This is a genomic window from Tunturibacter psychrotolerans (assembly GCF_040359615.1).
Lineage (GTDB): Bacteria > Acidobacteriota > Terriglobia > Terriglobales > Acidobacteriaceae > Edaphobacter > Edaphobacter psychrotolerans.
In genome coordinates this window covers 4,140,454-4,255,796 of sequence record NZ_CP132942.1, presented here as the reverse complement: position 1 = coordinate 4,255,796, position 115,343 = coordinate 4,140,454, and the positions used below count along the sequence as shown (strand labels likewise).

Genomic DNA, 115,343 nt, shown 5'->3' with positions numbered 1-115,343 from the left:
TCGTATGTGGCATCGGTGACGATTCAGAACGGGAAGTCGGCGGTGTACGGGTTGTTTCCGGGTGAGTCGGCGGCTGGTGCCGCGCTGCAGCACGACGCTATTCAGTATGCGGGTGCGGGCGTGGGAGCGGCGGGAATGTGCCAGGTGGATGTTCTTGAGACATCTTTACCGAATGGGGAGCCGAGTAATCCGAAAGTACAGTGGGACGAGAAGTGGACGGTGCGAGCGTGCGGCAAGCGATCGATAGTGACGATGCACTTTGTCCCGGACGCCACGGGAACGACGATCAATGTGACTCCGAAGGAGACTGTGGCCCTCCCTTGATGGGAGTGTGTTTTTCGACTAAGACGTCGTCAACATTCGATGATGTTGAGGGCGAGGCCGGCGAGCGACGTTTCTTTGTAGCGGGACTGCATATCGAGGCCGGTCTGGTACATGGTGGCAATGACCTGGTCGAGAGAGAGTTTGTGATCGCCGGTCTCGTGCATGGCCATTCGGCAGGCGTTGATGGCTTTGACTGCGCCCATACCATTGCGTTCGATGCACGGGATCTGGACGAGGCCTCCGATGGGGTCACAGGTCATGCCGAGGTTGTGTTCCATCGCGATCTCGGCGGCGTGTTCAACCTGAGCGTTGGTGCCGTTGAGTGCAGCGACGAGGCCTCCGGCGGCCATGCTGCAGGCTACGCCGACTTCTCCCTGGCAGCCCACCTCGGCCCCGGAGATGCTGGCGTTTTCCTTGTACAGGATGCCAATAGCAGCCGCGGTCAGGAAGTAGCGAAGGATGCCTTCTTTTTTTTCCGCGTCGGTGCCTTCAATGAAGCGTAGGTAATAGTTGCCGATGGCGGGAATTACGCCTGCGGCTCCGTTGGTGGGGGCGGTCACCACTCTACCTCCAGCTGCATTTTCTTCGTTGACGGCCATCGCATAGACGGTGACCCAATCAATCGGTGCGAGAGGGTCTTTGGAGCCGATGGTGTTGAGGCGCTCGGCAAGGCGATGGGCGCGACGCCGGACGTTGAGTCCGCCGGGCAGGATGCCTTCAGTGGCGATGCCGTGCTCAGTGCATTGCTGCATGGTTCTCCAGAGGGTGAGGATGCTGGCACGGATCGTGTGTTCTGCCGAGTGATCCAACTGCGCCGAAACCGGAGTTGGCTGGGGACGGTTGATGGAGTTCGTCGGGTCGTTTAGCAGAGCAATCTCGTTGGCGAGCAGGAGATCGGCGATCGTGAGGTTGTGCTGTTTCGCAGTGGCGAGAAGGTCGGCTGCACTGCGGAAGGGATACGGAACAACGCGAGTGCTGGTGGCCGATTCTGCTATTCGCTCCGCGTCAGAGACGATGAAGCCTCCGCCAATGGAATAAAAGACCTCGCCTGCCAATGATGCACCGGCCTCATCGAAGGCTGTGAAGTGCATGCCGTTAGGATGCGAGATGACATTCGGATCGGGATACATCTGGTTGCGATGGAAGAGGAGATTCACGGCTTCGGTGAAGGGAATGTCCCGGGTGCCGTTGAGATGCAGAGACCCGGTGGAGCGGATTGTGGCGATTTTAGTTTCGACGGTTGCGGGATCAACGGTGTCGGGCGCTTCTCCGAGTAGACCAAGGAGGATAGCTCGATCTGTTCCGTGGCCGACGCCCGTGAGGGCGAGAGAGCCGTAGAGCTCGACGGTGACCGATGCGGTGCGTGTAAGGAGTCCAGCAGATTCAAGTTGGCGCGAGAATCGAAGAGCCGCTCGCATGGGACCGACCGTGTGAGAGCTAGACGGTCCGATGCCGATTTTGAAGAGTTCAAAGAGACTGGTATTCACGACGTAGTCACGACTGAATTCATTGTAAGGGGAGTGATGTTGGTTCTGTGTTTAGGCGGAACGAGTGAATCATGGACGTCACGGATGATCTGATCTCGAACCAAGTGGCGCGACAGCAGTCTGTCGATGCTCGATGGTTTCATTGAGTAGGCATCCCCTTTTATCTCGGCTGCAATGCTATACTCGGCGAAAATACTCTGCGACAAGGATTTACAGGCTCAAAGAATGCTTTTCACGGCTCGCAGTGCTGCAGTGTATGGAATTGACGCTCACATCATCGATGTCGAAGTTGACTTCTCGCAAATCAAATTAGATCAGGAGCAGTTCCACACGGTGGGACTTCCCGATGCTGCGGTGCGGGAGAGTCGTGACCGGGTGAGGTCAGCGATCAAAAACTCCGGATTCGAAATTCCTCCGACGCGAATCACAATTAACCTGGCTCCCGCAGACCTGAAGAAAGAGGGGTCGGGATTTGATCTGCCGATCGCGATCGGAATATTGGGAGCTTACGGTTCACTGCACATCAAGGATTTGAGCGACTATCTGCTTGTGGGGGAGTTGGGACTGGATGGCGGTCTGCGCGCGGTGCAAGGGATGCTTCCGATCGCGGTGGCTGCGCGGGCGAAGGGAATTTCTAATCTTATTATTCCGGCGAGTAATGCACGCGAGGCGGCGGTAGTCGAAGGTGTCAATGTTTATCCGGTGAAGTCACTGCTCGAGGTTAGGGAACTTTTGAATTCAGCCGCGATGGGTGGAATTACTGCGGTCCCCCTGAAGGTCGAAACCACCGACTTGCTTAACGAGATGCAGCACTTTCCATTCGACTTCAAAGATGTGCGCGGCCAGCAAGTGGCGAAGCGTGCACTCGAGGTCGCCGCGGCGGGTGGACACAACATTCTGATGATCGGACCGCCGGGCTCGGGTAAAACGATGTTAGCCAAGCGGCTGCCGTCAATTCTGGCGCCGCTCAGATTCGAAGAGGCGCTCGAAACAACGAAGATTCATTCGGTCGCGGGCGTTCTGGACTCTGAGCAGGGACTAGTGGCCCATCGACCATTTCGCTCTCCACATCACACGATCTCAGATGCTGGGTTGATTGGCGGCGGGATGATGCCACGGCCAGGCGAAGTATCACTGGCCCACAATGGGCTACTGTTTTTGGATGAGTTGCCAGAATTTCCGCGCAATGTTCTGGAAGTGATGCGTCAGCCATTGGAAGATGGTCATGTGACCATCGCCCGGGCAGCCATGAGCCTGAGTTTCCCGGCCAGATTCATGCTGGCGGCTGCGATGAATCCGTGTCCCTGTGGATATTTCAATGACAAGTCTCGGGAGTGTATGTGTACACCACCGATGATCCAGCGTTATGTCTCGAAGGTTTCGGGGCCTTTGCTTGATCGAATCGATATCCATATAGAGGTTCCCGCGGTGCAATATAAGGAGTTGCGGGGGGGGGCAGCGGCGGAAGGTTCGGAGCAGATTCGAGCACGGGTTTTGGCCGCCAGGGAGCGACAGCACACGCGATTCGGGCAAGCGGCTGAGCGGACGAAAGGGTCCGCAAAGGCAGCTTCCCGCCAGATTTTTGCAAACTCCCAAATGAACACTCAGCAGATACGCACCTATTGCGAACTATCGTCTGATGCCGAACGGCTACTGGAGCGAGCGATGCAGCAACAAGGGCTGAGTGCCCGGGCACATGATCGTATCTTGAAGGTAGCAAGGACGATAGCAGACTTGGGGGGCGAAGAGGATATTGCCGTGAAGCATATTGCTGAGGCGATTCAGTACCGCACGTTAGACCGGAGCTATTGGTCCTAAGCTCTGTGGCTCCGATAGTTCGCGGGCACTTCTTCTGGGGTAGAGTAAAAGGTATCCCGTTTCTGGAAGATATTTATTCACGGGTTCCCGAAAAAAGTATTGACCTTAAGCGTCGAACAGTTTACTTTCCTTGAAGTCGCAGTTTGCTAGGGGTTCGTCAGAGATTCTGAATTACGAATCGAGCGATCAGCGATCAACTCACGGTTTGCCAGTTTCTGGCAGGCTTCTTGTTTCACACCATGGGCGCGGCGAGCGCTGAATCCTACGGAAGAGACAGATTCGGCTAGGAACATTAACTTAGCTAGCTTGGCAGTTTTGGGGCTAGGAGATGCAATATGTCAGATATCAAGAAGTTGAGATTTCTGACGAATTGCAGAGTCCCCGAAGAGACTCTTTGCGTCTAATGTATGAGGCTTAATCACGGCAGCAGTCTTGAAGATTAGTTGCCACATTTGAATGATTTCGGGCGAGTTAGCGCTAATAAGACGCTTCCGCTCGGAAATTGAAAGGGAGAAACTATGCGCTCGGATCTTATTTTTGGAGCTCTCACGCACGTGAACAACCGCTACGAGCTTTGTCAGCTGGCGTCGAAGGCGACGCGGAAGCTGCATAAGCCGAACACTCGTTTGCAGGACACTACCAACGAAGTTCTTGATCGCTTCAAAGACACCATCCCTATGGATGAATCTGGCGAGTCTGTCGTAGAAAAGGTACAATTGCAAGAGCGCCGCGCAGCTTAACGCGCGGCTGTTTCACTTCGCCAGCTTTCACTCCAAAACCTCTAATCCCCTCTCTCACCCATCTGCAGTTCAATCACATCAAAACGCATGTGGCCTTCCGCACGACCCCCCGTCAAGCAGAATCCCGCCTCAGTTTCAAACAATCCCTCCTAAATTCAAAATTTCCAGGTAAAACATGACTATTTCAGAGTTAAAAGAACACAATATCGCGGAGCTGGGTAAACTGGCGCGCGGTCTCGACATTGCTGGAACCAGCGGCCTCCGCAAGCAGGACCTTATCTTCAAGATTCTGCAGGCGCAGAGTGAAAAAGAGGGGCACATCTTCGCTGAAGGAGTGCTCGAGATTCTGCCTGATGGGTACGGCTTCCTTCGCTCTCCCGATTACAACTACCTGCCTGGTCCCGATGACATCTATGTGTCTCCTTCGCAGATCCGTAAATTTGACCTGAAAACTGGTGACACGATTAGTGGCAATGTCCGTCCTCCGCATGAGGGCGAGAAGTATTTTGCTCTCGTGAAGATCGAGGCAATCAACTTCGAATCGCCGGAAGAGACGCGCAACAAGATTTTGTTCGACAACCTGACCCCCCTGTATGCGCAGGAGCGGGTGAAGATGGAGACCGTTCGCGAGCACATCTCAGGCCGTGTGATGGACCTGCTGACTCCGGTGGGCAAGGGGCAGCGTGGGTTGATTGTGGCTCCGCCGCGTACCGGTAAGACGATGTTGCTGCAGTCGATCGCGAACAGCATCACCGCGAATCACCCTGAAGTTGTGCTGATCGTTCTGCTGATCGATGAGCGTCCGGAAGAGGTCACCGACATGCAGCGGTCGGTGAAGGGCGAGGTGATTTCGTCGACCTTCGATGAGCCAGCGGCGCGACACGTGCAGGTTGCCGAGATGGTGATTGAGAAGGCAAAGCGGTTGGTGGAGCACAAGCGCGATGTGGTGATTCTGCTGGACTCGATCACTCGTCTGGCGCGTGCTTACAACACGATCGTTCCACCTTCGGGCAAGGTGCTCTCAGGCGGTGTGGATTCGAATGCGCTGCAGAGACCAAAGCGGTTCTTTGGTGCGGCTCGCAACATCGAAGAGGGCGGTTCGCTCACGATCATCGCGACTGCGCTTGTCGATACCGGCTCGCGAATGGATGAAGTCATCTTCGAAGAGTTCAAGGGAACCGGCAACATGGAAGTGATTCTGGATCGCAAGCTGGTGGATAAGCGTGTGTTTCCGGCGATCGACATTCAGCGTTCCGGTACTCGTAAGGAAGAGTTGCTGATTCCGAAAGAGGATCTGCAGCGAACCTGGATTCTGCGGAAGGTTCTCAATCCTTTGTCGCCGGTTGAGGCGATGGAGTTGTTGACCGACAAGCTGGCGAAGACGCGGAACAATCAGGAGTTTCTGCACAACATGAGTTCGATCTAGTTCTACGAACTTTGAAGGCAACGAAGCGCAGCTCTTCAGGAGCTGCGCTTTTGTTTTTGCGCTCTCGTACCTGATTAGTAACCGTTGGCTATGAGGTACTCCTCGGTGAGGGTGAATTTTTCTGAGGAGTGCTGGCGTTCGGCGTATTTGCTGAGGACGTCTACCTCGATGTTCAGTGGGGAGCCCGGGGTGAGGGTGTGAAGGCTGGTGGCGGCGTAGGTGTGGGGGATGATGGCAACCTCGACCACGCTGCCAGTGATAGAGGCGACAGTGAGGCTGATACCTTCGATGGTGATGGAGCCCTGGGGAACGACGTAGCGGGTGAGTGAATCGGGTAGCTGGATGCGGAGGCGCCAGTCGGTTTCGGGTTGATCTGGCGTGATGGGGGTGAGCGACAGCAGCGTGGCGGTACCGTCGACGTGGCCCTGAACGACGTGACCACCGAGTGGCGAGCCTGCTGGAGTGGGGAGCTCGAGGTTCACGGTGGCGTCGGGACGCAGGTGGGTGAGGGTGGTGCGAGCGATGGTCTCGGCTGCGAGGTCGGCGGAGAAGCGCGGGGGGAAGGCGTTGGGCTCGATGCTGAGCGCAGTGAGACAGACACCGTTGACCGCGATGCTGTCGCCTGTGTTGAGGCGCGCGGTGAGCGTGGGCGAGGCGATGGTGATGCGCGTGGCACCTGCGGTCGGCGTGATGGCCAGAAGCGTGCCGGTGGTCTCGATCAGTCCAGTGAACATGGTTTTAGCTTATCGCTTTCGATGGCGGTGCGACTTGAGTGCGCCAAGGTTCGTGGAGGTAGCCGGTTACGCAGGTGTCCGGGCCGTAGTTGGCGCGGGTGATGCGGTGCAGGGACTCTTCGAAGAGATAAGGGGAGGCGATGCCCTGGGCGAAGGGGATGGCCTGGTCGCCTAGTTCGGTCTCGGCGTAGATGAGCACGGCCTTGTCGACGAGGTTTTGCTGGAGGAAGGCGCCGTTGAGGTGGGAGCCGCACTCGAGTAGCAGGCTGAGGATGTTGTGTTCGGCGAGAGCGGTGAGGACTGTGGGCAGGCTGAGGCGGCCAGCGTGGTCGGGGATGGTCTCGACCAGTGCGCCGAGATCTGTGAGGGCAGTGATTTTTGCGCTTGGCGCGGTTTTGCTGCACAAGATCAGCAGGTTTGGGTGGCCGGAGTCTCTGTCGTCACCGGCTGAGCGCAACAGTTGCGAGGAGAGAGGGATTCTTAGCTGAGAGTCGAGGATGACGCGGAGGAGCGGGCGTCGTCGGGGTAGATTATTGGGGCCGAGGAGGCCGCTGCGGTCGGTGAGTTGTGGGTCATCGGCCAACACGGTACCGATTCCCGTGAGCACTGCATCGGCGGCATGGCGGAGGAGTTGGACCTCGTAGCGGGCCGCGGGACCGGTGAGCCAGTGGGGTTGGTTGGGACGGCGCCACGTCGCAGGTGGGGCGAGTTTGCCGTCGACTGAGAGCGCGGCCTTGAGGGTGACGAAGGGGATTCGGTGCTGGATGAAGTGGGCGAAGGCGTCGTTCAGATCGCGGGCCTGTTGCTGAAGGACTCCGAGGGTGACCTCGATGCCTGCGGCGCGGAGCTTGGCTAAACCCTGACCGCTGACTTGTGGGTTCGGGTCCTGGGTGGCAACAACGCAGCGGCAAATTCCGGCGGCGATGAGGGCGTCGGCGCAGGGGCCGGTGCGGCCGTGGTGGCTGCAGGGTTCGAGGGTGACGTAGGCCGTGGCCCCCTTGGTGGAGAAGCCCCGTTGTGCAGCTTGTTTGAGTGCGACGATCTCCGCGTGGTCGCGGTTGGCGTAGAGGTGCGCGCCTTCGCCGATGACCTTAGGGGTGCCTCCACTGGGCGGTGTCTGGGTGAGGACGCAGCCTACCTGAGGGTTTGGCGAGGCGAGAGCGACGGTCTCCGCCGCGAGCTTAAGGGCTCGCCTCATTAACGCATGATCCTGATCGGAACGGGTTGTTGTGGACTGCTGCATCGAGTCTTCTCTTTCCGTCACCAACGCCCTTCCAAAATCTCACCGGAGGGGGTGCCCCCCCGGGGTAGGTACCATTAAGTGGTTTTCTTTGAGCCACTTGTGAAAAATGTCTCTCGTAAAATTGTCCATCTAAACGACTTAGAGGCAAATACGTCTTTCTAAAAGAGTTAGCTCCTTAATTGTAGAAAGGGCTCCGAAACTCGGAACCCTCTGTCATGCATAGAACAAGTATAGCGGATTGAGCATAACTCATACGCCACGCAAATCTCCTTGTCTGGCGCGGGTTTTCGCACGAGAGGGGCTTGACAAGATTCTTGAACGTTCGCGGGAGTGCGGGAAACCTGCCAACGAAGCATGTACCTCGATGAAGCCTGAAACGCCCGATTAGCGGACCTTACGCGAGCGGCTAAACAGCTGAGTGAGCCAGTTTTACGTCGTTTGGTCTACAATCCTCGAACTTGAAAAAAGCGTTTTGCCATGTGATCGGAGAAGACTGTTCTTCGAAGGCGTGTTCAGTCGACGACGGCAGGGGAGAGAGTTTGTGTGGGGGCTCTGATGGAGGGCTCTCTTCTTATCAGCGAAGAAAAAAGACCAGCATTTCTATGCGGAAGAAGAGGATAGTCGGCTATGTCGTTGAGGAAGAGTAAATATCTCGCAGTCGTTTTTTGTCTGGGTGCATTGAGCGTTTTCAGTGTGGCGTCATGGGCACAGGCAGTTCCGGCAGAGCATGCGGATGAGGCCCGGGTGGACCGGTTGCTGAAGCAGATGACGCTGGAAGAGAAGATGGACCTGATTCGGGGCGGGCTTGAGGATCCTTCTGTTTATCAGGGGCAGGCTGGATATCTGCCCGGAGTTCCGAGGCTGCATGTGCCCTCGCTGCGTATGGCCGATGGGCCTCCGGGATTGTTGACGCGGGTTGCGGGGCAGGCCGAGACGGCGACGATGGGTGTTGCCGCTACCTTCAGCGCCAAAGATGCAGAGGCGAATGGTCTGGTGATTGGCCGCGAGGCGCGGTCGCTCGGCATCGATGTGGTGTTGCAGCCGTTCGTAAATATCGATCGCGATATTACGTTTGCGCGCGCTTACAACACGTTTGGTGAAGATCCGTACTTGACGGGTGTGATGGGCGCTGCCGAGATTCGCGGGGCGCAGGGTCAAGGCGTGATGGCGCAGACGAAACACTATGTGGGGTATGACTCGAATTCGTACAACATCTTCATCGACCAGCAAACGCTGCACGAGGTTTATGCTGCGCCGTTTGCAGAGGCGATCAAGGCTGGTACCTCCTCGGTGATGTGCTCGTATAACCGCATCAATGGACCGTTTGCTTGCGGCAACAGCGATACGTTGAAGACGATCCTGAAGGACGAGATGGGCTTCAAGGGATTCGTGACGTCGGACTGGGGCGGAGTGCACAGCGTTCTGTTCCTTAATGAAGGTCTGGATATGGAGATGCCCGGTGCTGCGGAGGCGGACAGTCCCTTCAAAGCGTTCATCAACAACTATTTTGTGACAGCTCCGCCGGAGCCAGCTTCGAATAGGCCGGTCGATATGGATGAACTCACCGGCATTCTTGGTGGCCCCATTCCTGAGGAGCCACAGGGAGCCGGGATGGATATGGGCGCGTTCCCGCGCGATAACGACAAGACGACGATGCGGGAGGCGTTGAAGAACGGCACCGTGACGGAGGCTACGATTACGGCTGCAGCGCGGAGAGTGCTGTATGAGATCGATCGCTTTGGATATCTGGATGGCAAGCAGAAGCATGATGTGACGCCGCAGGCTATCGAAGAGAACGCTGCTGTGATTCGAAAGACGGCGGAGGATGCGGCGGTACTGTTGAAGAACGAGCATGCGTTGCCGTTGAAGAATGATGATTTACAGTCGCTGGCGCTGATTGGGCCGGGAGCTTTGCAGATTGCGGCGATTGGTACGTTTGGCGAGCGGAGTCCTGGGCTGACGGATCGGCAGATTGGACCACTTGATGCGTTGAAGAAGGGCGCTCCATCGGCCAATGTTACGTTTGCGGTGGATGACGATATGACGGGCGTGCCTGTGCCTGCATTGGCGCTGTCGCATGATGGTAGTCCCGGGCTGCTGCGCACGGAGAGTTCGGCCAGGGAGACGGTGGATGCGCAGCTCGACTTTACGCATAGCAATGGCAAGTCGCTGCCTGCTGATGGCACAGTGACGTGGAAGGGAACGCTGACGGTGCCGAGCGAAGGGGAGTACTGGCTCTATCTGCAGGCACTGGGTGCTCGAGGCAGGCTGATGATCGACGGGAAGCGCATCGGGCAGACCGGCGCGGCGAAGGGAACGGTGCATGGCGATATCCAATATGCCACGCAGGACAACGGATTCCCGACGGTCGATGGGTTGGATAATGTGCGGCGCGCAGTGCAGCTGACTGCGGGACCGCATTCGATCACGGTGATGGCGAGCGGCGATACTTCGAAGGCGCCGGAACAGATTCGGTTGAACTGGGTGACGCCGGAGTTGCGGGAGAGCAATCACAAGGCGGCTATCGATGCGGCGAAGAAGGCGCATACGGCGGTGGTGTTTGTTTGGACGCGAGGGAAGCCGGACTTTGCGTTGCCGGGGGAGCAGGACAAGCTCGTGGATGAGGTTGCGGCTGTGAACCCGAACACGATAGTGGTGATGAATGTGAGCCAGCCTGTCGCGATGCCGTGGTTGGGCAAGGTGAAGGGCGTGGTGCAGATGTGGTGGACGGGCGATGAAGGCGGTTGGGCCACGGCGGATGTTCTGCTGGGGAAGGTTAATCCGGGTGGGCGGCTGCCGTTTACGTGGGCGAAGCAGTTGACCGACTATGCGGCGAATGACCCGGCGCATCCGGAGCGGTCGGCCAAGGGTGTGGATGGGAAGACGACTTACTCTGAGGGCGTGGATGTTGGGTATCGGTGGTTCGATAAAGAGAAGATCGAGCCGCTGTTTCCGTTTGGATTCGGGCTCTCATATACGACGTTTGAGTACTCGGACCTGAAGGTTGCGAAGGCTTCGGATCACGGACTGGATGTTTCGGTGCGGGTGAAGAACACCGGCAGCGTGGCGGGGGATGAGGTGCCGCAGGTGTATCTCGATGCTCCTGAGAAGCAGCCGCAGGGGGTGCAGTTTGCACCGAAGACGCTGGCTGCGTTTGATCGTGTGACGCTGGCGCCGGGTGAGAGCAAGGACGTGAAGATGCATGTGACTCCGCGTGCGCTCGAGTATTGGTCGGTGGCGGAGAAGAGGTGGGTGCGGTCGGATGCGAGACGGGTGCGGGTGGGCTCTTCGTCGCGTGATTTGAAGCTGACTGCGGAGAAGTAGCCTTCGCGGGAAGTGAGGGCCTGTTCGGCGGGATGATTCTCTGTCCCGCCGGACGGGCCCACCGCGCGTGGGGCGGTCACTTCGTGACTTGTATACCTTTTTGGGTGGGGCGATTGCGCTTTAGTCGAGTAGGGAATCGACGAAGCTGGCGCTGTCGAAGGGGATGATGTCTTCGAGTTTTTCTCCGATGCCGGCGTAGATGACGGGGAGTTTGAGTTCGGTGGCGATGGCCAGGACAATGCCACCCTTTGCGGTGCCGTCTAGTTTCGTAAGGACGATGCCGGTGACGTGAGCGGCTTCGGTGAAGAGGCGGGCCTGGGTGAGGCCGTTCTGCCCTGTGGTGGCATCCATGACGAGGAGGGTCTGGTGTGGTGAGCCGGGAATCAGTTTTTCTGCGGTGCGGCGCATCTTGTCGAGCTCCTTCATGAGGTCGGTCTTGGTGTGGAGGCGGCCGGCGGTATCGACGATGAGGATCTGGGTGTTGCGGGCCTTGGCAGCGGCGCAGGCGTCGTAGAGGGCGGCTGATGGGTCGCCGCCTTGCTTGGTCTTGATGATCTGGACGTCGGAGCGTTGTGCCCAGACTTCTAGCTGTTCAATCGCAGCGGCGCGGAAGGTGTCGGCGGCGCATAGGAGAACGGTACGGCCCTGCGCGGTGAAGTGGGCCGCGAGCTTGCCGGTGGTGGTGGTCTTGCCGGTGCCGTTGACCCCGACCATCATGATGACCTCGGGCGGCGTGGTCGGGTGGGTGATGGGACGGGCCACATTGTCGAGGACCTGCTTGAGCTCGGCTTTAAGGAGGCGTTTAAGATCGTCGCCACCCTGGATGCCGACGCGGAGGGCTCGCTGGCGTAGGTTTTCCATGACGAGGGCGGTCGTGGGGGCGCCGAGATCGGCGGCGAGGAGGATGGGCTCGAGACCGACGAGGGTGGTCTCGTCGACTTCGCGGGTAAGTGCGATGACGGAGCTGATGGATTCGGAGAAGCTCTCGCGGGTGCGGGTGACCGCCTCCTTCATCCGGTCGAAGAAGCCGCGTTTTGGCTCCTGCGGCTCTACGGGGGAGGTGGTGGGCTGGTCGGGTTGTTGCTCGGGTTTGTCGCGTTTGCCGAAGAGGGAAAAAGCCATGCTGTAGTTAGTTTAGCAATCTCCGGCCGATGAGGCGGGCTTGTGTCTGTCAGGATTTGTTGGACGTGAGGGTGTTTTGGTAGACACGGAGGCGGACGCAGCAGGCTTGAAGTAGAGGAGCTTCGATCTGGTGGGCGTGGCCGTGGTCGAGCAGGTCGCCGAGGATGGTGTCGACTTCGACGGGTGCACCTTTTTGGAGGTCGCGGTACATCGACGAGGTGAACTTTGAGCCTTTCTCGGAGGCTAGTTTGCGGACAATTTCGAGATGAGGCAGCGGGGTAGGGAAGCCGCACGCCTTCGCGATCGCCGCGCATTCGTCTATGGCTTGGAGGGCGGTCTGCTTGCCATCGGAGACCGCGTTAATTTCGCCAACGGGACCGCCTAGCAGACAGGTCATGAGACCGAAGGAGGCGATCGTCACCCATTTGTCCCACATGGCCTGGGTAATGTTGGTGGAGAGTTCGGTAGCGAAGCCGGCGTTGCTCAGGGTTTCGTCGAGAGAGCGAATGCGAGGGGTAATCTCTCCGCTGCGTTCGCCGTAGATGACCTTATCCACGGGTGTGAGTTGAACGATGCGGCCTTGTTCGTCGAGATCGGTGGAGACAAAGGTGACTCCACCGAGGACGGCTTGTTCGCCGAAGCTGTGCACGAGTGTGCCTATGTGGCGCATGCCGTTCAGTGCGGTATAGATCATCGTCTCGGGGCCGACGGCGGGGGCCATGTCTTTGATGGCTTGGTCGAGGGCTTGGGCTTTGACGCTGAGGAAGATGATATCGTAGGGGCCGGTGATCTCGGTGCTCGTGATGGTCTGCGGTTTGAGGGTGAGGTCGCCGTGGGGGCTGATGATGCGGAGGCCGTCGCGTTGGAGTTGCTGGGCGCGAGCGGCCCTGACGAGAAAGGTGACGTCGCGGCCCGCCTGCGCGAGACGCGCTCCGAAGTAACCGCCTACTGCGCCGGCACCAACCACAAGAATCTTCATCTTGCTCCTTCGTGCTGTTTCATTTGGGAAATTGGGATCGGAGAAAAAGAGAGTTATCGGGTTCGTTCGTCAGGCGTGGATCGCTGTTGGAACAAGGCGGACCGGTCATGTTTGTTTGGATGCATAGCAGGACGATTGGATTGCGCGCCGATTCCAAATCCTGCTGTCGTGCGGGTCAGTTTGCCGGTGCAGGGGCGGCGGGGGTAGATGAGGGCGTGGGCTGGGCGGATGATGGCCAGAGAGAAGGGCGCACGAGGAGGAGGAGATACAGGAAGAGGATCGCGATAAGGACGAGGCCTCCGATGAAGATATGAGGGCGAAATCCTATATACGTTTTGTGTTGCGGGAGGTCCGGCGGAGGAATGTGTCCGTGTTCGTGCTCGTGATTATGCATGCGTATCAGCTTAGGCGTAAAACGGCGTGATTGGCTGCGCTCTTGAAAAAAAACTGCGGATTATTCGTCGCGGCCGGGGCGGGCCATGAGCTCGCGGATGGCCTCTTTGGGATTTTTGTTGTGATGGAGGATGGCGTCCATCTGCTCGGTGATCGGCATCTCGACGGCGTAGCGAGCGGCGAGACCGAGCGCAGCGGCGGTGCTGCCGACACCTTCTGCAACCTTGCCATTCAGGCTGGCAATGATTTCGGGGAGCTGACGGCCGAGGCCCAGTTCGATGCCGACGGTGCGGTTGCGAGAAAGCGAGCCGGTGCAGGTGAGAATGAGGTCGCCGGCGCCGGAGAGGCCGGCGAGGGTTTGTCGGCGTCCACCGCAGGCTACGGCGAGGCGTGTCATCTCGGCGATGCCGCGCGTGATGAGAGCAGCGGAGGAGTTGTGGCCGAGGTTGAGGCCGTTGGCGACGCCTGCGGCGAGAGCGATGACGTTTTTGAGCGAGCCGCCGAGTTCGACGCCGGGGACGTCCTCGTTGGTGTAGACGCGCAGGCTGGGCGAGGTGAAGTCGCGCTGGATGGTCTGGGCGACCTGCGGGAAGGTGGAGGCGACGACGACGGCGGTCGGCATGCCGGCTGCTACCTCCTGAGCGAAGGAGGGGCCGCTGAGGACGGCGAAGGGGTTGCTGGCGATAGAGGCGACGACCTGCGACATGCGGAGGAAGCTTGTCTCTTCGATGCCTTTGCTGGCACTGAGAATGATTTGGTTCCGCGTGAGCAGCGGGGCGATGTGTGTGAGGACGCCGCGCAGATGCTGTGATGGGGTGACGCAGAGGAGGATGTCGGCTTCGAAGATTGCGCGCGGGAGGTCTGAGGTGACGTGGATATCTACAGGCAGGGTGAAGCCGGGTAGGTAGCGAAGGTTTTCGCCCGCTTCACTGAGCTGCTCGGCGAGAGCGGCAGAGTGCGACCAGAGCAAGAGCTCGTGTCCGCCGCGACGGGCGAGAGACAGAGCAAGGGCTGTTCCCCACGCGCCTGCGCCCAGGACGGCGATGCGGCTCATGCTTCCGCCTTTTTCTTGCCGAAGCGGCTCTCTGTGCCGGCGATGAGGCGGCGAATGTTTTCGCGGTGCTTGATGATGACGAGAAGCGGAATGAAGAGCAGGCCGTCGATGACGATCGGGGATCGGTGGGGGATGAAGTAGAGGCCGAAGAGGGGGAAGGTTGCTGAGCCGATGATCGACGCGAGGGAGACGTAGCGGGTAAGAAGGACAACGACCAGGAAGACGCCAAAGGTGCAGGCTGCTGCCGCGGGACTGAGAGCCAGCATGACGCCGAGAGCGCTGGCGACCCCCTTGCCGCCACGGAAGCCGAGCCAGATGGGGAAGACGTGCCCGAGAATCGCTGCGACTGCGACGACGACGGCTAGGTCCCAGTCGCCGGGTGCAAGATGCTGGGCGATCTTGACGGCGAGGAAAGACTTGCCGGCGTCGAGAAGAAGAGTGGCGATGCCGAGGCCTTTGGCTCCGCTACGCGCTACGTTGGTGGCGCCGATGTTGCCGCTGCCGGTGGCGCGTATGTCTTCGTTGCGGAAGATCTTTACCAGGAGATAGCCGAAGGGGATGGAGCCGAGAAGATAGGCAAGCGGAATGGAGAGGAGCCAAGGGTTCATTGTCGTCCGAATGAGTCTACCAAGTGCGGAGGGGCGGTGGCTTCGGGTGGTTTCTGCTAGAGGATGTGGTGGCGTATTAGTTCGAGGGCGTGCTGGCTTGCCCACAGGCGGATCATCTCGCGGTCGCCGCGGAGGTGGAGTTCTTTGACCTGGGTGGTTTGGGCGTTGGCGAGCGCGACGTAGACCAGGCCGATGGGCTTTTCAGCATCGGGGCCGGGAGCGCCGGGGCCGGGGCCGGCGATGCAGGTGATCGAGATCCCGAGCGAGGCTCCGGTGCGTGTGCGGATGCCTTCGGCGAGGGCGCGTGCTACTTCGTGTGAGACAGGGCCCTTGGTTGCGACGAGTTCTGGGGGGACGTCGGCGAAGATGGTCTTGAGCGCGTCGCTGTAGACGACTGCGCCGCCGAGAAAATAACGCGAGCTACCGGGGATGGCGGTGAGGCGCTGGGCGAGGAGACCGCCGGTGCAACTTTCGGCTGTGGCGAGAGTGAGGTCGCGGAGGCCGAGATTGAGCAGGACTACCTCTTCGAGGGATTCGCCGTGGGAGGAGAAGATGGAGTCTTCCATCTCTGCTTCGATCTTTTCGGTGAGCTCGTCGACGCGTTGCTGAGCTTCGGCGAGGGTGGGCTTTGCACACAGGAAGTGGAGTTGGATCTCGCCTCCGCCGGCGAGGATGGTGGTCTCGACGTCGGGGTATTGGGTGTAGATGGGGGCGGTGCGGGAGTCTACGTGCGACTCGGGGATCAGGGCCATGCGAAGGAGACGTTTGGCGAGGTGGCGCGGGGGGAGAGCAGCGGCGAGGCGTGGCTTGACCTCGGCGTCGAAGAGGGGTTTCAGCTCCCTTGGCGGGCCGGGAAGGAGGATGACGATCTTGCGAATGTGGTTGCCGGCTGCGTCGAGGATGGTGGTGTCGAGAAGCTGGCCAGGGGCGCTGCCGTTGGGGTTGTTGAGGATGGTGGCGCCGTCGAGCACGTCGGCTTGCTTGGCGTTGTTGGGGGGCATCACCATCTGACGCGCGGCGAAGCGCTTGTAGAGGTCGGTGAGAATGGCAGGGTTGGAATGCAGCTCGAGGTTAAGCGCGGCGGCGGCGGCTTCGCGGGTGAGATCGTCTTCGGTGGGGCCCAGGCCGCCGGAGAAGATGACGATGTCGGCGCGGGCGATAGCGATGGAGGCGGCGCTGGTGAGGTGCGCGAAGTTGTCGCCAACGATGGATTTGAAGGCGACCTGTACGCCGAGGTCGTTGAGGCCGTCAGTGAGGTAGAGGGAGTTGGTGTCCTGACGGAAGGGCGTGAGCATCTCGGAACCGACAGCGATGATTTCAGCGATCATGTGGGATGGTGAGCTTTCTACGCCGTGAATGGCTTTTGTGATGATGATATCCGTTGCGGGACGGTTTCGTAGAAGCTCGGTCGCTTAGCACCTGACTAATGGTCAAGAAAGGCGTTTGCTTTGGATGAAGGTGTCGGGCGTTCCGTCGGCGGGGTTTACGAAGTGAACGTCGCTGGGATCGCGGCGTGGAGTGTCAACGGCGAGGACGACGAAGGGTTCTTCGAGAATCTGGGGAGTGCCGTGAATGGTGCCCTGCTTGAAGAAGATCAGTTGTCCGGGGCCGGCCTCGAAAGGCGGAGCTTCGCCGAGGAAAAACGTTGCGCGGCCAGAGAGTACGACGAGATATTCGTCGCAGGTGGCGTGATAGTGCGCCCCAACTGGATGGTAGACGCGAAAGACGCGGGAGCTGGCGTGAAGCTCGTCGGTCAGGCGAGTGTCGATCAGCATGGTGCTGGCGCTGTCTGGAAAACCTTCGGCGATCTTCTGAAGATTGAAGACGCCAGTGTTAGCGGAGGAAGCATCGTGCTTCGGCATAAGTACCTCTGCGAATTAGATGACGCAGACGGCCTGAAGCAGCAAGGATTTAACTTGCGGTGAGGTTGTTCTGCGGCTGGTGTCCGTTGAGTTTTGCCAGCGCGCCCGGGCCTCCCTGGATGGGCAGGAAGATCGAGAAGACGGTGCCGCACTTTGGCAAATTGCGGGAGCGGACGCGGAGCCTGCCGCCGTGCTTTTCGACGAGTTCGCGGGAGACCCAGAGACCCAGGCCGGTGCCGGTATCTTTTTTTGTCGTGAAGAAGGGTTCGAAGATGCTGTCGATGTGCTCGGGAGCGATACCAAGACCAGTGTCGGCAACGGTGATGCGCACGCCCAGTCGCGTGGGATCGCGTGGATCGGTGGCGGAGTTTGCCTCGAGGCGGATGGTGTCTCCCTTTGAGCAGGCGTCGAGACCGTTGGCGAGGAGATTGGAGAGGACCTGACGAAGCTCGCCTGCGGCGCCAAGGACCTCGCGCTCGGTGGTGGTGTTGACGAGGAGGGTTACACCAAGCACCGCGGCGCGGCCGGCGTAGAAGTCGCTGACTTCATGGACGACGGCTGCAGGACTGAAGTGGGTGGCGATCGAAGTCTCGCGATAGAAGCCAAGTGACTGTCGGGTGATGTGAGCGATGCGGTTAAGCTCATTTTCAGCCTGGAACAGAAGATGCCGAATCTCGTTGAGCTCGTCGGATCGGCGGGCGATGTAGACGAGGTTCGTGAGTCCTTCGAGAGGATTGTTGACCTCGTGTGCGACTGAGGCGGCGAGACGACCGGCTGCGGCAAGCTTTTCGGCACGCATGAGCGCACCCTCAGACATGCGGCGCTCGGTGATGTCACGGAAGACGAGGACGACGCCGATCATCTTGCCGGAGCTGTCGCGGATGGGCGCGCCACTGTCATCGATGCAGATTTCAGTGCCGTTCTTGGAGACGAGGAAAGTGTGGTTGGCCAGGCCGACGACGGTGCCGAGGCGTCGCACCTTGTCGACGGGATTTTCAACGGCTGCACGCGTGTCTTCGTTGAAGATAGGGAAGACCTCGTGCAGGGAACGCGCGTGGGCCTCGCTTTCCTTCCAGCCGGTGAGCTTCTCGGCGATGAAATTCATGAAGACGATGTTGCCGTCAGTGTCGCAGGCGATGACGGCGTCTCCTATACTTCGAATCGTGGTGTTCAACCACTGCTCTCTCGCGTAGGATTCGTCGACGCGTTGTCTTATCTCTCTGATCTGTTGGTTGAACGCAGAGGTGAGGATGCGGAAGATTCTCCGTATCTCCCATGCGAGTAGACCTGCGATGAGTGCGACGGCGAGGACGAGAATAATTCGCGCGTTTCGGTTGACGAGAATATTTTCGGCAGATCGTACGGCGCGCCGCCCCGTCACGATGTTCTGAAAGTCATCCATCTGGGCGCGGAGAATGTCCATATCCTGCTTGCGCTGGAGAAGATGCTGCTCGAGCGTCGCAGTGTCCTGAGGAAAGGCATCGATCTCGTGGTAAGCCTCCAGCTCCCATTGCTTATGACTTTGCTGAAGGTGACGCAATCGTTCGACCAGCTCAGGACGGTGAACCAGATTGAAGAGGGTATCGAACTCGGGTTCGATTTGTAGATCTGCGGAGTGGAGAGGCTCCAGAAAGACGGGGTTGCGGGTGAGGAGAAATCCGCGCAGGCCGGTCTCTTCATCGAGGATCAGTTTGGTGAGCCGGTTTACATGAAGAAGGACAACGTCCGCCCGGTCGACCGCGCTTGCACTTTCTTCGACACGTTGCAGACCGTATCCAAGGATCAGAGCGAGGAAGGCAAGTGCTGCAACGGGTAGAGCGAAGAGTCTAAATAAGAGCCTGTTGTAAAGCCGCGATTCCAAAGTATTTTTCCTCACACGTGAGGCTGTACATCCAGATCAGTTTAAGAGCAATGCGTTCTGCCTACTTTAGATCTTACGTAATGCACGGGCAATCTGGCGACGGAGATCGGTCGCCAGATTGCATGGGACTCAACGGTCGAAACAAAATTTTCAGCTTCGGTCGGTTGCATGACATATCTATATGAGGCGTCGGCCTTCAATGTCCAGGGCGACGTGGTAGAGGGCGTCTCGGGTGGCGAGTGCGGCGTTACCATCTTCAAGGAAGGCGAGGCCTACGACGTTACTGCCGGAGACGACGAGCGTCGCCTGATGATGGCGGTCGATGCGGATGATGCCGCGCTGGCCGTGGAGGCTGGCGGCGACGTAGAGGTTATCGTCCACGTCGAAGGCGATGCCCTGGGCGCGGCCAAGCCCCTGATAGAAGACGGTCGCATTGCCGTCGCGGTCGATGGCGTGAATGACCTGATTGGAGGAGGTGGTGGGGCCGGTGACGAAGAGTGTTCCGGCGTCGTTGAAGGCGAGGTGGTACGCGGCTATGCTGGGTTCGAGCGTGGCGTAGACGAAGATTTCGCCGCTGGTGCCGTCGGTGTTCCCGCGGCTGATCTTAAAAATGGTGCCGGAGCGGTCCCCGACGTAGAGGTTGCCGTCGCCGTCGAAGGCGATGCCGGTGGCGATACCCATACCCTCGGCGTAGGTGGAGACGGCGCCGTCGGGGGAGATGCGGTAGACGGTGCCCTCGGCGCGGGAGCTGGCGTAGAGGTAGCCGTCGGGGCCGAAGGCGATGCCGGTGACGTTCATCACATCGCGGACGAAGGGACGGACCTGGAAGTCGCGCTGGATTTGGAAGATGGAAACCGGCACGGCCTGGCCGCGGGCGCCGGAGACGGTAGCGTAGACGTTGCCGTCGGTGTCGACCGCCGGGTTGGCGACGGGATGAAGATTCTCCGCCATAGGCACCGCGATCCTCACGTTGAGCGGATTGCTGGCCTGTCCGCTGCGATGCAGGATCAGGTCGCCGGTGATGGTGCCTTCAGGGACGCGGACGGTGGCGCGAGTGGGGCGGCTGAGGAGCAGCGGAGCGGAGATGTCGCCGATGGTCGCTCGCGGGACGAAGGTGCCGCGAGGTTCGAGATGTGCGCCGTGGACGTCGATCTCCCCGCCGGGCATGGCCGCAAGGGGAGTGACGCGGTCGAGATGCGGCGCTGGTGCGTCGGGCTTGTCGGGCGTCAGAAACGAGCGGAGTGTGGTCATGGTCCTGAAGCTAGCGTAGACGGCTGCGGTAGGGAGCGCAACTGTCGTCTGCGGGGAAGGGCGTTAGAAGCGCAGATGGATCAGTTGTGCGACGGCGAGTGCGTATATGCCAGCGCCTACGTCATCGAGCATGATGCCGGTGCCGCCGTGGAGGCGCTCGAGTTGGCGGACTGGAGGCGGCTTGAGGATATCGAAGAAACGGAAGAGCAGGAGTGAGAGCGCAGCGTGCTGCCAGTCGGCGGGGATGGCGATGAGCGCGATGAGCTGGCCCGCGACTTCATCGATGACGACGTGACCGGGATCTTCACGGCCGGACTCGTTTGCGACGATTGTGGCGGCAGGGATGCCGATGAGCGTGGCGAAGATTGCGGCGACAGCTGTGCCGATGGCGAGTGCTGCGGGCGCTGGGTGCAGAATGTGCGCGGCAGCGTACCAGAGGAGGACTGCAGAGATGCTGCCGTAGGTGCCGGGGCCTGGCTTCAGTAGGCCTGCTCCGAAGAAAGTTCCGATGAGCCACGCCCAGAGGGTCTTTTTTTCTGCAGGGGGATGAATCTGGACGTTGGAGTTCGCCACTAGTTCACGTCGTCGTCGTTCTGGCGATTGTGTTTGTTCGAGCGCGCGAGTTCTTCGAGGAGATCGGGATCCTGGATGGGCGAGGAGATCTTGTAGTCACCGCTGGCCCACTTGCCGAGGTCGATGCGGCGGCAGCGGTCGGAGCAGAAAGGGAAGTCTTCGCCAGTGGCGAGGACGATGTTGCGGCAGGTAGGACAGCGGAGAGTTTTGATCTTGGTCATGAAGGCTTCTTAGGTCGGGATTCTGTGCAGATTCAGTTTGGCGCAAAGTGAACGACATATTCAAGACGCCAGTTTCAGGTCGCGCCGACTCTACTCGACAAATTAGATGTTTTGAGATCGGTTTGGATGCGGTTCATCACAGACTCTATCTCGCCAGAAGGTCCACGTTTTCAATATCCATCTGGTGATAGAGCTTGGCCTGAAGACGAAGAGCCAGCTCCCGTTCGACCTCGACCGTCAGGTTAATTCTGACCCGGTTGTCGAGCAGAGCAAGTTCGAGCGAACGTATGACAAGCGATTGCTGGTCGAAGAGCTGGACCAGTCTCATGAGTACCCGTGGTCTTGAGGCGGCGGTGATTTGATATGTCCACTTCATGGTTGATCCTTTGGGTTGCTGGACGGGTCTACGGGAAAAGAGAAAAGCCGCCAGAGCTTTCGCTGTGGCGGCTTCGAATTTCAGAGAAGAGTCTGAAGTTTACGGTGGGCCACTCGCGATCATGGGCGAGGTAATAACGGAAATCGATAGAATGCAGCAGGCAAGACGATGCAGAGGCAGGGTGCCTTGATGGGTGGAGCGCCGTAGCTGCAGAGTGGAAGTCACCGTATCCATCTTATACGAACTGGCTACGATCAGCCGACGAGATTTATTCGAGGATGCGGGCGACGACGTCGTAGTCGTGGGACTCGGTGATCTCCGCGCGGTAGAAGGTTCCGGGAACAAGCGTCTCGTGTGGGCCGAAGTCGTTGATGAAGACCTTGCCGTCGATCTCGGGCGCGTGGAGCGAGGTGCGGCCTTCCCAGAGGAGTTCGGTCTCTTCCGATTCGCCTTCGACAAGGAGGTCGATCTCGCGGCCTACCCATTCGGCTTTGGCCTTAGTGCTGATCTTTTGCTGGAGCTTCATCAGCTTGCGACGGCGGGCCTGGATGGTGCGGTTGGGGACCTTGGTGTCATCGGCTAGGTTGAACGCCGCTGCGCCCTCTTCGTCGGAGTAAGTGAAGACGCCAAGCCAGTCGATCTTCGCGGCGGTGATGAAGGCTTCGAGCTCTTTGTAGTCGGCTTCGGTTTCGCCAGGGAAACCGACGATGAAGCTAGTGCGGACGACGATGCCGGGGACGATGCGGCGCGCCTTGGCGATCAGGTCGAGGAAGATCTGCGCGTTGCCGCCGCGCTTCATCGTTTTGAGCACGCTGGCGCTGGCGTGTTGCAGCGGTACGTCGAGATATTTTGCGATGGTGTCGTGCTTGGCCATCGTCTCGAGCAGACGCGTGGTGACCTTGTTGGGATAGGTGTAGAGGAAGCGCAGCCAGCGCAGACCAGGGAGCACGGCGAGTGCATCGAGTAGCGTGGCGAGGCCGTCGGTGAAGCCGAGGTCTTCGCCGTAGCAGGTAGTGTCCTGGCCGATGAGTGTGATCTCGCGAACGCCCTGTTTGATGAGGTTTTCGGCTTCGGCGATGATCGACGACATGCGGCGTGAGCGGAACTTGCCGCGAAGCTGCGGGATGATGCAGAAGCTGCAAGGGTGATCGCAGCCCTCGGCGATCTTGATGTAGGCTGACGCTCGCGGCGTGGTGAGGATGCGCGGGGTGGCGTCGTTGTAGAGATACTCGGGGAGAGCGGCTGTGGCACCGCCCCATGACTCGCGGGAGAAGCGGCCCTGTTGCTGGCGGAGGTCGCCTTCGGGGCGGCTGGTGTTGCCTGCATCGATGCCGATGGGGAGATGGGCGATGTGGTCGCCGGTGTGATTCAGCGGCTCGTCACCGTGGGTTGTGCCGGTCTCGGCGAGCGACTGCACGATGCGGAGTTGCGGGGCGATCTCGCGGTCGTGTTCGGGATCTGCGAGCGGGCGCGAGTGCTGCGAGACGGCGCTGGGTGCGCGGTCGATCAACTGCTGGGCGCTGGCCGATTCGAGGTACGCGACTTCGCCGTCGGTCTGTGCCATGCCGATGGCGTGGGTGTGGATCGTCGCTTCTGGTGTGCCCTGCGGAAGGATGTTGAAGGGCGAGTCGCTCTGCGCATGACCACTGGGAGTGAGCCCCGCTGCTGCGAGGATTGCCTCGAGCTCGCCTGTGCCGACGACCGCGTCGACTTCAGGGATATTCTTCTGGATCTCGTCGCGGTAGCGTTCGACGAGGCACCCGGCGACGACGATGCGTTGGGCTTTGCCGCCGAACTGCTTCTTGTGCTGAACCATCTCGAGGATGGTGTTGACCGACTCCTGCTTGGCCGAGTCGATGAAGCTGCAGGTGTTGATGACAATGATCTCCGCGTCTTCGGCGCGGGGTGTCAGCTCGGCTCCGTTGTGATGGAGCATGCCCATCATGACCTCTGAGTCGACGAGGTTTTTGGGGCAGCCGAGCGATACGAAACCTACTTTTGGACGAGTCCTGGCAGGAGTTTCTACATTTACATCATCGAGAATGGCGGGTGGAGTCACAGACTCCTATTCTATCAATTTTATGGGCAAAACCCGACCCGACCAGACACAAACCCTTGCAATTCAAGCTCTCGAAGAGATCGACCTGGTCGATTCCAATCTATCTTTGGGTTGGTGCCGCTTCGGGTGTCTGCTGTGTAGCAGGCAGCGCAGGGGGATTTTCGTCGACGATTTTATAGTTGGTGGGTATCGCAAAGACCGACGCGGCGGGCTCGTGGCGTTCAACATTGCTGACGGCGACGAGTTGTTCGCCGGTGCGCGGATCGTTGTGTTTGATGATCATGTAGATGGAGAGATCGGGCGAGTACCAATATTCGTCGACAATGGCGATCTCTTTTCCTGTTCCGCTCATTCCCGCGGGAATGATGTGGGTTTTACGGATGCCAGTGAGGATAAGACCGTCAAGAGGCTGCGTGCCGATGTTCTCTTGTTTGAAGTAAGGATTGTTTGGTGGCGTACGGGTCGGCACCGTGTTCGGCGGTGCGGCAGGTGGCCCGTCGTAGATACTTTCGCGGGCGATGCGCTGAAAAGGGTTGTAGAAGATATTCAGGCGGCTCGAAGGATCGTAGATGTGTGCGGAGAGAAGCTCTGGTTCGCCTTTGAAATTTGCGGGAACGAGCTCGCGGCGCTCGTTATAGATGCGTCCCGAAGAGGAGCGCGCGACATGTGCGATGGTCGTGCTGATATTTACCGAGCCGTCGGGCAAGTTCTCGTGGGAGAGGATATCGACAGTGGCGCTGAAGGGTGCGTTCGGGACGGGAGTAACGAAGATGCCCGGGACAATGATCTGGACCCCACGATAGTCACGGGGCATCTGTTGCTGGTTCTGCGCGAAGGATAGTGTGGCGAAGAGGAAAGAGAATGCAGCAGGGCAGGAATGGAAGAAGCTCATGAGAAACCTCCCGACGACGAAAAGGATAACGCAAATGGTATGGATGGACAGGTGAATTTTGAGGTAAGTGGCACATTCCTGCAGTTCATATTGATTTGGCCTGTTCTCAATGACTGAGAGCAATAGTTGCCGCAAAGTCGGCTTTTGATAACGCCCTTTCTTCAAAGAAAAAGCCCGCTCTTATGAGCGGGCTTTCACGCATCGCAGCGCCTATGACTTCAGCGCAGACTCGATCGCCGAGATCACCTGTGGCGAATCCGGCGTTACGTCCGGCTCAAAGCGAGCGATCGGCTGTCCGTTGCGCGCGATGAGGAACTTGGTGAAGTTCCACTTGATCTCGCCGCCCACGTTAGGCGCCGAAGTGAGGTATTGGTAGAGTGGCGTCTTATCGTCGCCCTTTACCGAGACCTTCGCCATCATCGGAAACTTCACGTGAAACTTGGCATTGCAGAACTCTCGGATCTCGGCATTGGTGCCGGACTCCTGGTTGCCGAAGTTGTTCGCGGGCACGCCAACGATCACCAGGCCCTTGTCCTTGTATTTCTCGTAGACGGCCTCGAGCGCGGTGTACTGCGGCGTAAATCCGCAGGCGCTGGCAACGTTGACCACCAGCAGGACTTTGCCCTTGTAGGCACCAAGCGTGGTGGGGTCACCATCGATGGTGCTCAGCTTGAAATGGTAGGCAGGCGCGCCGGCATCGGACATGGCCACGCCGCTGAGGAACAAGAACATCAGCATCAGGTAGATCTTTCGCATTGGCGACTCCAGAAATAGTTATGTGCCCAGTGTAACTGTGCGACTTATTCGCGCGCTCATCTCTGGCGCGGGCAATCCGGAGATGGTAGTCCGGTTTGCCCGTCGAGAGTTTTTAGGCAAGACCGTTGCGGGCGATCACCTCGTGATAGAAGTGAGCACTCATCTTCGGCGTGCGCTTCTGCGTGGCGAAGTCGACATAGTGGATGCCGAAGCGATAGGCGTAGCCGTCAGCCCACTCGAAGTTGTCCATCAGGCTCCAGAGGAAGTAGCCGCGGACGGGAACGCCCTCGGAGACTCCGCGATGAAGCTGCGTGAGGTAATTGCGAAGGTACATCACGCGGTCGGAGTCGTAGACGTGACCATCCGGTGTGAGGACATCGGTCGAGGAGGCGCCGTTTTCGGTGATGTAGATCTCTTTGACGTTCCATAGCTGCGCGGTGAGCTTCGGTCCCCAGTAGAGCGCCTCGGGACCAACATGCAGCCAGGGGCTCATCATGTGTGGATAGGACTCTGGCGAAGGGATGCGCGCGAAGCCGGCAGGGGAGTCGTCGGCGCGGATGTACGTGGCGGTGTAGATGTTGAGGCCGACGAAGTCGACGGGTGTGCCGATGGCCTTCATGTCGGCATCGGTGAACTTCGGCGCGTCGGCACCGGCGTGAGCGAGGTACGCGTCGGTGTAGCGACCCTCCATGATGACGGTGAGATAGCCTGCGTTGACCTCGCGCATAGCCTTAGCAGTGGCAGCGATGTGCTCAGGTGTTTCGATGATGGGGACGCAGGCGCTCGCGTTTTCGGCAAGCCCAACTTTTGTGCCGGGTTTGGCGTGTGCACGGATGGCCTGGACTCCGAGGCCGTGAGCGAGTACTGCGTGGTGTCGAACCTGGTTGACCCCAGCAGGTGGGAGCTTGAGGCCCGGAGCGTGGCGTTCTGTGGCGTATCCGCTGACAAAGGAGCTCATCTCGTTCAGCGTCATGAAGTACTTGACGCGGTCTGAGAGGTGTTCGGCGACGTACCCTGCGTAGTTGGCAAACGCAACCGAGGTGTCGCGCGACTGCCAGCCGCCTTTGTCTTCAAGCGCCTGCGGGAGATCCCAGTGATAGAGCGTGCAGTAGGGTTGAATGTCGGCTGCAAGCAGTTCGTCGACGAGGCGGTTGTAAAAGTCGAGGCCCTTCGGATTGGGCGTGCCCGTGCCCACCGGGAAGACGCGCGGCCACGCAACGGAGAAGCGGTAAGTTTTGAGGCCGAGTGCCTTCATCAACTGCACGTCTTCTTTATAGCGATGGTAGTGATCGTTGGCGACGTCGCCGGTGTCTCCGTTTTTGATCTTCCCCGGAATGTGCGAGAAAGTGTCCCAGATTGACGGCCCGCGGCCATCTTCGTGCACGGCGCCTTCGACCTGATAAGACGCGGTCGCGGAACCCCAGAGGAAGCCTTGCGGAAAAGATCGTGCAGTCGGTGTGGAGGGAGTTACTCTCCCGGAGGCTGGTGTTGCGATGGTTGTCAGTGCTGTGGGGGCGAGTGCGGCGGATCCAAGAAGACGAGCGAAAGTGCGGCGGCTAAATCGATTGAACAAAAGATACCCCTCGTAAGACAACAGGAAGTGTAGACGGTTCAACCATCAACTGACAACGACCAGCAATTGAAGGAGAGCTTGTATCTACGCATCGCCAAGTTTTGCACGTGCATGAGATAGCCACGCGAGCGAAGGTGCGTTCGAAGTGGTAAACTAGCTCTTGTGCCGGGTCCTACGCGACGTAATCCCGCCAACCCCGCCAGGTCCGGAAGGAAGCAACGGTAACGGGTCATTACGGGCGCAGTAGGTCGCCCGGTGCACAAATCCCTCCTCTTGGATTTCCACTCATTACATTTCGAAAACCTTCCTGTTGTGGGTGGAGTGTGTCTTTTTCGGCACCCTGCTCGTCAATGGAAAGGTGACACGCGTACGCTTGTCAGAGAGAATGGTCTCCGACGGTGAACGGCGGTTCATTTCGAACCTGTTCTTTTATTAACTGTGACACTAGATGAGGTGAGAGTTTGAGTTTGACGTTGAAACCGCAGACGCGGGTGCGCGCGAAGATAAGTTCGGTAGGGACCTACGTTCCGCCGCGGTTGTTGACCAATGCAGACCTGGAAAAGATGGTCGCAACCAATGACCAGTGGATTACCGAGCGGACCGGAATCCGTGAGCGGCACATTGTGGAACCGGGCGTCGCGACCAGCGACCTGGCGATCGAGGCGGCAAAAAAATGTCTCGCAGTGCGCGGCATCGCGGCGAGTGAGTTGGAGGTGATCATCGTAGCCACAGTGACACCCGATATGTTCTTCCCTGCGACGGCTTGCATCGTGCAGGACAAGCTGGGTGCAAAGGGTGCGTGGGGATTCGATCTTTCGGCGGCATGCTCGGGATTTCCCTATGCCTTGCAGGTGGGAGCGAAGCTGGTCGAGAGTGGAATGCACAAGAAGGTGATGGTGATCGGAGCGGATGTGATGAGCTCGATCATCGACTACACCGACAGGGCAACCTGCGTGATCTTCGGCGATGGCGCCGGTGCGGTGCTGCTCGAACCATGCGAAGAGGGAGAGATTGGGCTCGTCGACTATTGGCACGAGATCGACGGTTCGGGTGCTTCGGCGCTCAATATGCCCGGCGGCGGCAGCCTCCATCCGCCGACTGCCGAGACGGTCGCGTCGAAGATGCACTATGTCCATCAGGATGGGCAGGCCGTATACAAGTTTGCGGTGCGCAAGATGGCCGAAGCTGCAGAGATCATTCTGTCGCGCAATGGTTTGGAGGGGAAGGACCTTGGTTGCTTTATCCCACACCAGGCGAACAAGCGAATCATTCTGTCGACGGCCGAGCGCCTGGGGATGCCGGAAGAGTCAGTGATTATCAACATCGACCGATTCGGCAACACCACGGCGGCTACGATTCCAATGGCCATGCAGACGGCGCTTGAGGAGAAGCGGTTGAAGAAGGGCGATCTTGTCCTGCTGGCTAGTGTTGGAGCTGGCTTTACAGTGGGAGCTACGCTGCTGCGGTGGGAGTTCTAACTCTGATTCAATAAGGCTTTCGGAACGGGTGAAGACGAGATGCTTCACCCGTTTTGTTTTGTGGGGATCTTTCTTCAGGTTTTCGAGAAGTTTTCTTGCAATATCTATCTAGAAGATATATAGCTAGTAGCTATGAAAACGAAAGGCGGCTCGACACCTAATGCGCTGCTTGGGCTTCTGACTCTCAGGCCAATGTCGGGCTATGACATCCGACAGCTCATCTCGCAATCTATCGGTCACTTCTGGAGCGAGAGCTTTGGGCAAATTTATCCGGGGTTGAAGCAGCTTGCCGCAGAAGGTTTGGTCGAGAAGAAGACCGAACGCAACAAGGGAAAGCCCGACCGGCATCTCTATTCGATCACGTCCGACGGTCGCGAAAGGCTCCGGGAGTGGTTGAAGATTCCGGTGGCAGAAGAGGTCGCGAGAAATGAGCTGCTATTGAAGCTCTTCTTCGGCGAGCATGTTTCGATCAGCGTTAACCGTGAACACGTGACCGCAAACATGGAGTTTCATCAGCGCTCCTTGAAGGTGTACACGGCAACGGCGAAGCAACTACAAATCGACCATCCTAATGATCCGCAGTTGCCTTATTGGCTTATCACTCTGAACCACGGAAAGCACTACAGCGGAGCCATGTTGAAGTGGTGCAAAGAAACGTTGGCGGAGTTGGACGCGATAGAGAGCAAGGGAAAAAGGAGGCGGTGATGCATGCACTCGATCCGTTGTGGGTAAAGATTTTTCTTGCGATTCATATAGCGGCGGGCGCCTCGTCGTTTTTGCTCGCTCCAGTCGCGCTCGTTACGGCGAAGGGCGGCAAGCAGCACAAACGTTGGGGGATGGTCTATCTATGGTCGATGGGCGTGGTCGCTGGAACCGCACTACCGCTTGCGTTTTTCTTTCCTGTGCGCTTTCTGGCGCTGGTGGCGGTATTCAGTTTCTACTTTGCCTTTTCGGCTTATCGCGTGCTGCGGCTGAAGGAGCTTGCGCGTGGCGGAAACGCAGAACCTGTCGACTGGATTGCCGGGATCGTGACCTTTGCGACGAGCGCGCTGCTGGCGTGGCTTTCATGGTTTCGTCCCGCCGCGATTGAAGTGCTTCCATCGGTGGGGGTGGTATTCGGATTCATTGGAATGGTTGGCTCTGCGAGGCAGATGCTCTCCTTCGTTCATAAACCGAAGGAGAAGATGTTCTGGTGGTACACCCATCTCGGCAACTTTATCGGGAGCTATATCGCGGCGTGGTCTGCCTTCAGTGTTGTGACCTTGACGCGTATGATCGGCAATCATTGGTATGTGTGGCTGTGGCCGACGATGGTTGGTGTGCCTGCCATCATCGTGACGACGGCGTACTATCAGCGGAAATTCGCCCCGAGAGCGAAAGCGACAGCTTAGCTCAGGCGACGGTGTTCGAGGGTTTGGCTAGACCATGCTTGCCGGGGTGGACCGCGCGCGAGGTCTTGTAGAGCTTCCAGAAGGCGAAGGCACAACTCGCGAGAATTCCTGTCCAGATCACGATAAGAACCGGGGTCGCGTACTTCGCCGAAAGACTGTTCCAGAGATGGAGGATGTGCCGGCCGTAGTGAATACCGAGCCAGGCCGCAACCGCGTGCCGCAGGCATCGGCTGATGATGAACGTGGTGAGGAACTTTTTGCGCGACATGTTTAGCGCACCCGCTGCGAGGACGAAGGGGCTCAGCGGCATTGGAGGCGGCATAACGGCGGGAAGTGCTACGGAGAGGATGGCATGGTTCTCCATCCACTCGCAGACTCGTTTGAAGATGCGTGGCGGAACATGTTTTTCGAGAAAGGCCATCCCACCGGATTGTCCGACCTGATAGCTGAACCATCCGCCAAGCCCCGAACCGATCGTCGCGAGCAGAATAAGGAGAAACCAGCTTTGATGCTGTGCTGCCATCACGATGATCATGATGTCCGTGATACCGGGCAGAGGGAGCGGAACGAAGGAGCTATCGACGATTGAGACCAGGAAGACGCCGAAAAGTCCGAAGCCAAAAAGAAAGTGAAGAATCGGATTGCGCGCTGAGTGTTGCGAAGCGGCCGTCTGTGCCGCTAGTGCGAGGTTCTTCGCGGTGATCATGGCAGCTGCGCCGACACTCATAGACATTAAGACGCGACTTAGGGAGTAGAAGTCGCTGAGATTTTTTAAGATTAGTGGAGCGGCGAGTATAGCAGAGGGCTTACAGGAAGTGGAGATCGGGGAGAGCTGGAAGAACATCGACCTCAGCGGCGTATTGGCGAAATAGTTTGATAGCACGAATGCAGTCCGTGTTTAGGACGTAGTGGATGTTGTGGGAGAGATAGTGGCGGATGACTTTTGGGCTCAGGTCGATGCGGGGAGTCCATTGTTCCACCAGATCTTCGATGTGCAGCAGACCGTGATTGCGTGAGGCTTCGAGGTCTTCGACGAGTTCGGCGGCAGTAAGGCGAGGCGGTCCAAGTGCCTCAGGCCGCACGGCCCACACCGCGGCAACCCAGGGCAGATTGGTGCGGGTATGCCACTCGTGGGCTAGATCAAACCACTCGCACGGGCCTACTTCGGCTTCGATCTGTTCTCGGCGTTCGAGGGCGAGCAGAGCTGGATCCCCAATCAGGATGGCGGCGTCGGTCTGTTGCAGCATAGCGATGGGGTCGGCCTGCGCAGGCAGGAAGGCCGGATGATTGTTGGCGAACTTGCGAAAGAGGATCTCAGCATAGGCCAATGAGCTGCGTGAGGCAGTGTCTGCAGAGACCGTCTTCACCGTGCTGAGCGTGTGAGGAGATTTGACGATGAGCTGAATCGAACGCACATCGTCCAAGGACGCAATCGTGCAGCCAGGGACGACCGCAAGCTCTGGAGTGAGCGATGCGATTGGGATGAGTCCAAGGTCGGCGCGGTTTGCGAGAAGTTCCGCAGCGCACTGCGAAGGCTGGGTGTAGTGAAGCGAATACCTGGTCGCTAGTTCTGCAGCAAGCGGCTCGTGTTCGAAGTCCCACATCAGCGGTGCAGGGTTCAGAAAGTTGATGGCAGCGACACGGAGCATGGAGGGTGAAGACGAAGTGTTCAAAGGACTAGTTTATTAGATGTGTGGGAGGAGCGCTCGATGCAGAGGCGAGTAGTGGCTTTTTATCAGGATGAGGAGCAGCATTGGGCGGCCCGGCTGGACTGTGGGCATGGGCAGCATGTTCGTCACGATCCGCCGTGGACAGTACGCGAGTGGGTGACGACCGAAGAGGGAAGGGCGGTGCGCATCGGAAGCGTGATGGAGTGCAAGCTCTGCGACGAGGAGCCGAAAAAGCCGACGTAGTAGGATTCTCACGTTACAGCGTAGGCATTTGGGAAGGGAGCAGAAGAATGAACGAATTACTCAGAGCTGGTCGCTTCTTCTTTGCCATCTCCATGTTTTGCTTTGGCGTCGAATATTTCATCTATGCCAGCGGACTGAAAGGCCCGATCCCCGGACCTCCCTGGCTTCCTGGATCGCAAGTGGGAGCGTTGTTAACGGGCGCTGCGTTGATCGCGGTTGCAGTCTGCATCACAACGGAAAAGCTGGCGCGGCTGTCGGCGGTGCTTTTGGGTTGTGCACTCTTTTTATACGTCCTGTTTCTGCAATTCCCCAGGCTCATCGCGCAGCCGCATAGTCCCGATCCCTGGACCAGCGGCTTCGAGCTTCTGGCTTTGATGGGTGGCGCTTTCGTGCTCGCTCGGATCGAGACTCCCGACGGACTCAGGCTCGAGCCGGCAAACAATAGCCTGTCGCACTTAGTACCCTTCGGGCGCGTCGTATTCGCCGTCGCGCTGGTGGTCTTCGCCGTGCAGCACTTCCAGTATGCGAAGTTCGTTGCAACGATCGTCCCCGCATGGATTCCCGCGCGTCTGTTCTGGGCGTACTTCGTCGGAGTGGCATTTATCGCCGCTGCGGTGGCAATCGTCGCCAGGAAGATGGCACGAACGGCGTCAATCTTGTTGGGCACAATATTTTTTATTTGGGTCGTTATCCTTCACGTGCCCCGCGTCGCAGCCAACCCGCGCGATGGGAACGAAGTCACTAGCCTGCTAGTTGCATTGGCGATGAGTGGCGTGTCATTTATTCTCGCGGAGAGTTTTGCATCCGATCTCTCCGCGTGAGATGCGATACAGTGACGATGAGCCCTTTGTCCGCGACGATGTTTCGAGTCGCTGACTCAGTGGACGGCAAAGCATACCGATGAAGAGGACGATGAATGGCTTTGGCGCAGCAGGATGCAGCAGTTGTACGCGAACAGGCACGGCTGGCATGGGTGGCATTGACACTGACTCCCGGGATGGGGCCCACGCGAATCTGGAAGGCGATGAATCGGCTGGGTGCGGCGGAGCAGCTGCTCGAAGCCTCGCTGACCGAGTTGGAAGGCACAGGCATGCCGGCACAGTCGGCGCAGTTTGTCTTTGAGGGTAGGGCGAAGGCCGCTGCCGAAGACGAATTGAAGCGCGTCGCCGAAGCTGGCGGCAGCATCTTGACTCCCGAAGACGAGGCTTACCCCGAACGGCTGCGCGAGATCTACGATCCGCCATCGACGCTCTGGATCCGGGGTGATGTCTCTCAACTGGCTCGGCCGGGAATCGCAGTTGTGGGAACGCGTCAACCTTCGCCGTACGGAGCTGGGATGGCGGAGCTGCTCTCACGCGATCTGGCGAACCGGCGAATCGTGATCCTCAGCGGTATGGCACGCGGGGTCGATACCGCCGCACACAAAGGAGCGATCGAGGCCGGGGGCAAGACGGTCGCGGTCTGGGGTACCGGAATCGACGTCATCTATCCCAAGGAGAATAAAAGACTCGCGGAGCAGATCGTCGCGACCGGCGGGACCATTGTGAGCGAATATCCGCTCGGAACATTTCCCGCACCGCAAAACTTTCCGATCCGCAACCGCATTCTCAGCGGCATGAGCGTGGGAGTCCTGGTTATCGAGGCGGCTGAGTACAGCGGAACCAGAATTACGGCGCGGTGCGCGATGGAGCAGAATCGCGACGTCTACGCGGTCCCCGGCAACGTGACGAACAAGAACGCCTGGGGACCCAACACACTGATAAAACAGGGTGCTAAGCTCACCGCAACGTGGGAAGACATATGGGAGGACCTGCCCTCTCAGATCAGGCTCGCTCTCGAAGACGAGCAGGCAGCGGCTGGAGGGGGTGCTGAATCGAAAGCAGGAGGGGCTGCATCTCTATTTAACGATACGCCGCTTCCAGAGCACGAACGAATCGTCTTTGAGCAGTTGCGGCATGATGAGTCCACGCAACTGGACCAACTGATTGAGCAGTTGGAGGCGAAGTTAGGCTCCGCCGAGATATTTACCGCTCTGTTCGAACTGGAGCTCGCGGGACGTGTACGGCAGCTGCCCGGAAAAAATTATGTGCGGGCTTTCTGAGCCGGAGTGGCAAGGTTGATTCCTGCAACCCGACGGCTACCGCGAAGATCAACCTAAGTTTAGGGTTTCGTTTGACTTGGCGAGTTATCCACAACGTGGACCAGCTCGTTGATTCCAGTTGCTGTGCTATGACCTTCTCAGCCGGGTTTCGTCAGTTGAGGAATCATGATGAGATGACGGGTTTGCAGAAGTCGTGTTAGGTTCGCAAGGGAATAAGGAAGTGTGTGGAACGTTTTGCTTAGGCAGTGCGTTCTGGTGGATGAAGGGAACAAATGGGTAAATCATTAGTTATCGTCGAATCGCCGGCGAAGGCGAAGACGATTGGGAAGTATCTCGGCAGCGACTACGTGGTGGAGGCCTCGATAGGCCACATCATGGACCTGCCGAAGAACGACATCGGCGTGGAGTTGAAGAAGCGGACCTTTGAGCCGACGCTGATCGTGTCGCCAGGGAAAGAGAAGGTTGTTGAGCGTCTAAAGAAACTCGCGTCAAAGGCAGACATGGTCTACCTCGCGCCCGACCCTGACCGCGAAGGGGAGGCCATTGCCGCACATCTTTCCATCCAGTTGCTGCCGATGATGAAGGACAAATCGAAGGTGCGACGCGTCACCTTTAATGAGATCACGAAAAAGGCCGTGCAGGCTGCGTTTCTGCACGCGCGGGATATCGATGAGGACCTGGTCGATGCGCAGCAGACGCGGCGCGTGCTGGACCGGCTGGTGGGTTATCAGGTCTCGCCGCTGCTGTGGGATAAGGTGCGACGCGGGTTGTCGGCGGGGCGCGTGCAGACTGTCGCCCTTCGCCTGATCGTTGAACGCGAGCAAGAGATTAATGACTTCAATCCAGTCGAGTACTGGACCATCGATGCACAGCTTGAACCGACTGCAAACAAGCAAAACTTCACGGCACGATTCGTTGGTGTAAACGGCGTGCCTGCACGTGTCGCCAACGGAAAAGATGAAGAGGGCAAAGATCTCTTTCTGTCGAATGCGCTGCCAGACAAAGAAGCGGTCGATGAGGTTGTCGGGGAGCTTAAGGTCGCGAAGTGGAGTGTCCGCTCGGTCGAGAAGAAAGAGCGCAGGAGCAATCCACGGGCACCCTACACGACCAGCAAACTGCAACAGGATGCGGCAGGCCGCCTTGGCTTCAATGTGCGCCGTACCATGGGCGTCGCGCAGCGGCTTTATGAAGGCGTAGAGATTGGCGCAGAAGGCACCGTGGGTCTCATCACTTACATGCGTACCGACTCGACGCGTGTCAGCGCTGACGCTATTGCAGAAGCTCGCGAGTACATCGGCAAGCTTGGACCGAAGTATCTTCCCGCGACGCCAAACGAGTATCTTGGCAAAAAGCAGGTCGAGGCGCAGGATGCCCACGAAGCGATCCGTCCGACCAACGTAAAGTTCACTCCGGACTCGATCCGAAAGTATCTCAGCGATGAGCAGTTCAGACTCTACAAATTGATCTGGCAGCGCTTTGTTTCGAGCCAGATGAGTCCCGCCGTCTTCGACCAGACAACAGTCGATATCGTTGCGCAGGCTAAGCTCGCTTATGACTTTCGCGTGACCGGCAGTGTGCTGAAGTTCGAAGGCCACCTGAAGTTTGAAGAGGAAGACAAGCGCACGCGACAGGCAGCCAAAGATAAAGCTGCGAAAGAAGAGGCAAACGCAAAGCCAGCCCAGGACGCAGATGCCGCCGCACAGGCTGGCACCGAAGAAGAAGACGAAGCGGAAGCCAGATTGCCGGAGCTAAGCAACGGCGAGGCGCTCCGTCTTCAGAAGCTCGATCCTCTACAGAAGTTTACCCAGCCTCCTCCGCGCTTCAATGAAGCGAGCCTCGTCAAGACGCTGGAAGAGAAGGGAATCGGTCGCCCTTCCACCTATGCGTCCATCATTAATACGATTCAGGATCGCGACTACGTGAAGAAGATCCAGTCGAAGTTTGTGCCGACCGAGATTGGTATCGTCGTCACGAAGCTGCTGGTAAAAAACTTCCCCTACATCTTCGATACGGCGTATACAGCTACGCTTGAAGGCGAGCTGGACGCGGTCGAAGATGGCAAAGAGCGATGGACCGACCTACTCAACGGCTTCTACGATCACTTCGAAAAGGAGCTGATCGTCGCCAGCGACAACATGGAAGACATCAAGCGGATGGAGGAGAAGACCACTCAAGTCTGCGACAACTGCGGCAGTCCGTTGATCCTGAAATGGGGCAAGTTCGGCAGCTTCTACTCGTGCAGCAACTTCACCAAGGTCAAACCCATGACCGTCGCGGCAGGGCCATGGAAGAAGGATTCGAAGGCCGTCCTGAAAAAAGTCACGAAGGCGCTCAACTATCCAATCATCGTCAAGGCGATGACTGACGACGTGATCGAATACTCGAAGGAGACCGACGACGCGAAGGAGCTGACTGCCGCGATCCAAGAGGCTATGGAGCACGGCAAAAAGGTGACTGCGGAGCCGTTTAGCTGCGACTTCACCAAGGAGAACTTCGCAGCCAAGCCTGACCTCAGCGCCCCCGGTGCCGACGAGGTTGCAGAAGAAGAGTTCTGCGATAACTGCGGTCGCGTGATGGTACTGCGCAACGGACCGTGGGGACCGTTCATGGCCTGCCCCGGTTACAACGAAGATCCGCCGTGCAAGACCATCCGCAAACTGAACCAGAAGGTGCAGCAGAAGCCGCCGGTTCAGCTTGAAGAGTCCTGCCCGAAGTGCGGAAAGCCGCTTCTGCTTCGCAACGGCCAGTACGGCGAGTTCATCAGTTGCAGCGGCTATCCAAAGTGCAAGTACATCAAGCAGGAGCTGCTCGACGTAAAATGCCCGAAGGACGGCGGCGACATCGCCGTACGCAAGACCAAGCGCGGCGACCTCTTCTACGGCTGCGTCAACTACCCGAAGTGCGACTTCGCTTCGAACCTGAAGCTGGTCAACCAGACCTGCCCGAAGTGCGACAGCGCCTATGTCCTCGAGGTCGTCAACGACAAGGGAACCTACCTTGTCTGCCCAAACAACCGCGAGGCGTTGCCGAAGCGCCGCAAGAAGAAAGGTGCCCCGGAGGAGGAGCCCACAACTCCCCCCTGCACCTATGAGAAGAAGATCGCTGGGCCGGCTCCGGCGCCCGTCGTCCAGCGGCCCGACCCGGACAAGACCCGGGCGGTCGTCGAGAGCGTAGCTTAAAAGAGGAAAAAGGAAAAAATGGCAATTGCAGCTGATGCGGAACTGATTCTAAAGCTCTACGAGATGCGACGCGAGGAGACTCTTCGAAAGGGAAGGCGCTTCCTGGTCTTCGAATTTCAACCAAAGACATTGGAAGAGCTTCGAGCAGTCTCAAGGGACCACAAATCGGAGCACAACCCCGCATGGAGACAGGTTCTAAGTTACTGGGAGATGGCGGCTTCGCTCGTTCTGCGTGGCGCGCTCGATCCTGACCTCTTCCTCGATTCGAACAAAGAGGGAATCCTCATCTACGCCAAGTTCCATCACTTCCATGCCGAGACCGAGAAGCAAAGCGGCAACCGGTTCATGGCGCACACCGCAGCTATGATCGACGCCTATCCCGCTGCCAAGGCCAGCTACGAGAGTTTTCTGAAGAGCTTCGGATTGAGTAAGGCATCTGCCTAGGCTCGGCCGAAGCTGCAGAACTTTCCTTTTTTGCATCATTTCTGTTACAAAGGCATGACGGCTCTGCGGCACCCGACTCTTCTCAATTTGGGAAGCCGGTGTCGTTTGCGTCCGTAACTCGTTCAAAAGAATGCAGGTAGTGGACTATGGCGAAGGCAGTTTGGAACGGCCAGACGCTGGCCGAAAGCGAAACCTATGAGACCGTCGAGGGAAACATCTATTTCCCCGAAGAGTCGGTAAAACGAGAGTTTTTGAGGCCCAGTTCCACGACCTCCAACTGCCCTTGGAAGGGGCAGGCGCGCTATTACACCATCATCGTCGACGGCCAGGATAACCCCGACGCGGCCTGGTATTACCCTGACCCCAAACCCGCCGCCCGCAATGTAAAACATCACATTGCCTTCTGGCGCGGCGTCGAAATTACGAAATAGTTCAAGTAGAAACAGCAAGCGGGAGGTGTAAATATCTCTCCCGCTTGATTTTAGTAGGCCTGTAGGCGATCGATCGGCAAGCGAACCTGGAAGCAGGTGGCACCAGGCTTCGACTCAACCGTGACGAATCCTGAGTGCTTATTGACGATCCGCTGGACCGTATCTAGCCCAAGTCCAAGCCCACGGCCGGGCGCTTTGGTAGTAAAGAACGGCTCGAAGATTCGCGACCGAATCTCCGGATCCATCCCCGGACCGGAGTCCCAAACCTCAACCAGGGCCATCTGGCCGCCGCCTCGGGTCAACAACCGCAACGTGCCCCTGTCGTTCATGGAATCGAGCGCATTCTCGATCAGCGCCGTCCACACCTGATTCAGTTCGCTGCCATAGGCGCTCACCGGCTCCAGATTCGGATCGAAGTCAAGCTCCACCTTGATATTTCTCAGCCGTGAGTTGAACATCACCAGCGTGTTTTCAAGCGACTGCGCCAGGTCGACGTCCTGAATCGGCGCCTGATCCATGTACGAATAGTCCTTGATCGCACTGATCAGGTCGAAAATGCGCACCGTCGAATCGACCACCGTCTCCGCCATCCGTTCAACACGCAGCGAGCTGGCGACCGTGGCAACCGCGATTGGAAGCACCTCAGGACCCACAATCTCCGCAAGATCATCGAGCAGGTCGAACGCAAGCGTCGTCTCTGAAAGCGAAGGCGCAATCGTCCACGGATTGGGAACGTTATGGGCGTTCAGCCACTGCACCAGCATCTCCTCGCGATCCGCGCTGGCCAGCGGATTCTGCGAAGCTTTGGGTATATTCGAGTACGCCGACATCCGCGCCCGCGCATTCTTTATCCACTCGCGGTACTTCTCCGTCGTCTCATCCGGCAGACAAAGCCGGCCCATACGATACTTCTGGTCGCCATATTCGCGCAGTTCGCCGAACAGGCTCGCAGCCGAGCGTTGTGCAGCCGACGCAGGATTATTCAACTCGTGCGAGAGATTTGCGGCCAGTTTGCCGAGCGCATTCAGCTTCTCTGACTGCTGTTCCATCCTGGTCACTTCGCGCACGCGATCCAGCAACGCCGACACGCACCGCTGCCCCATCGACGGAATCGCAGCCAACATATCCGGAAACAACGATTCATTGATATCGATCGCCCACACCGAACCCACCGAATATCCTTCGCCGCCATAGGTCTTCATCCGCGAGAAGGGAAGTTTGCCGGTCATCGACGCCGCACGGCCGATAAACAATGCTGCACTCGTATGTCGGCGGCGCACCTGTACCTCTCCGCTCAGGATGAAGTTCATGTTGCAGGCAGGCTCGCCCTCACGGAACACGATTGAGCGATCGCCGCCCACGCGCTCTGTGCCCTTGGTCGCAATCCAGGTGTACTCCTCCTCGGTCAGACCATCGAGTGCTGCAATGCTGCGCAGCCCGGCAACGATCTCTGCAATGGGGGTGGGATGAGCCGGGGGACCTACCATCTGGTCTACTACAGGAGTAGGAAGTGTCGGTAGGAGGCTTTCGTAGTTGTCAACAGTGGCCATTCCTGAAGCTCCTTCTGTCGCACCGTCATCTGAATCGGTTCGGTAGATCTACGTCTCCATTGTTACAGGAGTACGGCTTCGCGTCGCGCTCTGCTCAAAAAAATCAAACAAAGCTTCGTCCTGCCGGCGACGGTCACGATTTCGCGGATCATCTTGAAATTCAAAGAGGAGACGACATCAAATTGGATGCCGTCCCCGCCTTTTTGATTTGCAAAAAACAGACATTCCTTAGACGTACAGATTTACGCTTTGTGTACCTGACCATCTTTCACGACGACGGGATCGAGAAAAGGCATGGATTTGCGCAGCTCAGCTCCGACCTTTTCGATCTGGAGAGCAGCCTCCTGCTTGCGGATCCGCGTAAACTCATGGCGGCCGGTCTCGTTCTCCGCGATGAACTTCTTCGCGAAGCTGCCGTCCTGAATATCGTTCAGCAGGCCCTTCATCGCCTTCTTCACCTCAGGCGTGACGATGCGCGGTCCTGCCACATAGTCGCCCCATTCGGCGGTGTCGGAGATCGAGTGACGCATGTACTCCAGACCGCCGCGATACATCAGGTCGACGATTAGCTTCAGCTCATGCAGCACCTCGAAGTAAGCAAGCTCGGGTTGATAGCCGGCCTCGACCAGCGTCTCAAACCCAGCCTTCACCAGCGCACTGGTGCCCCCGCAAAGAACCGCCTGCTCGCCGAAGAGATCGGTCTCGGTCTCCTCCGTAAAGGTGGTTTGGAGCACGCCGGCACGTGTGCATCCGATGCCCTTGGCGTAGCTCAAAGCCAGAGCAAGCGCGTGTCCGCTGGCATCCTGCTCCACCGCCACCAGGCCGGGAATTCCGCCGCCTTCGGTAAACACTTCACGAACGCGATGTCCGGGGCCTTTCGGCGCCACCAGCGAAACGTCGGCAGTTGGAGGAGGCGTGATCGTGCGAAAACGAATATTGAACCCATGCGCAAACATCAGCGTTACATTGGGCTTCATATTCGGTGCGATCTCTGCGTGGTATACCTTCGCCGCCGTCTGGTCGGGCGTCAGGTTCATGATCACGTCAGCCCACTTTGCAACCTCGGCGACGGTATCGACTTGAAGCCCAGCCTTGCGCGCGCGATCTGCATTGGGCGAGTCCTTGCGCAGACCCACACGAACATCAACGCCCGAGTCCTTGAGGTTCAGCGCATGGGCATGGCCCTGCGAACCATAGCCGATGATGGCAACTTTCTTTGCCTGGATAAGAGAGAGGTCTGCGTCTGCGTCGTGGTATGCCTTTGCCATTGTGTTTGCTCTTCTTCCTTTGATTTGTATTTCTAGAGTTTACGCGTGCTCGCAGCGATGTTGGATCACGTTGAGGATGCTGGTTTGGAGATTCTGCATAACTGCGTCAGACCATAGTCCGGCGTAGCTGTTGAAGTTAGTGGAAAGCCTTTGGTGGCTGGTAAGGTGCAAAAGTGTATCGCCATCCGGTAGCAATTCAAGACGATACTCGCCGTCGAGAACGTCGAAGTAGGGACCACCAATAGTCACGTGTTCGTCGAGCGTTGTGGGCGGAATGTGAGCGGTGTCCGCCTTTATGCTGAATGCGATGCGATGCTCAGGCTCCCAGGCGGTAACCGTCTCAATAAAGACCAGGCCACGTTCGAAGCTGGCGTGGCGAACACCGCCTACTCCCTCATACGAGAGCGTAGCCTCGACAGGACGAGGAAACCCGATCCTCTGCGTCCAAGTCGGCTGCAGCTCCGCTGGGGAAATCGCGGGAACACGAATGACGTTCTGCCATATGACCTGAGGCGAAGCATGAATAATGATTTCGCTAGCAACGGTGCGGGTCCGAACTGGCGCATTGAGGTACGTTTCGGCAGGAGCTAGCAAAAAAGGCAATAGAGCTAAGCAGGAAACCGTCCGGGCACTAGTGTTAGATCTTCGTGCGACTGAGCCCCCGACCAGTCCACCTATCGTCGAAAAGACAATCGCTATCGGCAAAGCAAAAATAAGGCAAATCAAACCCTCTATTCGAAACAGAACTGAGATAAGGCAAGCGAGCAGAATACTCGGCCACGGTTGTGTGACCCACATGAATGCATTTCGAGGCACCACTCTTTCCGACATGTACACCGTCAGGAAACCAACGAAGAAAGAACCAAGGACTAGAAAAGACAAGGTCATCGTGGCGGTCCGATTCGACAATTGGCCGTGGTTGCCGCCAACCGAAAGTCGGAAGAGCAAACCGTAAACAACCCCGAGAACTGTGCCGGCTAAAAGCGAGAATCGGTGGGCTCTCGAGGCTTTATTTTTTAGTTCGAGTTCCTCGTAAAAATCCGACATGAAAGGCTAAGCCTCTTCCTCGGTAAATTCGCTCGGCAAAATCTCGTCGGCGTCAGGCTTCTCAGGAAACGAGGTTTCGTCACTATGGTCAGGATGAGGCGTACCGAGCGCCTTTAGGACACGACTGGTGTGGTGGCCACGCCGCATCGCCATCCGGCCCGTACGCGAGACCTCAAGGATCGTGTAGCCACTTTCGGTAAGCACCTGGATCAACCCTTCAATCTTGCTGGCCGCGCCCGTCATCTCGAGCATCACCGATTCTGGCGCAAGATCGACCACACGCGCCTTGAAGACCGTCGCCAGCTCAAAGATCTGCGAACGAGTCTTCGGCCCAGCCGCAACCTTGATCAGGCAAAGCTCGCGAATCACAGCCTCGCTGCGCCCCACCTCATCGACGTCCACGGTGATCTCAAGCTTATACAGCGAAGCGCGAATACGATGCGCCGCATGGTCAGGAGCCTCGCAGACAATCGTCATGCGCGACACCTCTGGCCGCTCACTCTCGCCCACAGTCAGCGAGACGATGTTGATGTTGAGTCGGCGAAACAGCGAAGCAACTCGTGTAAGTACGCCCGGTTTGTCTGAAACATGAGCTACAAAAGTGTGAAGCATGTGTGCCTTTCAGCGGGTTCGTCGTTTAGTTCGGATGATGAGGCAGGGAATCAACCGGTGGTGCAGGATACTGACGGAGATACGTCTTCGGGATCTCGTAGAGAATAAGTTCACCCGGCTTCGCGACCGGACTCGCACTGCTGCAAAGATTGCCCGTCGTGATTCCAGTACTGAGAATCGTGGCGACGGAGTAGTTCGTATAGAGCTCATCTCGCGGGCGGCAGTCCGCATACATATTCGCGAGGATGCGCATGATGCTCGCCTTCTTCGTATCCACGAGGATGACGCCGTTCTTGTCCGTCCCCATGGCAACCGATCCGATCTGATCGTCCCGGAGCGCGACGTTCAGCCTCTCATTCGTTACCGGCTGATTGGTCAACGCATTGATCACTCTGATATGAACCTCACCCGGTTTAGGTGGTGGCTGTGTCGACTGAGCAGCCTGAGCCGAACCCATCGCAGGCACCGCAGCGACAAGAATGGACCAAACCATCGCCACAAAAGCTCTCGATTTGTTCCTTCTCAGATTCAGCATCCTGCATCCTCTCTGCACTTGGCACGACAGTCCAGCCCTGCAGATCAAAAATATTTCTATAACGTGGCGTATTTTTCGAGCACCAAAAACACGTTGCTAACGCACCACGTTTACCACGCATTCCACCACGTTCTCACCATCAAAAAACCACGTGCAGAACACGGTATTTTCCAAAACACCCCTCAAAAACAAGGGAAAAACGAAGATCACTGCTCCCGAACCAGCCGCCGAAATTTTTCTCAAAATAACAAAAAAATTATTCGTCCTCCGCCGTCTCTATCAGCGGATCAACCGCAGGCCGCCGAACCATCTCATGCAGAGCCGCCCCAGGAGCAATCATCGGATAAACCCCGTCCTCTTTTTCAACCTGGAAGTTGATAAGAAACGGCTTACCACTCGTACGAGCTTTCGTAACCGTAGGAATTACATTCTTCCGTTCACTAACATGCGCCCCATCAATACCGTGCGCACCTGCCAGCTTCACAAAATCCGGCGACAGAATCGGCGAAGCAGCATAATTCTTCTCATAGAACGCCTCCTGCCACTGCCGAACCATACCTAGAAAACCGTTGTTAATCACAGCAATATTAATCGCCAAACCCTCTTGAACAATGGTCGAAAGCTCTGACGCAGTCATCTGAAAACCACCATCTCCAGCGATCACCCAGACATCCTTCTCAGGACACGCCACCTTCGCGCCAATTGCAGCAGGCAACGCAAACCCCATGGTTCCAAGGCCCCCGCTGGTGATCAACGAACGAGGCACGTCATGCTTGTAGTACTGCGCCTCCCACATCTGGTGCTGGCCTACATCAGTAACGATGACAGTCTGATCTGCGCGACCCGCTGCATGAGCCTCGCGCCAGATGTCGTTGATCACATGAGCGGCATAGAGATGGCCGTTGTCAGGCAAATTGATGATGTCGCGGACAGCCGCATCACCCTTCATCGCATTCACTTCGCCGATCCAGCTTGTATCAGTCTTCTTCGGCAGCAGCGGCAGAATAAGATCGAGGGTCTCACGCAGATCGCCAATCAACGCAACGTCGGCTTTGACGTTCTTATTGATCTCAGACGGATCAATCTCGATATGTATCTTCTTGGCGTTAGGCGCATAGTGCGCGAGGTTGCCAGTGACACGATCATCGAAGCGCATACCGAATGCGAGTAGGAGATCAGCTTGTTGAATGGCGTTGTTGACCCATGATTCGCCGTGCATGCCCATCATGCCGAGTGAGAGCGCGTGATAGGTAGGGAACGCTCCAAGACCGAGCAGGGTACTGGCCACGGGGATCTGCTGGCGTTCGGCGAAGGCGAGTACTTGTGCCTCCGCACCGGAGTGAGTAATGCCATGACCGGCGAGGATGATGGGTCGCTTTGCTTGCTGGATCAGCTCGATGGCTTTCTGAATGGCAGAGCTTTCCGCTTGCAGCATGGGGTGAGGCCGATAGTGCGCAGGGGCAGCCGCTTCGAAGTTGAAGGTTGCGCTATTTTGCTGCGCGTCTTTAGTGATGTCAATCAATACAGGGCCGGGGCGGCCGCTGGTCGCAATCTGAAAAGCTTCGCGCAATGCCGGTGCGATGTCTTCGGCGCGCGTCACGAGGTAGTTGTGTTTAGTAATAGGTAAAGTAATGCCGGTGATGTCGACCTCTTGAAATGCATCGGAGCCCAGGACCTTGGATCCAACTTGCCCTGTGATGCAGATGATAGGGACGGAGTCGAGCATTGCCGTTGCTATCCCTGTAACCAGATTCGTGGCGCCCGGTCCACTGGTGGCGATACAGACGCCAACCTTCCCCGAAGCCCGGGCGTAGCCGTCGGCCATGTGCGCGGCGCCCTGCTCGTGACGTACGAGGATGTGATGAATGGGGAATTTGCGCATAGCGTCGTACGCCGGGAGGATGGCCCCGCCGGGGTAACCGAAGACTTTGTCCACGCCCTCGCCGACGAGGGTGGCCCAGAGGATTTCGGAGCCGGTGAGTTGCGGATGTTGATTTTTCATAATTGGCCTCGATGTTAGGCGGAGCGAGTTTCGCAAAATAGAAGTGCAACGATCAATAGGAGGACGACGCTCGAAACAAGTGTCTCTCCTATCTTGTGACAGCTCCCTCGCTGGCGCTGCTGACGGAGTTTGCATACTTGGCGAAGACGCCGCGTTTGAAGCGGGGTTTGGGGGCCTGCCATGCTGCTAGGCGTTTGGCGATCTCGGCTTCGGGGACATTGAGTGTGAGTTTGCGGTTGGGGATGTCGAAGGTGATGGTGTCACCTTCGTGGACTGCGGCGATGGTGCCTCCAAGTTGAGCTTCGGGGGCGACGTGGCCAGCCATCAGCCCGCGGGTGGCTCCGGAGAAGCGGCCGTCGGTGAGGAGAGCTACTGTATCCGAGAGAGCGGGAATACCTTTGATTGCGGCTGTGACGGCGAGCATCTCGCGCATGCCGGGGCCGCCACGTGGGCCTTCGTAGCGAATGACGAGCACGTCGTTGGGGTTGATCTTCCCGGCTTCGACCGCGGCGTGGCAGTCGTCCTCGGACTCGAAGACTCGCGCTGTGCCGGTGTGGTGAATGCGCTCGTGGCCAGCGACTTTGATGACGGCGCCGTCGGGAGCGAGATTGCCGCGCATGATGACGAGGCCGCCGGTTGGCTTAAGAGCGTTGTCCCAAGTGTGAATGACGGGCTGGCCCGGGGTTTCTACGGCGAGGGCAGCCTCTTCCGCGAGTGTCTTGCCGGAGACGGTGATGCTGTCACCTTTGAGCAGACCCTTTTCGATGAGGCGCTGGGCGAGAAGGCGGGAGCCGCCTGCCTCCTGATAGTCCTTCGCGGCGTACTTGCCGCCGGGAGAGAGATCGCAGATGAAGGGGGTGTGTTCGGAGATGCGATCGAAGTCTTCCATCGTGAGCGGTATGTCGAACTCGTGTGCGATGGCGATGAGATGGAGGACGGCGTTGGTGCTTCCGCCCGAGGCAGCGACGGCGGCGATCGCATTGTCGATGGACTGGCGGGTGACGATCTTGCGTGGAGTGAGGCCGGCGCGGGCGAGATCCATGACTAGGCGGCCAGCCTGGCGGGAGGATTCGTGCTTTTCGGGCGACATAGCGGGGACGCCGGTGAGGTGCATGGGCGAGATGCCGAGGAACTCGCCGGCCATTGCCATGGTGTTTGCGGTGAATTGACCGCCGCAGGCTCCAGGGCCGGGACATGCGGCTGCTTCCAGGTCTTCGAGCTGTTGGTCAGTGATTTTGCCGGCCGCGTGGGAGCCCATGCCCTCGAAGACGCTGAGGATGGTGATCTCCTTGGTGGTGCCGTCGGGTTGTTTGAGCGAGCCGGGGGCGATGCTGCCGCCGTAGAGCATAAGGCCAGGTATGTCGAGGCGGGCAAGGGCCATGATGGCGGCAGGCATGTTCTTGTCGCAGCCGGCGATGCAAACGATGCCGTCGAAGGAGTTGCCGCGGGCGACAAGCTCGATGGAGTCGGCGATGACTTCGCGTGAGATGAGCGAGGCCTTCATGCCCTGCGTGCCCATGGTGATGCCGTCGTGGATGGTGACGGTGTTGAACTCCATAGGCGTGCCGCCGGCTTCACGGACGCCCTGCTTGACGGCCTCGGCGACCTTGCGCAGGTGGAAGTTACAGGGGCCGATCTCGGTCCATGTGTTAGCGATGCCGATGATGGGCTTGTGCAGATCTTCTTTGGTGAAGCCGACGCTGCGAAAGTAAGAGCGCGCAGCGGCTCGGGACGGGCCTTCGGTGAGGACGACAGAATTTTTCTTCGGATTGATTTCGTTGCTCAAAGGACAGCCTTTCAAAGGTGCTGGTTAGCGAGTCACCGGGTCAGCGCGAATTAAGCAGCGGTGGGTCTGGGTTTCAGCCAGAACTCAGCGTCATGTTTGTTTTCGAAGGCATCGAGTTCGGATTCGTGACGGAGAGTGAGGCCGATGTCGTCGAGGCCGTTCAACAGGCAGTATTTGCGGAACGGGTCGATGTCGAAGTGTGCGCTGAAGCCATGGTCGTCGGTGATGGTCTGGGCTTCGAGGTTGATGGTGATCTTGTGCGCCGGATTTTTTTCTGAGCGCTCCATCAGCGTTTGCACGTCCGTGTCAGAGAGGCGAACCAGGATCATGCCGTTCTTGCCGGCGTTGGAAAAGAAAATGTCAGCGAAGCTTGGGGCGATGACGGCGAGAAAGCCAAAGTCGGTGAGAGCCCAGGCGGCGTGCTCGCGGGAACTGCCGCAGCCGAAGTTTTTTCCAGCAATCAGAATCTTCGCGCCTTTGTGATGGTGTTTATTGAGGACGAAGTCTGGGTGAGGTTGGCCCGCATTGGGGCCTTCCTGGATGCGGCGCCAATCGTAGAAGAGGAAGTCGCCGTATCCGGTGCGCTCTATACGTTTGAGGAACTGCTTGGGGATGATCTGGTCGGTGTCGACGTTGGGGCGGTCAAGAGGCACGGCGTGGCTGGTGAGTATGTTGATGGGATGCATTACTTCGCCTCCTTCTGTGCTGTCTGATCTTTGAATTGCCAGGTGCGGATATCCGTGAAGTGGCCTGTGATTGCGGCAGCGGCTGCCATCTGCGGACTGACCAGGTGGGTGCGGCCTCCGCGGCCCTGGCGACCTTCGAAGTTGCGATTCGATGTGGAGGCGCAGCGTTCGCCAGGAGCGAGAATGTCGGGATTCATGCCGAGGCACATGCTGCAGCCAGGCTCGCGCCAGTCGAAGCCTGCCTCGGTAAAGATTTTGTCGAGCCCTTCTTTTTCAGCCTGCGTTTTGACGGACTGGGAGCCGGGTACGACCATTGCGCGGACCGTCGTGGCGACGTGATAGCCACGGACAACAGAGGCTGCGGCGCGGAGATCTTCGATGCGTGCGTTGGTGCAGGAGCCAAGAAAGACGCGGTCGATCTTGATCTCCTCGATCGGTTCGCCGGCGTGAAGGCCCATGTATTCGAGGGCGCGCTCGAAGGCCTTTTGATCGGCTTCGCTAGCTGCGGGGTCGGCCAACGGGACTGTGCTTTTGACGCCGGTGACCATGCCGGGCGAGGTGCCCCAACTGACGGTGGGAGTGATGTCGGCCGCGTTGAGAGTGAGTTCACGGTCGAAGATTGCTCCCGTGTCGGTTACAAGTTGCGACCAGTGGGCTACGGATTCGTCCCATGCGGTTCCGGATGACGAAAAGCGGCGGCCCTTTAGATAGGAGAAGGTTGTGGCATCGGGGGCAATCATGCCGGCGCGCGCTCCAGCTTCAATGCTCATGTTGCAGACTGTCATGCGGCCTTCCATCGAGAGGGCACGGATGGCCGAGCCAGCGTATTCAACGACGTACCCGGTGGCTCCGGCTGTGCCGATCTCGCCGATGATATGGAGTACGATGTCTTTTGCTGTGACACCGGGCGACAAAGTGCCTTCAACATTGATACGGAAGGTCTTTGGTTTGTCCTGCGGGAGGGTCTGCGTGGCCATGACGTGTTCGACTTCGCTAGTGCCGATGCCGAACGCTAGCGCGCCAAATGCGCCGTGGGTGCTGGTGTGAGAGTCGCCGCAGACGATGGTCATACCGGGTTTGGTGAGACCGAGCTCGGGCCCGATGATGTGAACGATGCCTTGGTTCGGCGATTGGACGTCATAGAGTTCGACGCCGAAGTCCGCACAATTTTTTCTCAGCGCTTCAATCTGCTTATGGGCGATCTGGTCGACGATGTGAAGACGGTCCTCGATGCTGCTAGTAGGGACGTTGTGATCTACCGTGGCGACGGTTCGATCCGGGCGGCGCAGCTTGCGGCCTGCCATGCGAAGACCGTCGAATGCCTGGGGGCTGGTAACCTCGTGGACCAGATGCAGATCGATGTAGAGGATACTCGGTTCGCCTGCGGGTTCGATGACGAGATGTTGCTGCCAAACCTTTTCGAAGAGTGTCTTGGGTGTATTAGGCGGTGTATTCATTGTTGTGCTTTCTGGTCATCCTGGGGCTTGACGGTGAATGTGTTGGCACCGATGGTGGCTGGTTGAATTTGATGCGGGGTGCCGTCGGGGTCGACGAGAATGGCGTGTGTGACTTGTTGAATCACGGTGCTACCGGTGGGTGGCTGTGCGGTCCAGCGGGCGACGCTGTGGGTTAGCGCAGGGGGGATGTGATCGGGATCGATCGGGTGATTTGCGAAGACCCAGAGGGTGTATTCAGCTCCGAGTTCGCTTGGGGTTTTGCTGTCCTTAATCCAGTCGATGGCGGCAAAGGCGACGAGGGGGTGAGGAAGTCCGAGGTCAACCCAGAGGAGACCGCGCGCCGGGCAGAAGCGGAAGACGCAGCCAGTGATCGAAAGATAACGATTGTCGTCGGCGACGACCTTATCAGGGACTGAAAGGAAGTCGAGCGCAGTCTCGTTGAGTGTCTTGTAGCCGGTCTTGGGATTGCCCCAGAAGGTTTGTGGCGCAGTGAGATATTGGGCCAGAAATGGCCGGAAGCGGGCATCGAGGACAAGCTGGTTTTCGCGACCGTCAGCCGGCGGGGGGGCGTATTGCCATAGCCATTCCAGGTTTTCTTTCGGCTGCTTTTTGTCTCTCTTTATTTGAGGCGAAGAGATCTGTGCCGACGTCCACATGGGGGTGAGTGCCAGGACAAAGATTGCGAGTTGGATAGTCGAGCGCATTAGCGATTTGTTCGTACAGACTTCTTTTGCGTAAAAACTATGAGGCCATTTACGAGGGAGAACATGATGAGCGCCGTGACGGCTAGAACAGCGAGAGGCGCGCCCTTCCACCAGCGATAGATGAGAGCGACGGCGACCGCGCAGTTCATCAGGATGAGCTTCGTCCGCACGTTCATCGGCTCACTCATACGGCATGCATGGCCTGGCGGCGATCGATGGACTCGGCCAGGGCCTGATGTACGAGCTTGCCCATCTCCTGTGTGCTGACTGGAGTCTGTCCCGGTTGCTGGCCGCGTGCGATGTCGGCGGTGCGGTAACCAGCGTCAAGCACTTTGTTGACCGCTGCTTCGACTGCCTTGGCGTCCTGTTCCAGATTTGCGGAGTGACGGAGGATCATCGCGGCCGTAAGGATGGCGCCGAGGGGATTGGCTTTGCCTGTGCCGGCGATGTCGGGTGCACTGCCATGAACAGGCTCGTAGAGATTGACCGCGCCACCGATGGTAGCGGAGGGCAACATGCCGAGCGAACCGGTGATGACTCCGGCTTCATCGGACAAAATGTCTCCGAAGAGATTTTCCGTGAGCACGACATCGAAGTTTCTGGGGATGTTCATGATGTGCATCGCCATGGAGTCGACAAGCTGGTGTTCGAGCGTAACGGAGGGGTAATCCTTTGCGACCTCGGTGACCGTGGCGCGCCATAACTGCGATACCTCGAGGACGTTTGCCTTGTCGACAGAGGTGACCTTCTGGCGCCGGTTGCCGGCGAGTTCGAAGGCGACGCGAGCTACGCGCACGACCTCATCACGGGTGTATCGCATGGTGTTGATGGCTTCGTTGCTGTTGCGATCCCACCAGCGCGGGGCACCGAAGTAGAGCCCGCCAAGGAGTTCGCGTACGAAGAGAATGTCGACGTCTTTTGTGACTTCGGGGCGCAGCGGGGAACTGGCGCTTAGCGCAGTGTAGGCGATGGACGGCCGCAGATTTGCGAAGCCTCCGAGAGCCTGCCGAATCTGGAGAAGGCCGGCCTCAGGACGCTTGTCAGGCGGGAGTGCGTTGAACTTGTTGTCGCCGACGGCGCCGAGGAGGACAGCATCGCACTCGAGTGCGGCGTCGAGCGTGGCGGTGGGTAAGGGTGACCCGGTCTCTGTGATCGCGGTCCCACCTATCAGACCTTCGACAAAGGTGAACTCGTGGCCGCCCATCTCGGCTACAGCGCGGAGGATATTTGTAGCCTGCTTGGTAACTTCGGGTCCGATGCCGTCGCCGGCGAGAACTGCAATTTTGAGGCGCATGACGCTCTTTCCTTTGGACGTGAGTTTAGTGCGTGATCACGGTGGACTTGTCCGGTTGCAGCAGGCCGAGCAAATCCTGGTCATAGATGGATTTCTTGCGGTCGGCCAACTCCGTGAAGCGATGGTAGACATCGTCGAGCTGAGCGCGCGTCAGCTTGTGTCCTAGTTCGGTGAGGCGCTGCTCGAGGAGGCGGCGACCGCTGTGTTTGCCGAGAACCATGTTGGTTGCAGGAACACCGACTGATTCGGGTGTCATGATTTCGTAGGTGAGCGGGTTAGCCATCATGCCGTGCTGGTGAATGCCGGATTCGTGCGCGAAAGCGTTGGCGCCGACGACGGCCTTGTTGGGCGAGCAGCCGAAGCTGATAAATTCGGCGAGCATCTGGCTGGTTGGGTAAAGCTGATTGAGCTTGATGTTGTTGGTGTAAGGAAGCTTGTCGCGGCGAACCATGAGGGCAGCGGCGATTTCTTCGAGGGCTGCATTGCCTGCGCGCTCGCCGATGCCGTTGATGGTGCACTCCGCCTGACGGGCGCCGGCGTGGATGCCTGCGAGCGTGTTCGCGACGGCCATGCCGAGATCGTTGTGGCAGTGAGTTGAGAGGATGACGTCGTCGATGCCGGGGACCTTGGCGATGAGCATGCGGAAGGTGGCTGCGTACTCGTCGGGTGTGGTGTAGCCGACTGTGTCGGGAATGTTGATGGTTGTGGCTCCGGCTTGTACCGCAGCCGTCACGATCTCGACGAGAAAGTCAGGATCGGTGCGCGTAGCGTCCTCGGCGGAGAACTCGACGTCGTCGGCAAAGGTACGGGCGAGACGGACTGACTCTCCGGCCTGATTGAGTGCCTCAGCGCGAGAGATCTTTAGCTTGGCTTCAAGATGGAGGTCCGAGGAGGCGAGGAAGGTGTGGATGCGAGCCTTGTCGGCGGGCTCGATAGAACGGGCTGCGGCTTCTATGTCCTCGCGCTTACAGCGGGCTAGGGAGGCTATGCGAGGGCCGCGAACCTCGCGGGCGATCATGCGGATCGAGTCGGAGTCGCCTTGGCTTGCGATTGCGAAACCGGCTTCCAAAACGTCGACGCCAAGGTTTGCGAGCTGGTGGGCCATGCGCAACTTTTCGTCATGGTGCATGGTGCAGCCGGGAGACTGTTCGCCATCGCGGAGGGTGGTGTCGAAGAAGACGATTTGATTATGCAGGGACATAGAATTTGGCACTTTCGATCTAGACGTTATCATAATGCATGCTTATGATCGCTTGCAGGTATATCAGAATTTCTAATTGCGGCATTCGATCTGCAAATTGCCGGCTGCGCGGAGGTAAGGATTGGACTTAGTCCAGATGGAGACGTTTCTGGCGGTGGCAGAGGAGCGTAGTTTCTCGCGAGCAGCGGCACGGCTCCATCGTACTCAGCCAGCAGTGAGTCAGGCAATCGCCAAGCTTGAAGGAGAGCTGGGCGAGGTGCTGTTTGAGCGCTCGTCAAGGGATGGAACGCTCACGGACGCGGGTGAGGTTTTGCGGGAATATGCCTCTAAGTTGTTGAATCTTAGGAACGAAGCGACGGGGGCTCTTACGGAGTTAAGGGAGCTACATAGCGGCAGACTGAATCTGGCCGCAAACGAGTACACCTGTCTTTATCTGCTTCCGTTGCTCGATGAGTTTAGACGACAAAATCCCAGGATCAAACTGGCGGTGCAGCGAACGTTGGCTAGCCGGATCTCGGACGAGGTGCTGATGCACTCGGTGGAGTTGGGGGTGCTCTCCTTCCGCCCCGACGACACACAGGTGAAATCAATGGTTGTGTACCGGGATGAGCTGGCCTTTGTGGTGAATCCACGACATCCACTGGCGGGGGCTGGAAAGGTATCGATTCGGCAACTAGGAGGGCAAAATTTCATCGCGCATAACATTCCTTCGCCTCAGCGGCAGAAGGTCATTCAGGCTTTCAAGCGCCACAAAACACCACTTCAGATGGGCGTAGAACTGCCGTCGCTGGAGGCGATCAAACGATTTGTAGAGATGGGTAATGGGGTGGCTTTGGTCCCCGGGCTGACAGTGCGCACCGAACTCGAGAGCGGGGCGCTGGTGCGGGTCCAGATACCCGAGTTGCAGATAGAGCGCAAGCTTAGGCTCGTCTATCGGAGGCAGGCCAGTCTGTCCCACGCGGCGCTGGCCTTTCTTAAGGTGGTGGAGGCTTACGCGGCGGCACACGGGGACCCCTATTGCTTCCAGGCAGACCGGGGCATCTGAGGTGCTGCGAATTTTTTGGGATAACGGAACCTTTGCGAAAAAAGCGCGTCTGTAGCAGTAGATTGACCACCGGAGAAACTCTTCCGGCAAACGCACTATGAGAGTGAGAATCCGATGACGAATGTATTTCGCAAACCAGTATTGCAAGCAGCTCTTTTGGCGCTATGTGTAACGGCGCTGAGCGCACTTCCCGTGATGGCACAAGAGCCGGCTCCGTCCACCCAGGATCAGGCAGGCCCACCCAACGGCGGGCATCGTGGAGCAGGTCAACGGGAGGAGCATCAGATCGACTTCCTGACAAAAAAACTTAACCTGACGCCAGATCAGGTTACCCAGGTGAAGGCAATCGACGACGATTCGCGAACTCAGATGACGGCGTTGCGTCAGGACACTACGACACCTCAAGCCGATAAGCGGGCGAAGATGATGGACATCCACAAGGCGTCGCAGGCTAAGATCCGCGCCGTGTTGACTGATGATCAGAAAACCAAGTACGACGCTTTGCAGGCGGAGATGAAGGAGCGTCGGGAGAGTCGTGAGGGCGGGCAGGGAGCACCGCCACCGCCGCCGCAGCAATAACACGTTATCCACAGATGTGATCATCAAGGCCGGACGGATGCAGATCGTCCGGCCTTCTTGCGTTGGCGGCGCGTCTTCGGGCAGCGGTGCGGTTACAATGAAACTCAGTGATTACGGCGTCCCATAACTCTGCAAACGCGTTGCCTGCGGGACAGCGTAGGAAGTTATGGACGAATTCGAAGGGATCCAGCGAAGAATGAAGAAAACGATGTTGTTGTTGGGTGCGCTGATGTTGTCTGCGGCGGCCGGTTATGCGCAGGAGAGCCGGCAGGACGTAAGCGTAAGCGCCACTGCTGCGTTTGCGCCAGAGATAACGGGGAACAGCGTGCAGAAGAACACAAGCACGACTATGGGACTCCTTGCCAGCTATCGCTACCTACTGACGCCGCGAAGCGGGCTCGAAGCGAACTATGGATATCAGCAGAATACCCAGTATTATCAGGTTTTCGGGAAGGCGAACGGCGGCATCCATACTCTGCAGCAGGAGGTCAGCCTCGCCTACGTGTTCAATCTGAACTTCAAAAACTTCAACCCGTTTCTTGAAGCTGGTCCGGGCGTAATGTTTTTCTCGCCGTTCAAGGATGCCGGGTCAACCAACCTGGATGCAAAGCGGAATACCAACATCGGCGCTCTGTTTGGCGGCGGTGTGGCCTATGAGCTAAGCCCAAGCTTTGACATTCGTGCAGAGTATAGGGCCTTCCTGGTAAAGACACCCACGTTCAGCCTTCCTGGCAACATCTTCAATACCAATCGTTACGAGGTTATCTCGACTCCGTCGATCGGTATTGCGTATCACTTCTAAAGATTGACGGTTTCAACATGAAAAGCCCCGGCGTTGACCGGGGCTTTCTGTTTGGACTACGACAGTCTGGGTAAGAGGGTCTACCGGAAGTGATACGCCGCACCTACCGTAATGATGTTAGGGGTAAGACTGGAGCCTGCGAAGTCGAACCATTGCTGGTACTCCCAATCCGCTCGGAGATAGAGGTAGGGCTTCAGTTTGTAGTCTGTGCCTACGCCGGCAGCGATGAGATTGTAGGCGAGGTTCGCTCGAAATCCGTCAGGGTTGACAGGAAAGTTGAAGACCCCGCGCCCGTAGAGGACTTTGCCGTAAGGAACGAACCGGCGATATTCACGGAAGTAGCGGCCGCCAATCTCGTAAGTTTTCTCGTAGAGATCATTTTGGTCTTTGACGAAATGAAACTCGCCAGTCAGGCCAATGTGGGGAAGAAAATCGAAGTCGAAGTAAGCTGCACCACCATTGAATCGATTCCCATAGTCGGAGTCGGCCGTGGAAAAGCCGCCACCGATCTTGAGAGCTCCCGCGCGAGTTGCTGTGGGAGTGGCTTGCGCGCTCAGCATGGATGTGGCCCCCAACAGGCCCAGAAAAATAACAACCTTTGTCAGCACGCGAACTCCTGTCGAATTGTGTTTTCCCTGACGCAGACCGGGTAGCGCAGTGACGATTCATCAAGGTAAAGCAACGTCTTCATCATGAACAGATTCTCTAACTAGCGCAGGGTATAAGCAACACCAATTGTGTAAGCGATAGGGGAAAGCCCGTGAGAATCGAATCCGGGCCACTTCTGAAACTCAACGTCGAATGCTCTCACGTTGATGTGTCGAGTTGCGCGTATGTCCAGACCGCCACCGGGCGCAAATTGGAAGTAGGTGAAGGTCGCCGCTGCTACAGAGCTGTCGGATTGGAAGCCGAAGCGACCGAAGCCCAGCAGCACCTTGGCGTAGGGCTCAAAACGTTTGTAATGCCATTTATACCGTGGACCAAGCAGGTAAGAGTTTTCGCTGATAGTGCCGGGAGTGCTGACGGAAATGTGAATGTCGCCTTCGACTCCCAGGTGTTGACCGATATCGTAGTTGCCGTAGACGGAAATACCCTTTATGTACTTCTGAGTATAGTCGGGACTGATGAAGGTTGCTCCGACGCCAATCTGCGCCGAGCCCTCACGAGAGGCGGTAGGAACGGCTTGACCGTGTGACCAGAGAGTCAGACTGAGGACGCAGGCAAAACAGCCGATGAGAAAATGCCGCTTCAACAGTGTGCCTCCTTATCAAACAAGGTTTGATGCGTGCATTGTGGCGAGTGAGATGACCCGAGACAATTAGAGCGCGGACGGTCCCAATGACCAGAGTCCATCCACGCTCTCAGGTTTAGTTTTGTTGTGCGTTCGTTGGTGGGGGAGTGGCAGCCGGTGCAGCGGCGGCTGGTGCTGCTGTGTTGTCGGCTGGCGCAGCATTCGCCGGTGTGCCTGTCGGAGCAGCAACAGGTTCTGCGGGCGCCTTGTAGTAGCTCAGTTTCAGGTAGACCGGTTCGACCTCGAATGGCATCTTGTCGGCTGCGGTGAGGAGAGGCTCAAATGCCGAGTGTAGGACGAATACCTGGTCGGTCCATGGATCGAAGCGCAGGAAGCTGGCCAACGGCATAGCCGCTTGCTGCTTCAGGTCCTTCATATCCAGCTTGGGGCCCTTTGTGGTGATGGCCTGCATCCAGAAGGTCGGATCAGTATCGCTCTTGATCAAACCATCGCCGATCATGGGTTCGTTAAGAGCCTTGAGACTCTTGACTCGCTGCTGCAGCTGTTGGAGGTAGAGACTAAAATACTGCTGGCCACCTTCCAACTCCTTCGCGTTTAGTAACTCCATGGCTTTCTTCGCTGCTGCTGTATTATCTGCGTCTGTGTGGTGCATGGGAATGCGGTTGAAGACCGTCGTTGAAGGGAAGAGCAGACGATCGTTGAAAGCGTATTTGGTGTCGAGACGGTGAGCAAGGATGATGTGGGCAATCTGGAAGGCCAGGATCGCATTGAGGTTGCCCATCTGCTGCGCGCCGTCCTGGGTTACAACGCCGGTGGTATCAAGCAGGCTCTTCGAGATAACGATGGTGTTGCCGATGGCGAGAGACTCCAGCGGTTCGGTCAGCAGAGTACGGCAGCGGATCGGTCTTGAGAGCGTGATGTTGTTGTAAGCGAGAATGTTGCCAGCGAGCGCTTCAAGAGTCTTATCGAATTCACTCGGTGCATCAAGCAAGCCTGCCTGGAAGAGACGCTCCACGATGTTGTCTTCTGCCTGCTGGACCCAAGCACGCTGGGCTCCAAGAGGGCTGACATCCTGTGCGTCGTTGCTGACGTCGGTTGCGCCGACGACATCCATCGAGGTGTTTTCGCTCTCCGGTGGAGGGACCTTCAGTACGTAGCCCCAGATGTGGTTAATGGCTTTGAATTTGAGGGTGCGGGAGACGCTCTTTGGATCGCTCTCTTCAACATAAAAAGAGGTCGGGAGCCAGAGATCGGGTTGAACATTGGTGCGCCAGCTGTCGAAGTGATAGAACTCCTTCTGGTCTTCCTGGGTACCAGCGAAGTCGCCATTGAAGCGAACCACGTTCCCGCTCCGTGTTTCGATCCAGATTCGACCAAAGAAGCGACCGTAGGCCTTCTTCCCTTCAATCGGCGTTACGTCAAAGACAGCCGTTGGGGTATTGCCGAGGAAGTCGTTGCGTACGTATCCAAAGGTGTAGTGCTGACGATCGAAGCTGTTGGAGTCCATCAGGAGCATCTGCACGAAGCCAGACTCATGGAAGTTCAGATGCAGACTGTTGCCGAGACCACCGACGAAGGAGACAGAGTGCTTGAAGAATCCAAGCTTGCCGTCGCTGCTGGTGCCCTTTGATGTCTCTTTGTTTACCGCGTAAGAGTTATCGCCGATGACGCTCTTGAAATCGACGCGGCTGAGGAAGTGCTCGTCAGATTCGGGAACCTGGCCCAGTAGAGGATCAGGCTTCATGGTCTGGATGTAGGTCTCGACGAGAGGAGCCCGCTCCTTGACGGTCTTGACGATCACCTTTTCTCGGGCGATCGACTTGTCAATAAGTGCGTTTTGCGCGGCCGTCGGCTTGCGCGTCGTAGAGAGGTCCTCATCCATCTTCTTCTTTTTGCCAGGATGTAGGATGCCTGCTCCCGCGGGGAGAGTGGTTGCGACTAGAAGTGCCAGCAGCAGACCGGCGGTAGACTGTTTCCCGTGAATCATGATTTGCGGCTCCTACGGTGACCCCTGGGGTCAGCCTGAGTATGGACTAGATGCTATTTCATGCTGCGACTACGGAACAAAATTTGTTTCTTATCCAGCGAGCTGGAAAGCTACATTGACAACACCTTCCCAATCGATCGGATGACCCGAAGCGTCGGTAGCGGGTTGAAAGCGGGTGGCCTGCACGGCGTGGATGGCAGAGTCGCCAAGGCCGTGGCCGAGATCACTGGTGACGCCGAGAACCTGGACGGCACCAGAGGAAGAGACGCGGAGGCGAACCGAGACGACACCTTCGATATGAAGGTTGCGAGCTTCTGTCGTGTACTCCGGCTTGGGTTTGAAGAGAACCTTAGGTGCAGACTTGGCCACTGCCGCAGATGGGCCGGCTGGTTTTGGCATCGGTGGTGGAGTGTTCTGGCCGAGGCTAACAACACCAGGCGAACGCCCCGGAGCATTCATTGCTCCTGTACCGCCAGTAACTCCAAGCTTGACTCCGACGACGCCGCCTGCTGCGTTGTCCCTGCCTTTCATGTTTTGGCTACCGGCCGAACCAGAACCAAGATTGACAACAGTGGACTGCGCTCCCATGCCGTTATTCGAAGCCGGCATACCGGACATTCCCTTGTTGCCGAGATTGATAGACGTAGTAGAGGGACGATTGGACGGCGCAATCGGGTTTGTCTGCGAACCCAGTGCGACCGCTGTTGGATGAGGAGAGTTGTTGACCAAGGCAGCGGGCTGAGCCTGTGCGAGACTGACCACCTTCGGAGCCGGCGGAGGCTGAACGATCTTTGGAGGTGCCGGAAGAACGACCGGCATCGGCTGCGCCATTTTGATCTCTGGTGGTTTGGGAACGTCGGGCAACTTCACGTCGGGCAACTTGATTTTAGGCGGCTCGACCTTGACGACCGGAGGGGGCGGAAGTTTTGGAGGCTTGATCTTGATCGGCGGCGGCTCATCCGGCTTCTTCATCGGAATCGGCTCGGTCAACTCGGTCAGCTTGTGCCTGGTATCGATGGTCTTTTTCGCGGCTGCTCCGATGATGATGGCGCATAGGGCAAGAACGACGTTGAGGGCAATGGAAGTGAAGAGCGAGGACTTGCTCTGGTTGCCGTCGTTCAGGACGCCGAAGTGTGCGAACTGCATATTCTGCGGTGCTGGATCATCACTGCGAAGCGGCTTTGCCATAAAAAAGTCCTTGAAGTGCCTCGTGTCGAGGTCGGGAGAGTTACACCAGTGCTATGGAAACAGAACCGGTGCGAAGGAGGAATAACTCCGAGGTGCTATGCCGGAGAGCCCAAGTGTGATTCGAACCTGTGGTCTTTGACTCACTGCCACTTTTGACATCACCAAGGGGAGGTTGGAACGTTGCGTCGGCCCGACTTAACAGACGCGAACGAGAAAGGAAAAGGTTGTAGCAGCCTCCGTGCCTCAGTGAGATGTCTCTTTTTTCAGGGCCGGGCTCTGCTCTTCGCTTACAGCAAGTATAGTGCCGTAAGCGTAAGTGATTGACACTGGCACTTTTGTGGTATCCAAGAAGGGTACTAGGAGACAATTAATGAAGATTCTGATAGCAGGTGGAGCAGGGTACATTGGCGGCACAGTCGCGAGGATTTTGCTGTCTCAAGGGCACGCAATTACTGTGTTCGATAATCTTTGCCATAGCAGGCGTTCGGCTGTTGCTGAAAACGCCACGTTTATTGAGGGTGATATCGCGAACCGGCCTTTGATCGAAGAGACTCTGCGTGAGGGCCGTTTCGATGGAGTCATGAACTTTGCCGCTTTGATCGAAGCTGGCGAAAGCATGAAGCGGCCGGAGATTTATTTCAGAAATAATACGGCTGCGACTCTGATGCTTCTGGAGGCGATGCTGGCGACCGGACACGACCGACTGGTCTTCAGTTCGACGGCCGCCTGCTATGGGGAGCCTGAGAAGACGCCTATTCTCGAAGATGCGAAGCTGCAGCCGACGAATCCTTATGGAGAGAGTAAGTTGTTGGTGGAGCATATGCTTCGGTGGATGAACTTAATCCACGGGTTTAAGTATGCCAGCCTGCGATACTTCAATGTAGCAGGAGCTATCGATGGCTACGGGGAGGCTCATGAGCCTGAGTCACACCTGATCCCTCTGATCCTGGATGTGGCACTCGGCAAGCGATCGAACATCAAGATCTTTGGCCGAGATTATCCCACCAAGGATGGAACCTGCATCCGCGATTACATCCACGTGCGTGATCTGGCCGAGGCGCACCTTCTGGCTCTCGCAGCGCTCAGCGACACGAAGAGCCGGCTGATTTACAACATTGGCAATGGTCAGGGATTCAGCGTCCTCGAAGTTGTCGAGTCGGTACGTCGCGTGACGGGTAGGCCGATTCCTGTCGAGGAATGTGAACGGAGGCCTGGCGACCCAGCGGTCCTCGTCGCGGGTTCGGCAAAGATTAAGGCGGAGTTGGGGTGGACGCCCAAGTACGCGGAGTTGGACCAGATCGTGGCTAGCGCGTGGGACTGGCATCAGAAACGATATGCATAAACGGTCTCGAACAGGACGTCGAGTGTGGCGTGCCGACGTCCTGCTCCGGATGTCGCAACGGAGTAGAAGGAGAATCACTTGATCGAAAGCATGTTTCACATGCACCTGCCGTTGTTGGAGAAGATTCTCCGACCGATGATTGTCTATATATCCCTAATCGCCTTTTTGCGAATATTCGGCAAGCGAGAGTTAGCACAGCTAAACCCGTTTGATCTTGTAGTGCTGCTCAGCCTCTCAAACACTGTGCAAAACGCCATGATTGGTGACGACAACACAGTGTCGGGAGGCGTAATCGGGGCGCTGTCACTCTTGACCATTAACTGGCTGCTGTCGCGACTGCTCTTCAACATGCCAAAGCTGAATAAGGCCGTCGAAGGCTCTCCATCGGTGTTGATTCGTCATGGAGTCGTCGATTGGGAAGAGGCCAAACGTGAAGCGCTGACGGAGCTTGAACTGCGTTCCGTGCTCCACAAGCAGGGATTTAACGACTTCAGCGAAGTGGAGAAGTGCGTCCTCGAACCGAATGGAAACTTCTATCTCGAAGGGATTAAGTCCATGAGCGACGATGCGCAAAGGGCCGAGTTGAGAAAGTCAATCGAAGAACTGCATCTTGAGGTCAAGCAGATGCGCAACGACTTGGCGGCGCGAGGAGAATTGTCAAGCTGATCAAAAAGTACTTGTCGCGATGAAGATTTGCGGCCGCTATGACTTTGCCGAGATCTTATCCAGCGCCTTTGTATAGCGTTCCGGCGGTGTCGGCACTTGGGAGTCGCGTACGGCGGCGCGATATCCTCCCATGTAAATCGAGTACATCACCGCTAGCGCACATCCCACGCCAAAAGCGAAACCCAGAAAGAAGCCGATCAAGGATGGCCAGTAAAAATTCACGATAATGGGAGTCTACAGCGCTGCGCTATGGTCTCGTAGGAGTTCCCGGCCGGCTTGATGCCTACAAAAAGCATTCGGGTTGCGCCCGAAGTGTTACTGACGTTACTCACAAAGATTGCTTAGATCACGATGTCAAATGGACCGTTTTTGTCGAGTTGCTGTGAGACCACTCCCAGATTATTTGGCAGGTGGTTTAGGCGTGGGGGTAGACGTCACAAAGATCTTTAGTGCGTTCTTGACGGTATATTCGAGCCCCCATGCTGTGGGAATGATCACAATGATCCACGCTGCGGCGATGAGAAGAGGGGAAGACTTTTTGATGCTGGAATCTGCCATGAGATGGCTCCTGAACGTCGAAAGGGGCGGAGATAAGCACTCCGTCGGATGAGGTTAATGGGCCGGTCCGTCTGCGTAGACGAGGGTCTTGTCTTTCACCCAGTATTTCTCAGCGACCGGACGTACCATGAGGTTTGCCAGGAAGCCGACGACCAGCAGGCAGGACATGATGTGCAGGATGAGTGGGTAGGCGTCCTCTTTGTTCATGTGGTTTTCGACGTAGTGGTCAAGGATGCCGTTAACGATAAGGGGACCAATGATGCCGGCGGCTGACCACGCGGTGAGCAGCCGGCCATGGATGGCAGAGACGTTGAAACCGCCGAAGAGATCCTTGAGGTACGCAGGAATGGTGGCAAAGCCTCCGCCGTACATCGAGATGACCAGCGCGGCGATCGCGACAAAGAGAGGAACCGAATCGATTTTGTCCTGTCGCGAGAACGGAAGAAAGAAGTAGAGGATGGCGCCGAGCACGAAGAAGGTAAAGTAGGTTCCTTTGCGTCCGATGAAGTCGGAGACCGAAGCCCAGAGGAATCGTCCGGCCATGTTGAAGATGCTCAGGATACCTACGAAGCCCACGGCGGCGGCGGGACTGATCTGACCCTTGAACAAGTCCTGAATCATGGGCGCTGCCTGTTCCAGGATGCCGATGCCGGCTGTTACGTTGACGAATAACACTACCCAGAGCAGCCGGAACTGAGGTGTCTTCCAAGCCTCTGTCACCGCGACGTTGTGGCTTGAGATGAGTGCGGAATGCTTGACTGACGGCACCCATCCCTCGGGCTTCCAGCCGGTCGGCGGGACGCGTATGGTGAATACTCCGAACATCATGAAGATGAAATAGAGAATGCCCATCGTGATCATGGTGTAGGGAATTGACGGCTGCCCGGAGGCTTTGAAGTGGGCCATCAGGTTGTTGGCAAGAGGTCCGCCGATCATAGCGCCCCCGCCAAAGCCCATGATGGCGAGACCGGTAGCGAGACCTGGCCTGTCAGGGAACCATTTGATGAGCGTGGATACGGGCGAGATATATCCCAGTCCGAGGCCGACCCCGCCGACGACGCCGTAGCCGAGATAGATCAGAGCCAGTTGATGGGTGCTGGCTCCAAACGAGGCGATGATAAAGCCCGCGCTAAAGCATATTGCGGCGTAAAACATCGCGCGACGGGGACCCGCTCTCTCGAGCCACGCCCCGAAGAGTGCAGCAGAGATGCCCAGAAAGGCAATTGCAATCGAGAAGATATAGCCGACCTCCTTCAGGTTCCAAGCGGAGCCGTCAGCCGCATGCAACGCCAGGAGGGGATTCTTGAATACGGAAAAGGAGTAAACCTGACCAATAGAAAGGTGGATTGCCAGGGCGGCTGGCGGTACCAGCCAGCGGCTATATCCTGCGGGAGCTACAGAGCGGTCACGATCGAGAAAAGCCAGGGCCATTGAAAACCTCGGGAGTTGTTACGTCGTACATCGTCAAACAGAAAACAGCGGAAAGCCTATCGTTTCATTCAAAATCTAGATGCGGAAACCACCATACATGATTCCAAAGGCACGAGTGTCACCTAAATGTAACGGCGGGTTGCTCGGGTTGAGTTGTATAGGGTACCTTCACCTTGCTGGATGAAATCACGGAGGGCTGTGCGGGAGATGTCTGAAGAGAGTACGGATCTGGATTCAAGTCTGCGGGAGAATAGGGTATTTCCTCCGCCCGCGGAGTTCGCCGCGAAGGCTCAGGTTAAGAGCCTGGAGCAGTACGAGACCCTATACAGGCAAAGCGTGGAGCATCCGGAGGAGTTCTGGGGCGAGGCTGCTCAGGAACTGGAGTGGTTTTCTCCCTGGACGAAGGTGATGGATGGCGAAGCAGCTCATACAAAATGGTTTGTCGGGGGCAAACTGAACCTCTCGCACAACTGCGTCGACCGCCACGCATTGGGAGCTCGTAGGGACAAAGTTGCTCTGCTGTGGGAAGGCGAGCCGGGCGAGGTCCGCAAGCTGACCTTCGGTGAACTGCACGAGCAGGTACAGCGGTTGGCCAACGTACTGAAGTCGCTGGGTATCAGGCGCGGCGATCGAGTCGCGATTTATATGGGCATGGCGCCCGAGCTTGCCATTGCACTGCTGGCTTGCGCGAGAATCGGCGCGGTGCACTCTGTCATATTTGGCGGCTTTGCAGCCCAGGCAATCTCCGACCGCGTCAACGACTCCAGTTGTGTCGCGGTCATCACTCAGGACACAAGCTATCGCCGAGGTTCCGAGGTTCAGCTGAAAGCGATCGTGGACGAGGCGCTAAAGAAGTGCTCAACGGTAAGGAATGTTGTGGTTTTTCGTCGTTCTGGCTCGCCGATTAAGATGCAGCCGGGTCGCGACTTGTGGTGGCACGAGGAGATGGAAAAGGCCGCGCCGGCGTGTGTTGCGGAAAGAATGGACGCAGAAGACCCGCTGTATCTTCTCTATACCTCCGGAACTACCGGCAAACCCAAAGGTTTATTGCACACGACCGGGGGCTACGCTGTGCAGACCTATCTCACAAGCAAGTACGTCTTCGATCTGCGCGATGACGATGTGTACTGGTGTACCGCCGACATTGGATGGGTTACGGGCCACAGCTATGTAGTCTATGGCCCGCTTTTGAACGGCGCTACGGTGATGATGTACGAGGGAGCACCAAACTGGCCGGAGTGCGATCGATTCTGGAAGATCGTGGACGACCACAAGGTCACCATCTTCTACACCGCTCCGACAGCAATTCGTGCATTTACGAAATGGGGGAGCGCGTGGGTCGAGAAACACTCGCTCGCGTCACTACGTTTGTTGGGCACAGTAGGTGAGCCGATCAATCCTGAGTCTTGGATGTGGTACCACCGCATGATCGGCAAGGAGCGTTGCCCCATCGTTGACACGTATTGGCAGACCGAAACTGGCGCCATCATGATCGCGCCGATCCCTGGTGCTGTGGCTGCCAAACCTGGCTCCGCCACCCGCCCCTTCTTTGGAATTGTTCCCGAAGTAGTTACAAAAGAAGGAAACCCCGTTCCGGATGGCCATGGCGGACTGCTTGTCATGCGCAAGCCTTGGCCGTCGATGGCTCGAACTATCTATGGCGACCAGGCACGCTATGAAGCGACTTATTGGAGTGAGGTTCCGGGCAGTTACTTTACCGGGGATGGGGCACGCCGCGATGCGGACGGCTACTTCTGGCTGATGGGCCGCGTCGATGACGTGATCAACGTTAGTGGTCACCGGCTCGGCACCATGGAAGTAGAGTCCGCGCTTGTCGCCCATCCTAAGGTTGCGGAGGCGGCTGCAGTCGGCAGACCCCACGAGATGAAGGGGCAGGCGATTGCAGTGTTTGTGACGCTCGAAGGAGGTCACCAGCCCAGCGAAGAGCTGCGGCAGGAGCTGCGGCACTGGGTGGCGAAAGAGATCGGCGCGCTGGCGCGCCCTGACGACCTTACCTTCACCCAGGCTTTGCCGAAGACGCGCAGCGGCAAGATCATGCGACGTCTGCTACGCGAACTCGCCACTACAGGCGAGGTAAAGGGCGATACCACGACGCTTGAAGATTTTACGGTGATTGCCAAACTGCGTGAGGGCGATGAGTGAGGTCTAAAGCAGGTTGGTGCTGGGTTTGGTAGGAAGCGTGAAGTAGAAGATAGTACCTTGGTCAGGGGCGCTGGTGGCCCAGATGCGGCCGCCGTGCTGGTTTACGATGCTGCGACATATTGCAAGGCCCAGACCTGTGCCGCCCATCGCGCGTGAGTCCGAGGCATCACCTTGCTGGAAGCGGTCGAAGATGTGTTCGAGCTTATCGGCAGGAATGCCTCGGCCCTGATCGCGAACCTCGATCAGCGCTTCATTCTCGTCGATGTTTCGCGCAGTGAGATGGATCTCGCTGCCCTCCGGAGAGAATTTGATTGCGTTCGATATGAGATTGTTCAGTGTCTGCAGAATGCGATCGGGATCGGCCCAGACGTTGACGCCGTGGGCCGCAAAGAAGATGCGGATATTTGGTCGAGGGGAGCGTGTCTGTTGAACGCCCGCCGCTCGTCGCAGCAGATCTTCAGCGCTGCACATCGTCGAATGCAATTCCGTCTTACCGCTGCTGATCCGCTCGAGATCGAGAATATCGTTTACCAGCCGCACTAGCCTGTCTGAGTTGCTAATGGCGATCTCGAGCATCTGCTGGGTCTTCTCTGGACGATTGGTCAGCGCGCCTCCTGCAAGGAGGCCGAGTGCTCCGCGCAGCGAGGTGAGCGGGGTGCGAAGCTCGTGAGAGACGGTGGAGATGAACTCGTCTTTCATGCGGTCAAGGGCGCGACGCTCGGTTGTATCGGTGAACGCAACGACGACACCAAGCGCTTTGACGCCGTTGGTGTCAGGAGACTGTGAATCGACCTGCGGACGCGCGACGTACTCTACCGGGAAAGAGGTACCGTCTTTGCGCCAGAAGATCTCGTTTGAGATGCGGACGGTGGCAAAGTTGGTGAGACTCTTCCGGATGGGTGAGTCGGCAGAGGCATAGGGCGTGCCGTCCGCGCGAGTGTGATGAATGAGTTGATGCATATTGCGGCCCAGCATCTCCTCTTGTTTGTACCCAAGCATCTGAGCAGCAGCGGAGTTGACCACCGTGACTTTGCCGTCAAGGTCGATACCGTAGATACCATCGCCGACCGACTCGAGGATGGAGTCCGACTGCCGCGTAAGCGTACGAAGTCTGCCCTCCGCCCGAACCTGCTCGCTGATGTCGACGCCGAAGCCAAGAACGTATGGGGCGCGTCCAGGCACGACGATGAGCTTATTCCGATAGGCAACGACGCGCATCTCTCCATCGCTGTGGGAAAGATGAAGAAGACCTTGAGCTTCGCCAGTTTCGCCTATTTTTTTGAGGTAAGCAGGCATCGAAGCTTTCTTTTCCGGCACAATGAACTCTTCGAGATTGTGTCCGGTCATCTCCTCCACGCTGCGGCCCAATGTCTCTGCGCCGTGGGTGTTGATCGACAGTAGCGTGCCGCGAAGGTCGTGTGTGCAGACCATACCCAGCGAACCTTCGACGAGCTGGCGGTAACGAGCTTCACTCTCGCGCAAGGTGGCTTCGGCTGCTCGTTGTGTCGTCACATCGATGCCTGTGGCAATGATGAATGCGACCTGACCCTGTGTATCGGTGAGGGCGGTCGCTGACCAGGCGATGCGGCGTATGCTGCCATCACGGTTGAGCCATTGATTTTCGTAGGCGGCGGGGAAGTGACCGGAGCGTAGACGTTCGAAGGTCTCGATCGCTTCGGGAATCTCCTGTCGCGGAATAAGTTTGTCCCACGCATAGCGGCCGACGAGGGTGGGGAAGTCGTACCCGGAGGCGTTTTCGCACGCACGGTTGAAACGTACGATGCGGCCGGCTGGATCGAACACAGCGACCAGCGCGCCTACGGTGTCCAGAACGGCCGAGACAAAATTGCGCTCCACTGTAAGAGCGGACTCGACGCGCTGTCGCGAGCGAGCCGCGCGATCCATCTGTCGAATGCGACCGTTGAGTTCCAGACGCGTGATTACCTGGCGACTGAGAACACTGAGCGCAGACGACTGGGCCGGAGTCAGCGTGCGGGCATGACGGTCCAATACGAGCAGTGCGCCGATGCTCACTCCGCCCGGAGTTGTCAGCGGTGCGCCGGCGTAGAAGCGATAGGGACGGCCTTCGAGAACAATGCCGTCTGGTGCATAGTCGGGATCATTGCGCGCGTCGGAGATCTCGTAAACTGTGTCGCCGAGGATGGTGGTCTCGCAGGGCAGGCTACCGAGGGAGACGTCGAGTGAGTCAATGCCAAATCGAGAGCGCAGCCAGATGCGGTCCGAACCTATCAGCGAGACGGCAGCAACCGGTGTGTCGCATATCTGTGCAGCCAGACTTGTCAGGTCGTCCAGGATGGGATCGGGCGCAGAGTTGAGTACCTCGTACTGATTGAGGGCCTCGATTCGCAACGCTTCGTCTTTGACCAGGAGAGCATTCATTTCGACAGCTCAATCGTAGGTTATGTGCAAATCGTTGCGCACTCCTACTTTTGTTGCAGCAATGATTTACGGCTTCGGAAGCACACAACACTCCCCTGTCGCGGCCGGTTCATCCGCACTCGCATCCAGGGCGACCTTCCAAGCGCCGTTGGGTAGTTTTTTCCAAACGGTAAAGTAGCGGCCTGAGATCACCACGGGCTCTCCGTTTTTGTCTTTACTGCGACCTTCATAGTGACCCCAGGTAAATCCCATGTCGTTCGATGGACCCATTTGAGCGCCTTGCGGAACCCAACTTAGTTGATAGGTTTTCGGATCCCACTGGGCCTGTGCGGCGATAGCGGTTCGACCAAGAATCGCGGGCTTTCCATTATTGAGTGTAACTCCGTCGTCCGCAAACCAACTGCTGAAGGCTTTACCGCCACCTTCTGTGACTGCTTGTGAAAAACGCCCCTCCAGTTCCAGCAAGAGCAGGGTACCGGGTGTAAGTGTTGGCTGGGACAGAGGATTGGAGATGACTCCGGGGTTCTGTGCGAAGGCGCCGTAGCCGATTGCTGCAGCGGGGCCTGCTCCAGCATCGCTTTGCGCGATCAGTGGAGCGGAGACGATAATGCAGAACAAGATGCTGCTCAGAGTCACGCGATGCATAGCGGATATGCTATCAGCGCACGAAAGTGATCTGTAGGGCATTTGCTTTCTGTTGAAGACTGATATTCTTCGCACTTGATGTTAAAGACGAACTTTCAACACATTCTGTTGCTTTCGGCTGCGATTTTACTGTCTGTCGGAATCTCGCTGGGATTGATCCACGGCCCGGGAATGCACCATGCTGGGGTGATTCTGCGGTGTGGCGCAATCGTGTTCCTGGCGCTCTTTGCGCTCCGGCGCCGCTCCCTGACGCCGTGGATCTTTGTCGCCATGGTGGCGGGTGCTGAATTGGGATTCGATGCGCCGGTGCTGGCGACCAGCCTTCGCGTCTTCAGCGACATCTTCCTGCGGCTCATCAAGACCATCGTAGCGCCGCTGATTCTCGCGACACTGGTGACTGGCATTGCCGGTCACGGAGACCTGAAGAGCGTGGGCCGCATGGGCATCAAGAGCCTGATTTACTTCGAAGTCGTTACCACGCTGGCTCTCGTCATTGGCCTTGCGGCAATCAATCTCAGCCACGCCGGAGTGGGCTTGACCCTTCCTGCAACGACTTCCGGTGAGACGGTCTCCGCACCTCCGCGGACTCATTGGCAGGAGTTCCTCCTGCACGTCTTTCCGGAAAACATTGCCAAGTCGATAGCGGAGGGCCAGATCCTCCAAGTGGCCGTCTTCGCAGTCTTCTTTGGGATTGCGCTTGCGAGTCTGGATGAAAAAAAACGCACGCCGGTGCTGCACTTGTTCGAGAGTTTGAGCGAGGTAATGTTCAAATTTACCAACGTTGTCATGTACTTCGCCCCCATCGGCGTAGGGGCGGCCATGGCCTTTACCGTAGGTCAGATGGGACTTGGAGTCCTCGTCAATTTAGGCAAACTGCTCCTCACCCTTTATGGAGCGTTAGTCGGATTCGGCCTCCTTGTTTTGCTACCTGCGGCCCTCATCTTTCGTGTTCCGGTTCGTCGATTTCTCGCGGCTGTGGGGGAGCCTGCAAGCATCGCCTTTGCAACCTCAACCAGTGAGGCAGCTCTCCCGCGTGCCATGGAGTCGATGGAGGCTCTCGGGGTTCCGCGCCGAATTGTAGCGTTCGTCATCCCTGCCGGTTACAGCTTCAACCTCGACGGCTCCACGATCTATCTCGCCGTCGCCAGCATCTTTGTGGCGCAGGCAGCGGGAGTTCATCTGTCGCTTGGTCAGCAACTTCTGATGATGGTGACCCTCATGCTGACCAGCAAAGGAGTCGCTGGCGTTCCCCGCGCAATCCTGGTCGTCCTGCTTGCGACAGCGTCAACTTTCCACCTACCCACTGAGCCGATCTTTGTCATCCTCGGTATCGATGCGCTTGCCGATATGGCCCGAACTACCGTCAACGTGGTTGGAAACTGCCTAGCCAGCGTCGTCGTAGCGAAATGGGAAGGAGAGTTTGGTACGGAGCCGATCTCAGAGGTGGTGCTCGAAGGTATAACCGAATGACAAGATCCTGAAGCTCAAAGCAAAATAGCAGATGCCGAAGCACCTGCTATTCATGGGCCGTTGCGTATTTACATCGCAGGCGGATGGTGTGGATCGATGTGTTCTTTATCAACCTTTTTCGAGGCCACGGGCTTGGATTTTATGGCGCCGTTCGGGTTTACCGAATCGCGCAGTTCCTTCGATGGCTTGAAGAAGGGAACCCGCTTGGCCGGAACATCGACCTTGGCACCAGTCTTCGGATTGCGGCCCGTTCGGGCATTGCGCTGGCGGGTTCGGAAGCTACCGAAGCCGCGAATCTCGATCTTGTCTCCGGTCTTCAGCGCGCCGATGACGGCATCGAAGAGCGTATCGACAATAACCTCCCCATCACGGCGGGTCAGGTCTCCAAGAGCGGTCACTTTATCAACAAGGTCGGCTTTAGTCATGGTGGGTTCCTTTCGTACTGGGGGGAGGGCGATAGGGGCCGTGGTGAAACAATCCGTTGTTGTTGATTGTAGACGGGATGGAGGTTAAAAGGTTGCCAAAGAAATCAAAAGTATGAAGGCTTTCATCGTTGCCCAATAAGATGCAAAATCTGTCGGTTTCGTCAGACGGTCGACAAAAAAGAGCCAGATTTCCCCGATGGCCCTTTCAGGTTGGGATGTTTCAATCTGGTAAAGCCTGAAGGAGCGTACCTTACTTCCACATGAAGTAAAAACCTGGGGCACGGTTCAACATCTGGCCAGGGTTTGGAAAGAGGTCTTCGCCGTCGTCGGCGAGCAACGTGAACAGCCCTCGCTTATTTTTTGCAGGGCGCACCACGTTTGGTTCCCCAGAGATTCCAGCTTCCCTTGCCGTTTCCATGAGCGCTACCTGGTAGCCGCCGACCTTGTCGATTAAGCCTAGTGGAAGCGACTGCTGCCCGGTCCAGACCTGGCCCGTCGCCAGCGGTTTAATCTTATCGTCAGTGGTGTGGCGTCCCGTCGCGACGTCATGAATAAATTGCGTGTACATGTTGTCGACCAGCGACTGAAAGTAGATCTCCTCCTTGGGAGTCAGATCTCGGCTCGGGTCGCCAGCGTCCTTCAACTCTCCGGCGTGTATCACCACGTTCTTTAGCTTGGCCCAGCGCAGCAGGTCGCCGTAGTTGGTCCACTCCATAATGACGCCAATCGATCCGACAACAGAGGCATCGTTCGCGTAAATTCTGTCGCAGGCGCTCGCAATGTAGTACGCGCCCGAGGCGCCGACCGACTCGATCGAGGCAACGACCTTTTTGTGACTCTCCCGCCGCACCCGTAGTACCTCATGGTAGATCTCCTGCGAGGCCGCCGCTCCACCGCCAGGTGAATTGATGTGCAGAAGGATCGCCTTCACGGACGAGTCGTCGCCAAACTTGCGTAACTGATTGTCGATGGTCTCAGGAGACAGGATCGCACCTGAGATGTCGATAACGGCGATACTTTCAGAGCCAAGCCCGAGGCCGGCTGAATTTCCGGTCATTGAACGCATGGTGAACCAGACCATACCGGTGACGAGCAAAAAGACCGCTGCCAGAGAGCCAGCGATAATGCCGATATAAAACCACGCGGATCGACGTCGCGGTGGTATGGAACCGTACGTTTGCGGATAGGGGTATTGCGAAGCCCGGGCGTAGGGAGGCGCTGGCGGTGGTGGCGGGGGTGTTGAAAAGTCTTCCTGCATGCTGTGGAGTTTAGCAGGGACCTTTGTTCTGGTGCACAGTTCGCTATTGTTGCAGCCGTACCCGCAACCAATGCGCAGCCTAGGGGCGGACACATTTAAACATCAGAAAATAGAGCTAAACAGAGCCTTTATGCGTCAAATATTGCAGTATGATAAACCGGAGCTTCCTCTGTGCATCTCTCTGCAGTTGAAAAGAAAGTCTGACGATTGCTAATGGCACATCCAGAATTAAGTATTGTGATTCCGGCGTACAACGAGAGCGCTCGGATCGAACGAGCGTTGGATCGGGTCTTGTCATGTGTCGCGGAGCAGGGCTGGGATGCAGAGGTGCTGGTCGTCGACGATGGCTCAACCGACGACACGGCCGCAATCGTGCAGCGTTGGATGACCAAATATCCGCGTCTTCACCTCGTGAAGAATCCAGGTAATCGCGGCAAGGGTTACTCCGTCCGCAACGGCCTTCTGCAGGCCGCAGGCGAGATTGTCATGTTCACGGATGCCGACCTCTCGGCCCCGATGGAAGAAGCTGAGCGTCTCATCGCCGCCCTGAACGACGGGGCAGATGTGGCAATCGGCTCACGCTGGATGGACCGAACCCGCCAGACGATCCACCAGCCGCTCTACCGTCAGTTCTTCGGTCGCTGTTTCAACTGGGTCACCCGAACTGTGATGGGCTTGCCATTCAAAGACACTCAGTGCGGATTCAAGGCCTTCAAACGATCTGCGGCTCAAGTGATTTTTCGCCTGCAAACCATCGAACGCTGGGGCTTCGATCCTGAGATCTTGTTTATCGCCCGCAAGCTAAAGTACGTCGTTCGCGAGGTGCCCGTCACCTGGGGACACGACGAACGTAGCCGTATGAGTTACCTGAGGGACGGCATCAAGATGCTCGAAGATATGGCCCGCATTCGTGGCAACTTCGTCGCCGGACGCTACGACAAGGCCATTGCAGCTATGAAGGATACCAGCAGCATGGTCACACCTCCGGTAGAGAAAGTCGTCAAGGTGAGCAGCGTCGAAGCCCGTTAACAGACTTAGTGAGCCCGTCATTCCTCTTCATCGTTGATGCGAGCGCGTTGCATTCTACGAGTCATCAACTGGCTTGGAGCGAGTGGGCATGTCCGATAGCCAATGACCAAAAAATCGAAACGCAGCGCCGGGCTACTCATGTATCGCAAGCCCAAAGACGAGCTGGAAGTGTTTCTTGTTCATCCTGGCGGCCCCCTCTGGGAGAAGAAGGATCAGGGCGCTTGGACGGTTCCGAAGGGTGAGTATGAAGAAAACGAAGAACCGCTCGCAGCGGCGCAGCGCGAGTTTTTCGAGGAGACTGGATTCATTGCAAGCGGCGACTTTATCGAGCTGGGTTTCGTCCGACAAAAGAGCGGAAAAGTCGTCATTGCCTGGGCGTTTGAGGGAGACTGCGACCCAGCCCAACTTGTGAGCAACACCTGCGAGATTGAGTGGCCTCCGAAGTCGAAGAAACGCCTTGAAATCCCAGAGGTCGACGAGGGACGTTGGTTTACTCTTTCCACCGCCCGACAGCTCATCCGGCTCGAACAAGTGCCGCTCTTAGACATCTTAGAGAATAGACTTGCGCCTAACGGGCTTTAGGAAACTCGATCAGCAAAGTGTCGATCACTGGAAAGGGCTCGTTCACAGACCTATATTCCTCAAGAATGATTGCAGAACGCCTGCGTGCTTCGCGCCCGAGCTGCCGGATTCGTGACTAGAATCCCTGCAGGGACAGTGTCTCGGAACCAGGGTGGAGTAAAAGGAAATAGTGAGGTGCACTCCAACTGAAGTTAGGTGAGTTCTGGCCCAGTCCGGTGTCGGGATCGTAGGTCTCGAAGAATGGCTGTTAATCTGCGAGTCCTTGAGCATTCGCGAGCAGCTTCTGACGCATCGATTTGGCCTCTCGGTGAAGCCATACCGCTCCATCCCTTCCACAGCAAACTCAGCTGATCCATCCTCGCCAGTATCCTTTTACGGGTGCAAATCGAGAGTCGTATGCGACGAGTGTTGGAAACGGTAACATCGTGTTGAATTTGCGAAGGTTCATGAGGACGATGAGGACGTGCGCCTGCCCCGGCGTCGCGCCACCCCGCCATAGCGGAATCCAACCCTCGGGACCGAAGACATGGATGAGTGCTCGGAAGTGGGGTTCCGCGCTTCTCTAAGTTGTTGATTTGATGGTGGGCACAGCAGGATTTGAACCTAACCCACTTCCGCCGTGTGAAGGGCTTAGGGACAATGGAATCATAAATATACTACGAAATTTTGGGAGCGGAACGGCACATTGAGAGCATTTTCCCGCTAGAAGAGTGCCCTGATTGTGCCTTCGTCTTTGCAGGGCCGACTTTTACCGTGCTCGCTGGGCGGGCACCCACGAGCTTTAGGAGATTCCCAATGTTCACACTTCGCTCTGCGGAGACAATCGTAGCAATATGTAACCTAGAAGAATACTTCCCCTGCCGCCCAAGAAAACATCCGAAACTCGCAAGAAAAACGCCTGAATCGATGGAAACAGCCGTAAACCGCATCTCCAGAAAAAGTTTCCAGCCTCACCGCTTCGATCGATGCTCTGCTCTCGGGACAAACTGTCTTAGGCAGAAAAGCCAATGGGTTGGATGAAGCCAATACCGCATTCACAGCGGCACTTCACGTCTCGAAAAGTTCGGAGCGCGAAATCCCAACGCAGGCCTTTGAACTCTACGGGCAGGCGCACAAAGCGTCCGCTGCGCAGATTCAAGAATGAGCCGCATTGATGAAAGGTCCGCTTGCTGAACTCAATCAACAATTGAAAGCGCAAAACTTGACTCCGATCACCATCGCCAGATCGCGCGGGAGATTTACTACCTGATGACTCGTCAATGCAAGACGACTCGTTCACGGAACCTGACCCTGGCGGCACCACTTACCTAAGACCGAAGAAACTCATCAATAGGGCGATGAACCTCTATGGCTATTTCAACTCGCGCGGATCAAGAAACACGCCATAGTGATTTACTTCTTTGTTGGTCACACTGCCGCGCGTATCACCCAAGCCAGCGCGACGCCTCCTGTAACAGGATCGACCGCTGCTGTAGTGAGGATGACTAGCTCCAAAGAAGGTCGCTTCTTCTTCATGCAAAACCTCCCTTCAGATTTTGCTGAAGACTAACATTTGTTTTGGATCAGAAATACCGGGGCCGATCAGGCACCGCAGGTTGGTGACAAGGCATCCTGACGTTTGGAGGGAGCGAGCGGCGACTTACGAGTTCAGCCTCATCGGTGTGGCGGATGGCTATTGTGCGCGGTGGTGCCTTGCCTGGCAGTTTACTCGCCGCATTGCGATCCGCGCGATGGACCGTACTTGGTTGCCTTTTTTTCACACCAACCTCGTGTCAACCAGATCGAGCGGGAAAAACGCGACCTTGTGCAGGGGAACGATGTCAGTTCAGTGGCGTGAGCGAGAAGAATGGCAAAGTGATAATAATTAATGCCGAAGCGATTAGTACTCTCGATCGAAGTATTACTGATGTTCGACCGGTCAGACCGCAGACGGTGCGGTGGACCGGCAATTTAAAGGGGCCTTAAGAGTGTCAATGAACAGACGAATGTTGAATCGATACTCAGTCGGTACAGGCGACCGGTTTGCGCGCCAGGCGAAGGCGCAGTTGCAGGCTTGCATTCAGGCGTTGCAGGAAGGTGTTGTGGTGGTGCCGGTATGGAACAAATCGAATCGCGAACACACCATCATTGGCTCAGATCCGGCAGCGACCCGTGCAGCTGCCGATGCCGCCGTGACGGCGCTCCATTGGGACAATTCTTACTTTTGCGACGCCGATCACATAACGCTTCAAACCGTAGATCGCTTCCTCGCCCCGTGCGACTTCTACACCATGGATGTGGCCGACGAGATTGGCAAACCAGCTTCGGCCGCAGATACGGAAGCCTTTGTGAAGCGCCACACGGAGCTCCTAGGAACGGTTACGCTGGAAGGAATCGATGAGACCTTCGAGGTTACTCGGGATCTGCTTCGCGACGCGGCTGGCAAATTTCTTTTCGCTGTTAAAAAAGCCGGCGAAGTTTACCGCAAGATCGAGCAGACAAAAGGGACAGGGAACTTCATCCCGGAAGTCTCGATGGACGAGACTGACTCTGCGCAAACGCCGGTGGAGCTGCTTATTATTCTCGCTGCGATAGCTGACGAGCAGATCCCGATTCAGACTATCGCTCCAAAGTTCAGCGGACGCTTCAACAAAGGTGTGGACTACGTCGGAAACGTTGAGCAGTTCGAGAAAGAGCTCGCGCTCGACTTCGCAGCCATCGCCTATGCCATAAAGCACTATGATCTGCCGGGGAACCTTAAGCCGAGCATACATTCCGGCAGCGACAAATTCTCGATCTATCCGGTTATCCATGACACGATGAAGCGCTTCAATGCCGGTGTACACCTCAAGACCGCTGGCACCACCTGGCTCGAGGAACTGATCGGCCTCGCGGAAGCCGGTGGCGATGGGCTGACGCTGGCGAAGGAAATCTACGCCGAAGCTTATGCTCACCGGGAAGAACTATGCGGCCCCTATGCATCGGTGATCGACATCGATCCGGCTAAACTGCCTTTTCCCCTCGAAGTAAGTAAATGGGACTCGCAGCAGTACACCTCGGCGTTGCGCCACAACCCTCGTGAACCGCGATACAACAGCAGCTTTCGTCAGCTTTTGCACGTGGGCTTCAAGATCGCGGCTAAGATGGGAACGCGCTACCTCGACCTGTTGGAGAGCAATGAAGCAGTTGTTGCCGTCAACGTGACCGAAAACCTGTATAAGCGCCACATCGCACCGGTATTTCTTGGCCATCATGAATAGAAGATACCCACTTCAGCAATCCCCCAAATTTGACGGGTAGAATCGCGGCGCAGGGAGGTTCGACCTTCGGAACGACTTCAGCATTGACTCCGTCTATCTTGACTTCGCAAGGGCTGGGAGCCTATGCCGAAGTGCATCTGGCGCACCTGTTCTCCGATCATGCCGTCCTGCAACGCGAGTGCCCCTAAATCTGGGGATCGTCGACTTCTGGTGCACGCCTTGTGAAGTCAATCGATCGTCTACTGTTGTTATTTGCCGCAGGGTTACTATTCCGGTAAACCGGCGGTTGGGCATCCTCGATGTAGCTGGGTTCTGGTGGGGTTACAGCAGTTTCCATCTTTCAATATAGAAATTCCGTTTATGGCCGTTTTATTCAGTTTTTTTAAATCTGCTGGATGAAGAGTAGGCCTCGATGATTTGTGAACCCGCTTGGGAAAGCGATTAGAGTGGCCGGTGCCATTCAACGAAACCGAGCGCCAATTCGCTGCGCAACTCTCGGATTGAATATTCTTTTCACCTCCGACATTTTGTTCAATGCTATTTCTCTTAGGTGGGCACCTCAAGAAACGGAAATTTGTGCGTTGCGTCGGGAGACAGGCAAGGAGTAGATGGTGCAAGTCCATGACGGTGAAGGAGCAGGCACAACTCCCATCCTTAAAGAAGTCAAGCGAATTATGCGGAATTGGGCGGCTTGGACCGTTCTCGACACAAAGCTAATTCGCGGGCTGAGATTATATGAAATTAAACGAAATTACGTGCGGTCGTCTTTGGCGCAACGTGAAAGACAAAAAGCATTATTGACAACCATTCGTAAGTTAGGTATAAGATGCGTCCAAGCAAAAAGGTAGAGGAGAAGGAGATTCGAAATGACATTCCGCACAGCTTCCCGGTCTCACCAGCACTCTGGGTTTTCGATACTCTCTTCTCTTATCCTGTTTCTGTTCGCTTCAATTTCGCTTGGCGCACAAACTGGGGCCACCTACTATGTGTCCACGAGCGGGAGCGACGGCAATCCCGGAACTCTCGCCGCCCCATGGTTAACCGTCCAGAAAGCGGCAAATACAGCCACGGCAGGCGCCACAGTGTACGTCTTCGGGGGAGTTTACACCGAGATTGTCAGCTTCCCGAATTCTGGAACGGCAAAGGCGCCAATTACATTCCAGAGCTATCCCGGACAGACGGCGATAATCGACGGGACCGGCTTAACCGTATCGGGCACGCAAGGTCTCATCACGATCTCGGGAGCCCTGAGCTACATCACCATCAGTGGGTTTGAACTCCGCAATTTGTCTACGAGCGGTGAGGGGGTTCCATGTGGCGTTTGGATCACGGGCTCGGGCACGGGGATCCAAATTCTGAACAATCTGATCCACAACATCGTGACCACTACAAAGAGCGGCAACGCTTGCGGATTGTTTGCATACGGCACATCGCAGACTCCCATCACCGAGCTAGTTGTCAGTGGCAACGAGCTCTACAACCTGAAGACCGGTAATAGCGAGTCGATGACCCTAAACGGGAACGTGACCCATTTTAAAGTCACCAATAACCTCGTTCACGACAATAACAACATCGGCATCGACATCATTGGATACGAAGGCACCGGTCCAGTCGGCTACGACCAAGCTAGTTATGGGGTGGTCAGCGGAAACACGGTCTATAACATCAGCGGAATAGCGAATCCGAGCGAGGGTCGTGAATATGACGCGGACGGACTCTATTGTGACGGGTGCGGATATGTCACGTTCGAGAAAAACGTGATCTTCCAGGTCGACTACGGCATCGAGACAACCAGCGAGAATCAGGTTTGCCAAGCCACTGGCACTGAGTGGTCTGGCCCAAACAACACTGGAACGGCCGCCAGAGGCAAGCTTCCGTGCTACGGCATGTTCGCTACAGTACGCAACAACCTGTTCTACAAGGCAAATTCCTGCGGTATGTCCATCGGAGGTTATGCGCTCGCGACCAAGAAAGGCGGCGGGAGTAATGGAGGAGGCAGCAGCTACCACGATGTCTTCGTCAACAACACTCTCTATGACAACGGTGCCCAACCAGGCAGCGCAGATGAAGGCACCCCAAGCGGCGACTACCAGATTCAGAACCAGGTAGGCAATGCTCAAGGAGATTACTTCGAAAACAACATTGTCTACTCCGGTTCACCCAATATCTGGATCAACAGCTACAACCCAGCTTCGACGGAGTACTCTGCCCCGCCTGCCACTCTCAATTGGAACCTGTACCACTCAGAGGCGGGATACGTGGAAGGAACGTCAATCTTGTGGGCTGACGTGAGCACCTACACGAGTTTTGCAAACTGGCAGAGCACCAGCGGCGAAGATGCAAACTCCGTGAACAGGAACCCGCAGTTCGTGGATATAGGAGACATGCCTTCGAATTTTGACATCCACCCGACTTCTCCGGCCGTCGGAGCTGGCAGCACCAGCCTGTCGTGCAGCGTTGGCTGGTGTGATCCTCACGGCAGCTCGCCCAACTCCATTTATGGAAGCACCGACTTCCTTGGTAATCGCCGGACGAAGGGCTCGAGCATTGACATAGGTGCCTACCAAAACACCGGAACCAGCGTTCACAACAAATTGAGAGTGGATTTGACTGCGGCGACGGATACTCTTAAGCCGGGTTATTCAACCACTCTGACTACTACGGTCTCTGCCATTCCCGGCGGCGCCGGTGTGCCGAGCGGTACGGTGAACTACATGCTTGGGTCGACCTTGCTGGCAACGCAAACCCTGCTGCCGACCAGCGCTACGACGTCTGAGGCAAGTATGCCGATCAGTGCGTCGCAGCTTGTGCGAGGCGCCAACACGATAACGGCAGTGTACTCGGGAAATTCGATCGCGAAGTGCTGCAGTCCAACAGAACCGCCCGGAGAAACACAAACGCCGCTTCCGGTCTACCCCAGCGCAACCTCGGCGCCCATCACTGTGTGCCGGGAGGATGATCGCCGCGATGGCAATGTAGAAATGACCCGGCGCCAATGCATCGCTGCCCACCGCAGTGAGTAGAGTGCGAAGGGCCGCACGCCAGTGAGCCTCTTACCCGCTGGTGCTGTCTTCATGGTGATTGGGCTATCTATGTGTCCGCTTGCGGTCGCAGTAGCCCACACCCAACCCTCAGTCGCCATTCTCAGACTGGCCATCGGCATCAGCGCCAGCACCACTGCTCTCACACGGATCAACGCAGTAGTGGTGCAGCCGCTGAGCGAAGTTAAAGAACCGAACTGTCAAAGACTATTTGGAACTCAGTGGGAGCTACCAAGAATGCCGGGAAACCAATGAACCGCATTATCATGATATAGCTTCCGCAACACCGGCCCAGGCAAAGCTAAACCTTCAACCTTGTGGCCACGGAAATCCAAAGTATCATCCGTTGCAAGGAAACGCCATTCCCGCGCGTAGGATGCTTCGGATCTTCTTACCATTTGATGAACATTGTCCTGTGGGTTGATTGTGTCGTCGGTACCGTAGATCAACCGATCTTGATATTTAGTTATGAAAGCGATCATATCGGCACGGGGTTGCATCATTAGATAAGGTATGCGAGAGGCAAGATCTACGGCAAAGTTGGGGTAGCGATCTAGATGCCGGGCTACTTGGCTAAAATCTCCTTCCATACTGCCAAAGTGGGCTCCAACCATGCGAAGATCTGGATTTTTTTCAAGCACATGATCGCGTGCCAGAAGGATTGCCTCCTTGGATGGGGAATGGGGGATCTTGTACATGTACCACTCTGGATGGTCCGCAAAGTAGGAGAAGTCAGGGTCAGTAGGATTTGGAGGAGACCACGCTGTGTCGGGATCTGCAACATGTGTAACAAGTGTCTTGCCGTGAGCAGCGATGTCCTTGTAGATAGGCTCAAGGGAGGGATCGTCCGGAAGGATATAGTTGCCTTTGGCATCCTTGATTTCCATTCCGACGTTCTTCCATAGTTTTACTGCGATGGCCCCCTCATCGAAACTTTGGTTAAGCTGGCGAATCGCAGCAGGCACGAAGTCGCGCTGATTGAAGCGGTACACATCGAATGTTGTGCACGCGGCCGCATGGCCGTTACTGTTGTGAACGACTTCAAAGACATCCTTGCTTTCTTTTGATAAATCTTTCCTCTCAGGGGTGTTGTTATCGGCCACGACGATAATATCCAAAATATGTAGGTGAAGCTTCTGTAGCATCGCAAAGAACACTGGATCGCTCTCGTAGATATGAGTGTGGGTATCAATGGGTTCGAGCGCTGTGAATTGCAACAGCTCCTGGTCATTGAAAGCACCCATTACCGGCGTGGATGCAGGTTTAACATCAGGAGTGCTTTTCGTGGACGTCTGTCCCCCAGACCCTCCAGCAATTAACGTCAAGGCCAACGGTAGCGCGAGTGTTTTCACAAAAACTTACCTCATCGAGTTAGGTCGCATAACAATTTGCCAATGCTGATTTGATTCGTCTGACGCGGTGCAAACTCTAATCTTGTCTTTTCGCAAGCACACTCTCTTGACACTCGATGACTGTCTCTACGAGTTGCAGGCTACAATCCCGGCGTCGACCCGCTGCTCGCTGCATCGTTGTCTCGAGTCCTGGAATCAGCCGCCAGCCCGAAGTGGAAGGGGACAAGCGAAGAGGAAGAAGTTCAACAGCTATCCGATTGGCTTTTTCCATATCGACCTGGCCCGAGGTGCGTACGGCGGAAGGCAGGCTCTATCTATTCGTCGCCATCGACCGCACCTCCAAGTTCGCCTTCGTTGAACTCCTCGAACGAGCCGGAATCCGGGTCGGATCTTCTTCTTAGAAGCGCTTTTACAAGCCATTCATTATCGCATTCACAGCGTACTCGCCGACAACGGCATCCAGTTCACAGAACCTGCGAAAAACCGCCAAGGCCTTACCGCACGCTTCCGAGGACATCCTTTCAACCGAGTGTGCCGCGCCCATGGCATCGAACACCGACCCACCAAACCATCTCTGGACAAATGGCCAAGTCGAACGGTGAATGGAACCATCAAGGAAGCCACCGCCCAGCGCTACCCCTACGATACCTGTCAACAGCTCGAAACCTATCCCTTCGCCTTCATGGCTGCCTACAACTTCGCACGCCGACTCGAGACCCTTCAAGGGACTGGCTCCATTCGAATACATCTGCACATGCTGGCAAAAAAGTTTATCGATTACCCTCGACCCAACCCATCGAATGTCGGACTAAACAGCTAGTTAGATTGATCAGGCTCGATCACTTTGGAGACTACCAGATAACGTCTGGGCCCATTCCAAAGATCCAACATTGATGATCGCGGAAAGTATGAGGCCTCACCATCCTCCGACGAGTTCCTTAGTCGCATGCTTTGCAGGTAGCATCTTCTTATTTTTTTGATGTCGAGTTAGGTTAGTCTTAAGGCGCGATTGTACGAAAATACGGAGTGGTTCAATGATAAAAGATAGCTCGATAGTGGATGATCCCGAAGAGGGTTCGGCGCTGGAGCCGGCAACCGGCGGATCGGCGGCTGAAACGCCGCTAGACGGAATGATGGCCGAGGAGCGGCGGACGCAGATCCTGCAGATCATCCGCAGCGCCGGCCGGGTGCGGGTGAATGGACTAGCCACCCGGTTTAATACGTCGGCCGTAACCATTCGCAGCGATCTGAACGAATTGCATCAGCGTGGCCTGGTACTGCGCTCCCACGGGGGAGCGGTCCTTCCGGAAACAATCCTGCGGGAGTCGCCCGTACACGAGCGCCTGAAGACCCACTCGGATGAAAAGCGGCGCATCGGCGCGATGGCGGCCACGCTGATTGACAACGGCGAAACCATTATCCTGGATTCCGGCACAACGACCTTGGAAATCGCTCGGCAAATCAAGAAAAAGCCGGGTCTGCAGGTGATTACCAACGGAGTCAACATCGCCGCTGAACTGCTGGATGCGCGCGATGTGCAGGTCTTCATTGTTGGCGGAACGGTGCGCGGTGAGTCGGCGTCCATCAGCGGCCACTTCGCGGAACAAATGTTCGAGCAGTTCTCCGCCGACAAGCTTTTTCTGAGCGGAGCAGGATGCGATCTCGACTTCGGTGTAAGCGGAGCGAACTTGGAAGAGACGATGGTGAACCGGGCGATGATTCGCATTGCGCGTGAAATTATTCTGGTGGCCGATTCCAGCAAATTTTCCAAGCGCAGCATGTCGCGCATTGCGCTGTTTTCACAGATCGACACCGTTATCAGTAACACGAGCCTCGATGAAGAGGTCCAGGAAAAATTGCGGGCCATCGGCTGCAATCTCATCCTGGTGTAGCGGGTCTTGGTCTAGCTGGACTTCCGGGAGACTGGCGTGACGCAGTCGCGTGTCCGCAGCGCCGAAGCGGGCAGTCTGTATTCAGCGTGCATCGCTGCTGCTGAAATCAGACTGCCCGTTTGCTCGTGTCGACATCGAGCTAGATTCGAATAAAGAGCTTCTTGCGATACATCCAGAACAGCATGAGCCAGTAGATTCCCAGGGTGAGAGTTCCAAGAACGATCGGCTCGAGGGCGCTTCCCAGCATATTCAAAAAGCCGGCCTCTAGATTGATGCGGATGCTGCTCTCAACAAATTCCTCACAGAGGTGAGCAATCAGATACGCGGCGATGGAGTTCATGCCGATCACGACAAGCGGGAATGCAAGGCCACGCTGTTTCTTGATTTCGATGACCCACGAAAAGGCAGCCAGATAGAAGAAGCACACGCCGCCGCTGAACAGCGTCCATGAAGGCGTCCAGACCCGCTTCACAATGGGGCAAACCCCGGTAAAGTGGAACAACAGGCCGGCAGCCATGAAAGCAGCGCCTGCCACCAGGAACTTCCGCATTGGAATTGCCGGCGATGCCGCCAGCGACCAGCGTCCCGCGGCAACCCCCAGCAGCATCGTGGCCAGCGTCGGAATGAAACTCAGGGTAAGATAGCCGCCGTCGTTGTACAGAAACCGACTGGTGCGGGGAAACAGGTTCAGGAACCAGACATCGAAGGCCTGGCCGAAGTTGCTGTTCATATTCCAATGCGCTGCAAAACCGGTGAGGAGGTGTTGATGCCAGTTGTCCGGCACACCCACCGCCGCGTAGTTGAAATTCGGACCCGGCGCTGGATAAAGAGCCCATGCCAACCAGTAGCCGAACAGGATCGCTGCCAATGCCGTCCATTGCCAGCGCGGATGAGCGAACGTCAACAGAAAAGCAAAAGTGTAGCCGAGACCAATCTGCGTCAGGGTGTCTTCGAAGGTGAAATAAGTGATGGGGCTATGTGTGGACCGTAAGAAGATTCCCAGCGCGATAAGCAGAAAACTACGCCAGATAGTATGGCCGAGCATGCGTGCGAAAGAGGTGCCTTTCTTCTGCCGACTTCGCAGCGAGTAGGGAAGGGCAACTCCGACCAGGAAGGTAAAGGAAGGCTGGATCGTGTCATGGAGACTCATGCCCACCCACTCGACGTGGGATTGGTTGAAGGCCAGGATTCGCCACAGCAAGCTGTTCGGGAACGATAGAGCTACGTGGGCAAACTGAAGGACTTCCGCCATCATCAGCAGCATGACGAAGCCGCGGTAGGCGTCCACCGCGATGTTTCGCTGCACTTTTTGCTCCTGAATCACGAAAGTTTCTCCCATGGCCAAATTTTCAGGCAGCTGATGTCTATCGATATGGGAAGCGATATAAAAGTATCATTATCTTTCGAATCTGACCTATTTAATTTCTATTTTTGGCGCTCGCGCACGAGTGTGCCGGGTTGAACCCTTTCTGCAACCGCGGAATTCCGGGCCATCCTACTTTCACCCCAGCCAGGTATCCCGCCTTTCGAAACGGCATTATTCAGGATTAGAGGTCAGCCGTCGTCAGAGGAGCCACTCGGTGTAAGTTGATAAAAATATTATCGTTATGAAGAAACTCGGAGCAGGGTCCCCGCCCGCAGGCGGCCCCCACATAATTTGTCTGCGGATGAATGAATGTCTTGACATGGGCAACTTCATCCCCTAATCTCATGTCCAAGTTCAAACGTTGCGAATTCTTACGGTATTTCCGGATACTTACGGATTGACGCATCGAACACGCAACCTGAATGATTCCGCGTTTCCGCAGATCCGTATCTGTCTGCACTCCCTGGACGTTGCCTTCGCACTGCGCTACGCAGTGTCAACCCGAACCACGCAGAGCTGCTGAAGACGAGCCTGCCAAAATCAGGACCGAGGATGAAGGAATGAATTCTGACGAGCAGAACCTTGGATTGGGATCGTGGAGCAGACGCAGGTTCGTTCAGATGGGCGCGGCCAGCGCGGTTGTGCTCGGCGCAATGAATTCAGCTCATGCCAATGCGGACGAAGCTACCACGTCCCGGACCATGATCGACGTACCGTTTGACAAGCGAAACCCGCGGGTCGCCTTTATCGGCACCGGTGGGCGCGGCACAAATTTGCTGGAGAATCTACTTGCAGCCGATGGCCAGGTGGTTGCGTTGTGTGATCTGATCCGCGACCATGCCGAACATGCCGCATCGTTGGTGGTCAAGGCCGGGCAGGCCAAGCCGCAGATTTTTGCGGATGATCCGGATGCCTACGAAGCCATGCTTGCCAAAGACGACATCGACTTGGTGCTGGTTGCAACTCCTTGGAGCTGGCATGCAGAGATGGCGATTGCCGCCATGAAGCATGGCAAGGACGTGTGCATTGAAGTACCAGGCGTGGTGACGCTCGCGGAATGCTGGAAGATCGTCGAAACATCGGAACAGACGCGCAAGCACTGCATGATGTTGGAGAACTGCTGCTACGGCTACAACGAGACGCTGATTCTGCGTATGATTCGCGATGGCAAGTTTGGCGATCTTCTCTACGGAGAAGGCGCATACCTACACGATCTTCGAGAAGAGCTATTTTCCGATAAAGGGGAAGGCCTGTGGCGTCGAGCCGAACATACTATGCGCGACGGTAACTTGTATCCCAGCCACGGTCTTGGACCGGTAGCGAACTACATGAATATGCAGCGCGGCGATCGTTTTGGCTACATCGTTTCGATGAGCTCGCCGCAGCGAGGCCTCGATCAATACCGCAAGGAGCATCTGCATCCGGGCGATCCGCGCCTGGAGGAGCGCTACGTGACTGGCGACATGAACACGTCGCTCATCAAGACCGCGAAGGGACTCACCATCACCGTCAAGCACGCTGTCGCCACGCCGCATCCCTACGATCGCATCAATTTGATTGCCGGATCGAAAGGCATCTTTCAAGACTACCCACCACGCATTTACCTTGACGGCCAAAACAAGGACGAGTCCTATATGCCGATTGAGTCGTGGAAGCAATATGCGCATCCGCTTTGGGTGAAAGAGGGCCAGCTCGCGGCAAAGCTGGGCGGGCATGGCGGTATGGACTTCATCATGCTCTACCGCCTGCTGCAATGCGTGCGCGAGGGTCTGCCGCCGGATATGGATGTGTATGATGCCGCTTCCTGGTCTGCAGTGGGACCGCTCAGCGTGAGTTCCGTAAGCCGTGGCAGTGCGCCGGTCGATTTCCCAGACTTCACTCAAGGTAAGTGGATGCAGCGAAACATATCTCCCATCGCCAGCCATGCATAACCGGAAGGAGAGCGCGGTGATTCGCCGGCGCTCTCCTCAATGCTTGTGTCGTGGATGGGGCGCGTGCTCAACGTCAACAGTAGCAGGCGCCGAAGGCACGCTTTCACCATTGGCGTTGACTGCGCGAACCCAATAAGTTTTTGTTCCCAAGTCGGCAACCGGATCGGTAAACTCCGGCCGTGTTAGTCCGGACGCAATGATTTGCGTGGCTCCTGCCTGCGAACTCTCAATGATGTACGTTCTGGCCTGTGCTACTGGACTCCATGTGAGGCTGATGAATCTGCCTTGGAGCGCGGCGTGGACGTTGGCCGGCGCATCCGGCGCAGAGCCGTTGGGAAGCAATCCGTACACGCACAGCTGTCCGGTCCCAACGTTCGCCGTGCCAAAGCTGGCTAGGTACACTTTCCCATTAGCCACGGTGGGCGGAGACATCTTGGAGTAGTTGTTGCAGTCGTCGCGCGCCGGGTTCTCGAGAGAATTCCAAAGCTCGTGATTGATGTCGTCCGCATCGTAGGCATGCAGAATGCCGGGGCGCGACTCGTTCCATGAATCGCCGGTGGCATGAATCGCGGCCCACAGAATGCCATCCTTGTCGCCGTTGGCGGACAGGGAAAGCATGGCTCCGGGATGGCCATCGTTCTTGTCCGGCCGAATCATGAACGGCGTCTCGTCAAACTTGTTGCCGCTGAGCCGATAGGCACGAGCCCTGTCCCGCTGACCCCAGAGGTAAAGCACGTTGCCGTTCTTGGCGCTCTTCCAATAGACCATGCTATGCAGATGGGAACTCGTCGCGGGAAAGTGCTGCACGGCGTGCTGATCGCCTAAGTGGCCAAAGTGCTCGGTGTCGATAACATAGAGCACGCCCTCTTTTCCGCCGCCAATCACCAGGTGCGTTCCCGGAATCAAGACAGCTCCCGAGGAGTTGAGATCGTTGTCGTTCTTATCCAATTCAAAATGGTTAGTGGGTGTGAACCAGTCCAGCAGACGGAGGTGCGGATCGAGCTTGATGAAGCTCTCGCTGAATTGTGTAGTCCCGTTCCAGCTGCCGTTTCCGGTGATGAAATAGATGTTCCCCTTGTCATCGACGGCGGGCGCCTGGCCGGATTGCCAGATGCTCGCTTCGCTCCCTCCGGGCGATGTGTTAAACACGCCGTTCTGGGTGAGCGAGGCCGCGTCGTAGCTTATCAGGAATCCATGATACGGGTCCTTGTCGCAGTGCGACGCGTAGCAAATGAGCACATTGCCGCCGGAAAGGAAGAGTGCAGGCCGCTGGTTTTGCAGCAGCGGATCAAACCCGTGAGCTGCAATGGGAACAGGGCTATGGGCGAGATCAGCTCCGGTGGCAAGGTCCAGGGCATGGAGACGTTGGCTGAACTGGCCACCTGCTTTCGTCAACGCGACGACGTACAGGGTTGTTTTTTTCTCATCGATCACCGGAGTGCCGATGATGCCCATGCTGCCGTTGATGTCCGTGCAGCCGAAATCCGCGTCGTTCAAATTGGCTGGCGTTCCGAAGTTGACATGCCAGAAGGGGACGGTGGCCTTCGGATCGTTCGCGTCGAAAGCATACACGCTGTTATTGACGGTCGTTACATAGACGACATTGTGCCACCCGCCGCCTATCTTCACATTCGTTACCAACAATGGCTGTGCGTACAGCTGATCGTCCACCACGCGTTTGAAAAGCATACCGAACTTTGCTGCGTTGACGTTGGCGGGCGTAAGAACCGTCTCGTGCAGATTCGTGCCCGTTCGCTCATGATTATTGTGATTGGTAAGAACATCCACTTGGGCGGAAGCCGCGAAGGGCAACGCAAAACAGGTGAGGCAAAGTACAGCTTGTGCGTAGCAATGCATGCGGGTCAGATCCTTTCGTTCCATAACGTCACTCCCATACGCCACTTTCAGATGAATCCATCATCATTTCGAGTCTGTTGCGCTACCCAATCTCATTGTCATCGGTCATGATCATGGAGGCGGCGCGTAGAGGTAGCGCCAGGTGCAGCGCATTTTCGCGACGGCAGCCCGGTTAGCTCTTCAGCGCAATCGGACCAGCAGCGCTGGCTGGAGCGCGAACCAGCAGCAACAAACAAGCAGTTGCCAGAATCGGCATCAGACCGGCAACCAGAAACGCTGGCGCATAAGAAAAGCGATCGACCAGGATGCCGACGGCAAATGTGAAGGCCGCGCCCACCAGCCCAGCTGCCAGCCCGCTTACCCCGGTTACCGTGGCCACCACGTCCTGGGGAAACAGATCGGAGGGTAGAGTGAGACCCATGGTCGACCAACTTGCGTAGCCCCACAGTGCGAAACAGATCAGCCCCAATGCAAAATAGACGCTGTGTACAGAGGCAGCAGGAATCCCCGCAAGAATCGGCAGGCAACTGACGACGCATACCCAGGTGCGGGCACGCAGCACCGAGACGCCGCGGCGAATGCAGTAGCCTGAAATCCAGCCTCCCGTGAAGTTGCCAAGATCGGCGGCGATAAAAGGTATCCACGCAAAAAGGGCGATGCGCTGCAGGCTGAATCCGCGTGCATCACTGAGATATTGCGGAAGCCAAAAGACATAGAACCACCAGATAGGATCAGTGAGTGCACGCCCCAGCACAATGCCCCAGACGTTGCGATTGCGCGCTAACGTGAGCCACCGTTGCACTCCGCGTTCCGCAGAGGTGGAAGGCGCGTCTTGGCCCGCGCGGATGAGTGCCACTTCGTCCTTCGTGACCCTTGGATGACGGTCTAACGGATGGTAGACGCGCAACCAGAGCGCCAGCCAGACAAAGCCCAGAGCGCCGGAGAAAAAGAAGGCGGAACGCCAGCCAAAGGCCAACGCTATGAGAGGAATCACGAACGCAGCCACGGCTCCGCCGACACTGGAGCCGCTATCAAAGATGGCCACGGCAAGGCTGCGTTCCTGGCTAGGGAACCACTCCGCAACGGTCTTGCTGGCTCCGGGCCAGTTGAACCCTTCGCCTATGCCGAGTAGAAATCGAAAAGCCGCAAAGCCGAAAACGGAGCTGGCGAAGCCAGTGAGGATGTTGATCACCGACCAGAAGACGACAGCAAGAGCAAGCCCGAGGCGCGTGCCCACAGCGTCAAGAAAGATGCCGCCAAGCAGCCACGTGAGAGCATACGAGATCTGAAACGCGCCAAGAATCTTGGATAGGTCTGTATGCGTCAAGTGGTATTGCGCCGTGATCAGCGGTGCCAACACGGAGAACGTCTGCCGGCTGATGTAATTGGTTACCGTAGAAAGGAACAGCGTCCAAACAATCCACCATCGCACGCTCCCTCTGCCGCGCGGCTTCTGCGACGCGTCAACCTCCACTGCCACATTTTCAGCATTCATTGCATCTCGCTATGCCACTACCTCACTCAAGAATCCGGGTGGATGCCGCCTCGTTGCTATGTAGACCAGGCATTCGTCGATCAGGCAGTGGAAGCTCCAACCGGATGATCGACAATTTGCTCGTTCTTCGAATCCCAATACAGCTTCCTACCGCTCCAGTAAGATTGTGTCGCCATGATGCAGATAAGCGAATGCGAGAATCCATGTTCGACGGTGGCGTTGGGCTGGCTCCGCGTCTGCATCGACTGCAACCAGTTCACCAGATGAACTACGTCATCATCGTCCGGACCCAGTGAGGTCGGCGCCGGCGCTCCGGGAACCTGGACAATTTCTCCGCCGTCTTTCGCGGGTCCAACGATGGGAAGACTTTTGTACGCCGGCCCAACGTCGAATGGATCGAACTCCTGCCTACCCCCTTCGCGCGTAACCATAAACAGCGACGCGCCCTCGCCGCCGTAATTCTCGATCGTGCCATCTCGTCCATCAATTCGCGAAAAGCTGCGATAGCTGTTTCCGAAGATCGTCTTGTACGTGTAGAGAAAGCCCTTCGGATAGACGATTGCCGTCACGGCAGTATCCGGATTTTCCCGTCCATCGTTCCATGCGAAGATTCCGCCGTTGGCAACCACGCTCTCCGGATAGGCCTCGTCCGTCCACAGATGCACCAGGTCGCAGCCATGGCTAAGCCACTGATCGAAGATTCCCGACGAAAAGTCTTTATACAGCCTGAATTCAAGATAGACATGGGGATCAAATGGACGATCAGGCTTACCCAGCAGCCACCGCTTCCAATCCGTATCGTCTTCTTTCAGATGCGATGTCCGGCCATTGAGCCATTGCTTCCACTCCATGTTGACGTCCATCAACATCTCTCTGGAATAGCCAGTGTCCGACCGAGTGAATCTCCACCGCTCTTCATTGACATTCCATTCCTGCTCAACGTGTACGATCTTTCCGATGCGTCCCGAACGAATGATGTCCCTTACTGCAAGCGGATAGGGCTGGCTGCGATGCTGTGTTCCCATCTGCACAATTTGTTTGGATTGCCTGACGATGTTGCGCGTCTCAATGGCCTCGGAGAGTACGTTCGCAAAGGGCTTTTCAACGTAGCAATCCTTTCCGGCCTTCACCACTTCGGCACACAGCTTGGCATGCTGGAAGTCGCCCGTGGCAATCATCACTCCGTCAAGGTCCTTCAACGCCAGCATCTCTTCGGAGTACTTGAAGCTTTGCGGTTCAACATTGAACGCCTTTTTCACCTGGGCCGCGCGGTGCTCCCGTGCCATGCTCCACAGATCGCAAACTGCAACCACTTCAACCGGCATCTGCTTGGAGGCAAGCGTCACCATGTGCACATGTCCCTGGCTCCGGTCACCGCAGCCGAGTTGGCCCAGGCGAATGCGATCGTTGGCGCCGAGAATGCGCGCATAGGATTGAGCACTCATGCCTGCAGCCAGCATCGTGACTCCAGCCTGCTTCACAAATGTGCGGCGATCGATTTCTTTTCTTGCGTTTTCAGCCATTGCAATCAACTCCCGGTTTTTGGATCGCAGGGTGGTGCGGAAAATCTCAAAGGAAAGGGAAGGGTCTGATTGTGCAGCGCAATCTCATCAGCGTAGCCACTTGTGTACACAGTACGACCGCATCATGAACGGACAGTAGCACATGAAAATATTTGAAAGCAAGAGAAATTTCCGAATATCGTCGAAATTTCTCTAAGTGGAGGGAATGCAAGAGTCCGCTCGATGGCCACTTCTTTCCATCTGAGGTGACGGTCAAAATCTGGAGCAACAGCTCGGGCCTGCGCAAGAGCCTTTTGGAGAGCGCACATCCTGCCTATGTTGGTCCTTAAACAAAGGTCTATATACGCAAGAAGTGCCGGTCTTTGCTTTTCGTGAAAATTATCTGGTATCGTGGTCTCAAGTCGGCGAGCCCGGTTTTCCTGCGCACTTGGGAAAGGACCATCTTAGTCATGAACGAGATCGGGAAGTACCGGGGCGTGGGTCATGGAGTCGCATGACCGACGCGGTTTCAAGGAAGAAAAAATTCGGCCTGCGAGAGATTGCTTCCGCAGCACAGGTAAGTATTTCCACGGTTTCCCGGGTTCTGAATGGGAGCCACACCGTCGATGCTGGCATCCGCAAAAGCGTACTTGCGGCCGCGGCCGATCTTGATGTCGACTTTTCTCAACGAAATAAAACCAAGGCTCTGGCAATTCTCCTCAGTAATCGTGTCAAGCACCACGCATTTCACTCCAGCGTCATTCTTGGAGCTGAGGCGGTCTGTGCTTCGCATAACTGGGAATTGATCTTCCAATCGCTCAATTACCCGGCAAGTGTCCCTGGTAAGGATCTCCACTTGCCGAACGTCGTTCAACGGCGCGACATTGTTCGTGGAGTGATTCTGGCGGGCACAAACTCCGCAAACCTTCTCGAATTACTTACCTCAAAAGGTGTTCCTTTCGTGGTCTTCGGCAATAACTTGATGGAAGAGGTTGAGCATTCCAATTACGACGTAGTCTTCTCCGATGATATCCAAGGTGGGTTGGACGCTACACGCTACCTCATAGGCTTAGGGCACCGCCATATCTGGTTCGTGGGCAATCTTCGTCTTCCCTGGTTCGCCCGGTGCTACGAGGGCTATCGGCGCGCAATGGAAGAAGCGCATTTGCAGCCTCGCCACAGCACTATGGATTCAGAAGACGAGACCGATATCGGCTATCTCGGGACAAAGTCTTTACTGGCTAAAGGCGAACAGGTAACGGCTATCTTCGCGGGGAATGACCCAACAGCACATGGTGTGTATAAGGGGCTGCGCGACAGCGGCCTGGAGATCCCGGGCGACATCAGTGTAGTAGGTTGCGATGATACCGTTGGTCCCTGGTTGTACCCTGCCTTGACGACCATCCGCGAGTTTCCTGAGCAATTGGGCAAACAGATGGTGGAAGTGCTGCTGAACAGGATTGCCAATCCCGGTCAACACCGCCAGCAGATAACTCTGCCTACCGAACTTATCAAAAGAGACTCATGCCGGGCGATCTCCGCTTCCGCCAATATTCCGGTTGTCGCCGCATCACGCAAATCGAGGAGCTAGGACCTCGATTGATAACTGCGAATAAGTCGAGAGCGGTGGAAACAAGCCTGATTGTATTCACCGTCAAAATGGGCTGAGGTCCGTTCTTCGCTGTTGTTATCGGGAGAGAAGTACGTCATCTAGTTCGCTGGCCGATTCCAAGTCTAAATATATTGTCGTATCCGGGCGAGTGCGGAGGATCGTGGCGGGGCACTCCGTGGAGATGGCTTCTTCCAAGGCGCGGCGCACAATCATTGCTTTGCGTATACCCGGAACCGATACGATCAGTTTTGGAACGCGCAGCAGCGTTGGAATCGTAAGTGTTATCGCGCGGGCCGGAACCTGCTCCACATTAGGAAACCATCCCTCTGCCATTTGCTGCTGGCGGCAGAGGGCATCGAGCACAACAATCTTGGCATCGAGAGGATCGGTGAAATCTGCCACCGGGGGATCGTTGAAGGCAAGGTGGCCATTTTCTCCAATACCGAGAAAGCATACTTGCGGATCGGCGAGCCGAAGCTTGGCGGCATAGTTCTGGCTTGTCTGTTCCGGGTCCGGCGAGTTTCCATCAATTTCAGAAAACTCTTTCATCCTCACCTTGCCCGTCAATCTTTCGCGGAGATAGCGGCGGAAAGAGGCAGGATGATCCGCGGGCAGATTCACATACTCATCCATATGAAAGCCGTGAATCTGATCCCAGGGTATATCTGTAAGTCGAGTGAGCTCATTGAGAATCTCAAACTGCGAGGCCCCGGTCGCGAATATAACTCCTATCGAATTATGAGCTTTCGCTAACTCAATCAACGCCTTGCTCGCTGCCTGCGCAGCAGCTGCACCGGCTGCGTAACGGTTGGGATGTACTTCGACCGTTGCCGTTCCAACCTGGTAATACTTTGCCGGGCTACTTGCTTCAGTCACCTTGACTCCTTGGCGGGTGAGTAAGTTTGGAAATGTCATGGAACGGCACGTACTATAACCGGCACTGAATCCCAATACGCGTCGGGAGTATCTTCACCATGAATACGATTGAGCGAAGCGCTTGTCAAGAAAATTTTCACAGGAATCAGCGTAATTTTCTTCGCGAAATGCAATCTTGGAAACGAAGATGAGACGGCAATCTGTAGGGACTAGGGGATATTCGTGTAGGAGAGCAGACTTCCCTGGATCGGGTATCAATTCGGCGGTTCTCTCGCGCAAATCCACGGACTGATGGCCTGAGCTCTTGCGCGGCAGCTATGGCATCCTCGACGTTCACTCGTCGGCGAACTTCTACCTTGATGAGGAAGCCTCGTGATAAATCTTCACACCTTGAACCACGCGGTTGATGACTCCGTCCGGGCTGGGGTTATCGGGATTTAACCCGATTCGCAAACTCAGGTAATAGCCCAGAAGTTGAGGGCCAAGTATCTCAAACGGCGTACGCAAATCGTCGTTCGCTTCTGGAGCGATGGAGGGGATGACTTCGTCGAATAAATCCCCAGATTCGCGGGGATCGGCGATTCCGACCAGGTATCCGATCTTTTTTGTACGAAGTTCATGAATGAGGTCCACTTCGTAGCGGCGCCGGACCGGATCGCTGGATAGCAGGCACATCACCAACGTGTCACGTTTGACAAAGGACATAGGACCATGACGAAGCCCGAGGTACGTTTCGGTGGCCACAGGAAAGCCCCCGGCAGTCATCTCCAGGGTTTTGAGTCCCGCTTCCCGGCCCCAGCCAAGCAATGGTGGGGAGGACAGCATCACGATCCGGTCTCGTGCACGATCTGCCACAAGCCGGCAGACGCCATCGATCTCGGGCAGCAATTCGGCCGCGCGTTTGCTGAAAACTTCAACTGCTGCCGGCACAGAATCAGGTTGCGCCAAAGCTAGTCCGGCAAGAACCAGATTGGAAAACGAACTGGTCATCACAAGGCTTTGGTCATTCGTCCGCGGATCAAGCACGATGAGCCCATCCAGACCCGAGTAAGACAAGGCTCCATCTTCATTGCAGACAATTGCAAACTGCAAAATGTCTGGCCTCATCTCTCGAATTCGCTCTACGACAGCGACGCTTTCTGGACTGTTGCCCGACCGAGCCAGTGAGATCACTGCCCCCACGTCCGCCAGATGACGATTCGAATCCAATAGAAAGTCAGTCGTAGGAATGGCCGATGCGTTATGCCAAGCCGCCGCAACCGCGCTGGCCGCGTAGGCAGATGTTCCCGCTCCAGTCACAAGGATGCCTGCATTGCAAAGTCTGGCCGGCAGTTGCATCTTTTCGGATGCTAAGAGAACCCGTTCAAGCGTGGTGGGCCAAAGGAGGGGCTGTCGAAGAATCTCCGGGAGTGTGTAGATGGGGGTGCCGTGGGTGGTGCTCTCTACGTGCACGCTGGGAAGCTCTGCCATGTAAAACTCCGTTCCTTAGGTCGAGTCAACTTCAAAGCATCGAAAATTATGTTTTCGTGCGAATAAATCGAAGTCGAAGCCTTACGTAAGAATATATGTGTGTTGCGCAACCGTCAATACTTTCACTTTGTGCTTTTCGAAACCACGATTACGGACTTTCAGCGCGAAATGATCCGCCGCCAATCCTGGAATAGTTTCGCATGCTCGACCACCCGGTTCCCCGTAGGCAGAGGTAATCGTGCTGGAGGAGTGCTCGGGTGCCCTAAGAACTTGTCCAAGAAATAGGTTGAACGTCGCAGCATTTGATAAGCGAAGGCGATATAGGTCATGGTTTCCTCGGAGCTCATGACATATTTCCATAGTCTTTGGAGAGGCGGCGTGACCAGTTGAGCTTCGCGAAGGTGCGTTTCGACGATCCTTTCAGCAGTGGCTCAAGGGTGGCGTACTGCACTTCCGCCAAATCGTTCCTCTACATGAGACCAAACTCATGCAACCGCTACCCCAGGCCTATGCCTTCCGGTATTTCCTCCATTAGTTTTGGACAGATTTTTAGATGCTTGTAGGGCAAGTCTCGGGAACTTCAGTTGTGCAGGGCGTCTCTTCCATCGTGCCGTTCCTCCTTCCTTTCGGAGGCAGATCGTCCCGCGATACTCGGGGGCCTCAAAAATCTCGATTGACACAAAAGTATTCGATTCGTAATATAGCGAAACATGATGACGTTTGAAATTTGCTATATATGATCATAATTGAAACGGTACGAAAATTGATAATGTACGCTTGACCCAAGTGATGGGCGCGTCAGGGCTGTTCAATTGAAGTTGTCAATGAAATGTTTTGAGAACCGAGGAGCCTTGGCTATCTATTAATAGTCCTTGGGATGTTGGGCGTTGAGCTCGCGGCTTTTCATCCTTGGAGCCCTGTTCTTAATGCTGGCAAACCAATGCCGGCGCCCTTTGTGATTTGTCTGCGAAGAATGAAGGAGTTCAAGTGAACCAATGGAATAGCCGAAAAATGTGCGTGCTGCTCGTTGCGGCCGCGATGGCTCTTGGAAGCCAGGCGTATGCAAACATGCAGGAGCAGCCGACCGATCACAGCGGGCCAGGGGAATTGGCCTCGATCCAGGGGAAGGAGTTGTCGGTACGCATCAACGCAGACGGTTCATACTCCATTGTACGGTCTGGAATTCCCGATCCTGTGCTGCGGTCTGGTGTGGAAGCCGACGTAGACGGCCGTCTGATGCAATCGTCTGCCTACCCGCAGCATAAGACGGCGCGGTCGGATTTTCACGACGAATTCGGTTCGGGAACGCAGCTCACGGTCACACATACGAGCCTCGCAGGTGCACCGGATCTGGTGTGTACTTTCAAGCTGTATCACGACCAGGCGTGGGGCGAGATTGAAGTCAAGGTGGTTAATACCACGAGCCAAACCATCTCTGTTCAGGCAATTCGCACTCTTCACGCTGCGGGCGGTCCGGTCATCAATCTGAATGGTCCCGCGTCGGCGGACCGCATCCTGTCGGACAGTTATAGTGAGGATCGGCCTCAACTCGCGATTCGCGACCTGGCCGACGGCCCACACGGAGTGCATAGGGCGGTGCAAAGCCAGCTCATCTTTAACCGGGACAGCGGCCAGAGCCTGTTCCTTGGCGCACTGACGTCCGACCGGCTCTTAACCATCTTCCATCTCAAAGAGCAACCGGCTGGCGGCGACACGAAGATTCTCTCGTATGAAGCAGTGGCAACGGGCACAACGGAAATCATGAAAGGCGAATCGCTCAGGCAATCGCCTGCCTCTGAGCAAGTAAGTCTGAGCCTTCCTGTTCACTCCGGAGATAGCCTTTCATCGGAGCGCCTCATGTTCTCTGTCGGCTCCGACTACCACGCACAGTTGGAGCACTATGGGCGCGCGGCGGGGTTGCTGCACAAGGCTCGAGTGAATACGCCGACACCGATCGGATGGTGGAGTTGGACTGCGTATTACTTTGGTCTCAACCAGGGAGCCGCTGTTACAACAGCGCAATGGCTCAGCGAGAACCTAAAGCCCAGCGGGTATATCTACTACCAGATCGATGAAGGATACCAATACGCGCGCGGCGAGTACACAACACCCGATGTCAACTTGTTTCCGCGTGGATTGGAATATATTGGCGGAGAGGTACGGCGCAATGGCCTCATCTTTGGCCTCTGGACCGCCCCGTACGAAGTCTCCGACCGCGCGTCGGTTTATCAGAACCACAAGGACTGGCTGCTGCACAACGCCGCAGGCGAGTTGATTCATATTGGTTATGTGACAGACCACAACGATCCCCTGTATGTGCTGGATACGACCAACCCGGGAGCGCAGAACTATCTCAAGCAGACGTATAGCACGCTCCACGACTGGGGTGTTCGTTTTATCAAGATGGACTTTATGGATGACACGGCGGTCGAAGGGGCCTACTATCGTCCGAATACAACCGCCTTGGAAGCGCAGCGGATTGGCCTTGAGGTCATCCGTAGCGCGGTCGGAGAAGACACGGTTCTAGATAAGGATGGCAGTCCAATGCTCAATCCTGTTGGGATCGTGGACGCGGGGCGCATCTCTCAGGATACCGGGCACACATTCGATGCCAGCCGTGATGCTGCTTCCGGCATCGCAGCGCGCTACTACATGAACCGCAATTTCTTTGTCGCGGATCCCGATGCGTTCACGGTCTCTTCCCAGACCGTGGATGATCACTCATGGCACGGAGGCCGGCATCCTCTCACGCACGACGAGGCAAAGGTATCGATCGCGCTGGCCGCTGTGTCCGGAGGCATGTTTGAGCTTGGTGACGATCTGCCCACCCTCGGATCATCCCCGGAGAGATTGGCTCTGGTAAAAAATACCGACCTGATCAATATGGCTCGCCTGGGCCATTCGTCCCTTCCCGTCGACCTGATGACCTATGAGCAGGCCGACAAGCAGCCCAGTGTCTTTCTGCTGAAGGAGGATAAGCGCCAGTCTATTCTTACCATTTTCAATTGGACAGAAGAGGAGCGCACGCGGTCCATAGATTTCAAGGCTCTCGGTTTGAAGGAGCCAGGTGCCTACCAGATCACGGAAGTGTTCGACGATAAACCCTGCTGCGATGCTTCAGCCGAAAAGATGAATCTTGTCGAGCCTCCGCATTCGGTTCGAATGTACAAACTGATCGACAAGGCTGTTGCTGCTGCGGCGCCCGCGTTTGAAGTGCATGCGGCAGCCTCAGCAAAAGCAGGAGAAACAATTGATTTCAGCGCCGAGGGAACGTCTACGGAGGAGCCGGTGCTGACATACCACTGGGATTTCGGCGATGGAGTTACATTAGACGGGATGAAAGTGCAACACACCTACACCAAGTCCGGAGCATACAGTGTGCAGGTGACTGCGATGGGGATCGATGCTGTCGCGAGCTCCAAGACAGTTGCGGTTTCGGTCTCCGGCACCATCCCCACACGGTTTGTGCCGGCGAATAAAAAGCGCCCAAGTGAACAATAGGCATTCGTGCGGGATCTTGAACGGAGGTCTACAACACCAACAATCGAATCCTCGATGGGCGAGGATACCTGGGGCATCACGCTCGACGTGGTCTGCATCCGTAAAGAGCACGCCTGTTCTAAGGCATGAACGATGGAGAGTATGAACTCAAGCGAAGTAGTAGGAAGCAGCCTGCAGAAAGGTTCTTCGGAGCAACCGGACGTTGCAATCGTCGGAGAGCTGAACCCCGATCTGATTGTCTACGGTGCGCCGCGCGAGCTGCCGGAAGAAAGGGAAGTGCTGGCCAGCGGCTTTACGCTTACCCTCGGTAGTTCCTCGGCCATCCTCGCGCATAACCTGTCGCTGTTAGGCAGCAAGGTTACGTTTAGTTCGCGCGTAGGCGGGGATGCGCTGGGACAGATGTGTTGCCGGTGGCTGCAGGACGCTGGTGTACGGGTGGATCACGTGGTTCAGTCGGCTTCTGGAAGTAATACCGGGATCACCGTGATACTTCCTTTCGCAACGACTCGTCGGATACTCACTTACCCCGGCGCCATGTTTGAGATGGGGATCGACGATCTGGATCTGGACTATCTGGCAACGGCCAAACATTTTCACTTATCCTCCTTGTTTCTCCATCGCAAGTTATCAGCCGATATCCCGGAGTTATTCAGAGAGATGAAAAGGCGCGGGTTGACCACGTCTCTCGATACGAACGATGACCCTGAAGACAAGTGGGCCGGTGTGCTTGAGGATGTGCTGCCCCTGGTGGACGTGCTGTTGTGCACGGAGAGCGAGCTGGCCAAGATGGCCAAGGCTGAACCCGCCGCCGAACGCATGTCTGCGAAGGTGCCGTTACTGGTTGTGAAGCGAGGAGCAGCGGGGGCCTCCGCGTACTTCGAAGGCCGGCGCATTGACGTGCCTTCGCTTCGAGTGGAAGTAAAAGATTCAGTGGGCGCGGGCGACACGTTTGACGCTGGCTTCCTGCACAAATGGGTTCGCAAGGCTCCGCTGGAAACGTGTATCGCCTATGGAAATCTGACCGGAGGCTTATCCGTCACGCGTTCCGGCGGCACGGAAGCCTTCTGTGACAGGGCATACCGCGAAATTTTTTTCCAACAACATTGGCAGCAGGAAAAGCTTGTGCCATCCAATTCGGGGACCCGATCCGTCGTGACGGTTGCGACTGAGCCGAGACCGGCCGCTGTATCCAACATGACCTCTGAGTTTGAAAAATCCGCAGCGTCACGCAATTCAGTGGATGAGATGCGTCAGCTGCTGCGGGAGAACCGGGAAGGAAAGCGCCGAGGCATCTACTCGGTGTGCACTGCGAATCGCCTGGTGCTGGAGGCGGCATTTGCGCAGGCCGCACGCGATGGAAGTTTGCTGCTCATTGAAGCGACATGCAACCAGGTCAATCAGCAGGGAGGCTACACCGGCATGGTCCCCGCGCAGTTTCGAGACTACATTCATGCCATTGCCGAGGAGATGCATTTTCCCATTGAGCGAGTCGTCCTGGGTGGAGACCATCTTGGCCCCAATCCGTGGAAGGACGAGCCTGCCAGCGTTGCCATGGAGAAAGCTTGCATCATGGTTGCCGCGTATGCGGATGCGGGGTTCAGCAAGATTCACTTGGACGCCAGCATGGCCTGCGCCGATGATGCGACGCCTCTTGCCCCCCAGGAGATTGCAGAACGTGCCGCACGGTTATGCGAAGTTGCCGAAAATGCATCGCACAACTCCGCGGCTCGCCCGGTCTACGTTATCGGAACTGAGGTGCCTACTCCCGGCGGCGCAGTGGAGGAAATGGAAATCGAAGTCACCTCAACGGAGAGCCTGCGGGAGACTCTGGAAGTGCACCGGCGGGCCTTCGAACGAAGGAACCTTCTGTCCGCCTGGGATCGGATCATCGGCGTGGTTGTGCAGCCCGGCGTTGAGTTTGGCCACGACACTGTCGAGGACTACCAGCCAGACAAGGCCATGCAGCTCAGCGAATCCATTCTGCAGCAGGATGGAATTGTCTTCGAGGCACATTCGACGGATTATCAGACGGCGGAGTCGCTTCGCCAACTTGTGAGTGGGCACTTTGGCATTCTAAAAGTCGGCCCTGAATTGACCTTCGTAATGCGGGAAGCAATCTTCGGCCTGGCACGCATTGAGGAAGAGTGGATTGCCGAGCAACGGCGCTCCAATCTGCGGGCAATCATCGAGCAGGTGATGCTTGAGCATCCCGGAAACTGGAAAGGTTACTACCACGGCGATGAGCGCCAGCAGCACATTGCCAGGGCCTACAGCCTGAGCGACCGGATCCGCTACTACTGGCCGAACGCCGAGATATCCAAGGCCCTTGCCGTTCTGCTCGAAAACCTTCGCGAACACCCCGCACCCTTGCCTCTTCTCAGCCAATATCTTCCTCGACAGGCAGAGGCAATTCGTACCGGGACAATCAGCAACGATCCGGTCTCCATCATTCATGATAAGGTACGGGAATCTCTGGCGCGCTACGCCGATGCTTGTGGGTTAGCGCTTCGTGGATGACCGAGGATCCACCCGTATGGACACAACTGTCGATCGATCCGTGGAGCCCCTTGGCCTCCGCCGCACGCTGAAGCTTCGCCACCTAATCCTTTACGGCATCATCATCATTCAACCCACGGCGCCTATGAGTATCTACGGCGTGGTCAGCAATGCCGCGCGAGGACACGTGGTGACGACCATCCTCATCGCGATGGTGGCCATGCTGTTTACCGCTGTGAGTTACGGCAGAATGGCGCGCGTGTATCCCAGCGCCGGGTCGGCTTACACCTATGTCGGCAAGGAGATTCACCCCCTGGCTGGCTATGTGGTCGGCTGGTCCATGCTGATGGATTACATGCTGAATCCCATCATCTGCGCCATTTGGTGCAGCGCGGCGGCCCAGAATATTATTCCCCAAATTCCCTATGCCGCCTGGGCCGTTGCATTTGTTCTGGTCTTCACCGGGCTGAACCTGCGCGGCGTGCAAACGTCGAGCCGCGTGAATGCTCTGCTCGCGTTGGGGATGAGCATCGTCGTGGTGGTCTTCATCGCATATGCCATACGCTACATTGCGCTGGTCGCGCGTCCCGTGGGTGGGCAATGGCTGCTGCCGTTTTACGATCCCGCTACCTTCGCTCCCGGACTCCTGTTTCATGGCGCATCGATCGCGGTGCTGACTTATATCGGCTTCGATGGTATTTCCACCATGTCAGAGGAAGTCGAAAACCCACGGCGTAACATCTTGCTGGCCACGGTCATCACCTGCTTCGCGATTGGCGTCCTGTCCGCGATCGAAGTGTACCTTGCGCAGCTTGCTTGGCCGGCACGCATTCCATTCCCGGCCTCCATGGTCGACACCGCTTACGTGCAGGTCGCCCTTCGCGTCGGCGGCAAGTTTCTTTTTCAATTACTGAATGCGACGCTCTTGATCGCCAATATGGGCTCAGGTATCGCTGCGCAATTCGGGGCCGCGCGTCTGCTCTATGGAATGGGACGCACCGATGCGCTGCCAAAGCGATTCTTCGGCGTACTAAATGAGAAGACGAGAATCCCGCGCAACAACGTGCTGCTGCTGGGCGCCGTCACGCTGGCCGGTACGTTTCTGTTGACCTTTGAAAAGGGCGCGGAACTGCTTAACTTCGGCGCGTTCATCGCGTTCATTGGCGTAAACGCGGCGGCGCTTATTCACTACAAGTTCCGCTCCCAGGAAAAGGTAGTTTTCGCGGCACTGTCGCCGCTCTGCGGTCTTGCCGTTTGCACGTTCATCTGGCTGAATCTCAATCTTGACGCCAAACTCCTGGGAGCCGCATGGGTAGGAGTCGGGCTGCTCCTCTACTTCGTGATGAAGGGAAACAAGCCTCTGGCAGCGGTGGAATGGTCGGATCCCACTAATTCCGCCTGACCAGCGCGGCCACATGATTCAGCAGGCCTGGCACCCGTTCCGAGCTGGATCCGCCTAACGCAGATCATCTCAATAAATTCCCTGGCATACGCTTCCCCGCATGTTTCGAATTGCTCCATTTTCGAAGATGCAACATATGCGCAACAAAACGAAATGTATAGAAATATCTTTGTCGTGGGTAGGAGGCGTAGATGGTGTTGCCACCGCCCTGTGGGCATGCCGGCTAGATCTAAGCAGGTACATCTCGGCTGTCGGGAGGTTTGGTAGCGCACTATTCTCAGCCCAATAGTGGGGACACAGCTTTCCTCCACCCCGCCGAAACAATGGGGCTAGTGGCAACGCACCATACCCGGAACGAATCACCCTATCATTAAAATGTTTTTTCTTCTTGACATTAACAGCCGATCAAACGTAAAAGAACAGACATGATCGAAACATTTCACAATCTAATGAAAACAAAGATTGTGTAACTAGATCCTCGCAAGGGCGAACAGTAGTTAGCATTTTTACTGGGCCAAATACTTCAGATGAGTGAGGGACAGCAGGGATGAGACCCATTGATGAAAGCCCGAATGCAGGGTGTCGGCTCTTTAACGACGTGCGGTTCAAACCAGCTGTTATCTTTTCTTCCCTGTTCTTTCTATTGCTAGCGGCCACTACGGCCTTTGGCCAATACACTACGGCGCGTCTGAGCGGCACGGTACAGGACAACTCAGGCGCGGCAGTCCCAGCGGCCTCGGTGACTGTGGAACAAACAGGAACTGGATATCAGCAGCAAGTCAAAACTGGAGACGCAGGAGAGTACCTGTTTCCGAGTTTGCCCATTGGCGATTACCAGCTGACCGTTAGCGTTGCTGGCTTCAACACCTACGTGCAAAAGGGAATTGGATTGACTGTGGGGCAGTCTGCCAGCCAGAAGGTGATCCTCACGGTTGGGGCGATAACCCAGCAAGTCACTGTAGAGGCCAACTCCAACCAGGTGACCACGGACGATGCGGCGATCACACAGGTTATCGGTCAGAAGAGCATAGAGAGCTTGCCGATGAATGGTCGCCAGGCCCAGCAGCTTGTCTTTCTTGTTCCCGGTGCAGTGGATGTGACAGGGCAGAACTGCGGCGTTGGTTGTGAAGGGGGCATTCTTCCCGGCGAGCAATATGCAAAGGTCAATGGTGGCGGTGCCAACGGCGTTTACTACCTGTTGGACGGCGTGGACTACAACGACTTTTACATCAACGCCAATTTGCCATTCCCCAGTCCGGACGCGCTGCAGGAATTCAATGTGCAAACCGATAACATGAGCGCCGCCTACGGAAACGCCACCGGCGGAGTTGCCAATGTTGTTACAAAATCTGGAACCGATCAGATTCACGGCGATGTCTTTGAGTACCTGCGCAATTACGCAATGGATGCCAGGAACTACTTTGCGGACTCTCCCAATCCATTGAAGCAGAATCAATTTGGAGGAACCATCGGCGGACCTATCTTGAAAGGGAAGCTATTTTATTTTGGTTCCTATCAAGGCACACGCCAGAACACTTCTATCAATGGCCTCAATTCGCAGGTGCCAACCCAGGCCGAGCGTAACGGAGACTTCTCGGCACTTCTCCCGGACACCGTGTTGACGAACCCCAATTCGAATTCGCCTTACCAGTTCAACAGCAACAACCAGATCAATCCCGCGGCGTTTGACCCGACGGCGTTGTACTTGTTGAATCACATTCCTCTTCCCAACGCCCCGCAGTTGGGGCCGAACTTTTTGGTTTACAACGGTGCCCCGTCCATCCAGAACACCGATGAGTACCTTGCCAAAATCGACTTCAACCTTGGCAAGCATCATCTCAGCGGACACTATTTTCAACTCAACTACACCGTCCCCATCATCATTCCCCCGCTAAGCAACATTCTTGAAGGCAATTCAGAAGCCCCGCAGAAGCTGGGACTGAAGAACGTCAGCGTTGTCGACATCTACACGATCTCCCCCACGGTTGTTCTCAATAGCTATTTCGGATGGAACAGCAAGACAGGTCTAACCCAGTCGGCGGCTCCTTTCAGCATTGCGGATGCGGGTGCGAATATTGCCCAACCCACCAATTTCGCGTCAACGCTCAACGTTGATGTATCTGGCGGGTTCATCGTGGGAGATCAACCCGCCACGGGAACGTGGGACAGCAGCCAGATTTCCGATCGTGAAGTCCTCAGCCTCGTCAAGGGCAAAAATGAGATCCAGGTTGGCGGCGAATGGACGCATATTCACATGCCCATGGGAAATAGCTACCAGGCGGACGGCAATTACAGCTTTGGTGGCAATCTAAGCGGAAACAATCTTTCAGATTTTCTGCTTGGAGCTGCATCCAGCTTTACGCAGGCAGGCGGGCTGTATTTGGACTTCAGCGGAAACGAGTGGAGCGCCTTCTTTCAGGACACCTGGCGTGCGACTCCACGGCTTACCGTGAGCGCCGGTATTCGTTGGGATCCGTTCGCTCCTTACACGGATAGCGAGGGACGCGTAGGATGTTTCGTCCCTGGAGCGCAATCGGCGCGCTATCCCAACTCACCCGCTGGTCTGATCTTCGGCGGAAGCGATCACGATGCTGGCTGCCCGGAATCTTCGATCTACAACAACTTCGGCAATGTAGGCCCCCGCTTTGGCTTTGCCTATCAGTTGACGTCCGATGCCAAGACAAGCCTCCGTGGTGGAATAGGGTATTACTATCAGGCCCCGAACGGCGTAGCCTTTGAAGATGTGGTCGGCATTCCTCCTTTTGCACCAATTGTGAATATCACCAACACGAACTTTACGAATCCTTACTCCGCCGCGGGTGTAGCGAATCCTTTTCCCGGATCATTCGGACCAATCAATCCAGGCCCATCGGCAACATTCCCTCAGGGCATCTCCTTCACAGAGATCTTCGATCGGCACTTCCGGCTTCCACAGATCCTCTCGTATAACCTCACGCTCGAACGTCAGTTGGGCTCCAGCTGGTTCATGCGTCTGCAATATGTGGGAAACAAAGGAACTCATCTGGGTGGTACCGGAGATCAGGAGTCAGGGCTGCTGCAACTGAATCCCTCGGTCTACATTCCTGGCCAGTCGACGGAGGATAATATTCAGCAACGTCGTCTCTATCCGAACTTCGGCTTTATCGGTTCAATCAACTCCGGAGTGATCAGTAACTACAATGCCGGCCAGATTGAAGTCGAGAAGCGCTTGGGCTATGGTCTCTCATTCCAAACCAACTACACGTGGTCGCACGCACTGAATAACTTCGGTCCCAATGGACAGGAGTATCTGTTTGGGATCGGCGGCATCAATACATGCGGCTGCGGCCGTTCTCTTGACTACGGCCCAGACGCCGGTGACGCTGCCAACGTCTTTAGACTGTCGGGAATTTATGCCTTCCATCATGTTCCAGGCAATGGCATCACGAACCAGGTGGTTAACGGATGGAACCTGAGCTTCATCACAAACTGGCAATCAGGTTTTCCATTTACCTCATTCGCAGAGGATGATAACTCCTTCAGTGCCATGGGCAATGACCGCCCTGACATCACCGTGGCAAACATTTCGCAGACCAAGTTGAGTACCACGCGCTCCCATGCTGCGTTGATCAACGAGTGGTTCAACACTGCGGATTTTGTCCCCAATGCCATCGGCACCTACGGAAACATAGGCAAGAATTCTCTGCGCGGTCCGAGACTTTTCACCACGGACTTAGCACTGCTCAAAACTGGAAAAGTAGGGGAACGGGTCAACTACGAATTTCGAGCGGAGTTCTACAACGTCTTCAACAATGTGAATTTTGGGAATCCCGATTTCGGACTTACAGACAGCAACTTCGGTCAGATCTCCTCTGCCGGCGATCCTCGAATTCTGCAGATGGCGCTGAAACTGAAGTTCTAACAAACCGAATCTGAGTGTACTTGTTACGCGGGAGAATAGTACTTCCTTCCGTCACAGGGGCAACGAGAAGGGCGAGCTTCGTTGAGGGCCGAACAACAGGCATCGTGCCGGTGGCAGGAAGAATAGGTCCCATCATTCGATTGTGACCCTCGGAGTGCCAGCCTGGCGTCTAAACATCCAGCCAATGCTGCGCTGCCAGTCACGGATGGCGTGCCTCAGCCATAGCGCGGACATTGGAGTTTGCGGTGCAGGAAGGATGGCCCTCCGGCGCGATCGGTGTTTTTACCGTGCCTCGAATGAAGTGGCTGCAAAGCCAGTAGCAGATGAGCGGACTGCTATGCTCAGTTTGCTTATCATCTGCGAGGATGCGGATCTCTCGAAGGCAATCCCCAAAGTTGTCGCCGGAGGGTATACGTATGCCGGTCAGAGCTGCATCTCGGTGCAACGCGTCTTCGTTCATGATTCGCTCAAAGCACAGCTCATCGATGGAATTGTGCAAGGGTTGCGAACGCTTACGACAGGCGACCATGCTGATTCCTCCACACGCGTCGGCCCAATGATCAATGAGGCGGCCGCGATCCGGGCTGAAAGCTGGATCGTCGAGATGTTGAACCTAGGCGCAAGGTTGATCTAGGCGGTAATCGAAATGGATCAGTGTTAGATCCAAATCTACTCAGCAATGTTGCAGCACGGCCCAACTCAACTGCGAAGAGGCCTTTGCGCCTGTGGTCATCGTTCGTATGGCAATTTCTCCGAGGTCGTAACATCCGTGAACCGATCGAAATACGGTCTGCAGGCGGCTATCTTTAGTATTAAGTGGAAGAATTTGGCTCAGGCGTGGAACGAACTCGAAGTTGGAGCGGGTCTGGTCGATGAATACTCTGCATGGCTTAGGGATCATCTTCCATACGGCGGGGTCAAGAATTCGGGCATCGGCAGGGAGGGGGGTCCGATCCTCCACTATGGAGGTGACTGAATCACGGTTGCTTATCCTCCCCACCGACTTTTAAAGTCCAATCAGTCCGTCAAAGATGTCGGCCTGTCACAAGGGTGTATCCGCATCCACTCATGCATTCCGGACCGGAGGGACTGCTCCTCAAGCTCGGATGGGCGAATGGGCATTCTTTCCCTCGTACTGCGTACGCAAATTCTTTTTCAGGACCTTTCCGGTGCCTGTTTTCGGAAGCGACTCCACAAACTGGACGGTCTTTGGACACTTGTAATGGGTCAGACAGGAACGGCTGAAATCGATCAACTCTGTTTCGGTCACGGCTGCACCGTGCTTGAGGACGACGAGAGCTTTGGGGACCTCTCCCCACCTATTATCAGAAACGGGGATGACCGCGATCTCGAGGATTGCAGGATGCGCCAACATGGCCTTCTCCACCTCAAGCGAGGAGATGTTCTCTCCGCCGCTAACGATAATGTCTTTTTTTCGGTCGACGATCAGAACATAGCCATTCTCGTCTATCGTAGCCATGTCTCCTGTACGAAGCCAACCGCCTCGCAGAGCCTCTCCAGTTAGTTCGGGCTGCTTCCAATAGCCTTTCATCACGCCGTCGCCACGCGCGATGAGTTCTCCGATCGCCTTTCCATCTTCGGGGAGCCACTCATCATTCGGGCCGGCGATATGAAGCTCTACCCCTGGGAAGGCATAGCCGGTCATTGCTTGTTTGATATACCTTTCCTGATCAGTCCATCCAAGCTCGGGCTTCACGGAAGCGCAGGAGAGGGCAGGAGAAGTCTCCGTCAAGCCGTACCCAGAAAAGCAAGTGCAGTCAAAGGCTTCCTCCACTTCGCGAATTAAGGTAGGTGACGACGCTGCACCACCGATGACGATGCGGCGCAGGCTGCGCAGATCATAGTCACCGCGCTTCGGGTGGTTAACGAGTACCGTAGCCATGAAAGGTACCGCGTTGAACTGGGTTACACCTTCAGTTTCGATGAAGCGAAAGATCGCCTCTGGGTCAAAGCTTTCGACCATCACATGCTTGCCGCCCAGCATGGTCAAAAAATGCGCGATACCCCATCCGTTTGCGTGAAAAAGCGGGATCGTATGAAGTTCCACCGAACCATTTTCGACGTTGAAGGCCAAGCAGGTCTGAAGGGCGTGAAGATAAATGTTGCGATGACTCAACATGACGCCTTTTGGCTGGGCGCTCGTGCCGCTGGTGTAGAAGAGTTCAGCAACTTCATCCTCATCGATGGAACTGATGTCGCAACGATAGGGGATAGCCGTGTTCAACCAATCGTCGTAGTTCTGTGGCATCAACCAATCCTTTTCCGCTGCGCTCTCTAGCGCGCAGAAGATTCGTACCGCAGGCAATTGCCGACGAAAGGACTCTACCAATGGCATAAATTGCGGGTCGATGAAGAGAATGCTCGCTCCGGAGTCGTTGAGAATAAATGACAGCTCGCTTGCGGAAAGCCGAATGTTCAGCGGCAGCAAGACTGCTCCTGCTTCCAGCACACCGTAGTACGCTTCGAGTAATCGATGAGAATTTGTGCCTAAAAAAGCTATGCGCTCTCCGCTCCGAACGCCTGCCTCCCGCAGCGCTCCCGCAAGCCGGCCAACGCGTTCTCCAAACTGCCGGTATGTGAATCGTTCCCCTCTCGAAACGACAGCTGTACGTCCGGCATATTGTCGCTCCGCATGTCGGAGAAACCGTAGAGGCGAAAGAGGAATATTCATCACTTAGTCCTTTGAATAGTTTGACGAGCGTTGGATTTCGATTCTTAACCGTATGACACGCGACGAATGATTGTGAGGCCACACTTCACGCATTTCGCTCTAAAGGCGGATAACCCCGGCTTCGCGAAGTGTCGCCAGAGTGGGAAAGCCGTCAACGGCCATAAGGAGGTCGGCTTCGGCGAGCAAGCTTCTCAGAACATGGACGACCCCGTCGGTGCCGTCCAAAGCGAGACCATAGACGTAAGGACGTCCGATGCCGACAGCCCTTGCTCCCAGCGCGAGCGCCTTCACGATATCGCTTCCGTGACGAACGCCGGAGTCAAACAGGACCGGGGTCCTTCCGCTAGCCTCCACAACGGCAGGAAGCATATCGATCGCGGCCATTCCGCCATTCGCTTGTCGGCCCCCATGATTGGAAAGGTAGATTCCATCAACCCCTCCATCGATGCAGCGTTTCGCATCGTCAGGATGACAGATGCCCTTCAGGATGAGAGGCAGTTTGGTAAGAGAACGTAGCCACGGAAGGTCCGTCCAGTTAAGAACTTTACCGAAAATTTGAGCCCACTGCATTACCGCCGCAGATAGATCGTCTTCGGGAGGCTTCGCGAGCAATGCTCTGAAATAGGGATCGGTGAAGTAGTTTTGGAGTGCGTGTCCACGCAGCTGCGGGAAGTTGGCGGCGTTGAGATCCCGCGGCCGCCATCCGGTAAGCCAGGTATCGAGCGTGACCACAATGCCTTTGAAGCCAGCGGACTCGGCCCGATGAACCAGGCTTTCAGCGAGCTTTTTATCCTTGGGAGTATAAAGTTGGAAAAATCCGGGCGTGTCGCCTAGATTTTGAGCGATGGTTTCAAGCAGGTCGTTCGACAGGGTGGACGCAACCATGGGAATTCTTGTTCTGGAGCACGCATGCGCGACGTCAAGGTCGCCGTGGCCGTCTGAAGTACAGATGCCAAGTACTCCGACCGGGCTGAGAAAGATGGGGGTGGGCAGTTTGAGACCAAAGAGCTCGATTGAGAGATCGCGTGTGGAGCAGTCCACCATCATGCGCGGGATAAGCCCCCAGTGATTGAATGCTTCCGCATTGTGACGTTGAGTGAACTCATCACCGCAGCCACCTTGCACGTAAGAAAGAACTGAGGCAGGCATCGCCGCTTGTGCCTTCTGCTCCAAGAGCTTGAAGTCGACGGGAAGCCTGGGAAGCACGTCGCGAAGACCGTCTAGGTAGATCTCGTTTTGATAGTCGCCAAAGTGAGGCATTCTTAACCTTCTATTTCAAAGCTCAATATTCAATCGTTCAAAGACCGCTTGTTACAGGAAAGTCAGAGGACACGAGCAAAGTCTAGGTAACTGAACAACCCGGTAAGATACTTGTCGCGGAGAATTATTGTCACCATAATTCGCGAGCGGAAATAAGTTCCTTTATAAAGAGGTTGAGGAGAAATTGATGAGAGCTGAGATCCGGATTCCGTCCATTCTCAAAATCGGTGGGGGATCGTTCTCTGAGGTCGCAGCATTGCTTTCGCGTCTTCAGTGCAGGCGGCCGCTCATCGTGACGGATCCTTTCCTGATGAACAATGGGCTGCCCGAACAACTGCGAACACAAATACGAGATGCCGGCCTGATCTCTGAGATCTTTCATGAGACCCATGCGGATCCGACGACAGCGATCGTCGAGGAAGGCGTTCGGGTCTTCCTTAAGGGCGGCCATGACAGCCTCGTGAGCCTCGGAGGAGGAGGAAGCCCGATCGATACGGCTAAAGCCATCGGCATGCTGGCGACCAACGGTGGTAGGGTTCGCGACTTCAAGGCCCCGAATGCTCCAACTGTTCGTTGTCCAACGCACTTTGCAATCCCAACGACCGCCGGTACCGGGTCGGAAGTCACACGATTTACCGTGATTACAGATGTGGAGACGGAAGAGAAGATGCTGATTGCCGGCGATGTCCTTCTTCCCACGGTCGCAGTGGTGGATTATGAGTTGACGTTGACAATGCCGCCGAGATTGACGGCGGACACGGGCACTGACTCGTTGACGCATGCAATCGAGGCGTACGTTAGTCGCAAAGCTAGTCCGTTCACTGACGCTCTTGCGCTTTCGGCTATGAAGACGATTTGGCGGGAGCTTCCGGTCAGCTTTCACGAACCGGGAAACCGCACCTCCCGCGAGGCCATGATGTTGGCTGCAACACAGGCTGGCATTGCGTTCTCGAATGCGAGTGTAGCTCTTGTCCATGGCATGAGCCGTCCGCTTGGAGCACACTTTCATGTTCCCCACGGACTCTCGAACGCCATGTTGTTGCCGGTCGTAACGGCTTTTTCGGTTAAGGCGGCAGTGGGACGCTACGCAGAGTGCGCGCGAACCATGGGCGTGACAAAGAGCAACGTCACGGATGAAGTCGCAGTCGATCAATTGATTCGAAGTTTGTATAGCCGGAATGCCGAACTGAAGGTGCCTTCGCCGAGGCAGTTCGGGATCGATCAAGAGCGCTATTTTGCTTTGATTCCCACGATGACAGCACAGGCATTTGCTTCGGGATCGCCGCAGAATAACCCTCGCGTCCCTGAGAGCGGAGAGGTTGAGGCAATCTACCGCCAAGCGTGGCAATAAGCAATGCATCGGTGATGCCTCTTCGATGTTGCTAACGGGAGAAGCGTAGAGCGCCATCGTCCACCTTCCCGTATCGCAGGGCAATAATGTCACGCGGATAGTTTTGGTGCAACGTCCACGGCTTCTTCAAACCTTGCTTAGGCAACTGATCAATAGCTCGTTGAACATAACCTGATGTGAGACTAATCATCGGCTGTTCGCCAACCGACCCTTCTACAAGGTGCGGGATGGCAGACCTCCAGCCGCGCCGGTCCATGTAGTTGAGAAGTCGACAGACATACAGGCTGCTAAGCTCGGCCTTCAGAGTCCACGACGCGTTGGTGTAACCGACTGTGAGCGCGAAGTTTGGGATTCCACTGAACATGGTTCCCTTATAGTTAAAGGTTTGGGATAGCTCAACACGCGAGTCGTCGACGTATATCTCTACTCCGCTCATAAGTTGGAGTTTAAGGCCGGTCGCAGTGACAATCACGTCGGCGGGTAACTCTTTGCCGGATGCGAGCTTAATTCCATCTTCAGTGAAACTCTCAATCGAGTCAGTGACGATGGTGGCATCTCCCTCGCGGATTGTTTTGAAAAGGTCTCCATCGGGCGCGAGACAAAGCCGTTGGTCCCACGGCTTATACTTCGGCGTGAAATGGGTGGCGACATCGTAGCTCCCGCCGAGATGCTTTTGGGCACCTCCGATCAGGAGGGCGCTGAATTTTTCCGGTTTGCTGCGTGCAATTCGATAGAAGTACATGCCAAGCAAAATATTCTTCCAACGTGCTAGACGAGAGGCCGACCTCTCAGGCAAATAACGTTTGAGGCCAACCACGAAAGGGTCAGAACCAGGCCGCGCAAAGATGTAGGATGGCGATCGCTGCAGCATGGTGACGTGGGCAGCTGTTTTCGCCAAGGACGGGACGAGCGTTATAGCCGTAGCGCCGCTGCCGATGATGACAACGCGCTTGCCGGCGTAGTCGAGATCGGCAGGCCATTGCTGAGGATGTACGATGCGGCCGCGAAAGCGATCAGCGCCGGGAAACTCCGGCATGTGGCCTTGAGCGTAGTTGTAGTAGCCGGTGCACATAAAAAGGAACGAGCAGGTGCATACAACAATGTCACCCGACTTACCGTGCTCCATCTCGACTGTCCAGCCTGACTGCTCGGAAGACCATCGCGCCTGAACGACCCGATGGCTATACCGGATGTGCCGGTCGATACCGTACTCTTTAGCAGTTTCCTTCAGGTAGTTGAGGATCGTTTCGCCATCGGCAATTGCTTTTTTCCCTGTCCATGGGCGGAAAGAGAAGCCCATGGTATGCATATCAGAGTCGGAACGGATACCAGGATAGCGGAAAAGATCCCATGTGCCACCAAGCGCTTTGCGGCCTTCAACAATGAGGAACGTTTTCTTTGGGCAGTGCACCTGAAGATGGTGGGCTGCGCCGATACCAGATAAGCCCGCGCCTACGATCAATACATCAAAGTGTTCTATCATTCGAGTCATCTTTCGGCTTTGTAGCGGTTAGGTTGCAATGGGCGGCGGAAAGATCCAAGACCACCACTCGACTTGAATGACGTGCACAGCGTGCGAGTGCTAACCGCGACTTGGGCGCATCGGCGCCTCCTAGCCCAGAGCGCGGTAGAGAGCCAGCAACGTTGCTATGGAGCCAATGACCGCTCCGTAGACAGTCTTGAAGAGGAGTACGTTACTTAAGCTAACGCCATCGGGGAAGATCCGCGGAAATATGAACGCATTGCAGGGGACGAGGAGACAGGTGAAAAGAAGGCCCATGACGATTGCCCTGACATAAGGATTGCCGGTAGCGGTGGTCTGGCGACCCACGTATGTGGGAAGAATTCCGGCGCGCCTGCGATGTCGTGCTATCAGTGAAGGAACCAACACGCTGAGGCCAGTCACCAGAAAAGTTTCGCCGATCGAATCCATAAGCAGGCTGCCTGAACCGGTTGCGGGTACCCTACCGCGTCCGTGAAAGAGGACGAACGCAGCCGCGAGATTCAGAATGGCATTACAAAGACCACTCATTGCAGTTTCAACGGCCAAGTAATTAGCTGCACTACCATGCATTGGCGTTCCTTTCGCGACTGCCTCGTGCAGATCTTCTCGACGATTCAACATGGATCACCCGACATTCTTTCAGCTAAGGCATCGATCTTCTTCGCGCAGTCTCTCAGAATGAAAGCTCCATGCCGAAGCTAATCTGCCGCGGAGGAGCGGAAGATTCAAATGCCAAGGGGTCGCTCAGTTGAGACGGCCCGTTGGGTCGGAAGCCTTTGTAGTTATACGGTCCGTTGAGGAGATTCACATTTCCTTCCGGGGTCGAAGCAACAGCAGACGTTGTGAGTCCTGTCGTTGGATCGGTGACTGCCGTATTCGGAAAAATATTTTGAACGCTGGTGAAATTCGTGTGGTTAAGAATGTTTGCCGCCTGTGCAATCAGTTCAAGACGCAGACTGGAGTCTTTTTTGAGCACGATGGCTTTCGATATCCTCATATCAAAACTTGCATAGCCCGGCCCTTTTCCTTGGTTGCGTTCTTCGTTGAAAGGACGCGCTTCACTGGTGTGGCCGCTCGTTCCGTTAGACTCGATTCCTGGAACCAGGATGGTGAAAGGGACGCCGCTGCGCACCGAGACGATCGGCGCGATCGTGAAATTCGAAAGCAGCGCGGATTCCACGCTTCCGCCGATACGTGCTGGGCTTGTGTACACTGCGTTGGCGACAAAGCTGTTCGTAATATTGAAAGATGACCGAGCATAATCGCGATTCAACAAGCCGGGCCGGAATGGGGTGCTCTGCGAGCTAAAGTCGCTGGTGTTATCCAGGGCGCTGCTATAGGTGTAGTTCACTTGGAATTGCAGGCCCCGGCCGTAGCGTTTGGTGAGCGATGTCGTCAGGCCGTTGTAGTTCGAGCTTCCGTCGGATGTCGTTTGATCGTTCTCTACTATCTGCGTATTTGGTTGGCCGTTCGTTGACCCAGGCTTTGGGGTGTAGAAGGGTCCCACAAATGGATCAATCGGGAGCGCTGAGTTTTGTATATAGTTCGCTTCCTGAATCTGTTGGATATGCACACCGCGATAAAACTGATAGGCAACTTCAAGCGAGAGGTTCGGCGCGAGTTGCTGCGCTATGCTGGCGCTGGCCTGGAGGGAATATTGAGCCTTGAAGTTAGGCGACACGGAGAAGAAGGCGCCGTTTTGTTGGTTGGGTCCCGAAGGCACAATGTTGATGCCCAACGATGACAGTTGCCCTAGACTGAGTGCCGGGTTGGGATTAGCGATTGTCGCGAGGCTTCGTTCGAGCGCACCCGCGCCCTCCAACTGGCCGATTTGGTTTGGAGCAGTAACGACAGAAGCATAGACATGATTAGCGTTGCCGCTTAGAGTCGTCGAGGTAAACGGTACGATGAAAAGCACCGGAGCGGTAAACAGGCCGGCACCTGCACGCAGAACTGTTTTCCCGTTGCCAAAGGTATCTAACGCGACCCCTAAGCGTGGCGAGAAAAATGTGTGCGTGGGGTAGTTATCCGGCACCGGATCGATGTCCAGCCGGCCGCCGTAGTTCAGGGTCAGGTTGGGCAAAGCTTTCCAGGAATCCTGAGCATAGAACCCAATTGGATTGGTTGTAGCGTTGTACTGTCCGTTTCCCGATCCTTGCAGCAAAGCCAAGGGTAGGCCAACAACATACAACTGAGAGGCGCTGAGATTCGTGGTGGGCGGTCCGGTTATCGGGTAGCCGTTCGTTAGGTTGAAGGCGGCGACGGACTCTTGCAGGTTTCCGTAGGGAGTCGCCCCGTAGAGATCGATGATCGGAATTGCTCCGTCGAAGTACTCATATTCACCTCCAAACAAAAAGGCCTGGAAGATGTCGTACTGCACCGGACGGTAGGACTCTCCGAACTTCATGTTGTGTTTGCCTTTGGTCCAGGAGAGGTCATCATCGAATTGATACTGGTTCTGGCGTTGGTTATATGGGAAGTCGAAGGGAGTGCCTTGAATCCCGAGACTGCCCAGGTCGAATTCGGCACCGCCAGGATGAGGAGCGACGTTCTTGGAGGAGTTATCCGGGACCACCTGGACACGGACCGTATTGACGAGGTTGGGGTTGAAGACGTGGTTCCAAGAGGTAGTGATCGTGTAATCACGCAAAGCCTGAACGATGGAAGTAAAGCGCGGAACTCCGTCTGGCCCTGTCACCTGGTTGCTCTCCCGCGATAGCGAGAAGCGCAGAGAGAAGGAGTTTGCCTGATTAGGCTGGTAATCGAGCCGTGTGACCCAGTTGTTATATCGACCCTGTTGATTCGGCGGAGCCTGAACAGCGGCTCCGTTTGCATTTCCATCGAATGTGCCGCTGTTGGGAGATATCAGCGCGTTGTAGATGGGGTCTTTGATCGGTGTAAAGATCGACGATCCCAGAAAGTAGGCTCCCAAGCCTGCTATGCGGGGATCGATCGAACTACCAGTTGCGGCCAACTGGGTCAGATAGCACGCCTGCGTGACTGGAGCGGGACAGGAAGTTCCATTA

The 115,343-nt window shown here is 56.5% G+C and carries 90 protein-coding genes, 1 other RNA gene and 2 pseudogenes (2 of these 93 only partly in view); 36 read left to right on the top strand and 57 right to left on the bottom strand.

What is annotated here, in order from left to right; genetic code table 11:
• Positions 1-324, top strand: the 3' portion of a protein-coding gene (locus RBB77_RS17880) for a hypothetical protein (RefSeq protein WP_353063094.1). It extends 114 nt beyond the left edge of the window; the window shows 324 of its 438 coding nt (coding positions 115-438); its start codon lies beyond the left edge, outside the window; it ends in the stop codon at positions 322-324.
• Between the two features lie 29 nt (positions 325-353).
• Here RBB77_RS17880 and RBB77_RS17875 read toward each other — a convergent pair whose 3' ends face one another.
• Positions 354-1,811 (bottom strand): L-serine ammonia-lyase, encoded by a 1,458-nt coding sequence (locus tag RBB77_RS17875; protein WP_353063093.1) that lies wholly within the window; start codon positions 1,809-1,811, stop codon positions 354-356.
• 225 nt (positions 1,812-2,036) lie between these two features.
• Here RBB77_RS17875 and RBB77_RS17870 point away from each other — a divergent pair, with 225 nt between their 5' ends.
• The 3 genes from RBB77_RS17870 (at position 2,037) to rho (ending at position 5,795) form a co-directional block, all read left to right on the top strand.
• On the top strand, positions 2,037-3,629 hold the full coding sequence (locus RBB77_RS17870; protein ID WP_353063092.1) for a YifB family Mg chelatase-like AAA ATPase: 1,593 nt from the start codon (positions 2,037-2,039) through the stop codon (positions 3,627-3,629).
• A 518-nt stretch (positions 3,630-4,147) separates the two neighbouring features.
• On the top strand, positions 4,148-4,369 hold the full coding sequence (locus RBB77_RS17865; RefSeq protein WP_183978717.1) for a DNA-directed RNA polymerase subunit omega: 222 nt from the start codon (positions 4,148-4,150) through the stop codon (positions 4,367-4,369).
• Between the two features lie 175 nt (positions 4,370-4,544).
• A complete protein-coding gene (rho, locus tag RBB77_RS17860; RefSeq protein WP_174336882.1) occupies positions 4,545-5,795 on the top strand; it encodes a transcription termination factor Rho in 1,251 nt (416 codons plus the stop codon).
• Between the two features lie 74 nt (positions 5,796-5,869).
• On the opposite strand, the gene RBB77_RS17855 is transcribed toward rho, so the two are convergent.
• Complete coding sequence (locus RBB77_RS17855; protein WP_353063091.1) at positions 5,870-6,529, bottom strand: riboflavin synthase; 660 nt, start codon at positions 6,527-6,529, stop codon at positions 5,870-5,872.
• A gap of 4 nt (positions 6,530-6,533) precedes the next feature.
• The gene (ribD, locus tag RBB77_RS17850; protein WP_353063090.1) at positions 6,534-7,772 is read right to left on the bottom strand and encodes a bifunctional diaminohydroxyphosphoribosylaminopyrimidine deaminase/5-amino-6-(5-phosphoribosylamino)uracil reductase RibD; all 1,239 of its coding nucleotides are present in this window, start codon (positions 7,770-7,772) and stop codon (positions 6,534-6,536) included.
• Positions 7,773-8,399: 627 nt separating this feature from the next.
• Here ribD and RBB77_RS17845 point away from each other — a divergent pair.
• Complete coding sequence (locus RBB77_RS17845) at positions 8,400-11,096, top strand: beta-glucosidase (RefSeq protein WP_353063089.1); 2,697 nt, start codon at positions 8,400-8,402, stop codon at positions 11,094-11,096.
• 120 nt (positions 11,097-11,216) lie between these two features.
• On the opposite strand, the gene ftsY is transcribed toward RBB77_RS17845, so the two are convergent.
• The 16 genes from ftsY to RBB77_RS17765 form a co-directional block, all read right to left on the bottom strand.
• Entirely contained in the window at positions 11,217-12,218 is a 1,002-nt protein-coding gene (ftsY, locus tag RBB77_RS17840; RefSeq protein ID WP_353063088.1) for a signal recognition particle-docking protein FtsY, read from the bottom strand.
• Positions 12,219-12,267: 49 nt separating this feature from the next.
• The gene (locus RBB77_RS17835; RefSeq protein ID WP_353063087.1) at positions 12,268-13,197 is read right to left on the bottom strand and encodes a ketopantoate reductase family protein; all 930 of its coding nucleotides are present in this window, start codon (positions 13,195-13,197) and stop codon (positions 12,268-12,270) included.
• Positions 13,198-13,372: 175 nt separating this feature from the next.
• Positions 13,373-13,591 carry a hypothetical protein gene (locus RBB77_RS17830; protein WP_353063086.1) on the bottom strand — a complete coding sequence of 73 codons (219 nt, stop codon included), beginning with the start codon at positions 13,589-13,591 and terminating at the stop codon, positions 13,373-13,375.
• A gap of 60 nt (positions 13,592-13,651) precedes the next feature.
• Entirely contained in the window at positions 13,652-14,644 is a 993-nt protein-coding gene (locus tag RBB77_RS17825) for an NAD(P)H-dependent glycerol-3-phosphate dehydrogenase (protein ID WP_353063085.1), read from the bottom strand.
• Positions 14,641-15,252, bottom strand: coding sequence for a glycerol-3-phosphate 1-O-acyltransferase PlsY (gene plsY, locus RBB77_RS17820; protein ID WP_353063084.1), 612 nt, complete (start codon positions 15,250-15,252; stop codon positions 14,641-14,643). Before plsY ends, RBB77_RS17825 begins: the two co-directional genes overlap by 4 nt.
• 56 nt (positions 15,253-15,308) lie before the next feature.
• Positions 15,309-16,580, bottom strand: a complete 1,272-nt coding sequence (locus RBB77_RS17815; protein WP_353063083.1) for a competence/damage-inducible protein A — start codon at positions 16,578-16,580, stop codon at positions 15,309-15,311.
• 102 nt (positions 16,581-16,682) lie between these two features.
• On the bottom strand, positions 16,683-17,114 hold the full coding sequence (locus tag RBB77_RS17810) for a cupin domain-containing protein (RefSeq protein WP_353063082.1): 432 nt from the start codon (positions 17,112-17,114) through the stop codon (positions 16,683-16,685).
• A 49-nt stretch (positions 17,115-17,163) separates the two neighbouring features.
• Positions 17,164-18,975 carry an ATP-binding protein gene (locus tag RBB77_RS17805; RefSeq protein WP_353063081.1) on the bottom strand — a complete coding sequence of 604 codons (1,812 nt, stop codon included), beginning with the start codon at positions 18,973-18,975 and terminating at the stop codon, positions 17,164-17,166.
• 177 nt (positions 18,976-19,152) lie between these two features.
• Complete coding sequence (locus RBB77_RS17800) at positions 19,153-20,226, bottom strand: gluconolaconase (protein ID WP_353063080.1); 1,074 nt, start codon at positions 20,224-20,226, stop codon at positions 19,153-19,155.
• A gap of 63 nt (positions 20,227-20,289) precedes the next feature.
• Positions 20,290-20,799: a phosphatidylglycerophosphatase A family protein gene (locus RBB77_RS17795; protein ID WP_353063079.1), complete on the bottom strand. Its 510-nt coding sequence runs from the start codon at positions 20,797-20,799 to the stop codon at positions 20,290-20,292.
• Positions 20,799-21,020 (bottom strand): DNA gyrase inhibitor YacG, encoded by a 222-nt coding sequence (locus RBB77_RS17790; protein ID WP_353063078.1) that lies wholly within the window; start codon positions 21,018-21,020, stop codon positions 20,799-20,801. The genes RBB77_RS17795 and RBB77_RS17790 overlap by 1 nt, the downstream gene beginning before the upstream one ends.
• Positions 21,021-21,165: 145 nt before the next feature.
• Entirely contained in the window at positions 21,166-21,396 is a 231-nt protein-coding gene (locus RBB77_RS17785) for a hypothetical protein (protein ID WP_353063077.1), read from the bottom strand.
• A gap of 268 nt (positions 21,397-21,664) precedes the next feature.
• Positions 21,665-23,455: a 30S ribosomal protein S12 methylthiotransferase RimO gene (gene rimO / locus RBB77_RS17780; protein ID WP_353063076.1), complete on the bottom strand. Its 1,791-nt coding sequence runs from the start codon at positions 23,453-23,455 to the stop codon at positions 21,665-21,667.
• A gap of 100 nt (positions 23,456-23,555) precedes the next feature.
• The gene (locus RBB77_RS17775; RefSeq protein ID WP_353063075.1) at positions 23,556-24,347 is read right to left on the bottom strand and encodes a hypothetical protein; all 792 of its coding nucleotides are present in this window, start codon (positions 24,345-24,347) and stop codon (positions 23,556-23,558) included.
• Between the two features lie 210 nt (positions 24,348-24,557).
• Complete coding sequence (locus tag RBB77_RS17770; RefSeq protein ID WP_434557071.1) at positions 24,558-25,103, bottom strand: glutathione peroxidase; 546 nt, start codon at positions 25,101-25,103, stop codon at positions 24,558-24,560.
• Positions 25,104-25,215: 112 nt separating this feature from the next.
• Positions 25,216-26,676, bottom strand: coding sequence for a GH1 family beta-glucosidase (locus RBB77_RS17765; RefSeq protein WP_353063074.1), 1,461 nt, complete (start codon positions 26,674-26,676; stop codon positions 25,216-25,218).
• Positions 26,677-26,839: 163 nt separating this feature from the next.
• On the opposite strand from RBB77_RS17765, the gene ffs reads away from it, so the two are divergent.
• From ffs to RBB77_RS17745, 4 genes are all read left to right on the top strand, one after another.
• Positions 26,840-26,937, top strand: an RNA gene (gene ffs / locus RBB77_RS17760) — signal recognition particle sRNA small type.
• 200 nt (positions 26,938-27,137) lie between these two features.
• Complete coding sequence (locus RBB77_RS17755; protein ID WP_353063073.1) at positions 27,138-28,154, top strand: beta-ketoacyl-ACP synthase III; 1,017 nt, start codon at positions 27,138-27,140, stop codon at positions 28,152-28,154.
• Between the two features lie 132 nt (positions 28,155-28,286).
• Positions 28,287-28,859 (top strand): PadR family transcriptional regulator, encoded by a 573-nt coding sequence (locus RBB77_RS17750; RefSeq protein WP_353063072.1) that lies wholly within the window; start codon positions 28,287-28,289, stop codon positions 28,857-28,859.
• On the top strand, positions 28,859-29,545 hold the full coding sequence (locus RBB77_RS17745) for a hypothetical protein (RefSeq protein WP_353063071.1): 687 nt from the start codon (positions 28,859-28,861) through the stop codon (positions 29,543-29,545). Before RBB77_RS17750 ends, RBB77_RS17745 begins: the two co-directional genes overlap by 1 nt.
• 1 nt (position 29,546) lies before the next feature.
• Here the strand turns inward: RBB77_RS17745 and RBB77_RS17740 are convergent, their stop codons facing one another.
• Positions 29,547-30,251 (bottom strand): YqaA family protein, encoded by a 705-nt coding sequence (locus tag RBB77_RS17740; RefSeq protein ID WP_353063070.1) that lies wholly within the window; start codon positions 30,249-30,251, stop codon positions 29,547-29,549.
• A gap of 100 nt (positions 30,252-30,351) precedes the next feature.
• On the bottom strand, positions 30,352-31,218 hold the full coding sequence (locus RBB77_RS17735; protein WP_353063069.1) for a menaquinone biosynthetic enzyme MqnA/MqnD family protein: 867 nt from the start codon (positions 31,216-31,218) through the stop codon (positions 30,352-30,354).
• 36 nt (positions 31,219-31,254) lie between these two features.
• Here RBB77_RS17735 and RBB77_RS17730 point away from each other — a divergent pair, with 36 nt between their 5' ends.
• From RBB77_RS17730 to RBB77_RS17705, 6 genes are all read left to right on the top strand, one after another.
• Positions 31,255-31,458, top strand: a complete 204-nt coding sequence (locus RBB77_RS17730) for a DUF3565 domain-containing protein (RefSeq protein WP_353063068.1) — start codon at positions 31,255-31,257, stop codon at positions 31,456-31,458.
• A gap of 47 nt (positions 31,459-31,505) precedes the next feature.
• Entirely contained in the window at positions 31,506-32,279 is a 774-nt protein-coding gene (locus RBB77_RS17725; RefSeq protein ID WP_353063067.1) for a hypothetical protein, read from the top strand.
• Between the two features lie 95 nt (positions 32,280-32,374).
• A complete protein-coding gene (gene dprA / locus RBB77_RS17720; RefSeq protein WP_353063066.1) occupies positions 32,375-33,559 on the top strand; it encodes a DNA-processing protein DprA in 1,185 nt (394 codons plus the stop codon).
• A gap of 272 nt (positions 33,560-33,831) precedes the next feature.
• Entirely contained in the window at positions 33,832-36,738 is a 2,907-nt protein-coding gene (topA, locus tag RBB77_RS17715) for a type I DNA topoisomerase (RefSeq protein WP_353063065.1), read from the top strand.
• A gap of 18 nt (positions 36,739-36,756) precedes the next feature.
• Positions 36,757-37,182 (top strand): DUF4760 domain-containing protein, encoded by a 426-nt coding sequence (locus tag RBB77_RS17710; RefSeq protein ID WP_353063064.1) that lies wholly within the window; start codon positions 36,757-36,759, stop codon positions 37,180-37,182.
• Positions 37,183-37,328: 146 nt separating this feature from the next.
• On the top strand, positions 37,329-37,613 hold the full coding sequence (locus RBB77_RS17705; RefSeq protein ID WP_353063063.1) for a DUF427 domain-containing protein: 285 nt from the start codon (positions 37,329-37,331) through the stop codon (positions 37,611-37,613).
• Positions 37,614-37,663: 50 nt separating this feature from the next.
• Here the strand turns inward: RBB77_RS17705 and RBB77_RS17700 are convergent, their stop codons facing one another.
• From RBB77_RS17700 to RBB77_RS17640, 13 genes are all read right to left on the bottom strand, one after another.
• Entirely contained in the window at positions 37,664-39,163 is a 1,500-nt protein-coding gene (locus tag RBB77_RS17700) for an ATP-binding protein (RefSeq protein WP_353063062.1), read from the bottom strand.
• 242 nt (positions 39,164-39,405) lie between these two features.
• Complete coding sequence (gene ilvC, locus RBB77_RS17695) at positions 39,406-40,431, bottom strand: ketol-acid reductoisomerase (protein ID WP_353063061.1); 1,026 nt, start codon at positions 40,429-40,431, stop codon at positions 39,406-39,408.
• 39 nt (positions 40,432-40,470) lie between these two features.
• On the bottom strand, positions 40,471-41,034 hold the full coding sequence (locus RBB77_RS17690; RefSeq protein WP_353063060.1) for a hypothetical protein: 564 nt from the start codon (positions 41,032-41,034) through the stop codon (positions 40,471-40,473).
• Between the two features lie 450 nt (positions 41,035-41,484).
• Positions 41,485-42,090 (bottom strand): acetolactate synthase small subunit, encoded by a 606-nt coding sequence (ilvN, locus tag RBB77_RS17685; protein WP_353063059.1) that lies wholly within the window; start codon positions 42,088-42,090, stop codon positions 41,485-41,487.
• A 25-nt stretch (positions 42,091-42,115) separates the two neighbouring features.
• Entirely contained in the window at positions 42,116-42,625 is a 510-nt protein-coding gene (locus RBB77_RS17680; RefSeq protein WP_353063058.1) for a hypothetical protein, read from the bottom strand.
• Positions 42,626-42,881: 256 nt separating this feature from the next.
• Entirely contained in the window at positions 42,882-44,627 is a 1,746-nt protein-coding gene (gene ilvB / locus RBB77_RS17675) for a biosynthetic-type acetolactate synthase large subunit (RefSeq protein ID WP_353063057.1), read from the bottom strand.
• Between the two features lie 88 nt (positions 44,628-44,715).
• Positions 44,716-46,413, bottom strand: coding sequence for a dihydroxy-acid dehydratase (gene ilvD, locus RBB77_RS17670; protein WP_353063056.1), 1,698 nt, complete (start codon positions 46,411-46,413; stop codon positions 44,716-44,718).
• Between the two features lie 50 nt (positions 46,414-46,463).
• On the bottom strand, positions 46,464-47,099 hold the full coding sequence (gene leuD / locus RBB77_RS17665) for a 3-isopropylmalate dehydratase small subunit (RefSeq protein WP_353063055.1): 636 nt from the start codon (positions 47,097-47,099) through the stop codon (positions 46,464-46,466).
• A complete protein-coding gene (leuC, locus tag RBB77_RS17660) occupies positions 47,099-48,556 on the bottom strand; it encodes a 3-isopropylmalate dehydratase large subunit (protein ID WP_353063054.1) in 1,458 nt (485 codons plus the stop codon). The genes leuD and leuC overlap by 1 nt, the downstream gene beginning before the upstream one ends.
• The gene (locus tag RBB77_RS17655; protein WP_353063053.1) at positions 48,553-49,260 is read right to left on the bottom strand and encodes a hypothetical protein; all 708 of its coding nucleotides are present in this window, start codon (positions 49,258-49,260) and stop codon (positions 48,553-48,555) included. Before RBB77_RS17655 ends, leuC begins: the two co-directional genes overlap by 4 nt.
• A complete protein-coding gene (locus tag RBB77_RS17650) occupies positions 49,260-49,448 on the bottom strand; it encodes a hypothetical protein (protein WP_353063052.1) in 189 nt (62 codons plus the stop codon). Before RBB77_RS17650 ends, RBB77_RS17655 begins: the two co-directional genes overlap by 1 nt.
• Positions 49,445-50,554: a 3-isopropylmalate dehydrogenase gene (gene leuB, locus RBB77_RS17645; RefSeq protein WP_353063051.1), complete on the bottom strand. Its 1,110-nt coding sequence runs from the start codon at positions 50,552-50,554 to the stop codon at positions 49,445-49,447. The genes RBB77_RS17650 and leuB overlap by 4 nt, the downstream gene beginning before the upstream one ends.
• A gap of 25 nt (positions 50,555-50,579) precedes the next feature.
• Positions 50,580-51,755, bottom strand: a complete 1,176-nt coding sequence (locus tag RBB77_RS17640; protein ID WP_353063050.1) for a 2-isopropylmalate synthase — start codon at positions 51,753-51,755, stop codon at positions 50,580-50,582.
• A gap of 121 nt (positions 51,756-51,876) precedes the next feature.
• On the opposite strand from RBB77_RS17640, the gene RBB77_RS17635 reads away from it, so the two are divergent.
• The 3 genes from RBB77_RS17635 (at position 51,877) to RBB77_RS17625 (ending at position 54,181) form a co-directional block, all read left to right on the top strand.
• On the top strand, positions 51,877-52,800 hold the full coding sequence (locus RBB77_RS17635; protein ID WP_353063049.1) for a LysR family transcriptional regulator: 924 nt from the start codon (positions 51,877-51,879) through the stop codon (positions 52,798-52,800).
• 114 nt (positions 52,801-52,914) lie between these two features.
• Positions 52,915-53,379, top strand: a complete 465-nt coding sequence (locus RBB77_RS17630) for a Spy/CpxP family protein refolding chaperone (protein ID WP_353063048.1) — start codon at positions 52,915-52,917, stop codon at positions 53,377-53,379.
• A gap of 196 nt (positions 53,380-53,575) precedes the next feature.
• Positions 53,576-54,181 (top strand): acyloxyacyl hydrolase, encoded by a 606-nt coding sequence (locus RBB77_RS17625; protein ID WP_353063047.1) that lies wholly within the window; start codon positions 53,576-53,578, stop codon positions 54,179-54,181.
• Between the two features lie 80 nt (positions 54,182-54,261).
• Here the strand turns inward: RBB77_RS17625 and RBB77_RS17620 are convergent, their stop codons facing one another.
• From RBB77_RS17620 to RBB77_RS17605, 4 genes are all read right to left on the bottom strand, one after another.
• The gene (locus tag RBB77_RS17620) at positions 54,262-54,789 is read right to left on the bottom strand and encodes an outer membrane beta-barrel protein (protein ID WP_353063046.1); all 528 of its coding nucleotides are present in this window, start codon (positions 54,787-54,789) and stop codon (positions 54,262-54,264) included.
• Between the two features lie 101 nt (positions 54,790-54,890).
• Positions 54,891-55,433, bottom strand: coding sequence for an outer membrane beta-barrel protein (locus RBB77_RS17615; RefSeq protein WP_353063045.1), 543 nt, complete (start codon positions 55,431-55,433; stop codon positions 54,891-54,893).
• Between the two features lie 115 nt (positions 55,434-55,548).
• Positions 55,549-57,420 carry a hypothetical protein gene (locus RBB77_RS17610; RefSeq protein ID WP_353063044.1) on the bottom strand — a complete coding sequence of 624 codons (1,872 nt, stop codon included), beginning with the start codon at positions 57,418-57,420 and terminating at the stop codon, positions 55,549-55,551.
• Positions 57,421-57,510: 90 nt separating this feature from the next.
• Entirely contained in the window at positions 57,511-58,608 is a 1,098-nt protein-coding gene (locus RBB77_RS17605; protein ID WP_353063043.1) for an energy transducer TonB, read from the bottom strand.
• A 370-nt stretch (positions 58,609-58,978) separates the two neighbouring features.
• Here RBB77_RS17605 and galE point away from each other — a divergent pair, with 370 nt between their 5' ends.
• Both galE and RBB77_RS17595 read left to right on the top strand, forming a co-directional pair.
• Complete coding sequence (gene galE, locus RBB77_RS17600; RefSeq protein WP_353063041.1) at positions 58,979-59,950, top strand: UDP-glucose 4-epimerase GalE; 972 nt, start codon at positions 58,979-58,981, stop codon at positions 59,948-59,950.
• 78 nt (positions 59,951-60,028) lie between these two features.
• Positions 60,029-60,616, top strand: coding sequence for a DUF421 domain-containing protein (locus RBB77_RS17595; protein WP_353063040.1), 588 nt, complete (start codon positions 60,029-60,031; stop codon positions 60,614-60,616).
• Positions 60,617-60,652: 36 nt separating this feature from the next.
• On the opposite strand, the gene RBB77_RS17590 is transcribed toward RBB77_RS17595, so the two are convergent.
• From RBB77_RS17590 to RBB77_RS17580, 3 genes are all read right to left on the bottom strand, one after another.
• Positions 60,653-60,838, bottom strand: a complete 186-nt coding sequence (locus RBB77_RS17590) for a hypothetical protein (RefSeq protein WP_353063039.1) — start codon at positions 60,836-60,838, stop codon at positions 60,653-60,655.
• A gap of 177 nt (positions 60,839-61,015) precedes the next feature.
• Complete coding sequence (locus RBB77_RS17585) at positions 61,016-61,174, bottom strand: MFS transporter small subunit (RefSeq protein WP_353063038.1); 159 nt, start codon at positions 61,172-61,174, stop codon at positions 61,016-61,018.
• 54 nt (positions 61,175-61,228) lie between these two features.
• Positions 61,229-62,605: an L-lactate MFS transporter gene (locus RBB77_RS17580; protein ID WP_353063037.1), complete on the bottom strand. Its 1,377-nt coding sequence runs from the start codon at positions 62,603-62,605 to the stop codon at positions 61,229-61,231.
• Positions 62,606-62,812: 207 nt separating this feature from the next.
• Between RBB77_RS17580 and acs the strand changes: the two genes are divergently transcribed.
• Positions 62,813-64,768, top strand: coding sequence for an acetate--CoA ligase (gene acs / locus RBB77_RS17575; protein ID WP_353063036.1), 1,956 nt, complete (start codon positions 62,813-62,815; stop codon positions 64,766-64,768).
• 3 nt (positions 64,769-64,771) lie between these two features.
• Here acs and RBB77_RS17570 read toward each other — a convergent pair whose 3' ends face one another.
• Together RBB77_RS17570 and RBB77_RS17565 are read right to left on the bottom strand one after the other, a co-directional pair.
• Positions 64,772-67,168: a PAS domain S-box protein gene (locus RBB77_RS17570; RefSeq protein ID WP_353063035.1), complete on the bottom strand. Its 2,397-nt coding sequence runs from the start codon at positions 67,166-67,168 to the stop codon at positions 64,772-64,774.
• Between the two features lie 66 nt (positions 67,169-67,234).
• Entirely contained in the window at positions 67,235-67,813 is a 579-nt protein-coding gene (locus RBB77_RS17565; protein WP_353063034.1) for a YybH family protein, read from the bottom strand.
• A gap of 78 nt (positions 67,814-67,891) precedes the next feature.
• Here RBB77_RS17565 and RBB77_RS17560 point away from each other — a divergent pair, with 78 nt between their 5' ends.
• Positions 67,892-69,283 (top strand): dicarboxylate/amino acid:cation symporter, encoded by a 1,392-nt coding sequence (locus RBB77_RS17560; RefSeq protein WP_353063033.1) that lies wholly within the window; start codon positions 67,892-67,894, stop codon positions 69,281-69,283.
• A gap of 68 nt (positions 69,284-69,351) precedes the next feature.
• On the opposite strand, the gene RBB77_RS17555 is transcribed toward RBB77_RS17560, so the two are convergent.
• Positions 69,352-69,708: an HU family DNA-binding protein gene (locus RBB77_RS17555; protein ID WP_353063032.1), complete on the bottom strand. Its 357-nt coding sequence runs from the start codon at positions 69,706-69,708 to the stop codon at positions 69,352-69,354.
• Between the two features lie 250 nt (positions 69,709-69,958).
• Positions 69,959-70,966 carry a signal peptide peptidase SppA gene (gene sppA / locus RBB77_RS17550; protein WP_353063031.1) on the bottom strand — a complete coding sequence of 336 codons (1,008 nt, stop codon included), beginning with the start codon at positions 70,964-70,966 and terminating at the stop codon, positions 69,959-69,961.
• 213 nt (positions 70,967-71,179) lie between these two features.
• On the opposite strand from sppA, the gene RBB77_RS17545 reads away from it, so the two are divergent.
• From RBB77_RS17545 to RBB77_RS17530, 4 genes are all read left to right on the top strand, one after another.
• Positions 71,180-71,995: a dolichyl-phosphate beta-glucosyltransferase gene (locus tag RBB77_RS17545; RefSeq protein WP_353063030.1), complete on the top strand. Its 816-nt coding sequence runs from the start codon at positions 71,180-71,182 to the stop codon at positions 71,993-71,995.
• A 102-nt stretch (positions 71,996-72,097) separates the two neighbouring features.
• The gene (locus RBB77_RS17540; protein WP_353063029.1) at positions 72,098-72,577 is read left to right on the top strand and encodes an NUDIX domain-containing protein; all 480 of its coding nucleotides are present in this window, start codon (positions 72,098-72,100) and stop codon (positions 72,575-72,577) included.
• A 1,973-nt stretch (positions 72,578-74,550) separates the two neighbouring features.
• Positions 74,551-75,816 (top strand): tagaturonate epimerase family protein, encoded by a 1,266-nt coding sequence (locus RBB77_RS17535; RefSeq protein ID WP_353063027.1) that lies wholly within the window; start codon positions 74,551-74,553, stop codon positions 75,814-75,816.
• Positions 75,817-76,682: 866 nt separating this feature from the next.
• The gene (locus tag RBB77_RS17530) at positions 76,683-78,839 is read left to right on the top strand and encodes a hypothetical protein (protein WP_353063026.1); all 2,157 of its coding nucleotides are present in this window, start codon (positions 76,683-76,685) and stop codon (positions 78,837-78,839) included.
• Positions 78,840-79,075: 236 nt separating this feature from the next.
• On the opposite strand, the gene RBB77_RS17525 is transcribed toward RBB77_RS17530, so the two are convergent.
• Positions 79,076-80,209 carry an amidohydrolase family protein gene (locus tag RBB77_RS17525; protein ID WP_353063025.1) on the bottom strand — a complete coding sequence of 378 codons (1,134 nt, stop codon included), beginning with the start codon at positions 80,207-80,209 and terminating at the stop codon, positions 79,076-79,078.
• A gap of 82 nt (positions 80,210-80,291) precedes the next feature.
• Between RBB77_RS17525 and RBB77_RS17520 the strand changes: the two are divergent.
• Both RBB77_RS17520 and agaR read left to right on the top strand, forming a co-directional pair.
• Positions 80,292-81,021: pseudogene (locus RBB77_RS17520) on the top strand (DDE-type integrase/transposase/recombinase); the annotation flags it as partial.
• 222 nt (positions 81,022-81,243) lie between these two features.
• Positions 81,244-82,101, top strand: coding sequence for a transcriptional repressor AgaR (gene agaR / locus RBB77_RS17515; protein WP_353063024.1), 858 nt, complete (start codon positions 81,244-81,246; stop codon positions 82,099-82,101).
• A 139-nt stretch (positions 82,102-82,240) separates the two neighbouring features.
• On the opposite strand, the gene RBB77_RS17510 is transcribed toward agaR, so the two are convergent.
• Positions 82,241-83,440: an acyltransferase family protein gene (locus RBB77_RS17510; protein ID WP_353063023.1), complete on the bottom strand. Its 1,200-nt coding sequence runs from the start codon at positions 83,438-83,440 to the stop codon at positions 82,241-82,243.
• Positions 83,441-84,027: 587 nt separating this feature from the next.
• Here RBB77_RS17510 and RBB77_RS17505 point away from each other — a divergent pair.
• Positions 84,028-85,398, top strand: a complete 1,371-nt coding sequence (locus RBB77_RS17505) for a Gfo/Idh/MocA family protein (RefSeq protein ID WP_353063022.1) — start codon at positions 84,028-84,030, stop codon at positions 85,396-85,398.
• Positions 85,399-85,434: 36 nt separating this feature from the next.
• On the opposite strand, the gene RBB77_RS17500 is transcribed toward RBB77_RS17505, so the two are convergent.
• The 3 genes from RBB77_RS17500 to RBB77_RS17490 form a co-directional block, all read right to left on the bottom strand.
• A complete protein-coding gene (locus RBB77_RS17500) occupies positions 85,435-87,279 on the bottom strand; it encodes a fibronectin type III domain-containing protein (RefSeq protein ID WP_353063021.1) in 1,845 nt (614 codons plus the stop codon).
• A gap of 148 nt (positions 87,280-87,427) precedes the next feature.
• Complete coding sequence (locus tag RBB77_RS17495; RefSeq protein WP_353063020.1) at positions 87,428-88,750, bottom strand: MFS transporter; 1,323 nt, start codon at positions 88,748-88,750, stop codon at positions 87,428-87,430.
• A gap of 80 nt (positions 88,751-88,830) precedes the next feature.
• Positions 88,831-90,273, bottom strand: a complete 1,443-nt coding sequence (locus RBB77_RS17490; protein ID WP_353063019.1) for a Gfo/Idh/MocA family protein — start codon at positions 90,271-90,273, stop codon at positions 88,831-88,833.
• A gap of 493 nt (positions 90,274-90,766) precedes the next feature.
• On the opposite strand from RBB77_RS17490, the gene RBB77_RS17485 reads away from it, so the two are divergent.
• On the top strand, positions 90,767-91,843 hold the full coding sequence (locus tag RBB77_RS17485; protein ID WP_353063018.1) for a LacI family DNA-binding transcriptional regulator: 1,077 nt from the start codon (positions 90,767-90,769) through the stop codon (positions 91,841-91,843).
• 96 nt (positions 91,844-91,939) lie between these two features.
• Here the strand turns inward: RBB77_RS17485 and RBB77_RS17480 are convergent, their stop codons facing one another.
• Together RBB77_RS17480 and RBB77_RS17475 are read right to left on the bottom strand one after the other, a co-directional pair.
• A complete protein-coding gene (locus RBB77_RS17480; protein ID WP_353063017.1) occupies positions 91,940-92,740 on the bottom strand; it encodes a 6-phosphogluconolactonase in 801 nt (266 codons plus the stop codon).
• Between the two features lie 351 nt (positions 92,741-93,091).
• Positions 93,092-94,210 carry an SIS domain-containing protein gene (locus tag RBB77_RS17475; RefSeq protein ID WP_353063016.1) on the bottom strand — a complete coding sequence of 373 codons (1,119 nt, stop codon included), beginning with the start codon at positions 94,208-94,210 and terminating at the stop codon, positions 93,092-93,094.
• 1,017 nt (positions 94,211-95,227) lie between these two features.
• On the opposite strand from RBB77_RS17475, the gene RBB77_RS17470 reads away from it, so the two are divergent.
• The 5 genes and pseudogenes from RBB77_RS17470 to RBB77_RS17450 all read left to right on the top strand — a co-directional run bounded on the left by RBB77_RS17470 (position 95,228) and on the right by RBB77_RS17450 (position 106,486).
• Positions 95,228-97,711 (top strand): PKD domain-containing protein, encoded by a 2,484-nt coding sequence (locus RBB77_RS17470; RefSeq protein ID WP_353063015.1) that lies wholly within the window; start codon positions 95,228-95,230, stop codon positions 97,709-97,711.
• 141 nt (positions 97,712-97,852) lie between these two features.
• Positions 97,853-100,228: a D-tagatose-bisphosphate aldolase, class II, non-catalytic subunit gene (locus RBB77_RS17465; protein WP_353063014.1), complete on the top strand. Its 2,376-nt coding sequence runs from the start codon at positions 97,853-97,855 to the stop codon at positions 100,226-100,228.
• 16 nt (positions 100,229-100,244) lie between these two features.
• Positions 100,245-101,609 carry an APC family permease gene (locus RBB77_RS17460; protein ID WP_353063013.1) on the top strand — a complete coding sequence of 455 codons (1,365 nt, stop codon included), beginning with the start codon at positions 100,245-100,247 and terminating at the stop codon, positions 101,607-101,609.
• A 547-nt stretch (positions 101,610-102,156) separates the two neighbouring features.
• Positions 102,157-105,510, top strand: a complete 3,354-nt coding sequence (locus RBB77_RS17455) for a TonB-dependent receptor (RefSeq protein WP_353063012.1) — start codon at positions 102,157-102,159, stop codon at positions 105,508-105,510.
• Between the two features lie 184 nt (positions 105,511-105,694).
• A pseudogene (locus tag RBB77_RS17450) lies at positions 105,695-106,486 on the top strand (aldehyde dehydrogenase family protein).
• Between the two features lie 120 nt (positions 106,487-106,606).
• Here RBB77_RS17450 and RBB77_RS17445 read toward each other — a convergent pair.
• On the bottom strand, positions 106,607-108,202 hold the full coding sequence (locus tag RBB77_RS17445) for a long-chain-fatty-acid--CoA ligase (RefSeq protein WP_353063011.1): 1,596 nt from the start codon (positions 108,200-108,202) through the stop codon (positions 106,607-106,609).
• Between the two features lie 99 nt (positions 108,203-108,301).
• Complete coding sequence (locus tag RBB77_RS17440; RefSeq protein ID WP_353063010.1) at positions 108,302-109,462, bottom strand: alpha-hydroxy-acid oxidizing protein; 1,161 nt, start codon at positions 109,460-109,462, stop codon at positions 108,302-108,304.
• A gap of 187 nt (positions 109,463-109,649) precedes the next feature.
• Between RBB77_RS17440 and RBB77_RS17435 the strand changes: the two genes are divergently transcribed.
• Complete coding sequence (locus tag RBB77_RS17435) at positions 109,650-110,813, top strand: iron-containing alcohol dehydrogenase (RefSeq protein ID WP_353063009.1); 1,164 nt, start codon at positions 109,650-109,652, stop codon at positions 110,811-110,813.
• Between the two features lie 31 nt (positions 110,814-110,844).
• Here RBB77_RS17435 and RBB77_RS17430 read toward each other — a convergent pair whose 3' ends face one another.
• The 3 genes from RBB77_RS17430 to RBB77_RS17420 all read right to left on the bottom strand — a co-directional run.
• Positions 110,845-112,296, bottom strand: a complete 1,452-nt coding sequence (locus RBB77_RS17430; RefSeq protein WP_353063008.1) for a flavin-containing monooxygenase — start codon at positions 112,294-112,296, stop codon at positions 110,845-110,847.
• Between the two features lie 129 nt (positions 112,297-112,425).
• A complete protein-coding gene (locus RBB77_RS17425) occupies positions 112,426-112,845 on the bottom strand; it encodes a hypothetical protein (protein WP_353063007.1) in 420 nt (139 codons plus the stop codon).
• A gap of 145 nt (positions 112,846-112,990) precedes the next feature.
• Positions 112,991-115,343: the 3' portion of a TonB-dependent receptor gene (locus RBB77_RS17420; RefSeq protein ID WP_353063006.1), read on the bottom strand. 1,097 nt of this gene lie beyond the right edge of the window; the window shows 2,353 of its 3,450 coding nt (coding positions 1,098-3,450); its start codon lies off the right edge, out of view; its stop codon occupies positions 112,991-112,993.

Excerpts from the sequence above, each read along its gene's own strand:
- ilvC (WP_353063061.1), bottom strand. The coding sequence starts at position 40,431 with ATGGCAAAGGCATACCACGACGCAGACGCAGACCTCTCTCTTATCCAG.
- RBB77_RS17785 (WP_353063077.1), bottom strand. The coding sequence starts at position 21,396 with ATGAAGTGGACATATCAAATCACCGCCGCCTCAAGACCACGGGTACTC.
- RBB77_RS17610 (WP_353063044.1), bottom strand. The coding sequence starts at position 57,420 with ATGATTCACGGGAAACAGTCTACCGCCGGTCTGCTGCTGGCACTTCTA.
- RBB77_RS17440 (WP_353063010.1), bottom strand. The coding sequence starts at position 109,462 with ATGCCTCACTTTGGCGACTATCAAAACGAGATCTACCTAGACGGTCTT.
- RBB77_RS17845 (WP_353063089.1), top strand. The coding sequence starts at position 8,400 with ATGTCGTTGAGGAAGAGTAAATATCTCGCAGTCGTTTTTTGTCTGGGT.
- leuC (WP_353063054.1), bottom strand. The coding sequence starts at position 48,556 with ATGAATACACCGCCTAATACACCCAAGACACTCTTCGAAAAGGTTTGG.
- RBB77_RS17640 (WP_353063050.1), bottom strand. The coding sequence starts at position 51,755 with ATGTCCCTGCATAATCAAATCGTCTTCTTCGACACCACCCTCCGCGAT.
- RBB77_RS17725 (WP_353063067.1), top strand. The coding sequence starts at position 31,506 with ATGAACGAATTACTCAGAGCTGGTCGCTTCTTCTTTGCCATCTCCATG.
- leuD (WP_353063055.1), bottom strand. The coding sequence starts at position 47,099 with ATGCATCCCATCAACATACTCACCAGCCACGCCGTGCCTCTTGACCGC.
- RBB77_RS17745 (WP_353063071.1), top strand. The coding sequence starts at position 28,859 with ATGCATGCACTCGATCCGTTGTGGGTAAAGATTTTTCTTGCGATTCAT.
- RBB77_RS17560 (WP_353063033.1), top strand. The coding sequence starts at position 67,892 with ATGTTAAAGACGAACTTTCAACACATTCTGTTGCTTTCGGCTGCGATT.
- RBB77_RS17740 (WP_353063070.1), bottom strand. The coding sequence starts at position 30,251 with ATGATCACCGCGAAGAACCTCGCACTAGCGGCACAGACGGCCGCTTCG.
- agaR (WP_353063024.1), top strand. The coding sequence starts at position 81,244 with ATGATAAAAGATAGCTCGATAGTGGATGATCCCGAAGAGGGTTCGGCG.
- RBB77_RS17485 (WP_353063018.1), top strand. The coding sequence starts at position 90,767 with ATGACCGACGCGGTTTCAAGGAAGAAAAAATTCGGCCTGCGAGAGATT.
- topA (WP_353063065.1), top strand. The coding sequence starts at position 33,832 with ATGGGTAAATCATTAGTTATCGTCGAATCGCCGGCGAAGGCGAAGACG.
- leuB (WP_353063051.1), bottom strand. The coding sequence starts at position 50,554 with ATGCGCCTCAAAATTGCAGTTCTCGCCGGCGACGGCATCGGACCCGAA.
- RBB77_RS17625 (WP_353063047.1), top strand. The coding sequence starts at position 53,576 with ATGAAGAAAACGATGTTGTTGTTGGGTGCGCTGATGTTGTCTGCGGCG.
- RBB77_RS17775 (WP_353063075.1), bottom strand. The coding sequence starts at position 24,347 with ATGAGCTTCTTCCATTCCTGCCCTGCTGCATTCTCTTTCCTCTTCGCC.
- RBB77_RS17460 (WP_353063013.1), top strand. The coding sequence starts at position 100,245 with ATGGACACAACTGTCGATCGATCCGTGGAGCCCCTTGGCCTCCGCCGC.
- sppA (WP_353063031.1), bottom strand. The coding sequence starts at position 70,966 with ATGCAGGAAGACTTTTCAACACCCCCGCCACCACCGCCAGCGCCTCCC.
- RBB77_RS17445 (WP_353063011.1), bottom strand. The coding sequence starts at position 108,202 with ATGAATATTCCTCTTTCGCCTCTACGGTTTCTCCGACATGCGGAGCGA.
- RBB77_RS17810 (WP_353063082.1), bottom strand. The coding sequence starts at position 17,114 with ATGCCGAAGCACGATGCTTCCTCCGCTAACACTGGCGTCTTCAATCTT.
- RBB77_RS17530 (WP_353063026.1), top strand. The coding sequence starts at position 76,683 with ATGACATTCCGCACAGCTTCCCGGTCTCACCAGCACTCTGGGTTTTCG.
- RBB77_RS17510 (WP_353063023.1), bottom strand. The coding sequence starts at position 83,440 with ATGGGAGAAACTTTCGTGATTCAGGAGCAAAAAGTGCAGCGAAACATC.
- plsY (WP_353063084.1), bottom strand. The coding sequence starts at position 15,252 with ATGAACCCTTGGCTCCTCTCCATTCCGCTTGCCTATCTTCTCGGCTCC.
- RBB77_RS17555 (WP_353063032.1), bottom strand. The coding sequence starts at position 69,708 with ATGACTAAAGCCGACCTTGTTGATAAAGTGACCGCTCTTGGAGACCTG.
- RBB77_RS17430 (WP_353063008.1), bottom strand. The coding sequence starts at position 112,296 with ATGATAGAACACTTTGATGTATTGATCGTAGGCGCGGGCTTATCTGGT.
- dprA (WP_353063066.1), top strand. The coding sequence starts at position 32,375 with ATGGCTTTGGCGCAGCAGGATGCAGCAGTTGTACGCGAACAGGCACGG.
- RBB77_RS17680 (WP_353063058.1), bottom strand. The coding sequence starts at position 42,625 with ATGCTGAATCTGAGAAGGAACAAATCGAGAGCTTTTGTGGCGATGGTT.
- RBB77_RS17865 (WP_183978717.1), top strand. The coding sequence starts at position 4,148 with ATGCGCTCGGATCTTATTTTTGGAGCTCTCACGCACGTGAACAACCGC.
- RBB77_RS17710 (WP_353063064.1), top strand. The coding sequence starts at position 36,757 with ATGGCAATTGCAGCTGATGCGGAACTGATTCTAAAGCTCTACGAGATG.
- RBB77_RS17475 (WP_353063016.1), bottom strand. The coding sequence starts at position 94,210 with ATGGCAGAGCTTCCCAGCGTGCACGTAGAGAGCACCACCCACGGCACC.
- RBB77_RS17565 (WP_353063034.1), bottom strand. The coding sequence starts at position 67,813 with ATGCATCGCGTGACTCTGAGCAGCATCTTGTTCTGCATTATCGTCTCC.
- RBB77_RS17730 (WP_353063068.1), top strand. The coding sequence starts at position 31,255 with ATGCAGAGGCGAGTAGTGGCTTTTTATCAGGATGAGGAGCAGCATTGG.
- RBB77_RS17700 (WP_353063062.1), bottom strand. The coding sequence starts at position 39,163 with ATGGCCACTGTTGACAACTACGAAAGCCTCCTACCGACACTTCCTACT.
- RBB77_RS17835 (WP_353063087.1), bottom strand. The coding sequence starts at position 13,197 with ATGAAGATTCTTGTGGTTGGTGCCGGCGCAGTAGGCGGTTACTTCGGA.
- RBB77_RS17825 (WP_353063085.1), bottom strand. The coding sequence starts at position 14,644 with ATGAGCCGCATCGCCGTCCTGGGCGCAGGCGCGTGGGGAACAGCCCTT.
- RBB77_RS17855 (WP_353063091.1), bottom strand. The coding sequence starts at position 6,529 with ATGTTCACTGGACTGATCGAGACCACCGGCACGCTTCTGGCCATCACG.
- RBB77_RS17580 (WP_353063037.1), bottom strand. The coding sequence starts at position 62,605 with ATGGCCCTGGCTTTTCTCGATCGTGACCGCTCTGTAGCTCCCGCAGGA.
- galE (WP_353063041.1), top strand. The coding sequence starts at position 58,979 with ATGAAGATTCTGATAGCAGGTGGAGCAGGGTACATTGGCGGCACAGTC.
- RBB77_RS17650 (WP_353063052.1), bottom strand. The coding sequence starts at position 49,448 with ATGAGTGAGCCGATGAACGTGCGGACGAAGCTCATCCTGATGAACTGC.
- RBB77_RS17790 (WP_353063078.1), bottom strand. The coding sequence starts at position 21,020 with ATGACCAAGATCAAAACTCTCCGCTGTCCTACCTGCCGCAACATCGTC.
- acs (WP_353063036.1), top strand. The coding sequence starts at position 62,813 with ATGTCTGAAGAGAGTACGGATCTGGATTCAAGTCTGCGGGAGAATAGG.
- rho (WP_174336882.1), top strand. The coding sequence starts at position 4,545 with ATGACTATTTCAGAGTTAAAAGAACACAATATCGCGGAGCTGGGTAAA.
- RBB77_RS17500 (WP_353063021.1), bottom strand. The coding sequence starts at position 87,279 with ATGGAACGAAAGGATCTGACCCGCATGCATTGCTACGCACAAGCTGTA.
- ilvB (WP_353063057.1), bottom strand. The coding sequence starts at position 44,627 with ATGAAAAATCAACATCCGCAACTCACCGGCTCCGAAATCCTCTGGGCC.
- RBB77_RS17830 (WP_353063086.1), bottom strand. The coding sequence starts at position 13,591 with ATGCATAATCACGAGCACGAACACGGACACATTCCTCCGCCGGACCTC.
- RBB77_RS17770 (WP_434557071.1), bottom strand. The coding sequence starts at position 25,103 with ATGCGAAAGATCTACCTGATGCTGATGTTCTTGTTCCTCAGCGGCGTG.
- RBB77_RS17655 (WP_353063053.1), bottom strand. The coding sequence starts at position 49,260 with ATGCGCTCGACTATCCAACTCGCAATCTTTGTCCTGGCACTCACCCCC.
- RBB77_RS17490 (WP_353063019.1), bottom strand. The coding sequence starts at position 90,273 with ATGGCTGAAAACGCAAGAAAAGAAATCGATCGCCGCACATTTGTGAAG.
- RBB77_RS17870 (WP_353063092.1), top strand. The coding sequence starts at position 2,037 with ATGCTTTTCACGGCTCGCAGTGCTGCAGTGTATGGAATTGACGCTCAC.
- RBB77_RS17750 (WP_353063072.1), top strand. The coding sequence starts at position 28,287 with ATGAAAACGAAAGGCGGCTCGACACCTAATGCGCTGCTTGGGCTTCTG.
- RBB77_RS17435 (WP_353063009.1), top strand. The coding sequence starts at position 109,650 with ATGAGAGCTGAGATCCGGATTCCGTCCATTCTCAAAATCGGTGGGGGA.
- RBB77_RS17540 (WP_353063029.1), top strand. The coding sequence starts at position 72,098 with ATGACCAAAAAATCGAAACGCAGCGCCGGGCTACTCATGTATCGCAAG.
- RBB77_RS17815 (WP_353063083.1), bottom strand. The coding sequence starts at position 16,580 with ATGATCGCTGAAATCATCGCTGTCGGTTCCGAGATGCTCACGCCCTTC.
- RBB77_RS17535 (WP_353063027.1), top strand. The coding sequence starts at position 74,551 with ATGAACAGACGAATGTTGAATCGATACTCAGTCGGTACAGGCGACCGG.
- RBB77_RS17630 (WP_353063048.1), top strand. The coding sequence starts at position 52,915 with ATGACGAATGTATTTCGCAAACCAGTATTGCAAGCAGCTCTTTTGGCG.
- ftsY (WP_353063088.1), bottom strand. The coding sequence starts at position 12,218 with ATGGCTTTTTCCCTCTTCGGCAAACGCGACAAACCCGAGCAACAACCC.
- RBB77_RS17505 (WP_353063022.1), top strand. The coding sequence starts at position 84,028 with ATGAATTCTGACGAGCAGAACCTTGGATTGGGATCGTGGAGCAGACGC.
- RBB77_RS17495 (WP_353063020.1), bottom strand. The coding sequence starts at position 88,750 with ATGAATGCTGAAAATGTGGCAGTGGAGGTTGACGCGTCGCAGAAGCCG.
- RBB77_RS17545 (WP_353063030.1), top strand. The coding sequence starts at position 71,180 with ATGGCACATCCAGAATTAAGTATTGTGATTCCGGCGTACAACGAGAGC.
- RBB77_RS17570 (WP_353063035.1), bottom strand. The coding sequence starts at position 67,168 with ATGAATGCTCTCCTGGTCAAAGACGAAGCGTTGCGAATCGAGGCCCTC.
- RBB77_RS17455 (WP_353063012.1), top strand. The coding sequence starts at position 102,157 with ATGAGACCCATTGATGAAAGCCCGAATGCAGGGTGTCGGCTCTTTAAC.
- RBB77_RS17605 (WP_353063043.1), bottom strand. The coding sequence starts at position 58,608 with ATGGCAAAGCCGCTTCGCAGTGATGATCCAGCACCGCAGAATATGCAG.
- ilvN (WP_353063059.1), bottom strand. The coding sequence starts at position 42,090 with ATGCTTCACACTTTTGTAGCTCATGTTTCAGACAAACCGGGCGTACTT.
- RBB77_RS17705 (WP_353063063.1), top strand. The coding sequence starts at position 37,329 with ATGGCGAAGGCAGTTTGGAACGGCCAGACGCTGGCCGAAAGCGAAACC.
- RBB77_RS17465 (WP_353063014.1), top strand. The coding sequence starts at position 97,853 with ATGAACTCAAGCGAAGTAGTAGGAAGCAGCCTGCAGAAAGGTTCTTCG.
- ribD (WP_353063090.1), bottom strand. The coding sequence starts at position 7,772 with ATGCAGCAGTCCACAACAACCCGTTCCGATCAGGATCATGCGTTAATG.
- RBB77_RS17425 (WP_353063007.1), bottom strand. The coding sequence starts at position 112,845 with ATGAGTGGTCTTTGTAATGCCATTCTGAATCTCGCGGCTGCGTTCGTC.
- RBB77_RS17585 (WP_353063038.1), bottom strand. The coding sequence starts at position 61,174 with ATGGCAGATTCCAGCATCAAAAAGTCTTCCCCTCTTCTCATCGCCGCA.
- RBB77_RS17800 (WP_353063080.1), bottom strand. The coding sequence starts at position 20,226 with ATGACCACACTCCGCTCGTTTCTGACGCCCGACAAGCCCGACGCACCA.